The sequence below is a fragment of the Streptococcus periodonticum genome, assembly GCF_003963555.1.
GTDB lineage: Bacteria > Bacillota > Bacilli > Lactobacillales > Streptococcaceae > Streptococcus > Streptococcus anginosus.
In genome coordinates this window covers 1,435,001-1,550,343 of sequence record NZ_CP034543.1, presented here as the reverse complement: position 1 = coordinate 1,550,343, position 115,343 = coordinate 1,435,001, and the positions used below count along the sequence as shown (strand labels likewise).

Genomic DNA, 115,343 nt, shown 5'->3' with positions numbered 1-115,343 from the left:
ATTATTAGTGAGCGATTCCAAGGGAGAGAGCGTGTGCAGATGTTGGGCTACCGTGGGTCAGCAGAAGTTGTTGGGATGGCTTTGTTGACTTTAGCGGTCGGGCAACTCTTGCGTTTTGGTTGGACAACTACTTTTCTGGTTTATACAGTTGGCTTTATTGTTTTAGCATTGTATCTTTTGTTTGTTCCTTATGAAAAAAGCAAAGTCGATAAACATAAGTATCTCAAGTCTGCTCAAAAAATGACCACAAAACAAGTGCGTTTAAGCATATTGTTGGCTTTTATAGCTGGAATGATTGTATGTACCAATGTCGCTATCAATTTACGTATTCCAAGTCTTGTCTTACAGAATAAAATGGGAAGTGCTGAAACAGCGAGCTTGATTCTCAGCTGTATGCAGCTTATCGGGATTTTAGCTGGTGTTAGCTTTGCTAGTCTAGTGAGTTTACTGAAAAATCGCTTATTGACAGTAACGGGAATTGTTTTTGGTTTCAGTCAAGTGATGATTGGCTTTTCGAGCCACATTTGGTTCTTAAGTTTAAGTGCTCTGTTGGCTGGTTTTGCTTATAGCGTATCTCTAACAGCTGTATTTCATATTGTATCAGAGAAAATTCCTGCCCATTTGGTCAATCGCGCAACAGCGATTGTTGTCTTGGGTTGCAGTAGTGGTGCTTCGGTGTCAACATTCGTCCTATCCTTGATTGGAATCATTTCTTCTGTTCCAACCTTTATTTTTAGTGTATTAGGAGTTCTCATGATAGCAGTATCCATTTTAGCTGTTTTTGTCACTCATCAACAAAATGAGGAAAAAGATGCGATTAGATAAGTTTTTAGTAGAAATGGGCTTTGGCTCACAAACAGAAGTCAAGCAACTATTGAAAAAGAAGCAAGTTTTGGTGAATGGAAAAATAGAAACATCTGCGAAAGTGCAAATAGATGAAAATCAGGACGAAATTTCGGTCAATAACCGAGTTCTAGTCTATGAAAGATTTGTCTATTATCTTTTAAATAAACCCAAAGGTGTCATTTCTGCTACTGAAGATGATAAGCATCGAACGGTTTTGGATTTGCTGGATGAAAATGCACGTCAGAAAGAAGTCTTTCCAGTTGGACGGCTCGATATTGATACTCATGGTCTTTTGTTATTAACCAATAATGGAGCTTTGGCTCACGCTATGCTGTCTCCTAAAAAGCATGTAGCAAAAGTTTACCGTGCAAAGGTAGATGGGATTATGACTGAAAAAGATGCAGAGCGTTTTGAAGCAGGGATAGAGCTCAAAGACTTTACCTGTCAGCCTGCAAAACTGACCATATTAGAAGTGAATGAAGAGCAGCAAACTTCTCTGGTGGAGATTATAATTTCTGAAGGAAAATTTCACCAAGTGAAGTGAATGGTTCAGGCTTGCGGAAAAACGGTAACAGATTTGGAACGCCTTTCTATGGGACCGCTTATGCTGGATGAGCGTTTGGAATTAGGGGCTTTCCGTCGTTTGACAAAAGAAGAATTAGAAAAACTCACTATTTTTGGTGTAGAACTCTAAGTCGGAATGTCCCATTTGACAAAACCTTTCCTTCTTGGTAGAATAAGGATGTCGTTAAAGACAAATAACTTTTTCTTGGTATTAGGTGGGCCAAGCCTAACACTCGGATGAAGCGTAAAGAAAAGGAGTCTATCATGGCAATCTCAAAAGAGAAAAAAAATGAAATCATTGCACAATATGCACGTCACGAAGGTGATACAGGTTCAGTTGAAGTACAAGTAGCTGTTCTTACTTGGGAAATCAATCACCTCAACGAACACATCAAGGTACACAAAAAAGACCACGCTACTTACCGTGGTTTGATGAAAAAAATCGGTCGCCGTCGTAACCTTCTTGCCTACTTGCGTAAGAACGATGTTAACCGTTACCGTGAATTGATCAACTCACTCGGACTTCGTCGTTAATTTAAGATACAAAGACCGTTAAGAAAGCAAGAAGAAAATAGGAGATTGCCGCAGTGTGCAATGCACACCAGAAAATCTATCTTTTTTTCGCCGCTTTTAGGTCGTGTTCAGTTGAGCATATCTTGTCATACATAAGGCTTCTCTGTTATAGGGAGGTCTTTTGTATTTAAAACGGTCTGCTACGTTGTTAGCTCGTCTTGATATACCCAAGTATAATCTGCGACTTGCTGTCTAGTAACAGAGCCGTTTTAAATTACAAGATAAATCCTGATGCTAAAGGCATAAAAATCCGTATGAAAATAGAGAAATAACGCAGTGTTCGATGAACACAATAAGTTTCATCTTTTTCACTAGGATTTAGCCCGAGCTCCAATTAGCACTCTCGCTTTGAGGGTGCTTTTTCAAACTCTCAATACTTTTAGGTCATGTTTAGTTAAATATATGCAAACAAAAGACCATTCCTTGCTGTTAATGGAACGGATCCAACTGATATCAGTCAGGACCGCTTTATCATTACACAAAGTATTTCCAATCATCCAGATGTTTTTTATCGAGTACAATAGAGAGTCTTGATTGACTCCTTTTATTTTCTCTATATCTAGCTTATAATATAATGTTTATGAATAAAAATCGATAAAATTATTTTATTTGAATAAATATTAGAATTTCTCTTGACATAAGCATTTTCATACAGTAGAATGTATAAAAATAAAAAAATATGAAGAAGGAAGAGGTAATCGTATGGTCAAGGAAAAAGTAATTTTAGCATATTCGGGTGGTTTGGATACATCTGTCGCCATTACCTGGCTGAGCAAGGACTATGATGTCATCGCGGTCTGTATGGATGTAGGAGAAGGCAATGATCTGGATTTTATTCATGACAAGGCCCTCAAGGTCGGCGCTATCGAATCCCACGTCATTGATGTCAAGGATGAATTTGCGGAAGACTATGTCTTGGTTGCCCTGCAAGGACACACTTTCTACGAACAAAAATACCCTCTGGTGTCCGCCCTTAGCCGACCGCTCATCTCCAAGAAACTAGTCGAAATTGCCCATCAGACTGGAGCAACCACCATTGCCCACGGCTGTACCGGCAAGGGCAATGACCAGGTCCGCTTTGAAGTGGCTATCGCTTCGCTAGACCCCCAGATCAAGGTCATCGCACCCGTCCGAGAGTGGAAGTGGTCTCGGGAAGAAGAAATCACCTATGCTAAGGAAAATGGAGTGCCTATTCCAGCTGATCTGGACAGTCCCTACTCAGTGGACCAAAATCTCTGGGGCCGGGCTAATGAATGTGGTGTGCTGGAAAATCCTTGGAACATCGCCCCGGAAGATGCCTACGACCTGACAGTGGCTCCAGAAGATGCTCCTGACAGTCCAGAATTTGTTGAGATTGACTTTAAGGCAGGAGTGCCAGTCGCCCTCAACGGTCAGGCCTTTAAGCTGGCAGACTTGATCTTGGAGCTCAATGACCTGGCAGGCAAGCACGGGGTCGGCCGAATCGACCATGTGGAGAACCGTCTGGTCGGTATCAAGTCCCGAGAAGTCTACGAGTGTCCGGGAGCTGTGACTCTGCTGGCTGCCCATAAGGAAATCGAAGATCTGACCATGGTCCGAGAGCTGGCTCACTTTAAGCCCTTGATCGAGCAGGAGCTCTCCCAGTTCATCTACAATGGACTCTGGTTCAATCCAGCGACAGAAGCCCTGATCGCCTATCTCAAATCAACCCAGCAGCTGGTCAATGGGACGGCAAAGGTCAAGCTCTATAAGGGCTCTGCCACCGTCGTGGCCCGCAAGTCGGACAATTCCCTCTATGATGAAAGCCTGGCCACCTATACCAGTGCGGATACCTTTGACCAGGACGCGGCTATCGGCTTTATCAAGCTCTGGGGCCTGCCATCCAAGGTGCATGCCGAAGTCCAGGCCCACAAGCAAGACTAGAATGGGAGGCAGCTATGGCAAATCACAAATTATGGGGCGGCCGTTTTGAGGCTTCTTTGGAAGGCTGGGTAGAGGAATTTGGAGCCAGTATCGGCTTTGACTACCGCCTGGCCCCCTATGATCTCAAGGGCAGTCTGGCCCATGTCCAGATGCTGGGAGAGACCGGGATTATTGACGCAGACGAAGCCCAGACCATCCAGGCCGGCCTGACCCAGCTCTTGGAGGAATACGAGGCGGGACAGATCAGCTTTGATGTGATTAATGAAGACATCCATATGAACATGGAGGCCCTGCTGACCGAAAAAATCGGTCCAGTGGCCGGCAAACTCCATACAGCCCGCTCTCGTAATGACCAGGTGGCGACTGACATGCACCTCTACCTCAAGGACCAGCTCCAGCAGATCGGAGGCAAGCTCCTCCATCTGCGCCAGGTCCTGCTGGACTTGGCCGAGGAGCATGTGGAGACGGTCATGCCAGGCTATACCCACCTGCAGCATGCCCAGCCTATTAGCTTCGCCCATCATCTCCTGGCTTACTATCATATGTTCAGCCGGGACAGCCAGCGCCTGGCCTTTAATCTCCAGCATACGGACCTGTCTCCCCTGGGAGCAGCGGCCTTGGCCGGCACGACCTTTCCTATCAATCGGGAGCGGACAGCTGAGCTCATGGGCTTTGAGGGCATCTATCATAATTCCCTGGATGCGGTCAGCGACCGAGACTTTATCCTGGAATTTCTGTCCAACAGCAGTATTCTCATCATGCACCTGTCCCGGTTCTGTGAGGAGCTGATCAACTGGTGCAGCTATGAATACGGCTTTGTCAGCCTGTCGGATACCTTCAGCACCGGCTCCTCCATCATGCCGCAAAAGAAAAATCCCGATATGGCTGAGCTGATTCGGGGGAAGAGCGGCCGAGTCTACGGTCATCTTATCAGCCTTTTGACAGTCATGAAATCCCTGCCCTTGGCCTATAATAAAGATCTGCAGGAGGACAAGGAGGGCATGTTTGACACGGTAGATACCATCCAGAAGTCTCTGGATATCATGGCGGGTATGCTGGCCAGTATGACAGTCAACAGCCAGCGCATGCTGGCATCCACCCAGCAGGACTTCTCCAATGCGACCGAGCTGGCAGACTATCTGGCCAAGAAAGGCTTACCTTTCCGAGAAGCCCATGAGGTCGTTGGCAAATTGGTCCTGGAATGCAGCAAGTCCGACATCTATCTGCAGGACATCCCACTAGAACGCTATCAAGAAGTATCTGTCTTAATCGAGCCAGATATCTATCAGGCTCTGGAATCCCATATAGCTGTCCAAAGACGAAACTCCCTAGGTGGTACAGGATTTGAGCAAATCCGTCTGGAGCTGGACAGAGCCAGACAAGAACTCCAGTCATAAATCAAACAGGAAGGGATATTATCAAATTATCATTAGAGTCATAAGCAAGATGATTATCGCAAAAAGGCTTGGAATCAAGTTGATTTGCTCCCTGTCAAGTGGACAATGAAATCATAAAAGATTAGGCAACGGCCTTGTTCCTCATTTCAAGAGGGCAAGGCTGTTGTTGCACTCTTGAAAACGTTCATGATTGTAAAAATGGATGTAGTCATCAATATCAGTGACTAACTCCTTAAAGGTCTTGTACTTCTTCAAATCGTAGCACCCGTTCTTCAAATCTTGTCTTATGTCTCTCTTTCATACGTGATATTTCTTTATTAGTAGCTTTTAAATTTTTACCACCAGTATATTGGTTTATCTAACGTTTAAGAATACTTTTATCAGAAATATGATACTTTTCGATAATGTTATCCAGACTTCCTAAACCGTTGAGATAGTCTAAGACAGTCTGTTCTTTCAGCTTTTGATTGTGTTTCTTCCAAGTTCGACTTACTAGACCATCAATTCCATCTTGTTTGTATTTACGCATCCAATGATAGAACCTCATACTTCCTATCTAGACAAGCTATTGACTCCCCTTGTTCTAGATACAGCAGGACAACCTCCAATTTCTCTTCGACTGATTTTGGACTTCTTTTGGACATAGGAAAACGCCCCTCTAGTTTTTAGTGAATTTGTTTTTTTCACTGTCTACTATATGGGGAGTATATCACTTTGGAATAGTCTTTTCTTACTAGTTTTGAATGACATGATTCTTTAACAAGTTTGTTAGAATATACCGTTAATACAATTGGTAGCATGTTTCCAGTTCTTAACTTTTTAGTTGGCTAGATAGAGAGATAACTAATATTGTCCTTAAGCATATCCCTTGACTATTGTAACAGCTATTGATACAATACATTTGCAAAAATAAATTACAAACGTAATCGAATGATAAAAAGGAGAATGATCATGATTGAAATCACTTATTTAGATGCTAGTAAGCAAGAGAGGGTTATAACGTTTGAAAGCTATCAAGAATTTGAGCAATCGCAGCAAGCCTGCTTGATCAATGTGGCAGATTATTATCCAGTTCAAAAGCTGCTTGTTAATGGACACGAATTGGATTACCAAGGGACTTACGGTGATGTTTTCTTTTATCTAATGAAGCAAGATTTAAATCAATACAAATAAAAGTGAGGTAAAATGATGACAAAAGCTATTACTGATGCAACGTTTGAAGCAGAAACAAAGGACGGTCTTGTTCTTATTGACTTTTGGGCTACTTGGTGTGGACCTTGTCGTATGCAAGCTCCTATTCTAGAAAAACTTTCCGTAGAAATTCCAGAAGATGAATTGAAAATCGTGAAGATAGACGTTGATGAAAATCCAAATACCGCACGACAATTTGGTATTATGAGTATCCCGACTCTCTTATTTAAAAAGGACGGCCAGGTTGTGAAACAAGTCGCCGGGGTACATACAGCAGCACAAATCAAGCAAATCATGACAGAATTAGGATAAAGCATAAAATCCGCTTAGTTTTTAAGCGGATTTTTAGGTGCCTGAAAACTTTTAGTCACTAGGATACTTAAAAGAGATTCTTGAGGATTCTAATAAAACTCAAAATAAAGTATTGACTTATTTAAAATTAAGTGTATAATTATGTTTAACAAAAATTAAGCAATCATTTAACAAAAAGAAAGTGGATATGAAATGAAACGAATATTGCAAAATAAACTGTTTATGGGAACTTTCGTCTCGGATATGTTGTCTAATTTTGGAGATGTACTCTATTATTTGGCTTTAATGAATTATGTTCTGCTATTGCCAGAAGCAAAATTTGCAATCTCTTTAGTGACTTTATCTGAAAGTTTGCCTTTTCTAACGATGATTTTCATGGGCATGTGGGGCGATCGTACTAAGAAGAAAGTAGATACGATTTTGGTGACGCTTCTGTTTCGGACAGGGCTGTATCTGCTCATTGGTCTGGCTATGGGCTTTCAGCCGGCTTTATGGGTAGTGATTTTAGCTGTATTGGTCAATCTTTTATCTGACCTAGCTGGTCAATATGAAGATGCTTTGCACATACCACTCAGCCTTCGTATTATTCCAATGGAAAATCGTGAAGCCATGTATGCCTTTCGTCAAGGAGCAAGCTCTATCCTAAAGATTCTCTTTCAATCCAGTGGAGCAATTTTAGCTGGGTTGATGAGTTATCAACACCTCGCATTTTTTAATGCTGGAACTTTTGTAGTTAGTGCTTTGATAATGATGATACTTCGTCCTAGTTTAAACAAGTTGCTCAAAGACAAACCAATTCATTCTTCTGTTGAGAATCGTGAGGGAGAGAGGCATTTTATTAAAAATACATGGAATAGTTTGCAGCAATCTTATCAAACTGTTCAGAATATCTCCGTCTTAAAGACTTCTATTTTTACCATTGCTGGTTTAAATGCTGTGTTTGCAGCAGAGAATGCACTGCTCCTCCTAAATATGAAAGAAAATCCCAGTTTTGCATTTATCAATCCAGCCACAACTATAGCAACCGTTACAGTTGTAACTTTGATAGGAAATATTTTGGGGAGTGTTTTGGTAACGACCTTATTAAAAAAAGTAAGTATGGAATTTTTGCTGAAGATTTCCGTATTCATGCCCCCTGCTCTCTTTATTGGTTTTTTACTCCACAGTATTTATATTATTTTCTTGGTTAATTTTTTGACAATGGTTATCGTAGGCATTTTTCAGCCGAAGATGAATGCTTTTATCATTTCATCGCTTCCTGAGGAGCGTTTGGCGACAATCAGTGCGGGGATTAGTAGTTTTTGCACATTAGGCTTAGTTCTTTGTCAAATGCTAGTAGCAGTTTTGGTAACGTTCTTGTCATCAGCCCAAATTGCTTTCTTATTTTTAATATTATCATCAATTTTATTCTTTTATACACTGAAAGTGCCCAGAAAAAATGCTAAACAAGTGATGCAATAGCTTTCCAAACAGTTTACTTGTTAGGGTGAATTTGATAAGATAACACTAAAGAAGGAGTAAAGATAATGGTAGAAGTACAGTATTCAGAACAAGCAAGTGATTTAATGGAGCAGTTTTCTCTATCTACTCTGATACAGGATAGAAGAGAGACTATCGAAAGTTTTAGTGGCAAAGAGCGTGAGCTTTTTAAAGATGTTTTTCCTGTGATGGAGGAGCTTCGCCTTTTGTTTCAACCTTATAAGGAAAAAATGGAAACCTATTATTTGACTGGTTATGGAATCACCTTGCTGCAAAGTTGCTATTTGGAGATGGTAGATAAGGGGCTGACGCCCAAATCGGTTGAAGCGGTACATGCCTACTGTTTGCAGCTAGATGCCGAAGCGATAAGAGAACAGCTAAAAGATCTCTTAAACACAGGTCCTGAGCACATGGCTAAAAGTGGAGATTTTTGGGATTATTTAGAAGCATCATCTATTAAATCAGAAACTAAGTGGTATTTCAGTCAATTTTATCGGAAACCACTTGAAGCTATGAAAGAGTTAATAGAATTGTCTCGGGAACTTATTCCGCTTTACCAGCCTTACTTGGAAAAAAGTGCTGCTGAACGTAGAGCTTATGCGGCATCCTTTTCATTGGAGAATACCATTGCAGAGTCTGCTAGTCTATCTCATTTTGATTGGAATTTTAAAGAAAATCAATTTATTAAGCTTTATGTTGTCAGTCCATGGGTGGTGCAGTTTGCATCTTACTTCAGTGAAACAGAACCGAGTGAGAGCCATTATTTTATCGTTTCTTGCCGCATTGATCAATTACTTAAAAGTGGAAAAGAACTGGATATGGATACGTTTGCCGCAGTTCTCAAGGTACTTAGTGATAGCACACGCTATAATGTTATGGTAGAATTAGCTAAACCGTATGCTAAGAGCAAACGGATTGCTGAAGAGTTAGATATTACTGGAGCAGCGGTTTCTTTTCATACTCAAAAGCTCATCAATGCAAAACTCCTGCTTTTTAACCGTGACCATAAAGATGTGAAATATGATGTAAATAAAAGTTTACTTAGAGAAATCATTGCCAAGCTGACGAGTGACTTTGGCTTGGAAGAAAAGTGAACAGAAAGATCTTTAGATTAGTTACAGACGAAAAAAGAGGCTGGGGCAAAAGTCCTTAACCTCGTCAGATTTTTATGAGTTTCTTGCAAGTCGCAGTGGTTGAGTGGGTTCTATTCGGTTGATAAATAAACCTTTACATCCCTACTCAACTGTGCGGGGGTGGGACGACAAAATCAAATTTCTTCGAAATTACCGATTTTTGTCCCACTCCCTTTTGAATAGTTTCTGTTATTCTTCCAATTCTTCGCTGTATGCAATAATCTGATCAACTGTGTCCGACAGGAATTGAATGGTATCACGGAGTGGTTTATCAGTAGAGATATCCGCACCAATGATGCGAGCAGATTCAAGAGGCGTTTTGCTTCCGCCGGATTTGAGGAAGTTGAGCCAATCGCGGGCTCCATTTTCAGAATTTTTCAAATGGAGATAACCAGCAGTTGAGATAACGAGACCTGCAGAATAGGTGTAACTATACAGTCCCATGTAATAGTGACTTTGCCGCATCCAAGTGAGCGCAGCATCGTCATCAATTTCCACCGCATCACCCCAGAATTCGGTCAGAATTTCTTTCATAATACTGTTCAGTTTAGCCGCACCAAAAGTTTCGCCTGCTTCAATCAGATTGTAAACACGGCGTTGGAAAGCCGCTTCTAGGAGGTGAGTGATGAAGTTATGGAAGTAGGTATCAGTTAAGCGATGCGCAAGAGCAAAGCGTTTTTGGCGTGGATTGTCAAATTGATGTTCCAAATAGTCGCTAAGTAAGAGTTCGTTGAAGGTAGAAGGAGCTTCTACGTAATAGGTCGACATGTGGGTATTGAAATAGCTTTGACTATTGTCAGAGAAGATGAACTGACCAGAGTGGCCAATTTCATGAATCAGAGTATACACATCACTCATACGGCCTGTCCAGCTCATGAGAACGTACGGGTGCACACGATAAGGGTTAGTCGCATAACCACCGGAGTCCTTACCGGCATTAGCTGCAAAATCCACCCAGCGCTCTTTTTGATAATTGGCAATTTCGCGCGTGTATTCTTCTCCAAGTGGAGCAACGGACTTCATTACTAGTTCGTAAGCGTCATCAATAGTGACATCAGGATTAAGTGCGCTGTCCAAGTCCAATTTCCAATCTGCAAAGGTCATTTTTTCAAGACCGTTGATTTTAGCCACGTGTTTGAGGAACTTTTGTGCAACAGGGGCGAATTCAGTCATGATGAGGTCAATCTGCCGGTCAAACATAGAACGGTCTACCTCTTGCTCAGCCAAAAGATAGTCAAAGACAGAGTCATATCCCCGCATATCAGCAATCAGTTTTTCAGATTTTACTTGAGCCAGATAAGCTGCAGCAGCAGTATGCTGATGTTTACGAAGTCCAGCTGAGAAAGAACGGAAAGACTTTTCACGGACTTGAGCATTTTCGTGATTTTGGTAGAAATTTTCGTAGCTGATAAAGCTATTCTTATAAACTTTTCCGTCTACTTCAAAATCCTCCATGGCAAAATCACCTGCCCTCATTTTGGTGTAAATGTCTTGTGGGCTGTAAAAAACTTCACTAAGATTTGTCAGAGCCTTTTCGACATCAGCACCTACATAGTGAGCTTTTTGAATTTTTGCTTGACGAATTGCAGCAGTCAAATGCGGTAGTTGTCCGAGACGGTCGAGTACTTTTTCATCGGCATTTACCAATGCTGCGTCAAAGAAGCTAAGCGCAACGCTGGCTTCTGTTTCAAAATCTGTACCAGCTTGCGCAATCTGTGCAAAGCTTTCATCACCGTAATCCGTTGTTTGTGGCATAAAGCTGTAGTTGCCGATATGGCTTCTTTGAATGTAGATTTGCTCCAATTCAGCAAAGGCTTTTTCAAAATCCTCGAAAGTCTGGAGGTTATCCTTATAATCACGTGTGAATTGGTTAATATCCTCACGCGTTTTTTCAATCGCACGCAAGAAATCCTCTCGGTCTTGATAGAGGGCTGTTAAGTCCCACAGTTCATTTTCTGGAAATTCAGAACGTTGTTTTTGTTCAACCATAAATCTATTTCTCCTTGTCATTAACTTTCTTCTAGTATAGCAGAAAAACACAATAAATAGACAGCATTTCAAAAATTATCGCTAAATTCTCAAAAATTCTTGGTAAAAAGCTGTTTTAAGGCTTTTTCTTTTAGTTGAAAATATGATAAAATAAGGTTTATACGTGCTTGATACAAAGATGAGGATTTAAAGGCTTATTAGGGACAATCCTTGTTTATTTCAAAAGTATAGCAGATGAATATTGTGAGCGTTTAACGAGATTTGCGACAGGAACTTGTTAAATCGGTATTATTTGGCAAGAGGCTTTGACTTAGCAAGGCATTTAGCGATTAGCGTAAACTGATTAGGTACTAAGTACCAATCAATTTTAATGCTTTGTATCTTGATCTTTGTAGGCAAGACGTATAAAAAAATTAGAAATTGAGCATAAGCTCAACGAGGAATATATATGACAAAGCAAGTATTTAAAATTACTTTTGCTGGTAAAGACTTGGTAGTTGAAACAGGTCAAGTGGCGAAACAGGCAAACGGTAGCGTAGTAGTTCGTTATGGTGAAAGTACTGTTCTGACAGCAGCCGTTATGTCAAAGAAAATGGTGACTGGCGATTTCTTCCCGCTTCAAGTCAATTATGAAGAAAAGATGTATGCAGCTGGGAAATACCCTGGTGGATTTAACAAACGTGAAGGTCGTCCTTCGACAGACGCGACTTTGACAGCTCGCTTGATTGACCGTCCGATTCGTCCGATGTTTGCGGACGGTTTCCGCAATGAAGTGCAGGTTATCAATACGGTTCTTTCTTATGATGCAGATGCTTCAGCGCCTATGGCAGCCATGTTTGGTTCATCTCTTGCTTTGTCAATCTCAGACATTCCTTTTAACGGTCCAATTGCTGGTGTGCAGGTTGGCTATGTCAATGGAGAATTGATTATCAATCCAAGTCAAGAGCAAAAAGAAGCTTCTTTACTGGAATTAACTGTTGCAGGAACCAAAGAAGCAATTAACATGGTTGAGTCTGGTGCCAAAGAATTGTCAGAAGAGCTGATGCTGGAGGCCCTTCTGAAAGGTCACGAAGCAGTTAAGGAATTGATTGCTTTCCAAGAAGAAATCGTGGCAGCAGTTGGAAAAGAAAAAGCAGAAGTTGAGCTTCTTCGTGTGGATGAAGAATTGCAAACAGAAATTGTAGCAGGCTATAATGCCGATCTTCAAAAAGCCGTTCAGGTAGAAGAAAAATTAGCTCGTGAAGCCGCAACGCAAGCAGTCAAAGACGAAGTAATAGCCCTTTACGAAGAAAAATATGCTGACCACGAAGAATTTGACCGCATCATGCGTGATGTGGTTGAAATTTTAGAGCAAATGGAGCATGCAGAAGTACGGCGTTTAATTACTGAGGACAAGATTCGTCCAGATGGTCGTAAGGTAGATGAAATTCGTCCATTGGATGCTGAAATTGACTATCTGCCACGAGTGCATGGCTCTGGTCTCTTTACTCGTGGGCAAACGCAGGCTTTATCTGTCTTGACCTTGGCGCCAATGGGTGAGACGCAAATTGTGGACGGACTTGATCCAGAATACAAGAAACGCTTTATGCATCATTATAATTTCCCACAATATTCTGTAGGAGAAACGGGACGCTATGGAGCACCTGGTCGTCGGGAAATCGGTCATGGAGCTCTTGGTGAACGTGCACTTGCGCAAGTTCTCCCTAGTCTAGAGGATTTCCCTTATGCTATCCGTTTGGTAGCAGAAGTTCTTGAGTCAAATGGTTCATCTTCACAAGCCTCGATTTGTGCTGGGACACTTGCTCTCATGGCCGGTGGGGTACCAATTAAAGCGCCTGTAGCCGGAATCGCTATGGGGCTCATTTCAGATGGTAGCAACTACACGATTTTAACAGATATTCAAGGCTTAGAAGACCATTTCGGAGATATGGATTTCAAGGTGGCCGGTACACGTGAAGGAATTACTGCTCTTCAAATGGATATCAAGATTGAAGGAATTACTGCTGAAATCTTGCAAGAAGCATTGGCTCAAGCTAAAAAAGCACGTTTTGAAATTTTAGATTTGATTGAACGTACAATTCCAGCTCCTCGTCCAGAACTCGCTCCAACCGCTCCAAAAATTGATACAATCAAGATTGATGTTGATAAAATTAAGATTGTCATCGGTAAAGGCGGTGAAACGATTGACAAGATTATCGCAGAAACAGGTGTCAAGATTGACATTGACGAAGAAGGAAATGTTTCTATTTACTCTAGCGATCAAGATGCGATTAACCGTGCCAAAGAAATCATTGCAGCTCTTGTGCGTGAAGCAAAAGTAGATGAAGTTTATCATGCCAAAGTTGTTCGGATTGAGAAATTCGGTGCTTTTGTCAATCTCTTTGACAAGACAGATGCCTTGGTGCACATCTCAGAAATGGCTTGGACGCGTACCAATAAGGTTGAAGATTTGGTGCAACTTGGTGATGAAGTAGATGTCAAAGTCATTAAGATTGATGAAAAAGGTCGTGTGGATGCTTCTATGAAAGCTCTTCTACCACGTCCTCCTAAAGAAGAGAAAGCAAAAAGACATCATCATAAAACACATAAAGAGCATAAAGCTGTTCAAGAAGAAAAGGCGCAAGACTAGACAGGTTGCTAAGTGTTTGCCTTCAGTCTAAAGCTAGAAAGGAGTCATCATGGGTTGGTGGAAAGAGACGATAGATATTGTGAAAGAAAATGATCCGGCAGCTCGCTCCTCACTTGAGGTGTTGTTGACTTATCCTGGGATTAAGGCTTTGGCTGCTCACCGACTTTCTCACTTTCTGTGGAATCATGGGTGCAAACTTTTAGCTCGGATGCACAGTCAATTTTGGCGCTTTTGGACTCAGATTGAGATTCATCCGGGGGCACAGATTGCTTCAGGTGTCTTTATTGACCACGGGAGTGGTTTAGTGATTGGCGAGACGGCCATTGTAGAAAAAGGAGTGATGCTCTATCATGGTGTCACTCTTGGAGGCACAGGGAAAGATTGTGGGAAACGTCATCCGACGGTTCGTCAAGGTGCGCTTATTTCAGCTCATGCGCAACTAATCGGTCCGATTGAAATCGGTGAAAATGCAAAGGTCGGCGCTGCTGCGGTTGTTGTGGCAGATGTTCCTAGTGATGTGACTGTTGTCGGTATACCAGCTAAAATTGTCCGTGTACACGGTCAAAAAGATGCTCCAACGATTAAGAATTTAGAAGAAATCCGCGAAGAAAGTTATTATTCATCTAAGTTGTAGATACTATTCTCAAAAATAGCACTTGAACCAAAAGTTAGTTTCCACTTAATAGAAAGAATGAAGTTAGAATATGATCAAAATTTATGATACTATGACCCGCAGTCTGCGTAAATTTGTCCCTCTGGAAGAGGGCAAGGTCAAGATGTATGTCTGCGGGCCGACCGTTTATAACTATATCCATGTCGGCAATGCTCGCTCCACCGTTGCTTTTGACACGATTCGGCGCTATTTTGAGTATCGTGGGTATGAGGTGGCTTATATTTCTAATTTCACCGATGTGGATGATAAAATTATCAATCGAGCTAAGGAAGAGGGGATCACACCTCAGGAAGTGGCAGACAAGTACATTGCGGCTTTTCGGGAAGATGTGACGACGCTGGGGGTTCAACCAGCTACCCAGCACCCGCGCGTAGTGGACTACATGATGGACATCATTGATTTTGTGCAGACTTTGGTGGATAAGGGCTACGCCTATGAGTCAGAAGGCGATGTCTATTTCCGAGTGGAAAAGTCTCACAATTATGCCAAACTAGCCAACAAAACCTTGGCTGATTTAGAGTTAGGCGCTTCTGGTCGGACAGATGAGGAGATCACCCGCAAGGAAAATCCAGTGGACTTTGCCCTCTGGAAGGCGGCTAAACCGGGCGAGATTTTCTGGGACAGCCCATGGGGACCTGGTCGTCCAGGCTGGCATATCGAATGTTCCGTCCTGGCGACAGAAATTCTGGGAGATACGATTGATATTCATGGCGGTGGAGCTGATTTAGAATTTCCGCACCATACTAATGAAATCGCTCAATCAGAAGCTAAAACTGGAAAGACCTTTGCCAACTACTGGATGCATAATGGCTTTGTCAATATTGATGATGTCAAAATGTCTAAGTCTCTGGGGAACTTCATTACCGTCCACGATGCCCTTAAAACCATTGACGGACAAGTCTTGCGTTTCTTTTTTGCGACTCAGCACTACCGCAAGCCTATCAATTTTACAGAAAAAGCCGTTCACGATGCGGAAGTGAATTTGAAATATCTGAAAAATACTTACGAGCAACCCTTTACGGGAACGGTTGACCTGATACAATTGCAGGTTTTTCTGGATAAATTCACCACTGCTATGGATGAAGATTTCAATGCAGCAAATGGCATTACAGTCGTTTTCGAACTAGCTAAGTGGATTAATTCCGGTCATTACAATCAAGAGGTGAAAAGCGCTTTTGCTGAGCTTCTGCAAGTTTTTGGTATTGTCTTTACAGAAGAGGTACTGGATGCGGATATTGAAGCCTTGATTGAGCAGCGCCAAGCTGCGCGTGTTGCTAAGGACTTTGCAACAGCTGATAAAATCCGTGATGAATTGGCAGCTAAAGGGATCAAGCTTTTAGATACCAAGGACGGAGTGAGGTGGATCCGTGATTGATGTCAATCTTATAAATGGTATTGCCTTGGCTTTTGAAGGCGATGCTATCTACTCAACTTATATCCGTCGTCACTTGATTTTCCAAGGCTTGACAAAACCGAACCAGCTTCACAGAGAAGCAACCAAGTATGTGTCAGCTCGTGCGCAAGCTAACCTCATTTCTCAAATGTTGGAAGAAAAAATTCTGACAGAAAAGGAAGAAGACATTTATAAGCGTGGACGCAATGCTAATAGCCATACTAAAGCTAAAAACGCAGATATTGTAACCTATCGCATGTCGACAGGTTTTGAAGCCGTTCTGGGATATTTACACATGACCGATCAAATCAAGCGTTTAGAAGAGCTGATTGATTGGTGTATTGTGAGAGTGGAGGGCGCACATCATGACAAAAACTGATCTTTTAGAATGGTTCCCTCAAGGGAGGCTTCAATCCAATCCAAATGCAAAAGAGGATGAAGTGGCAATTCCCATTTCAAGTAAGCAATGGTTGTTATTAAAAAAAAGCAGTCTGACAGAGCGAGAGCAAGAACTTATTTCTTTACTGACTGGGAAAGACTCTGCATTTGATGGTGGACCTTGGTATGATTATTTGGTTCATAACCGTGGCAAAATGCCTCAAAACGTTCAAAAGCTACAGTTCGTCCATTGTCATTTATTCCATTATGAAAAGGAAACGATTGGGTCTTGGTTGGAAATGATGCGAACCATACTGCCCAATAGAATAGCAGATTTTCAGCTGTCCTCTCAGGATTACATCTTTGTGCTGGATCAAACGCAATTAGTCCCTGTAAAAGATGTTCTCCGTGATACTTTATCGGCTATCGAATATGACTTTAGCTTAACTCTGACGATTCAAATCGGGCAAATTTGGCCTCTAATTTTTGAAGAAAGTTATCCAGAACTTTTTCAAGCGGAAAATGCTCTTTTTGTCAAATGGTGGGAGCAGGTTCAACATTCCAATGTGCATTCTTTTTCCCACCTCTTTTTGTGGGGGATTGGTCAAAAGGATTTCATATTGCCAATTTTAACGAAGAAACTTCATCAATTGATTGAAAGTCAGGATCAGCTCGTTGATATTATTGCAGCTTTGTGGGAAAACACGGCAGTTGTGACAAAAGCTGCCCAGCAGTTGTATATTCATCGGAACACCTTACAGTATCACATTGATAAATGGGAAGAACTGACGGGCTTACAGCTAAAAGACCTGACAGATTTGACCCTGTGTTACCATATTGTCATCAATGATTTAGTGTAATGTTTTGTGCATCCTGCACAAAACATTTTTTTTATTTTGTTCACTTTGCCATAGGATAATGAAGCGTTTTCATATATAATAAAATCATAATAACAAAGGAGTTCCATCTTATGGTAGAATTAAATTTAAAAAACATTTACAAAAAATATCCAAACAGCGAACACTACTCTGTAGAAGATTTCAACTTGAATATTAAAGATAAAGAATTTATCGTTTTCGTAGGACCTTCAGGCTGTGGGAAATCTACTACACTTCGTATGATTGCTGGTCTTGAAGATATTACAGAAGGTGAATGTTCAATTGACGGGCGCGTGGTGAACGACGTAGCGCCAAAAGACCGTGATATTGCTATGGTTTTCCAAAACTATGCTTTGTATCCACATATGACCGTGCACGACAATATGGCTTTTGGTTTGAAGCTTCGTAAATACAGCAAGGATGATATTGAAAAACGTGTAAATGAAGCAGCGGACATTCTTGGTTTGAAAGAATTCTTGGATCGTAAACCAGCTGACCTTTCAGGTGGTCAACGTCAACGTGTAGCCATGGGACGTGCTATTGTTCGTGATGCAAAAGTATTCCTTATGGACGAACCACTTTCTAACTTGGATGCGAAATTGCGGGTATCTATGCGTGCAGAAATCGCTAAAATCCACCGTCGTATTGGGGCAACCACTATCTATGTTACCCATGACCAAACAGAAGCAATGACTTTGGCTGATCGTATCGTTATCATGTCTGCAACAAAGAATCCTTCAGGAACGGGGACAATTGGACGTATAGAACAAATCGGTACCCCACAAGAAGTTTACAAAAACCCAGTCAATAAATTTGTTGCAGGCTTTATCGGAAGCCCAGCGATGAACTTCATCAATGTAACTTTGAAAGGTGATGAAATTGTAGCACAAGACCTTTCTCTGAAAGTACCAGAAGGTGCCTTGAAGGTACTTCGTGAAAAAGGCTATGAAGGCAAGAAACTCATTTTTGGTATTCGTCCAGAAGACATCAATACAGAAGCTGCTTTCCTTGAAACCTTCCCAGATTCAGTTGTACATGCTAAAATTTCTGTATCTGAATTACTTGGTTCTGAATCTCATTTGTATTGCCAAATTGCAGATAATGAATTTATTGCCAAAGTAGACGCTCGTGATTACCTCAAAGCTGGAGCAGGTATTGACCTTGGCTTTGACTTGAACAAAGCACACTTCTTTGATCCAGAAACAGAAAAGACAGTTTACTAATTTACAACGCCTCTAGAATAAATTAATAAGAAAATGCAGGATGCCTTGTTTTATGCAAGACTCCTGCGTTTTTTTACAGAAGAAAATTTGGGATTTAACCATAAAGTGATTTATAAATAAGAAGAAGCATTTTAAATTTTATGTTATACTAAAGTTATGGAAAATAACGATATTGTATACGGTGTACATGCTGTGACGGAAGCTCTCATGGCCAATACTGGAAATAAACTCTATATTCAAGATGATCTACGTGGGAAAAATGTTGCTAAGATGAAAGATTTGGCAGCAGAAAAAAAGGTTTCTATTTCTTGGACTAGCAAAAAAACACTGCAAGAAATGACAGGCGGTGCCGTTCATCAAGGCTTTGTCTTGCGTGTTTCAGAATTTGCCTATACAGAATTTGAAGCGATGTTGAAAATGGCGGAGCGAGAAGAGAATCCTCTGCTGCTCATTTTAGACGGTCTAACAGACCCACATAATTTAGGCTCGATTCTGCGGACAGCTGACGCGACAAATGTTACAGGCGTCATTATTCCTAAGCATCGAGCGGTTGGTGTCACGCCGGTCGTCGCAAAGACCTCTACTGGTGCAGTGGAGCATATTCCCATTGCTCGTGTGACCAATCTCAGCCAAGCTCTGGATAAACTAAAACATGCAGGTTTTTGGATTTTTGGCACAGATATGAATGGCACCCCTTCGACTAAGTGGAATACAGCAGGGAAATTAGCTCTGATTATCGGCAATGAAGGCAAGGGCATTTCTGCTAATATTAAAAAGCAAGTTGATGAAATGCTTACCATTCCTATGAATGGACATGTGCAGAGCTTGAATGCTAGTGTGGCGGCGGCTATTCTCATGTATGAAGTGTTTAGAAATCGCCTATGAAACGGAAAATTTTATTAGTAGATGGCTACAATATGGTAGCATTTTGGCAGGAGACTCGTTCTTTATTTAATAAAGGGGAATTAGATACAGCACGAACCATTCTGCTTAACAAACTCAGTAATTACGCCAGTTTTGAACAGTTGGAAATTATCTGTGTGTTTGATGCGCAGTATATGCCGGGAGTTCGCCAGACTTATGATGAATTCAATGTTACGGTTGTGTTCACTGAGGAAGAAGAAACAGCAGACGATTACATTGAGCGTTTGGCAACTGATCTCAACAATCCTAGAAATCAGGTATCTGTGGCAACGAGCGACTTAAATGAGCAGTGGACTGTCTTTGCTCAAGGGGCTTTGCGTGTTTCGGCTCGTGAACTAGAAAAACGAGTAGCTGTTACAAAGTCGGATCTGAATCAAATGAGTCAACAGCTTCAAATGGGAAAACCACCTTTGCGTCCTATGGACAATCCAACCTTGCGCGATTTACAGAAAATGATGGAGAAAAAGAAAGATGACTTTTAAAATTTTAACTGATTCAACCGCAGACCTTCCAGAAAGCTGGGCTTTGAAAAATGATGTTCAAATCCTTGGTTTGACTATTCAGTTGGACGGAATAACTTATGAAACGGTCGGGGATAAGAAACTGACGAGTGAGCAGCTCCTCTCTAAAATGGAAGCAGGGAGCCAGCCAACAACCAGCCAAATCAATGTCGGTCAGTTTGAAGCTATCTTTCGTCACTATGCTGAGATCGGCATGCCAGTCCTTTATATTGCTTTTGCTTCAGTCTTGTCAGGAACTTATCAGAGTGCGGTCATGGCACGGGATATAGTTTTAGAAGATTTTCCAGAAGCGGTTATTCAGATTATTGATACCAAGGCGGCGTCTATGGGAGAAGGTATTCTGGTGATGAAAGCGGTGGAAGCGAAAGCTGTCGGTCAAAGTTTGGAACAAGTAGTAGCCTTAATAAAATCTTTAGTGCCAAAAGTGAAAACGTATTTTCTAGTAGATGACTTAAATCACCTCATGCGGGGAGGACGAATTTCAAAGACTGCAGCTCTTATGGGAAGTTTAGTCAATATTAAGCCAGTAATTGCAGTTAAGGGAGATGGAAGGCTGGATTCTGTGGCTAAAGTCCGTGGGAAGAAAAAGGCTCAAACTGAGGTGGTGCGCATGACCTTGGAAGATATTGCCGATCCGCGCGTGGTAATTGCCTATGCAGGAGCAGACAGCCAAGAGGTGGCTCAAGTCTTAAAAAATCAGCTTCTTGCCTCTGAGCAAGTCAATGAAGTTTTAATTTTACCATTAGGACCAGTCATTTCCACTCACACGGGTCCTGGAACTTTGGGACTATTCAGTATTGCCCATGAAAATCAAGATTAAGCGAAATGAAACCGTTCTTTCATAAATAATTTATCAAATATATTGACTTTTACCCCTAAAATTTGGTATGATAGTAAACGGTATTGTTTACCCCATTTGTAAGGCCCCGGAACCTTCCAAATAACTTGCGGACCGGAACATCCGCCTTGTAAACAAAAACGATATTCATATAGGAGAAATCATGAACAAAACAACATACATGGCTAAGCCAGGTGAAGTTGAACGTAAATGGTATGTAGTAGACGCTACTGATGTACCTCTTGGACGCCTTTCTGCTGTTGTAGCAAGCGTACTTCGTGGAAAAAATAAACCAACTTTCACACCTCATACTGATACAGGTGACTTTGTGATTGTTATCAATGCTGAAAAAGTAAAATTAACTGGTAAAAAGGCAACTGATAAAGTTTACTACACTCACTCAATGTACCCAGGTGGATTGAAATCAATCACTGCTGGTGAACTTCGTTCTAAAAATGCTGTTCGTTTGATTGAGAAATCAGTTAAAGGTATGCTTCCACATAATACTCTTGGCCGTGCTCAAGGTATGAAATTGAAAGTATTCGTAGGCGCTGAACACACGCACGCTGCACAACAACCAGAAGTTCTTGATATTTCAGGACTTATCTAAGGAAAGGAACAAATAAGCTATGTCACAAGCACAATATGCAGGTACTGGACGTCGTAAAAACGCTGTTGCACGCGTTCGCCTTGTTCCAGGAACTGGTAAAATTACTGTAAACAAAAAAGATGTTGAAGAATACATCCCACATGCTGATCTTCGCCTTGTCATCAACCAACCATTCGCAGTTACTTCAACTGTTGGTCAATACGATGTTCTCGTAAACGTTCTCGGTGGTGGCTACGCTGGTCAAGCAGGAGCTATCCGTCACGGTATCGCCCGTGCCCTTCTTCAAGTAGACCCAGACTTCCGCGACTCACTCAAACGCGCTGGTCTTCTTACACGTGATGCCCGTATGGTAGAACGTAAGAAACCAGGTCTTAAGAAAGCTCGTAAAGCATCACAATTCTCAAAACGTTAAGAAACGGCTACAATACAGACTTTACAACACTTCATGGTTCACACCATGGGGTGTTTTTTTAGTGATTTTTAGCAAAATTCACACCACTTTTCACACCAAATTCACACCATTATTTTTTAAGGTTGCGATAGGCAATCTCTCCAACAGCCATTGGAACGATGTTAGAGGTATTGATGTAGTTTTTAGTTATGCAGTTGTATTTATGAAGTTTTACCAGAGTGCTTCCTATTTTACACACTATTTTTACGCTAATGTTTGTCATCATCAGTCATATAAGTAGTAAATTGTAGTCTGATGATTACTTCAAAAGTAGATAAATCATTTCTTTCTTTGTTGAATTCTAAATTATATGAAAGTCAGAGCACTGTTTAAATGTTGCTGTTACAAACCAAGGAAAAAGAGATACAAAAACAGCCTCTACAAACATATTGATTGTATGGGCTATTCTGTCAAAAATTACCAGCTAGGAAAAATAGCTATATTCTAAAAGCTCGATTTTTCGGGTTCTTTTTTCTAGTCTATATGATCATCTTCGTCTAGTGAGATGTATTGGTCAAGAGAAGAATGAACAAGGGTTAAAAATTTTTCTTTGAAGACTTGTGGTGGGAGTGGCTTTTCTTGGGCTATCCATACTTCAATGTTGGCAATCACATAATGCACCAGTAAAGAGATGATAAAGTCATCTGGCAAATCAACAAGTGATTGATTCGGTTTGATATTTTCAAGTGCCCATTTTGTGTAAATCTTTTTTAAATAATTGGTCCAATAAGGATCTGTTGAGCTAGAATACAGCATTTTTAGCCATTTTCGATTTTCATAAAGAATAGGGAAAATATTATCTGCAATGAAAAGAAATGGGTCTTTATTTGTTAGTGTATTGTATTCTAAAAAAGCCTCATAAACAGGTTTATCAATGCTCTCATGAATGGATTCAATGATGTCGTCAACACTATTGAAATGATGTTTGTAAATTGCTTGACGTGAAATGCCAGCTTTTTTGGCAAGGTCACTCATTGAGAGATTGGCTTCATTGGGATTTTGCATTGCTAAGTCATAGAAAGCATCCAAAATCTTTTGTTGATTACCTTTTACCATATAAAACAACTCTTCTCTCTTTTTAGTATAATGAAAAGAGAAAAAGATTGCAAGAAAAAGTGAGTAATAAAAATGTTAATGCAATCCTTTTGAAATTGCTATTTATTAAGTTTAACAAAAATAATATTTGTCATGAATCTGTGTTTTGTTTAAGATAGAATTAACATCTGTGAATGGTATTGTAAAAATAGGATAAGCAAAAATATTGATAGAATAGTCTAATTATGATGTAATAGTAAAAGTGCACTATTTTTAATACATAATAATTTTACTATTATAAAAAGAGTGCTGAGTAAGAAACTAAATTTTACATAAATAATAGGACAAAATCATATAGAATGTATGCTAAGATATTGACGGTATAAATTTAAAGCGGTACAATATTAGTGTATAGTAGGGGGTGGCTGTCTTATTTTAGCTAGGCGTTTTTATTTGTGTCATTCTGTTATAAGAAGGAAGTCGTGAGGAAAATCAAAGTAATGGTCGTTTTTGGTACAAGACCTGAAGCTATCAAGATGGCTCCACTTATTCTTCAATTGAAAAAACAATCAGAAAAATTTGAGACCATGACAGTTGTGACTGCCCAACATCGACAAATGTTAGATCAGGTATTGCAAACCTTTAACATTGAACCAGATATTGATTTGGACATCATGGGAAAAAGTCAAACATTAACGGATATTACAGTAAAAATTTTAAACCAACTGGACAAACTTTTAAAAGAAGTGAAACCTGACATCATTTTGGTACATGGAGATACAACGACAACATTTGCAACAAGTTTGGCAGCTTTTTATAATCAAGTTCGAATTGGACATGTGGAAGCTGGTTTGAGGACATGGGAAAAGTATTCTCCATTTCCAGAAGAAATGAATCGTCAAATGACAGATGCTGTAACAGATTTTTATTTTGCTCCAACGATGCAAAGTAAAGAAAATCTCATTAAGGAAAATCATGATGAAAAAAACATATTTGTTACAGGGAATACAGCGATTGACGCTTTAAAATTGACTGTTCAAGAGAATTATCATCATGATGTTTTGGAGCAAATACCATCAAATCATCAGCTTATTCTCGTTACCATGCACCGTCGTGAAAATCAAGGAGAACCAATGCGTCGTGTGTTTAGAACCTTGCGGCAAGTGGTCGAAGCGCACGGTGATGTTGAGGTCATTTATCCTGTTCATTTAAGTCCAGCCGTTCAAGAGGCAGCAAAGGAAATTCTTAGCAATCATCCGCAGATTCATCTAATTGAGCCTTTAGATGTTGTGGATTTTCATAATATTGCAGCGAGAAGTTATTTCATTATGTCTGATTCTGGAGGTGTCCAAGAGGAAGCCCCTTCTTTAGGAAAACCGGTGCTTGTATTGCGTGATACGACAGAGAGACCAGAAGGCGTGACTGCTGGGACATTGAAGTTAGTTGGAACAGAAAGTGAGAATATTCGCGAGGCTATGGAGACATTGTTGACAGATGAGACTGTTTATCATCAAATGTCTCAAGCTAGCAATCCGTATGGTGATGGCAGAGCATCTGAGCGAATTGTAGAGGCGATTGCGCATTACTTTGGTTATGCAGCCAGACCAAAAAATTTTGTGATAGGAGAATAAGATGTATCGAAAAAAAGAACTGGAATGGACAATTGCTTTACTAATTATCGTAATTTTAGCAATTGTTGGTTATAGTTTCTATTTTGCGAGTAGTATTTTTCATGTTGAAATTATTTTGATTGCTCTTGCTATCTTGAGTGTATTTGTCTTACCAGATATGTTGCTGACTTGGCTGTTAATTTTTAGCGTTGTATTAGCAACTTTGTTTTTAGTGGCAGGTGTTGTGTATATACCAGCAAATCAGCGTTTCTTATTATTGATTACTTTTCCAGTAGTTCTGAGAATAGCCAAGCAAGTTAATATTCATCGACGAACCTATCTTTCTATTGTCAAAGACTATAGTGAGCAAGCAAAAGAATTGTATGAAAGCCATTTACAGGCGGTTCGAGATGGACGGGAAGAAAGCTTTCAAGCCTTATTAGTTCATTGGGCGCATAATGATTATTTTCAACAAATTTATCCAAAAGAATTTCGTTGGATGTTGGTGCGCCTCTATGCAACTTTAAAGAAATGCATGCAAGAAACAGGAACAGTTTATTATCTTTCAAATGGAAATTTTCTCATTTTATCTTCAGGAGAAGGACAGTCTCTAGTAGAATTATTTCAGCACAGCATGCTTGCTAAATTGTTACTGTTGCGTTTTAAAACCAGTAAGAGTGTGCAAGAAGTTCAATACAAATCAGGCTATTTGCTGATTGATTCAGAGAGTTATGAAAAGTTTTCTGATGTTGATGACTTTATGAAAAATCTAGAAAGACAACTTGAAACAGACATTATTGTAGAATATTAGGAGGAAATTTGTGACGATCACCAATATTTTTTTCGGGGTAGCATTAGCAATTAGTATCTTTTTTACTTTATGCTTCGTTGTATTATTTATTTGCTATTTAGTCATTTATAACAGAGTGAATAAAAACTTTAAGGCGGTGAGACATGATTAGTCAGTTGATTATGATTATCACTCTGGTATCCATTTGGTTATCCTTGGTTTGGAGTTTAATTACTTTGAGTTCAGGTGTTCATTTTTGGCTAAAACATAGCGACTTTAAAGTAGATACTAGTCCTTTAGAGAGCTATCCGATGGTTACAATTGTGGTACCAGCCCATAATGAAGATGTGGTCATTGCGCAAACAACAAGAGCTATTTTGGATATGAATTACCCACATGACAAAGTGGAATTGCTTTTATTTGCGGACAATTGTGAAGATACTACTTATCAAGAAATGTTAAAAGTAAAAGCGATGCCAGAATATGCTACACGAGATATTACCATTACAGACCGGAAGGGGACTGGCGGAAAAGCAGGCGTTTTAAATGATGCTCTGAAAATGGCGAAGGGTGAATATATCTGCGTTTATGATGCAGATGCTATGCCAGAGGAAAATGCTCTTTATTTTCTGGTTAAGAAAGTTCTGGAAGATCCAGAACGCCACGTGGCATCTTTTGGGCGAAATAAGACGCGAAATGCGAATCAAAATTTCTTAACACGTTGTATCAATCAAGAGATTGTCGTGACGCAACGAATTCAGCATGTTGGTATGTGGCATATGTTTAAAATTGGTCGCATTCCTGGCACAAACTTTATTATCAACACTGAATTTGTAAAAAGCATTGGTGGGTGGCGAAATGGCGCCTTGACAGAAGATACGGATATTTCTTTTAAAATTATGCAAAGTGGGAAATTGATTGCTCTAGCTTATAATTCTGAAGCTTTCCAACAAGAACCAGAGACAGTCAAAACTTACTATATGCAGCGAAAACGTTGGGCTAAAGGAAATTATGAAGTTGTGATTTCAAATTTTAAGCATTTATTTGATAAGAGTAATTGGCGTGTGAAATTAGAAGTTGCATATTATTCCTGCGTTTTCTTCTGGTTTAATGCAGCAATAATTTTATCAGATATTGTCCTTTTGTCAAATGTGATTGCTATTATTGTTCATCTATTTGTTCCAAGTGTTCATATTCCTTTTACATTTGATTCAAGTAATATTTACATTGCGCAATTGATGTTGTTTAATTGGCTTTTGATGATTATGCTGTATCTCTTACAAATCAATATCGCTCTAGCCTCCCAATTTGGTCAAGCAACTTCTAAGCAGATTTGGTTAGCTTTGATTTCTTACTTTACTTATTCGCAGCTATTCATCATTGTTTCAATTGATGCTGTAACTTCTGTGACCTTGGACAAACTCTTCCACCGTGATGGAACCAAATGGGTTAAAACGAAGCGATTTGCAGGATAGGAGGAAACGTGAAAAGAACAAATTTAAGATATGTTTGGTTAGTTGCTATTTTATTGGCAATCATTACTATTTTTACTTATGTTAGATTCAATAGTACAGGTCATTTGAAGAATCAGATTTACCAACAATGGTCAAAAAATTATGTAGTTCAGCAAAAAGACAAGGCCTACGTCAAAACAACGAACGATAAGAAAAAAAATGTTGTGCTGTCTGAATCGCAGGGCTATGGAATGGTGACTGCGGTTGAAGCGGCAAAGCAAGGGTATGCCAGCCAGAAAGATTTTGAACGTTTATACAATTATTATTTAGCACATCGCATGAAAAACACGCAGCTGATGTCATGGCGACAAACAGTCAAGAATGGTGTCGTTACAGCCGAAACCAATAATGCAACAGATGGCGATCTTTATATTGCGTATGCTCTGATTCAAGCAGCTAAATTATGGCCACAGAAGGCTGATGCATATCATACACAGGCTAGGGCAATCTTAAAGGATATTTTGACTTATAATTACAATAGTACAACAGGAGTGTTGACAGTTGGGAACTGGGCAACATCAGACTCAAAATACTATCGTTTAATGCGAACATCAGATGTTCTTCCAGCTCAGTTCCAAGCTTTTTACAAGTTGACAGGTAATAGGCAATGGTTAAATATCAGATCAAACATGCTATCTAAATTGGAAATGATAAGTGCTAAATCAAAAACAGGTCTACTTCCTGATTTCCTTTGGGTGGAAGCAGATACAGTGCGGGCAGCTGAGAAAAAAGCTGTTGCTTCTAAGTATGACGGTGATTATTATTACAATGCTTGTCGCTTGCCATATAATTTAGCGCAAAGTCGGGATAAACAAAGCCAGAATATATTGAATAAAATGATGAATTTCTTTATGAAACAAGAAGTGCTTTATGCTGGTTATACGTTAAAAGGTAAGGCTCTAAATCATTATCAGTCTGCTAGTTTTGGCGCTCCGATTTTCTATGCAGCCAGCCGAAATTCAGCATATCGAAAACTGGTTCAGCAAAATAAATATATTTTTATGCAAGATTTGTCAAAGGAAAATTATTACGAAGCAGCCATGATTACCCTTGTTGCACTAGATGCTTTATAAACTAAATAGAAGTGGACACAAATTGGTATTTCGTAAGAAATTGATTTTGTCGCCCCACCCTGTAGGGTTGAGTTGGTGGTATTAGTTAGGGATTACTTAACTACTGCATATTGAGTTTTATTTTAGAAGAAAGTAAACGAGTCTGGGACATTTTTGTCTCAGACTCGTTTTTACTAGTAGAGTATTCTATTCTTCTTTTTTCTTTAAATGGAGCAAGTAGCCACTGACAAGAATGAACATGCTAGCAATAACCAAGCTGCTTTGATTTTCTTTGCTTCCTGTTTGTGGAAGTTGAGCTTTTCGAGTAGCGTTCATGATTTGAGGTTGAGGAGTATAGCGTAGGGTTGTAGCTTGACCAGCCTGAGGTTTTTGATTGATGATTTCAACAACTTCAGTAGAAGGTTTTTGTTCTTTCTCAAGATCTTTCAGTTGAGCTAATTGACTGCCAAAGATAGCATTGGATACCCAACGGTAGAAATGAATCGTGTGAAGACGGTTTGTTGGGTTGCCAGCATAAATAAAGAGTGGTTGTTCTTTGTAGCTACCAGAAATAGCTACAATTTTATTGGCTAACTGTTCATTACCTGGCCACCAACCAGCGATATAATAATCACTGCCAGCAATCGAAGCTAATGTCTTGAAATTTGCAGGTACTTTAGCAATCCAATTTCCAGAGTTAGAATAGAAAAGATCATTCTTATTGTAACCACTAGTCAACGGATCTTTGTCATCAATGATCGCTTTCATCAAGCCTTCATAATCACCACCATTTTTGAGTTGTTCTGCGTCAAAGCCGTCAACCACACCGAGTTCTTCAAGGCGTTGCATAGCAGTTCCGCCTACTACAATGGTTGGCTTCAGACCAAGGAGAGACTTGTCAAAGTTGTCACTTTCTAAAACAATCACATCAGCTTCTTCAGGGGTATTGACAATGTCAAATCCTAAATTCTTCAAAGCAAGAGCAGTATGAGCAGGAGTATCTACACCAGCCCAATAATATTGATGAGGCGGTGCATAAACTTTTAAAGCTTTTAAGGCTTGACCTTGAGGAACTTTATACAGTGCATCTCCATAAATTGCAAAGTTGTTCAGCAGGTTGGCAAAAGTAGGAGTATCTACGATATAGCCGTCATCTGTCAAATAAACTTTCTTACCGTCTCGGATTGCACGATTGACAGCGCGAACGGCACTTTCTGAAGTATTGGCAATGACATAATACGGTGCTTTGTGGTCAATTTCACTGGTTCGAGTAGCACGAAGAGCAGTTACTTCACCGAGTTTACCGTCAAAGAGTTTATCTTTGAAGACAGCTACAGCCTTAAAGCCTCTCATATCTGGGAAATTAACCAGCAGTTCTGCATACATAGCAGCCCAAGCAGATTCGTTGGAACCCTTGTAGAGGATATGATTGGCATAGCCACGTTTGGCTTGCGCCATGTCAACAACCAAATCGCCTTTCTTATAACCGCCAGTATCTTCCTTCAATTCTTGAATGACAACCCCATTTCTCTTGAAGTATTCAATCATATTAAAGGCTTGTTGAGAGTCATTGGATTTGTCAAGTTCCATTGGAATGACATAGTAATCAGGGAAGAATTTCTTTTGTCCATGTTTGATACGACCGACTACTTTACCGTCTGGTCCAACTAATTCATTTTCAGCTTTTGGATCTTCAACCTTGTTGATGCCACGGAGATAGAAGTTGAGGCGCATTTCCATGAGTTTATTAGGATCTTGGGACAGGTAAGAGATACCTCCAAGGACAGCGTGATAACCAGCTTTATAGGATTCTTGATTGCCCTCAGGGATTTCAACGGTATGTCCTAATATTCCGTGGTACATAGCATAGACACCAGTGTAGCCAGAGAAGGAGTCATCCCAGCCATCGCCCCAGTCTAGTTTAGGAATGATGTAGTGGTCATACTTGGAATTGGCAACACCAGCACGGCCCATGTGGTGGGCATTTTCTAGCATGAGGTCTGCCAAAAGGTCATACTCAAAGTTTGGATCGTGCGGAGGTGTAGCTGGTTCGATGAGGAAATCTTTGACAAAGCCATGAATGTCATAAAGTGCAATTGGATTCCATTTATTGATAAGTCCAGCAACCGTGCGAGTTTCAGGGTTTGTCTGATAGCTCGTATCGCGGTTAGGATCCAGACCATTTGCAAGTGCACGTGTATTGGCAACATCTCCGTCAGGATTTTCTGTGAAATCAAAGAGGAAGATGAATTTCTTGAGAAGGTCTTTAACGGAGAGGGTTACAATTTTTTGAGTTCCATCTGCTTGAGTTGTTTTAAAGCTGATTTGGTCTTGGGTTGCGAAAGAATTGAATAAGCCGGTAATAATATCGATAGCAGGTTGCTCATCCGCATGTGTATTGTTAATGAGGATAGGAAGTTTGTAGTCTAATTTGCCGTCTTTGAGGGCAGCTAACATTTCAGCAGGTTTGGTTAGCGCCATTTTATTGGTTGAATTGAGGTAATCATCAATGCTTTTTTGATCAGAACTGATAATGCCTAACTTAATTTTCCGTCCTTGAGCGCTGGTACCAATGTTTTCGATTTTAACAAGCCGATCATTTTTAGCTTCTTGTCGGCTCTTTTCGATAGCTGCCAGCATTTCATCATGGGTATGGAAGTTTTCATACGGTCGGAAAACAAGTGTTTTTCGAATCGTCAGACCGGATTTTTCGTTTGTTCCAACGAGCTCATGATTTCCTATGAATTGTCGATAGGTTCTGCGGATATTGTTTGGTGTCCGAAGACTTAAGTCATTTCCAAATAATTCATTGAATTTGAGAGAAAGTTTGAGGTCAGAACCATTAGTTGTTTCCTCAATGGTGACAAAGGAATCTCCTGAAAAGTCTCCTTTTTCCATATTCCAAGTTTTCCATTCAGCGATTGGTTTATTATCTAATTTCCAAGTCACCTTGCCAGCAGCGGCTCCTTGTTCCTGTACAGTCTCAGTAATGGTAGCTTTTTCAGACATATGGACTGTACTATCAGCTAATTGAACCTTCTTTTCTTCTGTTCCAGCTGCTCGTGTTTCTGGTTTTGCAGGTGTTGCAGGAGTCACTGTTTCGGATTCGTTTGTAGTAGAAGTCGAACTGTCTATTGAAGGAGCACTTTCTGATTTCTGTGCTTCTTCTTGATTGATTGTTGTGGGAAGCTGAGCTTCAGCTGATGAAGAATCTGGCGTTGCCGTTGCTTCTGTTGCATTTGTTTCCGTACTTGCCTTTTCGGCAGGAACTACTGTTTCTGTCTTGTTAGTAATAGGCTTCTCCGTGCTATCTTGCGTATCTGCAGCAGCATTTCCTTGCGTTAAAACTGCAACAAGAACGGCAGCTGACAAGCTGAGAACATTTGTGTACAATCGTTTCTTATATGAATTTTTCATAAGAAACCTCCTTTATGAAATTGAGGGCAGCAAAAATAACGAAAATAGCTCTTAGTTATTCTCTGTTATTTTTCTCCCCTTATTATTTGAAGTATACAAAGATAGTATACCAGAAAGTGTAAACGGTTTCAATCAAAAGCGTAGATAAAAAATAGAAATATATCAAAATAAATAGATATGTAATGAATTTAGGCAGGAATTGAATGATAGAAAATCCCAAAGCACACACTAAAGACTATCGAAGAATAAGCTTCGCCTCGAAAGCCTGACAATGTTCTAACGAAGAAGGTTAGAGGTAAGACTTTTGCAACTGAAATATTCTTTAATCCCTAGAGAAAGGAAACCTTTTAAGACAAGTTGTTAAAGGTAAGATATTTTGAAAAGAATGAAGAAAAAGTAGGTTGTTTTTGTATCGATTTCTGGGAATGAGTAGGAAATTTGACGATGAGGAAATTGTCTTAAAAGTGGTATAATATCATATATATTAAAGATTTTAGGAAGGTTGAATATCATGAGAAATTCACTATGTGAAAAAAATAGTATGGTATGACTCTCGGTTTTAGAGTTGACAGCAATCAATAAAGAAGTAATAGTGAAGCGGCGTAAATAAATTAGAATTTGTGGGAGGAATCATAGTGAATGAATTTAACGAATATGTACGTGAATGTTTTTCTACAGTTGGTGATATTGCCATAAAATCCATGATGGGTGGATACCTTGTATATTTTAATGGTAAGCTGATAGGTGACATTTGTAATAATGAACTGTTTTTAAAGAGAACGCCGACATCGGACAGACTTCTTGCAGATTCAGAACTGCGTTATCCGTATGAAGGATCAAAGACCCTGATGCACGTATTCGACAAATTTGAGGATGCGAATTTGATTGTAGGATTACTGGGAGGAATGTATACGGAACTGCCCGAGAAGAAACCTAAGAAAGCCAAATGAGATTGACAAACTTCAGTTTGTTGAAATTAAATAATTAAATAAAAACAATAATATAGCAAATTACAAAACAGTAAATCAAAATAGGTTTGCTGTTTTTTTGTTGCTCAATTTTCAAAAAATCATCCATAAACATAAAAAGGTACTTGACAAAATGCTTTAGGGCAGAGCACATCAGTTTTCAGTCAAGTTGTCCGACCCTCAGACGAAGCAAACCAGTTTTCAGTCAGCCCGTCTGAGTCTCGGATGAAGTAAACGAGTTTTTAGGTAGCCCGTCTGAGCCTCGGACGAAGCGAACCAGTTTTCAGTCAGACTGTCCGACCCTCAGACGAAGTAAACGAGTTTTCGTTCAGTCCGTTGACCGAGATGACGAGCTTATCTTCGCCGAGTATCACGACAAGGCTAACCAGCTTTTGAAGAAGGCCAGCAGGCAACCAAGATTTTGATTGACCAGATTGAGGGGCATCATCAAGAAGAAAAACAACAAGTGCTGGATTGTAGTGTTCATTGGAAAGAATCAACAATCAATTGATAACGATTAGGCAGAGCTTAAGGGATAAAAGTCGTATTTTTCTCTTTCGGTTTATGCAAATTTCCTTTACTTATGCTACAATAGGGAAAAGCATGTTGATTGGAGTAAAAAATGAAAGCAATTATTACGGTTGTTGGCAAGGATAGAACGGGGATTGTGGCAGGAGTGTCTAGCAAAATTGCAGAACTTGGTTTGAATATTGATGATATATCACAGACTGTTTTAGATGAATTTTTCACTATGATGGCGGTTGTTTCTAGTGAAGAAAAGAAAGATTTTACAGAATTGCGCAATGAATTTGAATCCTTTGGCAATACACTCAATGTTAAAATTAACATTCAAAGTGCAGCGATTTTTGACGCTATGTACAATATCTAATAGAGGTGAAAAATGGATATAAAGCAAGTTACTGAAACCATTTCCATGATTGAGGAGCAAAATTTTGATATTCGGACGATTACCATGGGGATTTCACTTCTCGACTGTATTGATACGGATATTGAGCGAGCAGCAGAAAAAATTTATCAAAAGATCACAAGGAAAGCTAAAAATTTGGTGGCAGTTGGTGATGAAATAGCTGCGGAGCTGGGTATTCCCATCGTGAACAAACGTGTATCGGTGACCCCGATTTCCTTGATTGGTGCTGCGACAGATAGTGATAACTATGTGCTTCTAGCAAAAGCGCTGGATCGAGCAGCAAAAGAAATCGGTGTTGATTTTATCGGTGGTTTTTCTGCACTGGTGCAAAAGGGCTATCAAAAAGGGGACGAAATCCTCATCCGTTCCATTCCGCGAGCTTTAGCGGAGACTGATAAGGTTTGCTCATCTGTTAATATTGGATCCACCAAGTCAGGAATCAATATGACAGCAGTTGCAGATATGGGACGTGTCATCAAGGAAACTGCAGAACTTTCTGACATGGGGGCAGCGAAATTAGTTGTTTTTGCCAATGCGGTCGAGGATAATCCTTTTATGGCAGGTGCTTTTCATGGCGTTGGCGAAGCTGATGTCGTCATCAATGTAGGCGTTTCTGGTCCTGGTGTCGTCAAACGTGCCCTTGAAAAAGTTCGTGGCGAAAGTTTTGATGTAGTGGCGGAAACAGTCAAGAAAACAGCCTTTAAAATCACTCGGATCGGTCAGCTTGTCGGACAGATGGCTAGTGAGCGGCTGGGTGTTAAATTCGGGATTGTTGATTTAAGCTTGGCGCCAACACCTGCTGTCGGCGACTCTGTTGCCCGTGTTCTGGAAGAAATGGGCTTGGAAACAGTCGGTACGCATGGCACAACGGCAGCCTTGGCTCTACTCAATGACCAAGTGAAAAAAGGCGGTGTTATGGCTTGTAATCAAGTTGGCGGTTTATCTGGTGCTTTCATTCCAGTTTCAGAAGACGAAGGTATGATTGCAGCGGTTCAAAACGGATCTCTCAATTTAGAAAAATTAGAGGCCATGACCGCGATCTGCTCGGTTGGATTGGATATGATTGCCATTCCGGCTGACACGCCTTCTGAAACGATTGCAGCTATGATTGCAGACGAAGCCGCTATTGGGGTTATCAATCAGAAAACAACAGCGGTACGGATAATTCCTAAAGGAAAAGAAGGCGACGTGATTGAGTTTGGCGGTCTTTTAGGGACTGCGCCAGTGATGAGAGTCAATAAAGCTTCATCAGCTGATTTTATTGCGCGTGGTGGACAAATTCCAGCACCGATTCATAGTTTTAAAAATTAAAATGAGAGTGGGACAGAAATCAGTAGTTTCGTAGAAACTTGATTTCTGTCCCACCTCCGCACGGTTAAGTAGGGCTGTAAAAGTTGATTTATCAACGTATTAGGGTCCACTCAGCCACTGCGTCTTATAATTATGACTATATAAGCAAAGGAAGCTGAGCACTTTTGTCCCAGCTTCTTCTTTTGAAAAGGAGATTGAAATGGCAAAAACGAAGTTATATATTATTCGTCATGGAAAAACGATGTTTAATACAATTGGTCGGGCGCAAGGTTGGAGTGATACGCCGCTTACGGCTGAAGGGGAACGTGGCATTCATGAATTAGGAATTGGTCTGCGAGAATCAGGACTTACATTTACAAGGGCTTTTTCTAGCGATTCTGGGCGGACGATTCAGACCATGGGGATTGTCCTTGAAGAGCTCGGCTTAACCGGCAAAATTCCTTATACCTTTGATAAACGGATTCGTGAATGGTGTTTTGGCAGTTTTGACGGTGCTTATGGTGGCGATCTGTTTCATGGTGTGATCCCACGAGTGCTGGATGTAGAAGACTATAAGAAACTAACCTTGCAGGAATTGGCAGACGGTCTAGTCGAAGTGGATACAGCTGGCTGGGCAGAGCCTTGGGAAAAGCTGAGTGGACGTATTTTAGAAGGTTTTACAGCCATTGCAAAAGATGTAGAGGCTTCTGGCGGGGGCAATGCTCTTGTCGTCAGCCACAGTATGACAATCGGTGCCTTTGCTTGTTTGATTGATCCGTCTATTATTTTAAATCCTGGCGTACAAAATGGCAGTGTAACGGTCGTGGAGTATGAAAATGGGAAATTCACCATTCAAGCGTTAGGAGACATGTCTTATCGCCAAGTAGGTGCTAAGATATTGGAAGAATAGAAATAATCGCAAAAACAGAAATGTGAGAAAAGTTATTTTTTACGAATGGTGACTTGTGTCTTACTCCCGATTTTTCTTTCATTCTCAAATGCTTCTCTGCAAAAAAATGATATAATATAGTAAGAAAAACGGAGGTAAAATATGGCAAAAACAAGATTATACATTGTTCGCCATGGGAAAACCATGTTTAATACCATCGGTCGGGCGCAAGGCTGGTCTGATACGCCTTTGACTGCTGTGGGGGAACGTGGAATTCGTGAGCTAGGAATTGGACTTCGCGAGTCGGGGCTGCAATTTGCAAAAGCTTTTTCTAGCGATAGCGGGCGGACGATTCAAACCATGGGAATTATGCTAGAGGAACTCGGATTAACCGGACGCATTCCTTATCGCACAGACAAACGACTTCGCGAATGGTGTTTTGGTAGTTTCGATGGAGCTTACGACGGTGAGCTGTTTATGGGAGTGATGCCCCGTGTTTTCAATGTAGAGCATGTTCATCAATTGAGTTATCCTGAGTTGGCTGAGGGTCTGGTAGAGGTTGATACAGCTGGTTGGGCTGAGAGCTGGGAAAAATTGAGCAGCCGCATTTGGGCAGGATTTTCAGATATTGCCAAAGAAATCGAAGCTGCTGGTGGTGGCAATGCACTGATTGTTAGCCACGGTATGACCATTGGAACATTTGTGTACCTCATTGACCAAACAAGACCACATGGTTTAGACAATGGTAGTGTGACCGTCATTGAATACGAGAATGGTCGCTTCACAGTTGATTGCATCGGAGATATGTCTTACCGCACTGTTGGCAAAAAATATTTGGATGACGGTGAGCAAGAGTAGTTTTTAGTAGTGCAATTCGTGTGAATTTGCTGCGGTTTTATTTAACATTGAGGAAAGCTTAAGATTTATAACATCTTCTATAAGATATTTTGTAGGTCCTCGGACCGATTTTTAGCACTCTTGTAAAAAGAGTGCTAATTTTTTGAGTTTTTGTCTTGACTTTGGTGTGGAAGAGTGTATAATAGAATCATGAGTTAGCACTCGGGTGTGTAGAGTGCTAAACAAAAAATCTCATATCCCAGCTCAAAGCTGAAAGGGGTGATGTCATGGTAACGGAACGTCAGAATGAGATTTTAAACTTGATCATTGACATCTTTACAAAGACCCATGAGCCAGTCGGCTCCAAATCCCTACAAGAATCAATCCAGTCTAGCAGCGCGACGATTCGTAATGACATGGCTGTTCTTGAAAAACAAGGTCTTTTAGAAAAAGCACATACATCAAGCGGGCGCAAACCCAGTGTGGCAGGTTTTCAATACTTTGTCAAACATTCCCTTTCCTTTGATCGTCTTGCTGAAAATGAACTCTACGAAGTAATTAAGGCATTTGACCATGAATTCTTCAAATTAGAGGATGTTCTTCAACAGGCAGCAGACGTTCTTTCAACGCTAAGTGGATGTACGGTGGTAGCACTTGATGTAGAACCAAGTCAACAACGCTTGACGGCTTTTGACATTGTGATTCTCAGCCAGCATACAGCTTTAGCAGTCTTTACTTTGGATGAGTCCAATACGATTACCAGTCAATTCATGATTCCCCGTAATTTCTTGCGAGGTGATTTGATTCAGCTGAAGGAATTGATACAAGAGCGTTTCTTAGGACAGACAGTTCTTGATATTCACTATAAGATTCGGACAGAGATTCCACAAATTATCCAGCGTTATTTTACAACGACCGATAATGTTATGGATCTTTTCGAGCATATCTTTAGTGATATTTTCAAAGAAAATGTCATTGTATCTGGTAAGGTGAAGTTGCTGAATTTTTCAGATCTAAAGAGTTATCAATTCTTTGATCAACCGCAAAAAGTGGCTTTTGAAATTCGAGATAGTTTAGCTGAAGATCAAATGCAGACGGTGCGCGTGGCAGACAGCAGAGAAAGTAGTCTGGCGAATTTGACGCTCATCTCTAGCAAATTTCTCATTCCTTACCGAGGATTTGGCATGCTAGCGGTCATTGGACCAGTCAATTTAGATTATCAGCGAGTTGTCAGTCAACTCAATGTTGTCAATCGCGTTTTAACGATGAAGCTCACAGATTTTTATAGATATCTGAGTAGCAATCATTATGAAGTGCATTAAGGCGACAGAGCTGATAGTTATAGATAGAAAAATACTTAAAATACCATAAGGAGGTGCCTAGTGGCAGAAGAAAAACAGCAAGAAGAAGCAAAAAAAGAGGACGTTTCGGTAGAAGAAATGTCTGAAGAAACAACAGAGGTAGCTCCTGAGAAGTCCGAATTGGACTTGGCGAATGAGCGCGCAGACGAATTTGAAAACAAATATCTTCGTGCAGCTGCTGAAATGCAAAATATTCAGCGCCGAGCAAATGAAGAACGTCAACAATTGCAGAAATATCGTAGCCAAGACTTAGGGAAAGCAATCCTTCCTTCGTTGGACAACTTAGAACGCGCCTTGGCTGTTGAGGGATTGACTGAGGATGTCAAAAAAGGCTTGGAAATGGTTCAAGAAAGCTTGATTGCCGCTCTTAAAGATGAAGGAATTGAAGAAGTTCCGACAGACGGTGAGTTTGATCACAACTTCCATATGGCTATTCAGACGGTGCCGGCAGATGATGATCACCCAGCTGGAAGCATCGCACAAGTCTTCCAAAAGGGCTACAAACTCCATGAACGTCTCCTAAGACCAGCTATGGTAGTAGTAGCAGAATAAAAAATCTCGTCCGAAACGACGGTAAACTATGAAGAAAGAAAATATATTTTCGCTCTACTAAACCGTGAGCGAAGTGAACAATTGGCGACACTCTTCACCGTGGTGCTCTCTGCGCAAATTTTAATAAAGAGATTGGCTTAGCTAGGCTCTGATGGCGTCGCCACTTAAGAAGAGTATCAAAAAAGAAATTCTAAATAAAGAGGAAAAAATAATGAGCAAAATTATTGGTATTGACTTAGGTACAACAAATTCAGCAGTTGCAGTTCTTGAAGGAACTGAAAGCAAAATTATCGCAAATCCAGAAGGTAACCGTACAACACCGTCTGTTGTGTCTTTCAAAAACGGTGAAATCATCGTTGGTGACGCAGCAAAACGTCAAGCAGTGACAAACCCTGATACGATTATCTCCATTAAATCAAAAATGGGAACTTCTGAAAAAGTTTCAGCAAATGGAAAAGAATATACTCCACAAGAAATCTCAGCTATGATTCTTCAATACTTGAAAGGCTATGCTGAAGATTACCTTGGTGAGAAAGTAACCAAAGCAGTTATCACAGTTCCTGCTTACTTCAACGATGCGCAACGTCAAGCAACCAAAGACGCTGGTAAAATCGCTGGTCTTGAAGTAGAACGGATTGTCAACGAACCAACAGCAGCGGCTCTTGCTTATGGTTTGGATAAGACAGATAAAGAAGAAAAAATCCTTGTATTTGACCTTGGTGGTGGTACATTTGACGTGTCAATCCTTGAATTAGGCGACGGTGTCTTTGATGTGTTAGCTACTGCAGGGGACAACAAACTCGGTGGTGACGACTTTGACCAAAAGATTATCGACCACTTGGTAGCAGAATTCAAGAAAGAAAATGGTATTGACTTGTCAACTGACAAGATGGCTCTTCAACGTTTGAAGGATGCGGCTGAAAAAGCTAAGAAAGACCTTTCTGGTGTAACGTCTACTCAAATCAGCTTGCCATTCATCACTGCGGGAGAAGCTGGACCTCTCCACTTAGAAATGACCTTGACACGTGCGAAATTTGATGACTTGACTCGTGAGCTTGTGGATCGCACAAAAGAACCTGTTCGTCGTGCATTGTCTGACGCTGGTCTTAGCTTGTCAGAAATTGATGAAGTTATTCTTGTTGGTGGTTCAACACGTATCCCAGCCGTTGTGGAAGCAGTAAAAGCTGAAACTGGTAAAGAACCAAACAAATCTGTAAACCCTGACGAAGTGGTTGCTATGGGTGCTGCTATCCAAGGTGGTGTGATTACTGGTGATGTTAAAGACGTTGTCCTTTTGGACGTAACACCGTTGTCACTTGGTATCGAAACTATGGGTGGTGTATTTACAAAACTTATTGACCGCAACACAACTATCCCAACTTCTAAATCACAAGTCTTCTCAACTGCTGCTGATAACCAACCAGCTGTGGATATCCATGTTCTTCAAGGTGAACGCCCAATGGCAGCAGATAACAAGACACTTGGACGTTTCCAATTGACAGACATTCCTGCTGCACCTCGTGGTATTCCTCAAATTGAAGTAACATTTGATATTGACAAAAACGGTATCGTGTCTGTTAAGGCTAAAGACCTTGGTACGCAAAAAGAACAACATATCGTTATCCAATCGAACTCAGGTTTGACAGATGAAGAAATTGACCGCATGATGAAAGATGCAGAAGCAAACGCCGAAGCAGATAAAAAACGTAAAGAAGAAGTAGATCTTCGCAACGAAGTGGATCAAGCTATCTTTGCGACTGAAAAGACTATCAAAGAAACAGAAGGCAAAGGCTTTGATGCAGAACGTGACGCTGCTCAAGCTGCTCTTGATGAATTGAAAAAAGCCCAAGAAGACAACAACTTGGATGACATGAAATCAAAACTTGAAGCCCTCAATGAAAAAGCTCAAGCCCTTGCTGTGAAACTTTACGAACAAGCGGCTGCAGCCCAACAAGCTCAAGCAGGAGCGGAAGGAGCCAGTCAAACAAATACAGACGACAACAAAGGTGATGATGTCGTAGACGGTGAGTTTACTGAGAAATAAGACGCCAAAGCAAAATGGCTACTCGAAGCAGTTCATCTGCTAACGCTTGCCACTATAAGGCGGTCGAGCTAGGCGGCTTACTAGCTCGAAAACAAAGAAAAAATCGTCTTTGTCTTCTCCCGTCGTAACGATGAGATGGGAGTGCCTCAGGAAAATCCTAAAACCTCCTTTGTCACATCTTGGAAAGAACGATTGCGGATTATAATTTAGTGCTTGCTCAATCTTACTTGTAGCCGATTTGTAACAGATAAATTCAGGGGTTGATAAACCAACCTCTGTTTTTGGATAAAGAGGAACTGAACCCGACATAAATATTGGTTCGTTTCGTAACAATAACAGAAAGGAACAAAGAGTGTTCGTAACTGAACACGGGCTACGGACTGTGCCAAAAAGATAGTTTTTCCTAGAATCTCTGGATTCTTCGTCAAAACTCCTATTTTGGCTGTGCCCGCTTAACGCCCTTTGTATCTTATATTATGAACAATACAGAATTTTACGACCGTTTAGGCGTTTCTAAAAATGCATCTCAGGATGAGATTAAGAAAGCCTATCGGAAATTATCAAAAAAATATCATCCAGACATCAATAAAGAACCGGGTGCTGAAGAGAAATACAAAGAAGTCCAAGAGGCTTATGAAACCTTGAGTGATGAGCAAAAACGGGCAGCCTATGATCAATATGGTGCTGCGGGTGCTAATGGAGGCTTCGGCGGTGGAGCTGGCGGTTTTGGTGGCTTTGACGGTTCTAGCTTTGGTGGCTTTGAAGATATTTTCTCTAGCTTCTTTGGTGGAGGTGGTGCAAGTCGCAATCCCAACGCACCTCGTCAAGGAGATGACCTTCAATATCGGGTCAACCTTAAGTTTGAAGAAGCGATTTTTGGTACAGATAAAGAAATTAAATACAATCGTGAGGCGACTTGCCATACTTGTCACGGTTCGGGTGCGAAACCAGGAACTAACCCAATAACTTGTAGTCGTTGTCACGGATCTGGTGTCATCAATGTGGACACGCAAACTCCACTTGGCATGATGCGTCGTCAAGTCACTTGTGATGTCTGCCATGGGCGCGGACAAGAAATCAAAGACCCTTGTCAAACCTGCCATGGGACAGGGCATGAAAAACAAGCCCATAGTGTTCATGTGAAAATCCCTGCAGGTGTTGAAACTGGTCAACAAGTTCGTTTGTCTGGTCAAGGTGAGGCTGGTTTCAATGGTGGACCGTACGGAGATCTATATGTTGTCGTTCAGGTGGAGTCAAGTGATAAATTTGAGCGGGATGGCTCTACCATTTATTACAAACTGAACCTCAACTTTGTTCAAGCAGCCTTAGGTGATAGCGTTGAAATTCCGACTGTTCACGGAGATGTGGAATTAACCATTCCAGAAGGAACGCAAACAGGCAAACGATTCCGTCTTCGTGGAAAAGGAGCGCCAAGCCTTCGTGGTGGTAGCATGGGAGACCAATATGTCACGGTCAACGTTGTGACACCGACAGGACTTAATGACAAACAAAAAGCAGCATTGAAAGATTTCGCTGCTGCTGGAAATATAACCGTTACTCCTAAAAAGAAAGGCTTCTTTGATAAAATGAAAGATGCCTTTGAAGGAGAATAAAGAAGCGGGAGTGAGACTACGAATTAAAAATCTCAATTTTTAGTTCAGTCCTACTCCTGTTTTATTGTTCTTCATTTTTGGTGATGATATGCTGTATTCCCATATCTAATCCTTTTAAAATCTGTGGAATGAAGGTTGGAAATACCCTGTGGTTTTCTAATTCTTGAATAGGAATCCAGTGAACTGTTTCGTCCTCTATTTGACTTTGGAATTGTTTTCCTTTTGGTTTCATAAGATAGTATAGGCAAATTTCATGGCAATCTAACCCTCTTAAGACACCGTTTGAATTTGAAAAGAAATTTTCGTGAAAGCAGACCAAGCGGTCAATTTCATATTGCTGTCCAGTTTCTTCTATAACCTCTCGAAGAACAGCTTCTTCGGTTGTTTCGCCAAATTGAGCAGCTCCACCAACGGAGTAATGATAGTCTTCGGAAGGACTGCTCATGAAGCAAATAGCCCCCTCTTCAATAATGATAGCGGCTGCTCGATAGCGAAAGCGTTGATGCCCGTTTGTGTAACTAATATCTTCTGCCATTTAGCTCCTCCTTAGCTAATTAAGTGTATAGTCTTTTGTCAGTCTTGTCAAGTCCAATCTGTACCCAGACAGTTTTGTTTTTACAGTCTTGCGAGGGGCTTTTTTTCTTGTTACAATAAACACATGACACGATATAAAGCGATTATTTCTTATGACGGTCATGATTTTGCTGGTTTTCAGCGGCAACCTCATGCTCGCAGCGTCCAAGAAGAGATTGAAAAGACTTTAACTAAAATCAATAGAGGAAAACCTGTCATCGTTCATGGAGCTGGACGCACAGACAGCGGTGTTCATGCTTTGGAGCAGGTTATTCATTTTGATTTGCCGCAAAAAAGAGACGAAGAAAAGCTGCGTTTTGCACTCGATACGCAAACACCAGAGGACATTGATTTTATCAGTGTAGAAGAGGTGGATGAGGATTTTCATTCTAGATATTGGAAACATAGTAAGACCTATGAATTTATAGTAGATGTTGGACGCCCTAAAAATCCTATGATGCGCCATTATGCAACGCATTTTCCTTATCCTTTGGACATTTCTTTAATGAAAAATGCTATTGCAAAGCTCGAAGGAACTCACGATTTTACGGGTTTCACAGCTTCAGGGACTAGTGTGGAAAATAAAGTTCGGACGATTACAGAAGCACGCTTAGACTTTGATGAGAAACGTAATTTTCTGATTTTTACTTTTTCTGGCAATGGATTTTTATATAAGCAAATCCGCAATATGGTCGGAACATTGCTGAAGATCGGCAACGGTCGAATGTCAGTTGAGCAGATTGATAGAATTTTAACAGAGAAAAATCGCCATTTGGCTGGACCAACAGCAGCGCCAAACGGACTTTATCTAAAGGAGATACGATATGAAGAATAACTTTATTTTAGCTATATCAGGGAATGATATTTTTAGTGGAGGCGGACTGCATGCTGATTTAGCAACCTACATGGTCAACCAACTGCATGGTTTTGTGGCGGTGACTTGCTTGACCGCTATGACAGAGCAAGGTTTTGAGGTTATTCCTGTAGACACGACCGTCTTTGCTCAGCAGCTCAATTCTCTTAAGGATGTACCTTTCTCAGCCATTAAATTGGGGCTTCTGCCCAATGTAGAAGTGGCAGATTTGGTTTTAGATTTTGTGAAAGCTCATGCAGAAACTCCTGTTGTGTTAGACCCTGTCTTAGTTTGCAAGGAAACCCATGATGTGGAGGTTTCGGCACTTCGAGATGAGCTCATCAAGTTTTTTCCTTATACAAACATTATCACGCCTAATTTACCAGAAGCTGAACTCTTGGCTCAAAAAGAGTTGCGAACATTGGAGGATGTCAAAGAAGCGGCTAGACATCTCTATTCTTTGGGGGCTAAATCCGTTGTTATCAAAGGAGGAAATCGCTTAGATATTCAAAAAGCAATTGATGTTTACTATGACGGAAAACAATTTAAAATTTTGGAATCGCCTGTTTTAGACAAAAATAATACCGGAGCGGGTTGCACCTTTGCTTCCAGTATTGCCAGTCAGTTATTACTGGGAAAATCAACTTTTGAAGCAGTTCAAATTTCAAAAGAATTTGTTTACCGAGCTATCCAACATTCAGACCAATATGGAGTTGTTCAATATGAAAAAGAATCAGACGCATAAACTTGTCCTTTTATCTATGATTGCTGCTTTGACAGTTGTTTTGGGATATTATTTAAAAATTCCAACCCCAACAGGAATTTTAACTTTTCTTGACGCAGGAATTTTCTTTACCGCCTTTTATTTTGGCAGAAAAGAAGGAGCAATTGTTGGCGGTTTAGCCGGATTTCTTATTGATTTGATTTCGGGTTATCCACAGTGGATGTTTTTTAGCTTGTTCTTCCATGGTTTGCAAGGCTATTTTGCTGGTTTTAAAGGGAAAAGCCGCTATCTTGGTTTAGTATTGGCGACGCTTGTTATGGTAGGAGGTTATGCTTTTGCTTCCGCAATCATGCACGGTTGGGGAGCAGCTTTTCCAGAAATATTTCCTAACTTCTGCCAAAATACCTTGGGAATGGTCGTCGGGGCAATCTTAAATAAACTGTTAGTAGATGTTTTGAAAAAATAAAGTGAATAAAGGGCGCTGTGCCCTTTTTACTTTTAAGAATTTCAGTTTGTAAAAGCAATAAAAATCATTTATAATACAATTAAAACGAGGTGAGATCATGAATTTACAAAAACTTGGAGAACAAACACAAATCATTTTAACAGATGTTTTAGAAAAATCAGCTCTTTCTTCCGGTGATATTTTTGTACTGGGCTTGTCTTCCAGTGAGGTGATTGGAGGACATATTGGAAAAAATTCCAGCCAAGAAGTGGGAGAAGTTATTGTAAAAACTATGCTGGAGTTGTTATCCGAGCGTGGTCTTTACTTAGCTGTTCAAGGATGCGAACATGTGAATCGCGCTTTGGTTGTGGAGAAAGAATTGGCGCAAAAACGAAACCTAGAAATTGTCAACGTCCTACCGACTCTGCATGCCGGTGGAAGCGGTCAATTGGCTGCATTTAAATATATGAATAATCCAGTTGAAGTGGAATTTATTACGGCTCAAGCAGGGATGGATATCGGAGATACAGCAATTGGTATGCATATTAAGCACGTCCAAATTCCAGTACGACCAATTTTACGAGAACTAGGAGAAGCGCATGTGACTGCGCTTGCCAGTCGTCCGAAGCTAATTGGTGGAGCGCGAGCTGCTTACCAAAAAGATAAAATTCGGAAAGCATAAAGAGCAAAATCAGCAAATGGACGGAAAAATCGTTAAATTTTTCATTAGAAAATTTGTGAAATAACGTGTATTTATGGTATAATTGATTGTATTCAATAAATTTTAAGGAGAAATGACAGAATGTCTGTATCATTTGAAAACAAAGAAACAAATCGCGGAGTTTTGACATTTACAATCAGTCAAGAACAAATCAAGCCAGAATTGGATCGCGTGTTTAACTCAGTTAAGAAAACTCTGAATGTACCAGGTTTCCGTAAAGGTCATCTTCCTCGTCCGGTGTTTAACCAAAAATTTGGGGAAGAAGCTCTTTACCAAGACACACTGAACGCCCTTCTCCCAGCTGCTTATGAAGCTGCAGTTAAAGAAGCAGAAATTGAAGTTGTTGCCCAACCACAATTTGACGTAGCTTCTATGGAAAAAGGTCAAGATTGGACTATTACCGCTGAAGTGGTTACAAAACCTGAAGTAAAATTAGGTGAATATAAAAATCTAGAAGTGTCTGTTGATGTCTCTAAAGAAGTATCTGACGCAGATGTAGACGCAAAAATTGAACGCGAACGCAACAATTTAGCAGAGCTTGTATTAAAAGAAGACAAGGCTGCTAATGGCGATACAGTTGTGATTGATTTTGTTGGAACAGTTGACGGCGTTGAATTTGACGGCGGTAAAGGAGATAACTTCTCACTTGAACTCGGAAGCGGTCAATTCATTCCAGGTTTTGAGGATCAATTGGTTGGGCATGCTGCTGGTGAAACAGTAGAAGTAAATGTGACATTCCCAGAAGACTATCAAGCAACAGACCTTGCAGGTAAAGATGCTAAGTTTGTTACAACCATTCATGAAGTCAAAGAAAAAGAAGTTCCAGAACTAGATGATGAACTAGCGAAAGACATTGATGAAGATGTTGAAACACTTGACGAATTAAAAGAAAAATACCGCAAAGAATTAGCTAAATCAAAAGAAATTGCTTTTGATGACGCAGTCGAATCTGCAGCGCTTGATCTTGCAGTAGAAAATGCAGAAATCGTTGAGTTGCCAGAAGAAATGGTTCACGAAGAAGTTCACCGCTCTGTAAATGAATTCCTTGGAAACATGCAACGTCAAGGTATTTCACCAGATATGTATTTCCAAATCACTGGTACAACGCAAGAAGATCTTCACAAACAACATGAAGCTGACGCTGAAAAACGTACTAAGACAAACCTTGTGATTGAAGCTGTTGCGAAAGCAGAAGGATTTGAAGCAAGTGATGAAGATATTGAAGCAGAAATTGCTTCTCTTGCCGCTGATTACAATATGGAAGTAGAACGCGTTCGTCAACTTCTTTCAGCAGATATGTTGAAACATGATATTGTGATTAAAAAAGCCGTTGAATTGATTACAAGTACTGCAAAAGTAAAATAATCGAGCGATAACATAAGGCAAGTTCAGTCAGAGAATTGGCTGAATTGCCTTTTTGCTTCTTTTTTTATAAAAGCGGAAGTCATTTTGGTAAAAATGGTGATTTTCTTGAATAGAGGATAAAATTCTTTTGACGAAAGAAGATTTTTATCGTACAATAAAAAGTAGCGAAAAATTCAATAAATTAAATATTTGAGAGCCAACAGGGCAGAAGCCCTCAGACTTAAAAGGAGATTGACTTTGGAATTAGAAGTATTTGCTGGACAAGAAAAAAGTGAACTTTCTATGATTGAAGTAGCGCGTGCTATCTTAGAAACACGTGGTCGCAATCATGAAATGTATTTTAATGATCTTGTCAATGAAATTCAAAATTACCTTGAAAAATCAAATAGTGATATTCGTGAAGCCTTGCCACTTTTTTATACAGAGCTAAATGTAGACGGCAGTTTCATTCCTCTTGGAGATAACAAATGGGGCTTGCGTTCATGGTATGCGATTGACGAGGTGGATGAAGAAATTATCACACTTGAAGAAGACGATGAAGAAACTCCGAAGAAACGGAAGAAGAAACGTGTGAACGCCTTTATGGACGGTGATGAAAATGCTATTGATTACAGTGATGATGATCCAGAGGATGAAGACTCATACGAAGCTGATCCTGCTCTAAGTTACGACGAGGACAATCCGGACGACGAGAAGAGTGAAGTTGAAGCGTATGATGCTGAAATCAATGAAATCGCACCTGATGATTTAGGTGAAGAAGTCGAACTCAATGAAGAGGACGAAGATTATTCTGACGATGAAGTAGATGGAGAAGATGAAGAATAGTCAAATTTAATGATGTATTCTTATTTTCTTATTTGACAAAAGTTTTATTCTGCGATATTATAATATCGGGCACTTCTTTTAAGAAGTCGAAGCTCCCTAGCTCTAGGGAGCTATTTTTGTTTTGCTATTCATGAAACACGTCTTAAAAAGCAATGGACGTTGTATTTTAGATAAGGAGTATTTATGGCAACAAAATATATTTTTGTTACAGGTGGTGTAGTTAGTTCGATCGGTAAAGGGATTGTGGCAGCAAGTCTTGGTCGTCTTTTGAAAAATCGTGGTCTTAAGGTAACCATTCAAAAGTTTGACCCCTATATCAATATTGACCCAGGAACGATGAGTCCTTACCAACACGGGGAAGTGTTCGTGACAGACGATGGCGCAGAAACAGACTTAGATCTAGGACACTATGAACGCTTTATTGATATTAACCTAAATAAATATTCAAATGTGACAACAGGTAAGATTTATAGCGAAGTTCTTCGTAAAGAACGTAAAGGTGAGTACCTTGGAGCAACTGTTCAAGTCATTCCACACATTACAGATGCTCTAAAAGAAAAAATTAAACGTGCGGCAACAACAACCGATTCAGATGTTATCATTACTGAGGTTGGTGGTACTGTAGGAGATATTGAAAGTTTGCCATTCTTAGAAGCACTTCGTCAAATGAAGGCAGATGTCGGTGCAGATAATGTGATGTATATCCACACGACATTGCTTCCTTATCTGAAAGCTGCTGGGGAAATGAAAACGAAGCCCACTCAGCATTCTGTAAAAGAATTGCGTGGTCTGGGTATTCAACCGAATATGCTGGTCATTCGCACTGAAAAGCCAGCAGGTCAAAATATTAAAAATAAATTAGCGCAATTTTGTGACGTAGCACCAGAAGCAGTGATTGAGTCGCTAGATGTGGAACATTTGTATCAAATTCCGCTGAATTTGCAAGCACAAAACATGGACCAAATCGTTTGTGATCACTTGAAGTTGGACGTGCCAGAAGCAGATATGACAGATTGGTCTGCTATGGTTGATAAAGTCATGAACTTGAAGAAACAAGTGAAAATTGCGCTTGTTGGGAAATATGTGGAGTTGCCAGATGCGTATATCTCTGTTGTAGAAGCTCTCAAGCACTCCGGTTATGCCAATGATGCAGAAATCAAGCTGAATTGGGTCAATGCGAATGATGTCACAACGGAAAATGTCGCCGAATTGTTGAAAGATGCAGACGGGATTATTGTGCCAGGTGGATTTGGTCATCGCGGAACCGAAGGAAAGATTGCGACCATTCAATATGCGCGTGAAAATGATGTGCCAATGCTTGGAATTTGCCTTGGTATGCAGTTGACTTGTGTTGAGTTTGCTCGCCATGTGTTAGGATTTGAAGATGCTAATTCTTCAGAATTAAATCCTGATACGAAGCACCCTGTTATTGATTTGATGCGTGATCAGATTGATGTAGAAGACATGGGAGGTACGCTTCGCTTAGGACTGTATCCGTCTAAGTTGAAACGTGGTTCCAAAGCCGCTGCAGCTTATGACAATCAAGAAGTTGTGCAGCGTCGCCACCGCCACCGTTACGAATTTAACAATGAATTCCGTCAACAATTTGAAGACGCAGGATTTGTCTTCTCAGGAGTTTCACCTGATAATCGTCTGGTAGAAATTGTAGAAATTCCAGAAAATAAATTCTTTGTGGCGTGTCAATACCACCCAGAATTATCCAGCCGCCCTAATCGTCCAGAAGGACTTTATACGGCTTTTGTCACAGCTGCGGTTGAAAATAGTGAAAAATAATAGAATGGGACAGGCTTCCATGATTGGTATCACAATCTGGAGCCTATTCCAGTCTTTTTAATATCTTTTATAAATAGAAAGTCTTATCAGTATAACAAATTGGTGCAAGATTTTAAATGAAATCTACAACTAGATTGTCATAAAAAGCAGTGGTTTAGCAATAAAATAAGACTTTTTGCAAAGGATTTAATAGTTAATCAATTCCCTAAATTATTATCCGGAGGTAGATCATGATGAAGTTTATACTTGATGAAAGTATCGTAGCGCTTGGAATTAAAAATGTGGTAATTGGCATTGCCAAAAATGTAGATCCACATGCGCCTTTATCCGCTTTATTTTTGGAAAAGCAAAAAGAAATGGAAAAGTGGGCCTTGAAATGCGACGTGGAAGAGGTGTCTGATGATGCAGTCATTCAGGGCTACAAAGATTTGTTGCAAAGTGTTGGTCGCAGTGTCAAGAAGAATCCTCCGACTGTTTTAGCGCTTATTCGGAATATTCGACATCGTGGTTCTATTCCGCATATTAACAGTATTATTGATATTTACAATGTTGAATCTTTACATTCTTTATTAGCCATCGGTGGGCATGATTTGGACAAAATAGCAGGGCAAATTGAATTTACGGTTAGTCAAAAAGAAGATGTGTTTCTACCGATTTTATCTACGGAAAAACACGTTTCACAGACTGATTATGTTTATCGTGATCAAAAAGGAATTTTAGCATGGCTAGATGTTCGTGACGGAGAAAACTATAAATTTGATGACGAGACAAAGAATGCTATTTTTATCATTCAAGGAAATGCTCATACATCTGTTGAAATGCGTTTAGAAGCACTGAAGCGCATTGAGAACGATTTAGCAGAATGTATGCCGAATCTGGATTTTGAAACGTATGTCATTCACCCAGAGGGGAAATAACCTAAAAAGCAATGTATCCATCAATAGGATACGAGAAGTGAGTCCGTTGTTTGAAAGCATTTGGAATACAATCACATTTTTTAGTAAAAGATTTGTTTGAAAATTCTTTACTTTTTAGTAAGATATAGTATAATTAGAATATATCATACTTTTCGGAGGTAACTATGAAAAAAAGTAAAATCATCGCAGTTGCGGGGCTAGCTCTTTTAACGTCTGGTCTTTTAGCTGCTTGCTCGGGTTCGAAATCGAACTCAGCTGAAACAAAATTTGGTTATGTGTATTCTAGTGATCCAGAAACTTTGGATTATGTAACATCAGGAAAAGCAACCACTAGCGATCTTGTGACAAATGGAGTTGACGGATTGTTAGAAAATGACAAATATGGAAATCTTGTACCATCAATGGCTAAGTCATGGACTGTATCAAAAGATGGTTTAACCTATACTTATAAACTTCGTAAGGGTGCCAAATGGTATACATCAGAAGGGGAAGAATACGCAGAAGTTAAAGCGCAAGACTTTGTAACTGGTTTGAAACATGCTGCCGATAAAAAATCTGAGGCGCTTTATTTGGTTCAAAACTCAATTAAAGGTTTAGATGCTTACGTGAATGGTCAAACAAAAGACTTTTCAACGGTAGGTGTGAAAGCAGTTGATGATTATACTGTTCAGTATACATTGAACAAGCCAGAACCATATTGGAATTCTAAGACAACCTCTGCCATTATGTGGCCAATCAATGCCGAATTTTTGAAATCTAAAGGAAATAAATTTGGCCAATCAACAGACCCTAACTCAATCCTTTATAATGGACCATTCTTGATGAAAGCTATCACAGCAAAATCTGCGGTAGAATATGTTAAAAACAAACATTATTGGGATAAAGATAAAGTAAATGTTGATAGCATCAAGTTGGCTTATTATGATGGTCAAGACCAAGATTCATTAGCACGTAACTTTAAAGATGGTGCTTATACGTATGCACGTCTCTTCCCAGCAAGTTCAAACTTTTCAACTTTTGAAAAGGACTTCAAAGACAATATCTATACATCAGAAGCTGGTGCAGGAACAGCAGTTTTAGGACTTAATATTGACCGTCAAACGTACAACCACACTGCTAAAAAAACAGATGAAGAAAAAAATTCAACGAAAAAAGCATTGTTGAATAAAGACTTCCGTCAAGCGCTGAACTTTGCGCTTGACCGCGACTCTTACGCTGCACAAGTCAATGGTAAAGAGGGCGCTGCTAAAGCAATCCGCAATATGTTTGTACCGTCTGACTTTGTCCAAGTTGGAGAAAAATCATTTAGCGATGTTGTAGAAGAAAAATTAGCTAGCTATGGTGATGACTGGAAGGGTGTCAAATTAGCAGATTCACAAAACGGTTTGTACAATCCAGACAAAGCAAAAGCGAAATTTGCAAAAGCAAAAGAAGCATTGCAAGCTCAAGGTGTGCAATTCCCAATCCACATAGATGTTCCTGTAATTGAAACTTCTAAAAACTTTGTTGCTCGTATGCAATCTATGAAACAATCTATTGAAAAAGTGCTTGGCAAAGAAAATGTTGTCATGGACTTGAATATGATGTCAGAAGATGATGTAATGAACATCACTTATTATGCTCCGAATGCAGCTAGCGAAGATTGGGATCTCTCAGGTATCGTTGGTTGGACTCCTGACTATCAAGACCCATCTACTTATCTTGACATTTTGAAATCAACATCTTCTGATAATACGAAAACTTGGTTTGGATTTGACTCTGGTAGTGAAAATGCTGGTGCTAAAGCAGTTGGCTTGGACGAATATAATAAATTAGTCGATGAAGCAGGTGCAGAAACAACAGACATTGCAAAACGTTATGAAAAATATGCAGCAGCACAAGCTTGGTTAACAGACAGTTCACTTGTCTTACCAACAATGGCTTCAACAGGTGCCGGAACTTTTGTGTCACGCATTCAACCGTTCTCAGGTGCATTTGCGCAAACAGGTAGTAAAGGTAGCTCAACCTACTTCAAATACATTAAAGTCGGTAACGATACTGTCACTAAGAAAGACTATGAAGCAGCTAAGAAGAAATGGCAAAAAGAAAAAGCCGAGTCTAATAAAAAAGCTCAAGATGAATTAGCTGATCATGTAAAATAATACATTTATAAAAGCAGGTGAAACTCACTTAAAAGTGGGTTTCATCTGCTTTTTTCTATCTATAAAATTGTAAGATTAATATAATCCCTTTGATACTAGGTTTTAAAAATATGTCATAAAATTTAGAAAATTCTATTTACTTTTTATATTTTGTGTGCTAGAATGTATAAAAATAATGATTTTGGGAGGAATATTCATGAAGAAAAGTAAAATCATTACCCTAGCAGCGCTAGCCTTGCTTGCAACAGGAACCCTAGCAGCTTGTTCTAGCTCTAAAACAGGCTCAGGGAACAAAACATTCTCATATATTTATGAGCAAGATCCAGATAACCTGAACTATTTGACAACTGGGAAAGCAGCTACTGCAAATCTTACCAGTAATGTCATTGACGGACTCTTGGAAAATGACCGTTACGGAAATCTAGTTTCTTCTGTGGCGAAGGATTGGACAGTCTCCAAGGACGGCTTGACTTATACTTATACACTTCGTAAGGGTGTGAAGTGGTACACATCAGAGGGCGAAGAGTATGCAGAAGTTAAGGCACAAGACTTTGTGACAGGCTTAAAATATGCTGCGGATAATAAATCTGATGCTATTTACTTGGTGCAAGATTCTGTTAAAGGCTTGGATGCTTACATGAAGGGTGAAAATAAAGATTTCTCTTCTGTCGGTATCAAAGCAGTTGATGATTACACGGTTCAATACACGCTTAATCGACCAGAAAGCTTTTGGAATTCTAAAACAACAATGGGCGTTCTAGCACCAGTTAATGCAGAATTTTTGAAATCAAAAGGCAATAAATTTGCACAAGCAACAGACCCATCTAGTCTTCTTTATAATGGTCCATACTTGCTGAAATCTATCACAGCGAAATCGTCTGTTGAATTTGCTAAAAATCCAAACTACTGGGATAAGAAAAATGTGCACATTGACAACATCAAGCTGTCTTACTATGATGGTCAAGACCAAGACAAACTTGCTAAAGGATTTAGTGATGGCTCATTTACCAATGCTAAAGTATTTCCAACTAGCCCAAGTTATGCTTCTGTCAGCAAGAAATACAAAAACAACATCGTTTATACTCCACAAGATGCAACGACTTACTTAGTAGCTACAAATATTGATCGTCAATCTTACAATCACACTTCAAAGACAACAGATGCTCAAAAAACTTCTACTAAGAAAGCTTTGCTAAACAAGGATTTCCGTCAAGCGATTACCTTTGCATTTGACCGCACTGCTTATGCATCACAGGTGAATGGTAAAGACGGTGCGACGAAGATACTCCGTAATCTCTTTGTACCGCCAACGTTTGTTCAAACAGATGACAAGAGCTTTGGAGAATTAGTCAAAGAAAAATTAGTTGGTTATGATGAAAGTTGGAAAGATGTCAACTTAAATGATGCGCAAGATGGTCTTTACAATCCAACTAAAGCTAAAGAAAAATTAGCGAAAGCGAAAGCAGCGCTTCAAGCAGACGGCGTTCAATTCCCAATCCACATTGATATGCCAGTTGACCAAACAGCAACTAATAAAGTTCAACGTGTGCAATCATTGAAACAATCTATTGAAAAAAATCTTGGGAAAGAAAATGTTGTGATTGATATTCAACAAATGTCTAAAGACGACGTGAATAATATCACTTACTTTGCCGAATCCGCAGCGGCAGAAGATTGGGATCTTTCTGATAATGTTGGTTGGAGTCCAGACTTCCAAGACCCATCTACCTATCTTGATGTTATCAAACCTTCAAGCGGTGAAAGCACTAAGACTTATCTAGGATTTGATGCAGGCACGAACAACGCTGCTGCAGCACAAGTTGGTATGAACGAATATGAAAAGTTGTTGAATGAAGCTGAAAAAGAAACCACTAATACGAATGCACGCTATGAAAAATATGCTGCAGCCCAAGCTTGGTTGACTGATAATGCTTTGGTTATTCCGACAACAACCTTGACTGGTCGTCCAATTCTTTCTCGCACAGTGCCATTTACTAATCCATTTGCTTGGTCAGGAAACAAAGGGAATAGTGAAATCATTCTATATAAATATCTTGAACTCCAAGATGAGCCCGTTACACAAGATCAGTACAAGAAAGCTATGACTAAATGGAATAAAGAGCGATCAAAATCTAATAAAAAGGCTCAAGAAGAACTTGCAGATCATGTTAAATAATTGAAAAAATTAGATAAAATTTAACAGAAAAACAAAAAAAGTTCAATTATGATAAAAATATTCTGACAATTGATTTTACAATTAACCAGAATTGTGATATAATTTTAAACAATCAGTTTAAAAGTTGAAGGTATTCTAAAATTGAAAATAGGTATTTGTCGTGACGCGTGGCATTTCTCTATCAGTTCCTTCGGTCTTGGCTGACAGGTTATGTTTAATAACTTAACCATAGTTATTAAAGTGGAATATCTGATGTGACTCATGCTGAATCATTAAAATACAAAATGAATTAGCAGATCATGTAAAATAAACTTCTCATCAGAACTTTCTCTAACAGGAGGGAAAGTTCTTTTGGGATTTTAAAGGAAACGGTAAATGAAGAAATATATTTTTATGCGTATCTTACGCTCTTTAGTATCTATTTTCATGGTAACAACGCTGACTTACACCATTATCTATACCATGGTGCCTAGGAAGTTGATTTTCAAACAGGACCCAAACTATAACAAAATAGCGACAACTCCTGATAAAAAAGCCAATTACGAAAATACGATTTTTGAGCGTATGGGTTACATTGACTACTATGATACGAAGGAATTACAAGAAAAAGCTAGTAAAGAGAATTCCTCTGTAACAGTAGAACCTACTAATGCAAATAAAAAAATCTATGAAGCTTACATCAAAAAGCTGGGACGCGGTTGGAAATTGCAGCAATTTAAAGAAAGCAAGCAATTTTATGCAACTCGTGAAGTTCCAGTCTATGAACGCGTTCTTGGTTTCTATGGTAATTTGATTCAAATTGACCATACCGGTGCTGTGAAAGATGCTTCTAATCCGAACTTGAAGCGATATATTCGCATTGAAAACGATCCTGCTATTGGTTGGTCTGTTGTTGGTTCTGGAACGAAACATAAATATTTATTGTACTTCAATAGTCAGTTTCCATATATCCACCAAAATTTTGTGAGATTAAATCTGGGAATCTCCTATCCAACCTATGCCAATCTTCCTGTTTTACAGGTTATTTCACAAGGGCAAGGTCAAACAAAAACATCAGAAGTTCAATTCCCAACAGGAAAGAAAACTTCATCTGTTAATATTTATACGCGTACATATAAGTCTCCAAAACAAGCTGATGCACGCGATGTTGCTAATTACGGAAAAGATGACCCTTATACGGCAACAGAGAGCAATTATCAATATCCATCGATGATTGTGAGCTCTTCTATTGTTGGTTTGATTGGATTGGCTTTGTCTTACTTAATTGCCGTTCCACTTGGATCTTATATGGCTCGCTTTAAAAATACGTTATTTGATAGTATTTCAACCGGTGCATTGACTTTCTTGATGTCACTGCCAACTATTGCTTTAGTTTATATCATTCGGCTGATCGGTTCGGCAATTGGCTTGCCTGATTCATTCCCTATTTTGGGAGCAGGTGATTGGCGCTCTTATGTGCTGCCGGCAGTCATTCTTGGACTCTTGAGTGCGCCTTGGACAGCAGTGTGGATTCGCCGTTATATGATTGACTTGCAATCACAAGATTTTGTTCGTTTTGCACGTGCAAAAGGTCTTTCTGAAAAAGAAATTTCTAATAAACATATTTTCAAAAATGCCATGGTGCCACTTGTATCCAGCATTCCAAACTCAGTTATTGGGGTTATTACAGGTGCAACTTTGACTGAAACAGTCTTTGCTTTCCCTGGTATGGGTAAGATGTTGATTGACTCTGTTAAAGCTTCAAACAATTCTATGGTCGTTGGTCTTGTCTTTATCTTTACTTGTCTTTCTATCTTCGCTCTTCTATTGGGTGATATTCTGATGACAGTACTTGACCCACGTATTAAATTAACATCAAAAGGAGGTAAATAATGGCTACAATTGATAAGACTAAGTTCCAATTTGTCAAACGCGATGATTTTGCCTCTGAAACAATTGATGCTCCAGCCTATTCTTACTGGAAATCAGTTATGCGTCAGTTCCTAAAAAAGAAATCAACAGTTATCATGTTGGGAATTTTGGTCGCTATTATTTTGATGAGTTTCATTTATCCGATTTTCTCAGATTTTGACTTTAACGATGTCAGCAAGGTGAATGATTTCGGTGCGCGTTATATTAAACCAAACGGTCAATATTGGTTTGGTACAGATAGCAACGGGAAATCTCTTTTTGACGGAGTATGGTTTGGAGCTCGTAACTCCATCCTCATTTCTGTCATTGCAACCGTGATTAACTTAGTTATTGGTATTGTGATTGGTGGTATCTGGGGAATTTCAAAAACCGTTGACCGTATCATGATGGAAGTGTACAATATCATTTCTAACATCCCTTCTCTCTTGATTGTCATTGTCTTGACTTATTCAATTGGTGCTGGTTTCTGGAACTTGATTTTTGCTATGACCATCACAGGTTGGGTTGGGATTGCTTATACAATTCGTATTCAAATCATGCGTTATCGCGACTTGGAATATAACCTTGCCAGCCGAACTTTGGGTACGCCAACACTGAAAATCATTGTGAAAAATATCATGCCACAATTGGTTTCTGTTATTGTGACCACGGCTTCGCAACTGCTTCCAAGTTTCATTTCTTATGAAGCATTTCTATCGTTCTTTGGTTTAGGGCTTCCTGTCACAGTACCAAGTTTGGGACGGTTAATTTCAGATTATTCACAAAACGTGACAACAAATGCGTATCTTTTCTGGATTCCATTGACAACCTTGATTTTGGTTTCTCTTTCATTGTTCGTTGTCGGTCAAAACTTAGCGGACGCTAGTGATCCACGTACACATAGATAGGAGTAAATATGACACAAGAAAAAAATGTAATATTGACTGCTCGCGATATTGTCGTGGAATTTGACGTTCGTGATAAAGTCTTAACAGCCATTCGTGGTGTTTCGCTTGACCTTATCGAAGGTGAGGTTCTTGCACTTGTAGGAGAATCTGGTTCTGGTAAGTCTGTTTTGACAAAGACATTTACAGGAATGTTAGAGGAAAATGGTCGAGTTGCTCAAGGAACGATTGATTACCGCGGACAAGATTTGACAAAATTGAAGTCTAATAAAGATTGGGAACCTATACGCGGTGTTAAAATTGCGACAATCTTCCAAGATCCGATGACGAGTTTGGACCCTATTAACACAATTGGTAGCCAAATTACAGAAGTGATTATCAAGCATCAAAAGAAAACGCCAAAAGAAGCAAAAGAAATGGCTGTTGACTATATGAATAAGGTCGGCATTCCTGATGCTGAAAAGCGTTTTAATGAATACCCATTCCAATATTCAGGAGGAATGCGTCAACGGATTGTTATCGCTATTGCGCTTGCTTGTCGACCTGATATCCTTATCTGTGATGAACCAACGACAGCGCTTGACGTTACGATTCAGGCACAAATCATTGATTTGTTGAAATCTTTGCAACACGAGTATGAATTCACAACTATTTTTATCACCCACGACCTGGGAGTGGTAGCAAGTATTGCAGATAAGGTTGCGGTTATGTATGCTGGTGAAATCGTTGAATACGGAACAGTAGAAGAAGTCTTTTACGATCCACGTCATCCTTACACTTGGAGTTTGTTATCTAGTCTGCCTCAGTTGGCAGATGATAAGGGTGAGTTGTATTCAATTCCTGGAACGCCGCCATCTCTTTATTCACATTTACAAGGAGATGCATTTGCCTTGCGTTCAGATTATGCGATGGAAATTGATTTTGAGGAAAAACCGCCTCAAATCTATGTGTCAGATACGCATTGGGCAAAAACATGGTTGCTTCATGAAAATGCTCCAAAAGTGAATAAACCTGCTGTTATTGATGATTTGCACGAAAAAATTAGCTTAAAAATGGGCTTTGCCCATTTAGACGCCTAGGAGGAAGGAAATGCCTGAAAAATTAGTAGAAGTTAAAGATTTGGAAATTTCCTTCGGTGAGGGAAGCAAGAAATTTGTTGCTGTTAAAAATGCTAATTTCTTTATCAATAAAGGAGAAACGTTTTCACTTGTAGGAGAATCTGGTTCTGGTAAAACGACAATTGGTCGTGCGATTATTGGTTTAAATGATACGAGTCATGGAGAGATTTTCTTTGAAGGGAAAAAAATCAATGGCAAAAAATCAAAAGAAGAAGAGTCAGAAATCATTCGTAAAATTCAAATGATTTTCCAAGACCCTGCTGCTAGTTTGAATGAACGTGCGACAGTTGATTATATCATTTCGGAAGGCTTGTATAATTTCCATTTATTTAAAGATGAAGAAGAACGCAAGAAAAAAGTGAAAGATATTATTCATGAAGTTGGATTGTTATCAGAGCATTTAACACGTTACCCGCATGAATTTTCTGGTGGTCAACGTCAGCGGATTGGGATTGCTCGTGCGCTTGTTATGGAACCAGATTTTGTCATTGCAGATGAGCCGATTTCAGCTTTGGACGTGTCTGTGCGGGCACAAGTTTTAAACCTACTGAAAAAATTCCAAAAAGAATTAGGTTTGACTTATCTCTTTATTGCTCACGATTTATCGGTTGTACGCTTCATTTCAGATCGTATTGCGGTTATTTATAAGGGTGTGATTGTCGAAGTAGCTGAAACAGAAGAACTCTTTAACAATCCAATTCATCCTTATACTCAGTCTTTATTGTCAGCTGTGCCAATTCCAGATCCAATCTTGGAACAGAAGAAAGTGTTGAAAGTCTATGATGCTAATCAGCATGATTATTCAACGGATAAGCCAGAAATGGTCGAAATTCGTCCTGGACATTTTGTGTGGGCTAATAAAGCAGAAGTTGAAAAATATAAAAAAGAATTATAACATCATTCTTTGACTTTGAGAGAATTTTAAAAATCACTTTAGAGGTTATCTAGAGTGATTTTTGAATTCATGTTATCTTTTTCTGGACGATTCTATTTTAAACTGTACTATACTAGATATGATAGAAAAGAGGAGTAATGGAATGTATCAATTGATTGCGTTTGATATGGATGGAACACTTTTGACTAGTAAAAAAACGATTGCCAAAAGCAGCGTTGAAGCGATTGGGAGAGCTCAAGATGCTGGTAAACAAGTTGTACTTTCAACAGGACGCTCTTTGTCAGAACTGCTTCCTTATGGAGATGATTTGCGCGGGATTCGCTATGCTATTCTTGCAAGTGGTGCATTGATTTATGATTTGGAGGCTAAATGCGTTTTAGCTAAGCAAACCTTGCCTGCTATAGCAGTGGATAAGGTGAAGGCGATAGCAGAAGCTCAAGATTTGATGCTGGTTTGTATGATTGACGGACAAGGCTATCTTCAAAAATCACATTTTGAGAATATTGCTAACTATTATATGGAAATTTATACTGAACTTTATGATAAAACAGCTATCTTGGTGGATAACATTTACGATTTGTTAGCTAAGGAGAGAGAGCATTTTGACAAAATCAATATTTATCACTTTACGGCAAGGGATCGAGATCAATCGTATGAAACTTTATTGTCTGAAAAGATAACGATGATAAAAGCTGAAGTAAGTGGTCTTGAACTAACAGCGCAAGGAGTTGAAAAGGGGCAGGGTTTAGCTCACCTTGCTCAAAAATTAAATCTTCCTATGGAGCAAATCATTGCTGTTGGGGATGCTGACAATGATGAAAGCATGATTCGCGAAGCAGGTTTTGGTGTCGCTATGGGAAATGCCAATGAGAATATCAAAGGTTTGGCAGATATTATTGTGGCAGATAACGACCACGGTGGCTGTGCGCAGGCTATTGATGATGTGCTTCTGGCAGATAAAATATAGGAACAACGAATAAACACTAACCCCCACTTAAGATTTCTCAATACTTAAGTGGAGGTTTAACTATCTCACAGTATTAAATACTCTTTCCTGAAGAGAGGTGGACGGGAAGAAAGTAGCCGGTTGTCACAACTTCTTCACCAGCAATTTTTCGAAGCAACAAATCTACCAGTAAACAAGCTATATCTTTCAATGGTTGCTGTATAGTGGCTAGTTGGGGATAGTAGCTTTCTACAAAATAAGTTCCGTCGTAACCGATGACTTTTAGATCCTCTGGAATTTTGATTTCCAATTCTTGAGCGACTTTCATGATTAAAATGGCTGTCAGATCATCTGAAGCAAAAATGGCATCAGGTTTTCTATGTTTTAAAATATTTTTGATTTCCATTTCTTTGCGAATAGGAGAGAAGTCACTTGATACATTGATAATTGGTGCATCAGGTAGAATGGAAGCAAAACCTGCATGGCGGAGACCTGTCGGGGAGTTTGAATTATCATTTCCGGTAATCATAATGATATTTTGGGCACCGGATTTGACCAAGGTTTCTGCAGCCAAGACACCACCAGCATAGTTGTCCGAAGATACAACAGGAATGGAAGGGGATAAGTTGCGGTCAAAAGAGATAATGGGAGCTGTTACACGGTCATAATCAGAGATGCCTAAGTTGTGGCTACCTGAGATAATGCCATCCACTTGATTGGCTTCTAGCATCTCCAGATACTCTTTTTCCTTACTTGAATTGTGCTCGCTATTGCAGATGATTGTCTTGTAGCCTCTTTTGAATAACTCATGCTCTAATTTGTCAATGAGTTCGGCATAAAAAATGTGACTGATATTTGGGAAAATCAATCCAATCAGTTTAGCGGATTTTCCTTGTAAGCTACGAGCGAGATTATTGGGCTTGTATCCCAATTCGCGCATGGCCTCATTGACTTTTGTAATCGTTTTTTCTGAGAGGTAGCCTTTTTTGTTAATTACACGAGATACAGTGGTTGGGCTGACTCCAGCAATTTTTGCAACATCAGTTAACTTCGCGACCATAATCTAATTCATAGTAAGTTCCAGTTGGATTTCCCTCGCTGATAAAAATACCGTTTTGGTTTTCATGAGGGAAAACGCGACCTGAAAATACTTTTTCTCCTTTGTTAATAAAAATTTCAAAAACTGACTTATCAATGAAGATAGTAGCAGTTGTAGCTTGGTTTTCAATCGTACAACTACGAACGGTACCAAATTCAAGAGCGTATTGCTCACCGGCTTGACTACGGTCAACTGTTACTTGACCATTTTTGATGTCAAAGCAAATGCGTAATCCCTTATGCTCTTGATCTGCAAAGAGGACGATTTCAGCTTGTGAATCAGCTGTAAATTCTAGTTCTAATTCATAGCAGTTCGTTGTCTGCGCTTGATTAGCAAATGTTTGGCTATTATCTGTGCGCAAGGATGTGATAGCTGGGACAGGGTATTGATAGAGTTTACCGTCTTTTAGGGTTAATTCTTTGACCAAAGAGAATGTTCCTTGGTGGTCGAAACGGTCGGATGGATAGGCAATATCTGGTAATCCTAGCCAGCTGACAGCTAAGGCGCGTCCGTCAGGAGCATTGAAAGCTTGAGTGGCGTAGCATTCAAATCCATAATCTAAATTTTGCAGAGGACTAGGTTCAACAATTGTTGCTTTCTTTGTGTCAAACGATTGACCTATTTTATACATATTTGGATAAATATTGTCATAAGGAGTGACTTTTTTTGATAAACCTTGAGGACAGTAGAGCAATATTGGCTTATCATCAATAAAGACAAGATTTGGACATTCCATCATGTAGGCGGTGTTGTCATTTTCAAAGTCTAAATTACCGACTTCTTCCCAGTTTGTATAATCGTTGTCAACCACTTTATAAAGCTTGATATAGCCTTTTTTGTCAAGGTTTTGTTCCCCAACAATGGCGTAAAATTGTCCGTGGTAGTTAAAAATCTGAGGATCACGAAAATGATCTGTAGCGTCCTGAGGTTGTTCAATCAAGACTTTGTTTAGTTTTTGAATATGTCCGTCTTTGTCCAGCAAAGCACCGATTTGGTAAGGGTGACGAACCCAATTCTTATCACGGACATTTCCAGTATAGAATAGGAAAAGTTTGTCATCAAACTGCATGGCCGATCCAGAGTAAGCACCGTGACTGTCTAATGGGGTGTCTGGCAGAACACGAACACCGGTTTCTGTGAAGTGTACGAGGTCATCACTTTCCAGTTGTACCCAAGACTTGAGCCCATGAGTTGCACCAAATGGAAAATTTTGATAGAAGACAATCCATTTTCCGTCAAAATAGGAAAAACCATTTGGGTCATTCAGCAGTCCCGTATCAGGTTCTACGTGGTAGGTAGCACGCCAAGGCGATGTAGCGATTTTATCTTTTATCTGTTGGATTTCATTTTCAGTCCATTGTTCATAGCGTTTGTAACGTTGTTCAGTAGTCCAAGCCAATCTTTTGTCCTCCGAGATAGTTTTCTTACTTATATAGTAAACGTTTTCTCTGAAAAAATCAACTTTTTAATAGAAAAAAATAAAATTTCTGCAAAACGCTTGACATATTTTGAAATCATGTTAAAATAATAGTCGTAGGAGCGATTAAATCGCTTTCATAAAAGTTAATTATTTTCAATAAGGAGATGCAAATGGAAAATAAGGACATTGCAAAAGCAGTCATTGAGGCCATTGGCGGACGTGACAATGTAAGTAGTGTTGCTCACTGTGCGACCCGTCTGCGTGTCATGGTCAAAGATGAAGCTAAGATTGATAAAGACAGAGTTGAGAATCTTGAAAAGGTTCAGGGAGCTTTCTTTAACTCAGGCCAATACCAAATTATCTTTGGTACTGGTACAGTGAATAAAATCTATGATGAAGTGGTAGCGCTTGGTTTGCCTACATCTTCAACTGGTGAGCAAAAAGCAGAAGCAGCTAAAAAGGGAAATTGGTTCCAACGTGCCGTTCGTACATTTGGTGACGTATTTGTGCCAATCCTGCCAGCAATCGTAGCAACAGGTCTCTTCATGGGGATTCGTGGTGCGATTAATAATGATACGATTCTTGGGTTATTTGGAACAACTTCAAAAGCCTTTGCTGCGTCAGACTTCTATACTTACACAGTTGTGTTGACAGATACAGCATTTGCCTTCTTCCCAGCTTTGATTTCTTGGTCAGCTTTCCGTGTATTCGGTGGGAATCCAGTGATCGGTATTGTACTTGGTTTGATGTTGGTAAATACCGCTCTTCCAAATGCTTGGGATGTAGCTTCTGGTGCTGCAAAGCCAATCATGTTCTTTGGTTTCATTCCAGTAGTTGGTTATCAAAACTCAGTATTGCCAGCCTTCTTCATTGGACTACTTGGTGCGAAACTTGAAAAATGGTTGCATAAGAAAATTCCAGATGTGCTTGATTTGCTTGTTGTGCCATTCTTGACCTTCCTTGTGATGTCAGTTCTTGGACTCTTTGTCATTGGTCCAATCTTCCACTCACTTGAAAATGTTATTCTTGCTGCGACAAAAGCTATTCTTGCCTTACCGTTTGGCTTAGCTGGTCTCATCCTTGGTGGTGTGCATCAGCTTATCGTGGTAACTGGTGTTCACCATATCTTCAACTTACTAGAAGCACAATTGATTGCAAATGAAGGAAAAGATGCCTTTAATGCGATCATCACAGCTGCTATGACTGCCCAAGCGGGTGCAACTCTTGCAGTTGGTGTAAAAACAAAATCTAAAAAACTAAAAGCTCTTGCCTTCCCGGCTGCTCTCTCTGCAGGTCTTGGAATTACTGAACCAGCTATTTTCGGGGTAAACTTACGTTATGGTAAACCATTTGTACTTGGTCTTGTTGCCGGTGCTGCTGGTGGTTGGTTAGCTTCTATTCTTGGACTTGCTGGTACTGGATTTGGTATTACTATTATCCCAGGTACGCTTCTCTATCTGAATGGTCAAGTTCTTCAATATATCTTTATGGTACTTGTAACTACTGGTCTTGGATTTGGTTTGACTTACGCATTTGGTTACAAAGATGCTGAAGAAGAAGTGACTGAAGCAAAAGAAGTAGTAGAAGCTAATGAAGCAGCTGCGCCAGTCCTTTCTGATGAAACAATCGTTTCTCCAATCGTTGGTCAAATGGTTGACTTGAAAGATGTTAATGATCCAGTATTCTCTAGCGGTGCTATGGGACAAGGAGTTGCGGTGAAACCTAGTGAAGGTGTTGTGTATGCTCCTGCGGATGCAGAAGTGACAATCGCATTTGCAACTGGTCACGCTTATGGCTTGAAAACGACAAAAGGTGCTGAAATCTTGATTCACGTAGGTATTGACACAGTTTCTATGAACGGTGACGGATTTGATCAAAAAGTTGCTCAAGGTGATAAGGTGAAAGCTGGCGATGTTCTTGGTACATTTGATGCTGCGAAAATTGCAGCCGCTGGTCTTGATGACACAACTATGGTGATTATTACCAACACAGCTGATTATGCTTCTGTTACTCCTGTTGCAGAGGGTACAGTAGCGAAAGGCGATGCTGTGATTGAGCTAAAAGCCTAACCGTATAATGTGATAAGAGGCTGAGCAAAAAGGTTCAGCTTCTTCACTTTTGGTTAACAAAACACATTAACACAGCGGTTGATTGTTTTCTTTGCTCGCTTCACGTCTCAAAGTTGTCAATCAACTGTGCAGGGGTGGGAAACGAACTCTTTCCAGTTCTTTCCCACTCCCTTTTCTTTGAAAAAGAGAAGAAAAAGTAAGATTTTTACTCAGAAGTCATACGATGATATGCTATAATGAATAGAGAAGAGAAGAAAACAAAATAAAAAGAGGTTTTGAAATGACAAAATTGTATGGAAGCTTAGAAGCTGGTGGTACAAAATTTGTGTGTGCAGTTGGGAATGAAAAATTTGAAGTGGTTGAGAAAACACAATTTCCAACGACCACACCGATTGAAACGTTGGATAAGACGATTGCATTTTTCTCTCGTTTTGAGAATTTAGTTGGTCTTGCGGTGGGTTCATTTGGTCCGATTGATATTGACCCTAATTCAAAAACGTATGGTTTTATCACGACGACACCAAAACCACACTGGGCAAATGTTGATATTGTAGGAGCTTTGCGGCGTGTTTTAAATGTGCCGATTTACTTTACGACAGATGTCAATAGCTCTGCTTATGGTGAAGTGGTGGCGCGAAATAATGCAGGCGGACGAATTGAAAATTTGGTCTATTATACTATTGGAACGGGAATTGGTGCTGGCGCCATTCAACGTGGTGAATTCATCGGTGGAACGGGTCATCCAGAAATGGGGCATTACTACGTTGCAAAACACCCAATGGATGTAGAAAAAGAATTTAATGGGGTGTGTCCTTTCCATAATGGCTGTTTAGAAGGGCTGGCTGCTGGACCTAGTTTAGAGGCTCGGACAGGTATTCGAGGTGAAAATATTGAACTAAACAGTTCTGTTTGGGATATTCAAGCCTACTACATTGCGCAAGCAGCAATTCAAGCAACGGTGACATTCCGCCCTGATGTGATTGTCTTTGGTGGAGGTGTTATGGCGCAACAGCACATGTTGGATCGTGTTCGTGAAAAGTTCACAGTTTTGTTGAATGGTTATTTGCCTGTTCCAGATGTGCGTGATTACATTGTGACGCCAGCAGTTGCAGGAAATGGGTCAGCAACACTTGGAAACTTTGTCTTAGCTAAAAAAGTCAGCGAAAAAGCCAAAGGATAATTGAGTAATTGAGAGCAAGTGAGTGAATATTGAATAAGCTTGCTCTTTTTTGATGAGAAAGAAAATGATTAAACCAATTGTAAAAGATATGTTGTTCTTGCAGCAGAAAGCACAACCAGCAAGTAAAGAGGATGTCGGAATTGGGCAGGATTTGTTCGATACCTTAAGAGCGAACCAAGATAAGTGTGTCGGAATGGCAGCCAATATGATTGGAGTTCAGAAGCAGGTCGTTATTTTTATGTATGGTATGGTGCCTGTTATCATGTTCAATCCTATTTTGAGAAGGAAGTCATCTCCTTACCAAGCGGAAGAGTCCTGTTTATCACTTGCGGGGAGTCGCTTGACAACTCGTTATAAGGAAATTACAGTTGAATATTTGGATCAACATTGGCGAAAGCAAACGCTGACTTTGAAAGATTTTCCTGCACAAATCTGCCAGCATGAACTGGATCATTTGGAAGGGATTTTGATTTAATGACCTGAAAACTCAGCTTTTATAGTACTGGGTTTTTAATTGGTCAAAAAATAGTTCTCATAGGAACTTTTTTCTTGACATTCGTTTGAATTATAGTAAAATAGTTCTCATGAAAACTAATTGGTTCTCTAGCGAACTATTTGAAAGGAAATCAAATGGAAAAACCATTATTAGAATTCAAGCGATTTGGACGGAAGACACATCTGATGATTCAAAAAATTGCCAAAGAGCGAGGGATTGAATTTATGGCGGGTCCGCAGGGGCAAGTATTGCATTTTGTGAATCACCGCGAAGACTGTGATAAGATGACCTTTATTAAAGATATTGAGCAGGAGTTGGGCATTACTAAGTCCGTTGCCAGTAATTTAATGAAGCGAATGGTGAAGAATGGCTTGATTTATCTGGAAGTAAGTGAGACCGATAAACGCGCTAAGATTATTCGTTTAACGCCGGAATCAAAGGAGCGCATGAATAAAATTCGTGATTTTTTTGATGAAATGGATCGTTGCCTATTGACAGATATTTCAGAAGAAGATTTGGTTACTTTTTTTCAAGTGATGGGGAAATTTTACCAGAATATTGAAAAATTAGAAAAAGGAGAAACGAATGGTTAAATTGTTTAAACGTTTAACTGTCAAAGAAGTAGGGATGATTGTCATCAGTATCTTGTTTACTTGTTTAACAGTTTATTTGGAATTAGAGGTTCCAACTTATATTTCAAAAATTACGGAACTCCTACAGATGAGGGGGACAGTAGTTTCTGATTTGTGGGATCCAGGTTTGAAAATGATTGGGCTGTCTTTTGCGAGCTTTCTTAGTGCTGTGACAGTTGGCTTTATTGCGGCTAGATTGGCGGCTAGCTTTACAACGAGTTTGCGGTCAGATATTTTCAATCGTGTACTGGATTATTCAGACGCTGAGATTAAGCGATTCTCTATTCCGAGTCTTTTGACGCGGACAACCAACGATCTTACGCAAATTCAGCTCATGATTACCATGGGCTTGCAAGTTGTGACGCGTGGGCCAATCATGGCGATTTGGGCGATTACGAAAATCATTGGGAAATCAGAATACTGGCTCTGGGCGGTTATTGTGGCGGTTATTGTGAATATTATCATGACAACAGTTCTGATGACGTTGGCCTTTCCAAAGCAATCTGTTATTCAACGGTTGACTGATAAGTTAAATAGTATTACGCGTGAAAGTCTAACAGGGATTCGTGTTGTTCGGGCTTATAACGCTGAAGACTATCAAGATGACAAGTTTGCAGGAGCTAATGATGAAGTGACTCGTTTGAATCTCTTTGTCAGTCGTCTCATGGCGATTTTAAATCCAATTATGATGGGGATTTCGAGCGGCTTGACTTTGGCGATTTATTGGATTGGGGCTTACTTGATTCAAGACGCAGCCTTACCAGAACGTTTGCCAATTTTTAGTGATATGGTCGTCTTTATGTCTTATGCCATGCAAGTGGTGATAGGCTTCATGCTTATGGGGGCTCTTTTTATCATTCTACCTCGTACCTTGGTGTCTGCCGGACGGATCAATGAAGTGCTTGATTTATATTCAACGATTGAGTCTCCAACAGAGCCAAAAATAGCGAAAGATGTCAAAGGTGAAGTGGTATTTGACAATGTATCTTTCCGCTATGCTAAAAATTCTGAGGCTGTTATCGAACATGTTAGCTTTACAGCTAAAGCAGGTGAAACCGTAGCTTTCATTGGATCAACTGGTTCTGGGAAATCCACTTTAATCAGCTTAATTCCTCGTTTCTATGATGTGACAGAAGGAAAAATTTTAGTGGATGGCGTAAACGTCAAAGATTATCAGCTGGAAGATTTGCATAATAAAGTTGGCTACATTCCACAAAAAGCTGTCCTCTTCTCTGGTGATATCAAGAGTAATTTAGACTTTGGGCAAAGCAATGAAAGCCCATTGGATGACGAAAAAATGTGGGCTGCACTTGATTTGGCACAGGCTAAATCATTTGTTGAAGAAAAAGAAGACGGTTTGCAATCTGAAGTTGCACAAAGCGGTACGAATTTCTCTGGTGGGCAAAAGCAACGTTTGGCAATTGCGCGTGCGCTTGCTCGCAAGCCTGAAATTTTGATTTTTGATGATTCATTTTCAGCGCTGGACTATAAGACAGACCGCATTTTGCGGGAAGAATTAGCGAAAAAAGTGAAGGACACAACGAGATTGATTGTGGCGCAGCGGATTTCAACCATTATGGACGCCGATCAGATTTTGGTATTGGATAAAGGGAAAGTAGTCGGTCAGGGTACTCATAAAGAATTGCTGGCAACGAACGCAGTTTATCAAGAAATTGCTTACTCACAATTATCGAAGGAGGAATTGGAAAATGGAAAATAAAAAATCGTCTTTATTTAGCCAAGTGAAACCTTATCTCAAAGGTTTTCAGCTTCCATTGCTCATTGCATTTGTGGGAGCGGCAGTGTCTAGTATTATTACAGTTTATGGACCAGACAAATTAAAAGAAATTACCAACCTTATCACAGAGGGGATGCGAAGTCAGATTGATTTGAAATCAATCTCCAACATTGCTCTTTTCTTAGCGATTTTGTACGCAGCAGGTGCTTTGTTAAATTACGTTCAATCTTTTATCATTTCATCTGTTATTCAGCATTTCTCCAAGCGCTTGCGGACTGCTATTGCTGAAAAAATCAATAAATTGCCTCTACGCTATTTTGACAGCCATTCCCAAGGGGATACTCTTTCACGGGTCACAAATGACGTGGATACTGTTGGACAATCTTTGAACCAAAGTTTAGGAACGGTGATTTCATCAAGTTTGCTGCTTATTGCGGTTCTCTTTATGATGTTTTACAATAATGTGGTCTTGTCCTTTGTAACGATTAGCTCAGTCTTGATTGGCTTTGTCTTTGTTGCTTTGATTATGGGAAAATCTCAACGATTCTTCCGAGCACAACAAGAAAATCTTGCCAGCGTCAATGGCTATGTGGAAGAAATGTACTCTGGGCATAATGTCATTGTCAGCTACAATGCCACAGACGAATCCAAAGTAGCCTTTCAAACACTTAATACTAACCTTTACAACAGTATGTGGAAATCACAATTCATTTCAGGGATTATGATGCCGCTTATGATGTTTGTAGGGAACTTCGGTTACGTTATGGTTGTTTTGGTTGGGGCGAGCATGGCCTTGAATGGCGATGTCACTATGGGAACGATTGTTGCCTTTATGGTATATGTACGGATTTTCTCTCAACCGTTGTCACAAATTGCACAAGGGATTACTACTCTTCAACAAGCTAGCGCTGCTATGGGACGCGTATTTGAATTTTTAGCAGAGCCTGAAATGGAAAATGATGAGCATAAAGCGCAACAACTCACGACCCTAAAAGGAGATGTTACCTTTGATAAGGTATTCTTTAGTTATAATCCAGATCGAACGATTATTCATGATTTCTCTGCCAATGCAAAAGCAGGGCAAAAAATTGCCATTGTCGGTCCGACCGGTGCTGGGAAGACGACCATTGTCAACTTGCTCATGAAATTTTATGAGATTGATAAGGGTCGCATTACAATTGACGGTGTTGATACAAAGCAAATGAAACGTTCTGAGGTACACGATGCCTTCTCCATGGTTCTTCAAGACACTTGGTTATTTGAGGGAACGATTAAAGAAAATTTGATTTACAATCAGAAAAATATTTCTGACGAAGCAGTTGTGGCAGCTGCCAAAGCTGTTGGGGTTCATCACTTCATCAAGACTTTGCCAAAAGGATACGATACGGTGCTGGACGATACAGTAAGCCTTTCTGTTGGGCAAAAGCAATTGCTGACCATTGCGCGTGCCCTTCTTAAAGATGCTCCATTACTTATCTTGGACGAAGCGACTTCATCTGTTGATACACGGACGGAAGAGCTGATTCAAAAAGCGATGGATAAACTAATGGAAGGACGGACTTCCTTTGTCATTGCTCACCGTTTGTCAACGATTCGTAATGCTGACTTAATTTTGGTTATGCGAGATGGCAATATCATTGAACAAGGCAATCATGAACAATTGATGGAACAAAACGGCTTCTATGCTGATCTTTACAATAGTCAATTCGATGAAGACGCAGAGTATGCGTAAGTTGAATTGAAGATAGTAAGTAAGACAGAAATTCTTCTTGGTCAAAATGATCTGAGAAGAGTTTCTGTTTTTTTGACTGTTGATTTACTTTTTTTGTTAGAAAAGGAATAGTTGAACTCAAACTCCCCAAGGTATCAGAATCCTTGGGGAGTTTTGCTAAATTCAATCTTCAAAACCATTTTTGTCAGACAGTTCTTTAAAGAAATGACCTGTATTTTCTCCTTTATAAAAAATTCTATATTATAATATTATAACTCTATATTTTTGGTAAAAAGCCAACCTTTTATTCGAAAAGCATAGACATTTATTTTAAAATATAGTATAGTTAGAGTATCAAGGAAAAAAGTGGTATGTTGGCAACCAATTCCATTTTAGGAGGTATTCTTCAGTTGGTAGATATAGCGATTGTTGGATTTATCTAGTATCCATTCTTTCGTATGCTGGACAAACAACCTGATTCTGTATTATAATGAGATGAATGACAGATTTGCAGGAGCTATCATATGCCTAAATACGAAGAAATAGCGAATATACTTCGAGATAGAATCGCAAATGGAGTCTACCCAGTAGACTCCATGTTGCCTATTCAGTCTGAATTATCAAAAGAGTTCGGTGTTAGCCGAATGACTATAAAAAAAGCTGTTGAGATTCTAACCATTGAGGGATTGATTTTTTCCAAACAAGGAAATGGGACGAGAGTGTTAAATTCATCCTTTTGGGATAAAGAAGATTCAAAATTTCGCTTGAATAACTACAATGGCTTGAGTCAAGGTTTAAAAAATGATGACCGAAAATTAACGAGCCAGATTATTCAATTTGCAGTTGAATTTCCAGAAGCTGAAATTGCGGAACGTCTGCAGTTGGAAACGACGGCACCGGTTTATAAAATTATACGATTGCGTCTGCTGGATGACCAACCTTATGTGTTGGAGCACACGTATATGCCGTGTGACTTGGTGCCAGGGTTGGATGAGAGCATTTTGCTTCAGTCTATCTATGCTTATTTATGGGATGAATTAAACTTAAAATTTGCCGGAAGTTATCGCCATATCACAGCTGAAAAGCCAGATGAATATGACCAAAACTATTTGGCTTGCCAAGAGACAGATCCGATTTTGCAGGTGGAGCAAGTTGTTTATCTGGAAACTGGACGTCCGATTGAGTATTCGAAAAGCCGCAATCGCTTTGACACGAGAGGGTATTCTCTTTTAGATGTTAAAAATATTTAAGTCATTTGTGCAATATTAAAGGAGGAAATGATGTCAGAACCATTATTTTTACAATCTGTTATGCAGGAAAAAATCTGGGGCGGAACGAAGCTGCGAGATGAATTTGGCTATGAAATTCCCAGTGATAAAGTAGGCGAATACTGGGCGATTTCGGCTCACCCGCATGGCGTATCTACGATTAAAAACGGTCGCTTTGCTGGTATGGGCTTGGATCAGCTCTATGCAGAACACCGAGAGTTATTTGGTAACAGCAGCGAGCCTGTTTTTCCGCTTTTAACCAAAATCTTGGATGCCAATGATTGGCTCAGTGTTCAGGTTCACCCAGATGATCATTATGCTATGGAGCACGAAGGGGAATTGGGAAAAACAGAGTGCTGGTATGTGATTGCTGCAGATGAAGGAGCAGAAATCATCTACGGGCACAATGCCACGTCACGAGAAGAGTTGCGCCAGCAGATTGAAAAGAAAGAATGGGACAAGCTCTTAACCAAGGTGCCAGTCAAGGCTGGAGACTTCTTCTATGTCCCAAGCGGTACTATGCACGCCATTGGATCAGGTATTTTGATTTTAGAAACGCAACAGTCTAGCGACACTACCTATCGTGTCTACGACTTTGACCGAAAAGATGATGAAGGCAATCTGCGTGAGCTGCATTTGGAAAAATCCATTGATGTGCTCAATATCGGTGCGCCGGCCAATAGCCGTCCAGTCACGGTGAAAGCAGATGATTTGATGTCAACGTTTTTAGTAGCTAGTGATTTCTTTGCTGTTTACAAATGGGAAGTATCAGGAAAAGTGGATATCGAGAAAACAGCTGCTTATTTGCTAGTAAGTGTGCTAGCAGGGCGAGGTGTGCTGACCGTAGATGGAGAAACGTATCCAATCGCAAAAGGCGACCATTTTATCCTACCAAGCGATGTGGAAGAGTGGACTTTCGAGGGGAAAGACCTTGAAATGATTGTTAGTCATCCGTAATAGCTTTTATAGAACATCAGAGGTTGAGGAAATTCCTTGACCTCTTTTATCATGAGACAAAGCATTATGGCATAGTTCTCTACTGCTCTACAGATTTTTAAAGCTATCTATGAAACAATTCTAACTGTATAATCCTTATATTTTTGCAGGAATTGTCAGTTATATTAAAAAATGATGTCATTTTCAGAAAACGTTGATAGTATTTCAGAAAAGCGTTATAATGGCTAATATTGAAAAATTTAGGAGAAAAAATATGTTTTCCAAGTTGAAGAACATTTTTATCGGGCGACCTTTGAAATCAAGTGATGAGGGAGATGAAGGGAATTTACTCACTAAGCTACAAGCCTTGGCTATGCTGTCAAGTGATGCTCTGTCTTCGATTGCTTATGGTCCTGAACAAGTTGTTTTGGTTTTGGTATCCGTATCTGCTGGTGCAATTTGGTGGTCTTTGCCAATCGGTATTGTGGTGCTGATTTTGCTGGCCAGTTTAACCATTTCATATCGTCAGGTGATTCATGCTTACCCACAAGGCGGTGGGGCTTATATGGTTACAACGGAAAATCTTTCACCAAAAGCTGGTCTAGTTTCAGGTGGTAGTTTGCTAGTTGATTATATGTTGACAGTAGCGGTATCTGTTTCTTCTGGAGCGGATGCGATTACGTCAGCAATTCCTGCTTTGCATCCGTACAATTTGCACATTTCGATTGTTTTAGTGCTGATTTTAATGTTAATGAATTTACGTGGCTTGCGGGAATCGGCGGTTTCGCTGATGATTCCAGTTTATTTGTTCATCGCAAGTACCGTTTTCTTAATTGGCTTTGGTTTATTGCAATTATTACTGGGGAATTTATCCTACCATGCAACAGCTCCGATTGGAAAATCTATCTCAGGTGTTAGTTTGGTTCTTCTGCTTCGCGCATTTACGAGTGGTTCAGCTTCTCTGACAGGTGTGGAAGCTATTTCAAATTCTGTACCATTTTTCAAAACACCCAAAGCTGAAAATGCAGCGAAAACCTTGGCAATTATGGCAGCCATTTTAGGTTTCATGTTTGCTGGTATTACTTTTTTAAACTACTGGATTGGCATCGTTCCGGTAAAAGGCGTTACAACGCTCGCTCAAATGGCGCAAGCTATTTTGGGAAATTCACCTGTTGGGCAGCTTCTCTTTTATATTTTCCAACTGTCAACAGCTCTCATCCTTGCTGTAGCGGCTAATACAGGCTTTTCGGCCTTTCCCATGTTATCCTACAATATGGCAAAAAATAAATATATGCCACACATGTATATGGAAAAAGGAGCACGCCTTGGTTATTCAAATGGGATTTTGACTTTAGCTATCGGTGCTATTCTTCTTTTGCTAATTTTTAATGGGAATACCGAACGGCTCATTCCACTTTACACTATTGGTGTATTTGTGCCTTTTGCTCTTTCTCAAACGGGAATGGTCGTGCATTGGCGCAAGCAGTATGGAAAACATTTCTTGAAATATTCAGTAGCAAATATTTTAGGCGCTGCTATTTGTTACACCATTGTAGCGATTTTGCTACTTTTTCGTTTGCGAGATATTTGGCCATTCTTTCCGATTATCATCGTTTTATTATGGATTTTCTTGAGTATTAAAAATCATTACAATAAAGTGGCGAAACAGCTACGTTTGAATGAAGAAATTGAACGCGTAGACTATGCAGGAAATCTGGTTTTGGTGCTTGTTGGAAATGTCACGCGTGTTAGTGTCGGTGCGATGAATTATGCGCGTAGCATTGGTGATGAGGTGATTGCCATGCATGTATCTACCAAAGAAACACAAGAAAAAGATGAAGAAGTAGCCAGTGAATTTAAACAATATTTTCCGGATATTCAATTTGTAAATGTGGAAACAAGCTACCGTAATATCATCAGACCAACCGTACAGTATGTGACAAAAATCGCTCGTGGTGCGCAGAAGAAAGGTTATACCGTAACAGTGCTAGTACCACAATTCATTCCAAATCATAGTTGGCAAAACATGCTACACAATCAAATGAGCTTGAAATTGAAATATTTTCTCAGATGGCATGAAAATGTTGTTGTAGCTAGTTATTCTTATCACTTAAAAGAGTAAGGACATAGAACGGTAGTTTTGAATGGAACTGCCGTTTTTATCCTTTTATTTTCTTGAAAGATATAGTGAAAAATGCTATAATGAAAAGAACATTTTAAAATAAGAATTGTAACAAGTAAGGAAAGAAATGGCGAATATTTTAAGAAAAATTATCGAAAATGATAAAGGTGAATTAAGAAGATTAGAAAAAATGGCAAAGAAAGTCATGGCGTATGAAGATGAAATGGCTGCTTTGTCAGATGAAGCTTTGAAAGCAAAGACGGATGAATTTAAGCAACGGTATCAAAATGGCGAGTCATTAGATGACTTGCTTTATGAAGCTTTTGCGGTTGTTCGTGAAGGTGCAAAGCGTGTGTTAGGACTTTTCCCTTACCCAGTACAGATTATGGGTGGGATTGTCTTACACCATGGAGATGTGCCAGAAATGCGTACAGGGGAAGGAAAAACCCTGACAGCAACCATGCCAGTTTATCTGAACGCCTTGTCTGGAGAAGGGGTTCACGTTGTCACAGTAAATGAATATCTGACAGAGCGTGACGCAACAGAAATGGGGGAACTGTACTCTTGGTTGGGGCTTTCTGTTGGTATCAACCTTGCTGCAAAGTCATCCGCAGAGAAAAAAGAAGCCTATGAATGTGATATCACGTATTCAACCAATGCAGAGATTGGTTTTGACTATTTGCGTGATAATATGGTGGTGCGTGCTGAAAACATGGTGCAGCGTCCGCTAAACTACGCTTTGGTCGATGAGGTGGACTCCATTTTGATTGACGAAGCTCGTACGCCTTTGATTGTGTCAGGACCAACTTCGTCTGATACGAACCAACTTTATCACATGGCAGATAGCTTTGTGAAGTCTCTTAATAAAGATGACTACATCATTGATGTGCAGTCTAAAACCATTGGACTTTCTGACTCTGGGATTGATAAAGCAGAAAGCTACTTCAAGTTAGAAAATTTGTATGATATTGAAAATGTAGCACTAACTCACTTTATTGACAATGCTCTTCGGGCAAACTATATCATGCTGTTAGATATTGACTATGTGGTGAGTGAAGAGCAAGAAATTTTGATTGTGGACCAATTTACAGGTCGTACAATGGAAGGTCGCCGGTATTCAGACGGACTTCACCAAGCAATTGAAGCAAAAGAAGGTGTGCCAATTCAGGATGAAACGAAGACCTCAGCTTCTATCACTTACCAAAATCTATTCCGTATGTATAAGAAATTGTCAGGGATGACAGGGACAGCTAAGACAGAAGAGGAAGAATTTCGCGAAACCTATAATATTCGGGTCATTCCGATTCCGACAAATCGTCCAGTAGCTCGTATTGACCATCCAGATCTTCTTTATCCAAGTATTGAGTCTAAATTTAAAGCGGTTGTTGAGGACGTGAAAGCTCGTCATGAAAAAGGACAACCTGTTCTTGTAGGAACAGTCGCAGTTGAAACAAGTGATTATATTTCTAAGAAACTAGTAGAAGCTGGCATTCCGCATGAAGTATTGAATGCGAAGAATCACTATAAAGAAGCGCAAATCATCATGAATGCCGGGCAACGTGGTGCGGTAACGATTGCAACCAATATGGCTGGTCGTGGTACAGATATTAAGCTTGGTGAAGGGGTTCGTGAACTTGGTGGACTTTGCGTTATTGGTACAGAACGACATGAAAGCCGTCGTATTGATAATCAGCTTCGTGGTCGTTCAGGTCGTCAAGGAGATCCTGGTGAATCACAATTCTACCTATCACTTGAAGATGAACTTATGCGTCGCTTTGGATCGGAACGGATTAAAGCTGTTTTGGATCGCATGAACCTCAGCGAAGAAGAGTCTGTCATCAAATCTCGTATGCTGACGCGCCAAGTAGAAGGAGCTCAAAAGCGTGTTGAAGGGAACAACTATGATACACGTAAACAAGTCCTTCAATATGATGATGTTATGCGTGAGCAACGTGAAATTATCTATGCGCAGCGCTATGATGTCATTACGGCTGATCGTGATTTGGCACCGGAAATTCATGCCATGATGAAGCGAACAATCAACCGTTTTGTGGATGGCAACAGTCGTGCAGAGCAAGATGAAAAATTAGAAGCAATTGTTAATTTTGCAAAATACAATCTTGTTCCAGAAGAATCTATTGAAATCGCAGATTTAGAAGGCTTGTCTGATGAAGATATCAAGGCTGATTTATACAAACGTGCCTTGGAGGTTTACGATAGTCAAGTGGCGAAACTTCGCGATGAGGATTCCGTCAGAGAATTCCAAAAAGTTCTGATTTTGCGCGTCGTGGATAGCAAATGGACTGATCACATTGATGCTTTGGATCAACTTCGGAACTCAGTTGGACTTCGTGGTTATGCTCAAAATAACCCAGTCGTTGAATACCAAGCTGAAAGTTTCCGTATGTTTAATGATATGATTGGTTCGATCGAATTTGATGTGACGCGTTTGATGATGAAGGCTCAAATTCACGAGCAAGAACGTCCACGTACGGAGCATCATATCAGCACAACAGCGACACGCAATATTTCAGCACAACAATCTGGCTTACCTAGCGATATTGATTTGACAAAAGTGAAGCGCAATGACTTGTGTCCATGTGGTTCTGGTAAGAAATTTAAAAATTGTCATGGACGCCACAGATAAGTAGTGTAAAGAGGGGGAGATTATGACATTTAAGGCAACTAGCGAGCCAATTGATGTAGCAAAGGTTCGTAATTTATCAAAGTTAGAAGGAGAGGCTTTAGCTAAAAAAAAGGCACGAGATCGTGAGTTAAATGCCATTATCCGTGGAGAAGATGACCGCATTCTGTTGGTCATTGGTCCGTGTTCTTCTGATAATGAAGCGGCTGTCCTAGAATATGCAAAGCGCCTATCTGCCCTCCAAGAAGAGGTGAAAGACCGTATTTTCATGGTCATGCGTGTTTATACGGCAAAACCTCGTACCAATGGTGATGGCTATAAAGGCTTGATTCATCAGCCAAATACCAAAGCTGCACCCAGCTTAATCAATGGTATTAAAGCAGTTCGAAATTTGCATTATCGTGTTATTACAGAAACAGGAATGACGACAGCTGATGAAATGTTGTATCCAGAAAATCTTCCGTTGGTAGATGATTTGATTTCTTATATGGCTGTTGGGGCGCGTTCTGTGGAAGATCAGCAACACCGTTTTGTAGCGAGTGGAGCTGATGTTGCGACTGGCTTGAAAAATCCTACGTCTGGAAATCTCAATGTCATGTTTAACGGGATTTATGCAGCGCAAAACAAGCAAAGTTTCTTGTTTGCTGGTAAGGAAGTAGAAACTTCAGGAAATCCTTTGGCACACGCTATTCTGCGTGGTGGGCTTGATGAGTATGGAAAAAACATTCCAAATTATTACTACGATAATTTACTAGATACGATTGACCAATATGAAAAAATGGGCTTGGAAAATCCTTTTATCATCATTGATACCAATCATGATAATTCTGGTAAACAGTATTTAGAGCAGGTACGGATTGTCCGTCAAACCTTAATCAATCGTGACTGGAATGACAAAATCAAAAAAATTGTACGTGGCTTTATGATTGAGTCTTACTTAGAAGACGGTCGTCAAAATGAGCCTGAAGTATTTGGAAAATCCATTACAGACCCTTGTCTGGGTTGGGATAATGCAGCACAGCTTGTACATGAGATTTATGATACATTAGGAAAATAATATGACATTTATTGAAAAGGGTCAGAAAATTGATATTGATCGTATTAAAGAGACGACACGATTATCTGAAGCAGCTTTGATCATTAAGGAAAAGCGAGATAAAGAACTAGCCGCTATTCTCCGCGGAGAAGATGAACGACTTTTGTTGGTCATCGGTCCGTGTTCTTCGGATAACGAAGATGCAGTTTTAGAATATGCTCATCGTTTGTCTGATTTGCAACAGAAAGTAGCAGACAAAATCTTTATGGTCATGCGTGTTTACACAGCAAAACCTCGAACTAATGGTGACGGTTATAAAGGATTGGTTCATCAGCCAAATGTAAAGGCGGCTCCAAGTTTAATCAATGGGCTTAAGGCGGTTCGTAATCTACATTATCGTGTTATCACAGAGACTGGATTAACAACTGCTGATGAAATGCTGTATCCGTCTAATTTGATTTTAGTAGATGATTTGGTAAGTTATCATGCTGTCGGAGCACGATCTGTGGAAGATCAAGAACATCGCTTTGTAGCGAGTGGTCTTGACGCACCTGTTGGAATGAAAAATCCAACGTCAGGTAATATGAATATTCTGTTCAATGCAATTTATGCAGCGCAAAATAAGCAAACTTTCCTATATCACGGTCAGGAAGTAGAGACATCTGGCAATTCTTTAGCGCATGCTATTTTGCGTGGGTCTATAAATGAATATGGTAAAAATATTCCCAATTTCTATTATGAAAATCTCTTAAATGATATTCAACAGTATGAAGAAATGGGACTAGAGTACCCTTTTATCATGATTGATACTAATCATGATAACTCAGGCAAGTGTTATTTAGAACAAATTCGGATTGTCCGTCAAACCCTAATCAATCGTGACTGGAATGAAAAAATCAAAAAAATTGTACGCGGCTTTATGATTGAGTCTTACTTAGAAGATGGTCGTCAAAATGAGCCTGAAGTGTTTGGAAAATCCATTACAGACCCTTGTCTGGGTTGGGATAATACAGTCAGACTAGTCAAGGAAATATATACTACCCTATCTAAAAATGAAAAATAAGAAAGATGGGGAGTGGATTTGTAAAATCTGATAGTATTAGTGCATTAAGTTTTATTTTAGAAAGTAACCGAGTCTGGCACACTTTTGTCCCAGCCTCTTTTTAAAAAGATGATTAAAGGACATGGTATTGATATAGAGGAAATTTCTTCTATTCAAAAAGTTTATGAAAAAAATGCTCGCTTCGCCAAGAAAGTTTTGACTGTTGCTGAATTTGCACGGTTTGAAGAACTTTCTGGTAGGCGAAAAATGGAATATTTGGCAGGACGTTGGTCTGCTAAAGAGGCTTTTTCTAAAGCATGGGGGACTGGAATTGGTTGTGTCACTTTTCAGGATTTAGAAATTTTAAACAATGAAAAGGGAGCGCCTATTTTTACTAAGTCGCCTTTTTCTGGCAAGGTCTGGGTGTCGCTCAGCCATGCAGGTAATATTGTTACAGCTAGTGTTATTTTGGAGGAACATCATGAAAACGAGTCATCATCGACCTACTAGGGCTGTTGTGGATTTAGCTGCTATCCGCTTTAATATTAAACAAATTGCAGCGCATATTCCAAACAATGTGGAAAAATGGGCTGTTGTCAAGGCAGATGCCTATGGTCACGGTGCAGTTGCTGTTACGCAATCTATTGAGCCAATTGTGGATGGCTTTTGTGTTTCCAATATTGATGAAGCTGTAGAGTTGCGTGATGCCGGCATTACGAAAAAAATTTTGGTATTAGGAGTGTCAGATGTTCATGCCATTTCATTGGCAATTGAACGCAAAGTGACCTGTACCGTTGCTAGTTTAGAATGGATTGATTTGCTGCTACAGTCAAATATAGATGTAGCTGGTTTGGCTGTTCACATAAAAATTGATTCTGGGATGGGACGGATTGGTTTTCGAGATAGTCAAGATGCTCAAGAAGCCATTCATCGTTTGGAAAAAGCAGGTGCTCAGGTAGAAGGCATCTTCACCCATTTTGCAACAGCTGATGAAGCAGATACGCATAAGTTTGAAGCACAGTTGGCACGTTTTAAAGAAATTTTAGGGCAACTAGAAACCGTTCCACCGATTGTTCACGCTAGTAATTCTGCAACGACTCTTTGGCATGCAGATACTGTGATGAATGCAGTGCGTCTGGGTGATATTATCTATGGTCTCAATCCTAGCGGTCGTACCTTGCAGCTTCCTTATGAAATGAAGCCGGCTCTTTCTCTAGTTTCAGAATTGGTTCATGTCAAGCAATTAGAAGCAGGAGCAGATGTGGGGTACGGAGCTACTTATACGAGTGAAAATTCGCAGTATATTGGAACGGTTCCGTTGGGATATGCAGACGGTTGGACGCGAGATATGCAAGGTTTTGATGTTCTAATTGACGGACAATCTTGTCCCATTGTTGGTCGTGTGTCTATGGATCAGATTACCGTTCGTCTACCTAAAGCTTGTCCTATTGGTACACCTGTCGTTTTTATCGGAGAAAGTGGCAAAGAATCCATTTCTGCAACAGATGTAGCAGAAAAACGAGGAACGATTAACTACGAGGTGCTTTGTTTGATTAGCGACCGTGTGCCTAGAGTTTATAAAAATTGATTGAAACTAAAAAGCAGTTGGAAAAATCTAGAAAGCTATTTTCAGCATGGTTGTTCCAATCTGCTTTTACAAACTCTTGAAAAACAGAACTGAAAGAGGAATTATGAATTTACACCAACCTTTAACGGTTCTGCCGGGTGTGGGGCCGAAATCTGCTGAAAAATTTACTAAGCTAGGAATTGACAGCCTGCAGGATTTGTTGCTCTATTTTCCATTTCGCTATGAAGATTTTAAAAGTAAAAATGTATTAGAATTGGAAGACGGCGAAAAGGCAGTTATTTCAGGGGTGGTGGCTACACCAGCAAATGTCCAGTACTATGGCTACAAGCGCAATCGCCTGCGTTTTACCATAAAGCAGGGAGAGGTGGTACTTGCAGTCAACTTCTTTAACCAACCTTATCTAGCAGACAAGGTAGAGGTTGGCTCAACCATTGCTATTTTCGGCAAATGGGATAAGGTAAAAGCTAGTTTGACCGGGATGAAAATTCTAGCACAAGTAGAAGATGATTTGCAGCCAGTTTATCGAGTAGCTCAAGGGATTAGTCAAGCCAGTTTGGTCAAGGTCATTAAGACAGCCTTTGACCAAGGGTTGGAATTGCTCTTGGAGGAAAATTTGCCCCAAGTGTTGTTAGAACGCTATCAGTTGCTAGGACGGAGTCAGGCAGTACGGGCAATGCATTTCCCAAAGGATTTGGCAGAGTACAAGCAGGCTTTGCGTCGGATCAAGTTTGAAGAGCTTTTTTACTTTCAAATGCAGTTACAGGTCCTAAAGAGCGAAAGCAAGAATGCGAGTCAAGGGTTAGCTATTCCTTGGCGAGGTGATTTATTAGAAAAAAAGCTGACACTGCTACCTTTTGAATTGACAGCTGCCCAGAAGCGGAGTCTTGATGAAATTCTACAAGATATGAAAGCACCAACCCACATGAACCGGCTTTTGCAGGGAGATGTGGGTAGTGGAAAGACGGTGGTTGCAGGTTTAGCCATGTATGCTACCTATACGGCTGGTTTGCAGTCTGCTCTTATGGTACCGACTGAAATTTTGGCAGAGCAGCATTTTGATAGCTTGAGCCAACTTTTTCCTGAACTACGGATAATTCTGTTGACAGGAGGAATGAAGCCGACAGAACGCAGACAAGCACTAGAAGCGATTGAGGCTGGTCAGGTAGATATGATTGTCGGTACTCATGCTTTGATTCAAGAAAGTGTGACATATCATCAGCTTGGTCTGGTGATTATTGATGAACAGCACCGCTTTGGAGTGGGACAGAGACGAATTTTGCGAGAAAAAGGAAATAATCCTGATGTGCTCATGATGACTGCAACGCCCATTCCTAGGACGCTTGCTATTACTGCTTTTGGTGATATGGATGTGTCAATTATTGACCAAATGCCAGCTGGGCGTAAGCCGATTATCACTCGTTGGGTCAAGCATGAGCAGCTGGAAGTAGTTCTGGATTGGTTGAGGAAAGAGCTGCAACGAGGTGCTCAGGTCTATGTCATCTCTCCTTTGATTGAGGAGTCGGAAGCTCTGGATCTGAAAAATGCTATTGCTTTGGAAGAGGAATTAAAGGCTTATTTCGGTGACAAAGCACAAGTAGCTCTGCTACATGGTAAAATGAAGAGCGAAGAAAAAGATACCATTATGCAGGATTTTAAGAAAGGAAAAATTGACATTCTGGTTTCCACGACTGTTATTGAAGTCGGTGTCAATGTGCCCAATGCTACGGTCATGCTAATCATGGATGCGGACCGATTTGGGCTCAGCCAGCTTCATCAGTTACGTGGTCGAGTAGGACGTGGAGATAAACAGTCTTATGCGGTTCTTGTAGCCAATCCTAAGACAGAATCTGGCAAGAAACGCATGAAAATCATGACGGAAACGACTGACGGTTTTGTCTTGGCTGAGGAAGATTTGAAAATGCGTGGTTCTGGTGAAATCTTCGGCACTCGTCAGTCCGGTTTGCCGGAATTTCAGGTGGCAGATATTGTAGAGGATTATCCAATTTTAGAGGAGGCCAGAAAAGTCGCCAGTCAAATTGTGTCCACTCCTGATTGGCGAACGAATGCAGATTGGCATATTGTAGCGCTTCATTTGGACAAGCAGGACTACTTGGATTGATTTTAGTTTATCATCATATATAAACCAAAAAACTTCACCATTTGGATGAAGTTTTTTAAATTAAGTTTTCTGAAAGAAATCTATAAGCCTGCTTTAAGTTTTTCGGGCTATACTAAATTCATCAAAAAGAAAGAGGTAAGTCCAATGACAGTAAACATTAAAGTACATTATAACAAAACATTCAAAAAATCAGGAAAGGAATCAGAAATATATGGCAAATAACTAAAAACAAAAGAGCTAAAAACTTTTTTTCATAAATCTCCTAAACATAAAATATCCTAAGAAGCTTCGAAATATCGGAGCTTCTTATCTATGTAAAATTAACCTTCAATATAGTTTCTTAAGGCTTGTCCTCGCAGCCCAGCATTCAGAGCAATCAAGAGTTTGATACGAGCTTTAGGAGCATTGAGCTCTTTGACAAACATAATGCCTGATTCGTGTAACTTCACGCCGCCCCCTTCATAAGCGTAAACTGGCTCTGCAATGCCGTTAAAGCAACGAGATACAAGTGCAATTGGCAGCCCAGAATTCGCAAGTTGACTGAGCTTTTGGGCAACTTCTTGTGGGAGATTCCCAGCACCAAAGGCTTCAACGATGAGACCGTTTATCTTTTCCAAGTCTAACATATCAAGCAGTTCAGTTTTCATTCCAGCATAGGCTGGGATAATCGGTACTAACCCAGAAATTTTATCTAAATGAAAACGAACGCGTGGTTCAGCTGTTTTGAAATAGAGGATTTCTTGCTTCATAATCAGTCCGAGTGGTCCATGAGTTGGCGTTTGAAAAGTGCTGACATTGGTTGTATGCGTTTTGGTCACGTATTTGGCAGCATGGATTTCATCATTCATAACCACCAGAACGCCTTTTCCGCGTGCCTTGTCATCGCTTGCTACCCGAAGTGCAGATAAGTAATTGTAAACTCCGTCACTTCCTAGTTCATTGGAGCTTCGCATGGCACCGGTCAAGACGACAGGGATATCTGGAAGTTCCATGGTATCCAAAAAATAAGCTGTTTCTTCCAGAGTGTCCGTTCCATGAGTAATGACAACCCCGTCAAAATGCTTCCCGTCTGTCTTGATTTTTTGATACAATTGTAGCATGTGCTGTGGTGTTATGTGAGGGCTAGGAATATTGAAAACATCAAGAGCCGTCACTTGAATGCCTTCTAGAGGAACTGCAATATGGTTCATGGGATTGTGTTCGTTTGTGATGACTTTTCCAGTAGTATCCGCCTGCATGGAAATAGTACCGCCAGTATGTAAAACTAAAATTCTTTTGGTCATAAGTGAGCTTCTCCTGAATCTATGCTATAATTATTGTATCATAAAAGAAAGAGATGAGAAATGAATGGAAATCAAAGCAGTCTTCTTTGATATTGATGGAACATTAGTAAACGATAGTCGGACGGTCTTGAAATCCACAGAACAAGCAATTCATAGTTTAAAACAGCAAGGTATTTTAGTTGGTTTAGCGACAGGTCGGGGTCCCTTTTTTGTTCAATCCTTTATGGAACAGTTGGATTTAGATTTTGCAGTGACCTATAATGGACAATATATTTTTTCAAAAGATAAAGTCATTTCTGCGAAGCCAATTGATAAAACCAGTTTGCGTCACCTGATTCAGTATGCTCGCCAGCATAAAATAGAAATCTCGTTTGGAACAAAATCAGGAGTGATTGGCTCTAAAATCATGAGCTTTGGCATGAGCAAGTTTTCTCAATGGACCAGTCGTTTTGTTCCGAAGAAGATGGCATACTTGGTAAATAAAAGTTTCAACAATGTGGTTAGCAAGGCACTTCCTCAACAGCAGGATGATTTATTGAAATCCATTCAAGAGCCGATTTATCAAGTACTGATGCTGGCAACACCAAAAGAAACACAAACTATCGAAGCGGATTTTCCAGATTTAAAGTTTACTCGTAGCAGTCCTTTCGCAGCTGATATTGTCAATCAAGGAATGTCAAAGTTAGAAGGAATTAAGCTCGTTGGAAAAGAATACGGTTTTGACATCAATCAAGTCATGGCTTTCGGTGATTCTGATAATGATGTTGAGATGTTAGCGGGCGTTGGCATGTCTATTGCCATGGGAAATGGAACCAGTCGAGTGAAAGAAGTTGCAAAACACACAACCAGTAGCAATAGTCAGGATGGGATTCATAAAGCTTTGGAACACTTTGGCATTTTAGCGAGTGAAAAAGTCTTTATCAGTAGTGACCACCATTTTAATAAGGTCAAAGAATTTCATGGGATAATGGATGAATGCACGCAGGAAGAGCCCATCCTGTGGACAACAGAGGGTGCTCGTCATCGTGCAGGTTTCAAGGTAGAAGAGCTAGTGGAATTTTTACGTGCAGCCAGTCCGTCAGAAGAGGTCTTTGAGCAGTCTGTTCAATCTTTGCACGAAGCTGTGAACAAAGCTGCTGAAAAAGTCAAAAAGAAGAGCAAAGCAGAGATGTCCTTAGTTGGGCAAGTAGATGCACTGATTGATATGTTGTATTTTACCTATGGTAGTTTTGTTTTAATGGGAGTAGATCCGGAATACTTGTTTGAGATTGTCCACCGAGCCAATATGGGTAAACTCTTCCCGGATGGCAAAGCGCATTTTGATCCTGTCACCCATAAAATCTTAAAACCAGATGATTGGGAAGAAAATTATGCCCCAGAGCCAGCTATAAAAAAAGAGCTTGAACGTCAAATTCAAGCCTATCAACGAAATTGCACGAAAAATGTAGAATGAAAAAGAAGAGAGCTTGGTTTATGCCAATCTCTCTTTATCTTTGTATTATAATGTTTTTTCTTTATCACGGACAACAAGCAAGTCAACTTTTGCGTGACGCAAGATGTATTCAGATGAAGAGCCAACCAGTAACCGTTCAAAGGCGTTAAGCCCAGTAGCACCAACCATGATGAGGTCAACTTTTTGTTCTTCTGGAATATCTGTTGCAAGAAGGGTTTTCGGATTTCCCATTTCAACAACTGTGACAACATTTGCCACGCCGGCTTCTTTGGCTTTTTCAGCATATTGATCCATGAGTTTCTTTGCATCTTCTTGCAATTCTTCATAGACTTCTGCATCAAATGTAGAAACGCTTTGCAAGGCACGTGTATCAATTACATGGGCAATCGTTAGGCGTGAATTATTTCTAAGCGCAACATTTACACCCTTTTCAAAGGCAAGCTCAGCTTCGTGAGAACCGTCAACAGCGACCATAATGTTTTGATATCTTTGTAGCATAGGAATACCTCCATTCTTTCTTTAGTTATATTGTAACCCTTTACATGAAAAAAGTAAAGCATTTTCATGCAGACTTTACAAGAAGTTTTTTAGATTTTTTAGAAAAATTGCGTTATAATAAATTGACTCTTTTGAAATGAGGAAAAATTCGATGAAAGAATTTAATAAATCAACAAAATTAGAACATGTGGCTTATGATATTCGGGGTCCCGTCTTAGAAGAAGCAATGCGGATGCGTGCAAATGGTGAGAAAATCCTTCGGTTGAACACAGGAAACCCTGCCGAGTTTGGTTTTACGGCACCAGATGAAGTGATTCATGATTTAATTATGAATGCACGGGATAGTGAGGGCTATTCAGACTCGAAAGGGATTTTTTCTGCTCGGAAAGCTATTATGCAATATTGCCAGTTAAAGAATATTCCAAATGTTGATATTGACGATGTCTACCTTGGAAATGGGGTTAGCGAGTTGATTGTCATGTCTATGCAAGGTTTGCTAGACAATGGTGATGAGGTGCTGGTACCTATGCCGGATTATCCTCTCTGGACGGCAGCGGTCAGTTTAGCGGGAGGAAATGCAGTTCATTATCTTTGTGATGAAGCGGCAGATTGGTATCCAGATATTGATGACATTAAATCAAAAATTACCTCTAATACAAAGGCTATTGTCGTTATCAATCCAAACAATCCGACAGGAGCCTTATATCCTAAGGCAGTGTTAGAAGAACTTGTTGAAGTTGCGCGGCAAAATAATTTGATTATTTTTGCGGATGAGATTTATGATCGTTTAGTAATGGACGGTGAAAAGCATATAGCTATCGCAAGTTTAGCTCCTGATCTTTTCTGTGTTAGTATGAACGGTTTGTCTAAATCGCACCGTATTGCAGGTTTTCGTGTCGGATGGATGGTGCTATCTGGACCAAAATATCATGTAAAAGATTACATCGAAGGGCTAAATATGCTGTCAAATATGCGTCTGTGTTCAAATGTCCTATCTCAGCACGTGGTACAAACATCGCTTGGCGGTTATCAATCAGTAGATGAATTGCTGCTTCCTGGCGGACGGATTTATGAGCAACGGAATTTTATTTATAAAGCTATCAATGAAATTCCAGGTCTATCTGCAGTAAAACCTAAAGCAGGGCTTTACATTTTCCCTAAAATTGATAGAGAAATGTATCAAGTAGATGATGACGAACAATTCGTGCTGGATTTCTTAAAGCAAGAAAAGATTTTACTGGTGCATGGACGGGGCTTTAATTGGAAAGATCCTGATCATTTCCGGATTGTTTATCTGCCTCGTGTAGATGAGTTAGCACAAATCCAAGAGAAGATGACTCGTTTCTTAAGGCAATATCGGAGATAATAGAAAGCGAGACAGACTCGCACGATTGCTGACGCATTCACCTACTGCATCGTCAATTTATTACACAGTGTGCTATGAAGCTGGAGACTTTCGTCCCAGCTTTTTGTGATAATATGGAGGAGTGAGAAGGCTAGCCAAGCTAATTGCACACAATTGTATCTCAATAAACAATTTTCAGATAATTGTTGAAGATTAAAGCGCTTTATGATATAATCAATAAGATTATATGCGAGGTAAATTATGGCAAACTTATTAGCAAAAACACGAAAAATTACATCTATTTTGCGTCGTTCAGATGAGCGATTACAGGATGAATTACCTTACAATGCAATTACCCAGCAGCTAGCTGAAATCATGGATTGTAATGCTTGTATTGTAAACAGCAAGGGGCGTCTTTTGGGGTATTTTATGCGCTACAAGACGAACAATGACCGTGTGGAAGCATTTTATCAAACGAAAATCTTCCCGGAAGAATATGTTCGCACAGCGAATTTAATGTATGACACAGAAGCCAATCTTCCTGTCAATCATGATTTGTCAATTTTTCCTGTCGAAACCAAAGATGAAATTCCAGACGGCTTGACGACAATTTCACCTATCCATGTTTCAGGGATTCGCTTAGGAACTTTGATTGTTTGGCGCAATGATAAAGAATTTGATGATGATGATTTGATTTTGGTTGAAATTGCAAGTACAGTGGTTGGTATTCAGTTGCTCAACTTCCAACGAGAAGAAGATGAAAAAAATATTCGTCGCAGAACAGCGGTAACCATGGCTGTGAATACTCTATCTTATTCAGAATTACGAGCTGTTTCAGCAATTTTGGGTGAATTAAATGGCAATGAAGGTCAATTGACAGCATCGGTCATTGCGGATCGTATTGGCATTACTCGCTCAGTGATTGTCAATGCTCTGCGTAAACTAGAGAGTGCAGGCATTATTGAAAGTCGTTCTTTGGGAATGAAAGGAACCTATCTTAAAGTCCTTATTCCCGATGTCTTTGAAGAGATTAAAAAGAGAGATTACTGATGACAAAAGCATTGATTTCGATTGATTATACGGTGGATTTTGTGGCAGATGATGGCAAGTTGACAGCTGGAGCTCCAGCTCAGGCAATTTCTGAAGCTATTGCCCAAGTGACCGAGGCAGCTTTTGAGCGAGGAGATTATATCTTTTTTGCCATTGATGCCCATGACGAAGGAGATACTTTCCACCCGGAAAGTAAACTCTTTCCACCACATAACATCAAAGGCACTAGTGGACGTAACCTTTATGGACCGTTGGCGGATTTTTATCAGGAGCATAAAGCAGATTCTCGCGTCTTTTGGATGGATAAACGGCATTATTCAGCTTTTTCGGGAACAGATTTGGATATTCGTCTGCGAGAAAGAAAAGTTGACACGGTGATTTTGACTGGTGTTCTGACGGATATTTGCGTTCTCCACACAGCTATTGATGCCTATAATTTAGGGTATCAAATTGAGGTGGTAGAGTCTGCTGTAGCTTCTCTTTCGGAGGAAAATCATAAATTTGCACTAAACCACTTGCAAAATGTTTTAGGTTCGACTATAATAGATAACAATTTAAAAGTAAAAAAGCAGTAGAGTAGGTTTGTTGACTTGAACAGAGAGTGCTGAAAGCTGAGAGCAGCACCAAGGAAGCAAAATCCGAAGAACATACTGTCAATGATATAATGGTTTTTTCTATGCTATTTATGGTAAAGGATGATATTGTCTAAAACTATTATATCATTGCAAGAAATTTGTGTGAATCAAAGCGCAAACGTCTGCTCACGTTACGAGCTAGAGGTTGCAATGCAACGAATAACAGTGGTACCACGGCTTTCGTCTGTTTTACAGGCGGAAGCCGTTTTTCTATAGCTCTTAATGTTTTAGCGTTTAGAGCTATGGTTATAGATTTACGTAGTAAAGTCAATGTTCCTTATAATTCTTAGTACTTAGAGGAGCGGTTGCAATTTTGTTAGTTGGACAAAAGCTGTAAACAAAAAATGATTCCTACTTTTAGTATCTAGAGCTACGGGCGTAGATTTCTATAAGTAATTTGTGGCAAGTTGACGATTTAACTGAAATGAATTTAGAAAGAGGTAGAGAATATGAAAGAAGTTTTTATTGGAAACTACGGTTTGGAACAAGTTGGTCAGAAAATGATAGCGACTGGGTGGGTTGCAAATATCCGAAATCATGGGAAATTGGCTTTTATAGAGCTACGAGACCGAGAAGGACTGCTTCAAGTTTTTGTCGCAGGTGATAGCTCGGCTTTTACTGAAATTGATCATCTACATAAAGAAGATGTGATTTCTGTTACAGGAGAAGTTGTCGAGCGAGAAGCCCGCTTTGTCAACAAAGCTATCAAGTCTGGACAGGTGGAGCTGCGAGCAGAGGCAATTCAAATCCTTGCAAGCAGTAAGCCTCTTCCTTTTGAACTTGATCAGCACGCTCATACAGGAGAAGAGTTGCGGCAAAAGTACCGCTATCTGGATTTGCGTCGAAGTAAGATGACAGAAAACCTCAAACTTCGTCACCAAGTAACCAGCACAATTCGTGACTACTTAAACGGTAAGGATTTTCTGGAAGTGGAGACACCTTATTTGACGAAATCTACACCGGAAGGAGCCAGAGATTTTTTGGTTCCTAGTCGAGTTTTTAAAAATCAATTTTATGCCTTGCCTCAAAGTCCGCAAATGTTGAAGCAACTTTTAATGGGAGCTGGTCTGGAGCGTTATTATCAAATTGTTCGTTGTTTCCGAGACGAGGATCTACGGGGAGACCGTCAGCCTGAATTTACTCAGGTCGATATGGAAATGAGTTTTGCTAGTGAAAAAGACATTCGCATGCTTGTAGAAGAGATGCTCAAAGCGGTTGTCAAGAAAACTCATGGTTTGGAACTAACAGAAGCATTTCCAACTATCAGTTATGAAGAAGCTATGAGCCGCTTTGGTACAGATAAGCCGGATACGCGATTTGATTTGGAATTGAAAAATCTGACCAATCTCTGTCAGGATAATTCTTCTCTTTTGCTGAAGCAGGCTTTTACTAATGATGAAGAATTATGGGGCATCTGTGTTCCTGATGCTGCGGATTCTTTCACGAAGAAGCAGCTCAGTCATTTCTATCAGGAAATGAAAGAATTTGGAGCTAGTAGGTTTGCTAGTCTTAAGGTGGAAGCAGGTGAATTTCAAGGGGATTTGGCTTCGACTTTTGAAGCAGAAGCAGTTGCCTTCATAGACCAATTTAAAGCGCAAGACGGTGATTTGCTTTTACTGGTCATCACCAAGAGAAGACAAGCTCAAGAAGCCTTGGGGCACTTGCGATTGGAGATTGCCAAACAATTAGATTTAATCGATCAGAGCCGACTGGACTTCCTTTGGGTATTAGATTGGCCTTTGTTAGAGTGGAATGAGGAGCAAGAACGCTATCAAGCTATGCACCACCCGTTCACCCAAGGAGTTTTTGAAAATGAGCAAGAAGATTTAGCTTCAATCAAAAGCCATGCCTATGATATTGTCCTTAATGGCTATGAAATTGGAGGCGGTAGTTTACGGATTCATGATCGAAAGAGTCAAGAAGCCATGTTTGAACTCTTGGGCATGGAAAAAGAAGATTACGAGCGTGACTTTGGCTTTTTCTTAGAAGCGCTTGATTATGGTTTTCCGCCGCATGGTGGTCTAGCACTGGGCTTGGATCGACTGGTTATGATTTTAGCTGGTGAAGAAAATATCCGTCAGGTCATTGCCTTTCCTAAAAATGGAACTGGTTTTGATCCTATGCTAGAAAGTCCCAGCCAAGTAGATGCGAGTCAAGTGAAAGAACTTCATTTGGAATTGAAGAACTAAGCCTATTTGTGATAAAATAAGAAGATGGTTGTTTTTCGGTTATGCTGAAAAATAAAAGAAGAGAAAGGAAACAGAGATGAAAATTACTCAAGAGGAAGTAACGCATGTTGCCAACCTGTCAAAACTAGCTTTTTCACCTGAAGAAACAGCAGAATTTGCGACAACTTTGTCAAAAATTGTGGACATGGTGGAGTTGTTAAACGAAGTTGATACAACTGGCGTGCCTTTTACATCAAATGTTGCAGAAAATGTCAACTATATGCGTGAAGATGTAGCAGTTGCAGGTTGGAATCGAGAAGAACTTTTCCAAAATGTGCCTGAAAAGGAGCGAGGCTATATCAAAGTGCCTGCTATTCTAGATGACGGAGGAGATGCCTAATGACTTTGAATCAAAAAACAATTGAAGAATTGCATAATCTCCTTGTCAAAAAGGAACTTTCCGCAGTTGAGCTGACGAAAGCTACTCTGGAAGATATTAAGAGTCGAGAAAGTGAAGTTGATAGCTTTATTACGATTAGTGAAGAAGAAGCATTGGCGCAAGCAGCAGCAGTAGATGCGAAGGGAATTGATGCAGATAATCTTATGAGTGGGATTCCACTAGCTGTTAAGGACAATATTTCTACTAAGGGGATTCTGACGACAGCTGCCTCCAAGATACTCTACAATTACAAGCCGATTTTCGATGCAACCAGTGTGGAAAAACTCCATGAAAAAGACATGATTGTCATTGGTAAGACCAATATGGACGAATTTGCCATGGGCGGCTCCAGTGAAAATTCTTATTTTAAGACTACGAAAAATGCTTGGGACGCTACAAAAGTTCCCGGAGGCTCATCTGGTGGTTCAGCGACAGCAGTTGCTTCTGGTCAGGTTCGCTTGTCTTTAGGTTCTGATACCGGTGGCTCTATCCGTCAGCCAGCTTCCTTTAACGGAGTGGTCGGACTGAAGCCAACTTATGGTCGTGTTTCTCGTTTTGGACTCATTGCTTTTGGGAGCTCGTTGGATCAAATTGGACCTTTTTCTCGGACGGTTAAAGAAAATGCTCAGCTTTTGGGCGTAATTGCAGGAAATGATAAAAAAGACTCAACCTCTTCTCAACGAACTGTTCCTGATTTCACTAGTAAGATTGGTCAAGATATTAAAGGATTGAAAATTGCTCTTCCGAAAGAATATATGGGCGACGGGATTGATGAAAAAGTCAAGGAACGCATTTTAGCGGCTGCCAAGCATCTGGAAAGTTTGGGAGCGATTGTTGAAGAAGTTAGCCTGCCCCACAGCAAATACGGGGTAGCAGTCTATTATATCATCGCTTCTTCTGAAGCCAGCTCTAACTTGCAACGTTTTGACGGGATTCGTTATGGCTATCGGGCAGATGAGATTGAAAGCTTAGAAGATGTTTATGTCAAGTCTCGTAGCCAAGGTTTCGGTGAGGAAGTGAAGCGCCGAATTATGCTAGGAACGTTTAGTCTATCGTCTGGTTATTATGATGCTTATTTCAAGAAGGCGGGTCAAGTTCGGACGCTCATTATGCAAGATTTTGCCAAAGTATTTGAAAAGTATGACTTGATTTTGGGACCAACTGCACCGACGGTTGCTTACGACTTAGGAACTCAAAGTCACGATCCAGTGGCTATGTATTTGGCTGACCTTTTGACGATTCCGGTCAATTTAGCAGGGCTTCCTGGCATTTCCATTCCAGCAGGCTTTGCGGATGGTCTGCCGGTTGGGCTGCAATTGATTGGAAATCATTTTGATGAAGAGACGATTTACCAAGTAGCAGCTGCTTTTGAAGCAACGACAGACTACCACAAGCAAAAACCAGTCATTTTTGGAGGTGAAAAATAATGAACTTTGAAACGATTATTGGACTAGAAGTCCACGTTGAATTAAAAACAAATTCAAAAATTTTCTCACCAGCACCAGCTCATTTCGGAGAAGATCCAAATACCAACACCAATATCATTGACTGGTCTTTCCCAGGTGTCCTGCCAGTGATGAACAAGGGCGTGATTGATTACGGTATCAAAGCTGCTCTGGCGCTCAATATGGATATTCATCAAAAAATGCACTTTGACCGCAAGAATTATTTTTATCCAGATAATCCTAAAGCCTATCAAATTTCTCAATTTGATGAGCCCATTGGCTATAATGGCTGGATTGAAATCGAACTGGAAGACGGGACGACTAAGAAAATTCGCATTGAGCGGGCTCATTTGGAAGAGGACGCTGGCAAGAACACTCATGGCAGCGATGGTTATTCTTATGTTGACCTTAATCGTCAAGGGGTGCCTTTGATTGAGATTGTTTCAGAAGCTGATATGCGCAGTCCAGAAGAGGCTTATGCTTACTTAACGGCGCTCAAAGAAATTATCCAGTATACGGGTATTTCTGACGTCAAAATGGAAGAAGGCTCCATGCGCGTGGATGCCAATATTTCTATCCGTCCTTATGGTCAAGAAAAGTTTGGAACCAAGACAGAATTGAAAAATCTTAATTCCTTCAATTTTGTTCGCAAGGGATTGGCTTTTGAGGAAAAACGTCAGGCTGAGATTTTGCGTAGCGGTGGTCAGATTCGTCAAGAAACTCGCCGTTACGATGAAGCAACAGGTGAAACTCTTTTGATGCGGGTCAAGGAAGGCTCAGCTGATTATCGTTATTTCCCAGAGCCAGATTTACCAAACTTTGAGATTGATGACAGTTGGATTGAGGCGGTGCGTTCAGATTTACCAGCCTTTCCAAAAGAACGTCGGGCTAAGTACAAGGCAGACTTTGGATTGTCAGACTATGATGCTAAGCAATTAACAGCAACGAAGAACATCTCAGATTTCTTTGAAGCTGCGGTGACAGCGGGAGGAGACGCAAAATCTGTGTCAAACTGGCTCCAAGGTGAGGTCGCTCAATATCTCAATGCGGAAGGTGAAACCATTGAAGAAATCGGTTTGACACCAGTCAATTTGACTGAAATGTTGAGTTTGGTGGCAGACGGTACGATTTCCTCTAAAATTGCCAAAAAAGTCTTTGTTCATTTGGCGAAAAATGGTGGGTCAGCCAAGGAATACGTTGAAAAAGCTGGCTTGGTGCAAATTTCTGATCCAGCACAACTTCTGCCAATCATTCAAGAGGTTTTTGCTAACAATGAAAAAGCTCTTAACGATTACAAGAGTGGCAACAAAAATGCAGCCAAGTCCCTGATTGGTCAGCTCATGAAAGCTACCAAAGGTCAAGCCAATCCACAAGTAGCTCAAAAGCTACTTAATGAGGAATTGGCGAAGTTGTAAAATCTAAAAAATCAGTCGTTTCGGCTGATTTTTTGTGCTATAATCATAGAATGGAAAAGTTTAGGAGTAAGCTATGTCAAAAATAGCAAAGGGCACTATTTTAACCTTAGTCGCAGGAATTGCATGGGGCTTGTCTGGGACGAGCGGACAATACTTGATGGCGCATGGATTTCCGGTTTTAGTTTTAACAAATGTCCGACTTCTAATCGCAGGGGCTTTGTTGGTATTGTATATGGTGCTAGCTAATCGTAGAAAATTGATTGAAATGATAAAAGACCGAAAAGCAATAATGTCTTTGGCACTGTTTGCTTTGTTAGGATTGTTGCTCAATCAATTTGCTTATTTAAAGTCTATTTATGAAAGCAATGCAGGAACGGCAACCGTTTTACAATATGTCTGTCCGGTGGGAATCCTTGCTTACACTTGTCTCAAAGACCGTGTTGCATCTACTGTGACAGAAGTATTGTCTATGATATTAGCGGTTGGTGGAACCTTTTTGATTGCCACCCATGGACAACTCAATCAGTTATCTGTCACACCTGCAGGACTGTTCTGGGGGCTGTTTGCCGCATTCACTTACGCTTTGTATATTCTTATTCCGATTCAGCTGATAAAGACATGGGGTAGTGTTCCAGTGATTGGAGTGGGCATGATGCTAGCAGGCATTGTCTTAACGCCATTTAGCGGTATTTTGCGTTTTCATTGGCAGTTGTCAATGAAAGTATATCTGGCTTTAGCGGGGATTATTTTAGTGGGGACAATCCTCGCCTATACACTGTTTCTCAAAGGAACCAGTTTAGTCGGGCCTGTGAAATCTAGCCTTCTAGCGGCTGTTGAGCCTATATCGGCTGTATTTTTCGCCTTTCTCATTATGCACGAGCAATTTTATCTCGTAGATTTTGCTGGTATGTTTATGATTTTATCAGCAGTCGCTTTGATTTCTATAAAAGATTTGATATTGGAAAAAAGAAAAGGGATCTTATAAAAAGACAGAGCTGTTTATTTCACTCTGCCTTTTATTTTGAAAATAATTGCCAAAAGAAATCAATAATATACGTCAAACCGTAAGTATAAATGACCAGTGTGATTGGTTTGCATAATACAATAATCATCATGTATTTTTTAAAAGACATCTTCGTCAGGGCTGCTAGCATGCAGAGGAAGTCTGCTGGGCTGATAGGCCAAATCATCATAAAGATGAAAAAACGTTCAAAACGATTGTCCTCATCCAGCCAACCAATGTATTTGTCATAGGTGCGTTTGCTGACGACAGATTGGACAAAAGCCGGACCGTAGGTACGCGCCAGATAAAAAATAATAGCACAGCCGATGATGATACCGACATAATTATAAATGGTACCAATGATATGACCATAAATGAAGACACCAGCAACCGAAGTCAAAGCTCCAGGAATAATAGGAACAACTGTTTGTAGGATTTGCAGGAAAATAAAGAGTGGCGGTCCCCAAAATCCAGCCTGTTTAATAAAGGCGGACAGGGTTTCTTTGGATTGTAAAATGCCAGCATAATAGGCCCAGATACAGAAAATCACCGTTCCAACTGCTCCGATAATAGAAGACCAGTTGATAAATTTTTGTAAAAAAGGGGAAACGGCAGTCATTTTCTTACTCGTATTTGCCATAAGTTCCTCCGTGTTAAATTCTCTATTCTTACTATAACATTTTTAAACATTTTTTGGCAAATTGTACATAAAATCGATGAAAAAATCTAGGGTGCGAAAACTCTTTTTTTATGTTAAAATAGGTAGAAGTATAATGTTTGGAGAGAAATGTGGCGATTGAAAATTACATGCCTGATTTTGCGATTGAGGCAGTTTACGATTTGACAGTTGAAAGTTTAAAAAAACACGGTATCAAGGCTGTTTTGGTGGATTTAGATAATACTCTTATCGCATGGAACAATCCCGATGGAACACCAGAAATGAAGCAGTGGCTCCATGATGTGCGCGATGCAGGAATTCGGATTATTGTAGTGTCCAATAACACTAAAAAACGAGTGAAGCGAGCAGTTGAAAAGTTTGAGATTGATTATGTCTGTTGGTCTATGAAACCATTCACTTGGGGGATTGATCGGGCACTGAAAGAATTTCATTTTGAGAAAAATGAAGTGGTTATGGTGGGAGATCAGCTCATGACTGATATTCGAGCTGCTCATAGAGCAGGAATTCGTTCGATTTTGGTCAAGCCACTGGTCGAGCATGATTCGTTAAAGACCCAGATTAATCGAGCTCGTGAGCGTCGTGTGTTAAAAATAATCACCGAAAAATATGGACCGATTGAGTATAAAAAAGGAATTTAAGTATGGAAGACATTCTCTGTATTGGGTGCGGAGCACCGATTCAGACAAAATATAAGGATAGGCTTGGCTACACCCCTCAGTCGGCTTTGGAAAAGGGAATGGAGACAGGTGAGCTGTATTGTCAGCGCTGTTTCCGTCTGCGTCACTACAACGAAATTACCGATGTGCAATTGACTGACGATGATTTTCTCAGACTTCTCCACGAAGTCGGCGACAGCAATGCTCTCGTAGTCAATGTAGTAGATATTTTTGATTTTAATGGTTCAGTGATTCCGGGTTTGCCACGTTTTGTGGCTGGTAATGATGTGCTGTTGGTCGGAAACAAAAAAGATATTCTTCCCAAGTCGGTCAAGACGAGCAAGGTTACACAGTGGCTGACGGAGCGGGCTCACGAGGAAGGACTGCGCCCTGTTGATGTAGTTTTGACTTCAGCTCAAAACAAGCAAGCGATTAAAGAATTGATTGAAAAGATTGAGCAATATCGAAAAGGTCGAGACGTTTATGTGGTCGGCGTGACCAATGTTGGTAAGTCCACACTTATCAATGCCATTATTCAGGAAATTACCGGGGATAAGGAAGTTATTACGACTTCACGATTTCCAGGGACTACACTGGATAAGATTGAAATTCCGCTGGCTGACGGCAGTCATATCTACGACACACCAGGGATTATCCACCGTCACCAAATGGCTCATTATCTATCTGCTAAAAATCTTAAATATGTCAGTCCGAAAAAGGAAATTAAACCCAAAACTTACCAACTCAATCCTGAACAAACCCTCTTTTTAGGGGGCTTGGGGCGCTTTGATTTTCTGTCGGGTGATAAGCAGGGCTTTACTGCTTATTTTGACAATGAACTCCAATTGCACCGCACCAAACTTGCGGGAGCGGGAGAATTTTATGAAAAGCATGTTGGTTCTTTGCTAACACCGCCCTCTAAAAAAGAAGTGGCAGATTTTCCGCAGCTAGTCAAGCATGAGTTGAAAATTGAAACCAAAACAGATGTAGTCTTTTCAGGTTTGGGCTGGATTCGTGTGATAGGACCAGCACAGATTGCAGTTTGGGCACCAGAGGGAGTGGCAGTAGTGACCCGCAAAGCCATTATCTAAGAGGAAATGGCTGTTAGAAAAATAAAGAGAAGATAAACGAAATAAGAAACAAAAGAGGAATCTATGTCATTAACATCCAAACAACGAGCTTTTTTAAATAGCCAAGCTCATAGTCTCAAACCAATCATTCAGATTGGCAAAAACGGTCTCAACGACCAGATTAAAACGAGTGTCCGTCAAGCTTTAGATGCTAGAGAATTGATTAAAGTAACTCTTCTGCAAAATACAGATGAGAACATCCATGAAGTAGCAGAAATTCTCGAAGAGGAAATCGGTGTAGATACTGTTCAAAAAATTGGTCGTATTTTGATTCTCTACAAACAGTCCAGCAAAAAAGAAAACCGCAAAATTTCAGTAAAAGTAAAAGAAATTTAGAGGAAGTAGCCTATGGCAATTGAATTACTGACTCCTTTCACCAAGGTGAAGTTGGAACCAGAAGTAAAAGCAAAAAAAAGAAAGCAAGTTGGGATTTTAGGTGGAAACTTCAATCCAGTCCATAATGCTCATTTGGTCGTAGCTGATCAAGTTCGTCAGCAGCTATGTTTAGATCAGGTCTTGCTCATGCCTGAGTATGAGCCGCCCCATGTTGATAAGAAAACAACGATTGATGAGAAGCACCGATTGAAAATGCTGGAGTTGGCAATTGAAGGCATCAAAGGTTTAGGAATTGAAACCATTGAACTTGAGAGAAAAGGGATTAGTTACACCTATGATACGATGAAATTTTTGACGGAAAAACATCCAGATACAGATTATTATTTCATCATCGGAGCGGACATGGTAGACTACCTTCCCAAGTGGTATCGGATTGACGAATTAGTCGATTTGGTTCAATTTGTTGGGGTTCAGCGTCCCCGCTATAAAGCAGGGACTTCTTACCCGGTTATCTGGGTAGATGTGCCGTTGATGGATATTTCTTCGAGTATGGTTCGAGCTTTTCTGGCTCAAGGTCGGACGCCGAATTTTCTCCTACCCAAGCCAGTTTTAGACTATATTGAGAAAGAAGGGCTTTACAATAATGGGATATGAAACTTACGTGGGAATTTCTCGTGAGCAGCTTTTAGTCAAAATGCAGCAGTTTTTGCCAGAGAAACGTTTTAAACATTGTCTGGGAGTAGAACAAGCAGCGATTGACTTGGCAGAGCGCTTCGGAGTAGATGTAGAAAAAGCTGGTTTGGCAGGTCTGCTCCATGATTATGCAAAAAAGCTCTCTGACGAAGAATTTCTGGCACTGATCGATAAGTATGCTCTGGATCCAGCATTGAAAGATTGGGGAAATAATGTCTGGCATGGCATGGTCGGCATTTATAAAATTCAGGAAGATTTAAGATTGGCAGATCCAGAAATTTTGAGAGCTATTGAGGTTCATACCGTAGGTTCTGCTCAGATGTCCGATTTAGATAAGGTGGTTTATGTAGCAGACTATATTGAGCCTAATCGGGACTTTCCAGGAGTGGAGCAAGCGCGTGAAATTGCTCATGTTTCGCTCAACCAAGCTGTGGCTTATGAAACGGCACATACAGTGGAACACTTGGCACACAAGGGCTTGCCTATCTATCCTCAAACTTTGGAAACTTACAATGCTTATGTACACTATTTAGAGAAACATTAAAACGAAGAGGACTACATGAAAGAACAAGAACTATTAGAAATTGTTGTAAAAGCAGCGGATGAAAAACGAGCAGAAGACATTACTGTGCTAGATTTGCAAGGATTGACGACGATGACAGACTATTTTGTCATTGCCAGCTCTATGAATAGCCGTCAACTAGAAGCGATTGCTGATAATATTCGTGAAAAAGTCACAGAAGCAGGGCAATCAGCTAGCCATGTAGAAGGAGACTCTGCTGGAGGCTGGGTACTTTTGGATCTAGGCGGAGTGGTCGTGCATATCTTTTCTGAGGAAATGCGGAATCACTACAACCTTGAAAAACTCTGGCATGAAGCCGTTGGTGTGGATGTGACACCATTGCTTGCGAAACAAGCCTTGTAGATAAAAAACGATGAGGGTTGAGGACATTGTCCCAACCTCTTTCAATGAGAAGAAAGGAAGAGTACCTTTTTGGTACTTCTAGATAAGATGACAACTTATGAAACCTTCGCATCAGTCTATGATGCTATTATGGATGATAGTCTTTATGATAAATGGACCGATTTTTCGCTCCGCCATTTTCCAAAAAATAAGAAAAAGCTCTTAGAATTAGCTTGTGGAACAGGAATTCAATCCGTACGCTTTGCCAAAGCGGGCTTTGATGTGACGGGATTGGATTTGAGTGATGAGATGCTTGAAATCGCTCGTAAACGTGCCAAAGAAGCAGGTGAAGCTATTGAATTCAGACAGGGCAATATGCTTGATTTGTCGCAGGCTGGGAAATACGACTTGGTGACTTGTTACTCTGATTCAATTTGCTACATGGCCGATGAAGTTGAAGTCGGTGATGTCTTTCAGCAAGTTTACAACTGTTTGAACGAAGGCGGCGTTTTCATTTTTGATGTGCACTCAACTTACCAGACAGATACCGTCTTTCCTGGTTATTCTTACCATGAAAACGCTGATGAATTTGCCATGGTCTGGGATACATACGCAGATGAAGCACCCCATTCAGTCGTGCATGAATTGACCTTCTTCTTGCAAGACGAAGACGGGCGCTTCACACGTTATGACGAAGTCCATGAAGAACGCACGTACGAAATTCTGACCTATGATATTTTACTAGAACAAGCTGGATTTAAAACTGTTAAGGTCTATGCAGATTTTGAAGACCAAGCACCAATAGAAACAAGCAAGCGTTGGTTCTTTGTGTGTGAGAAGTAGGGGGGAAAGAAAGCTTCTCGAAAATGGTGGGCTTTTTCTTTTGTGGTTAGTTTGCTGTGGTATAATAGAAGTATTAAGTTGAAGTAGGTATTCTCTGAATTAATTTCTATAATTATTAGCGAATTGTTGGTTGTGCACGAGTGAAAGGAATCTAGCGATGCAAGAATTAAGAATAGATAGACACGAAGCTCAATATAGATACTATATTAATAGTCTCTTAGAGTTAGACCCAACTGATAAGGAGGTTAAACTGATTTATGATATCAAATTTTTAACTCCTTTTGTAGGAGCACTAGTTGCATCCTTTTTGAATAGCCAAGGGTATCATGTGATAAGTGAAATTAATGATGAGGGAAAGCAATCAGCTAGTTATGCGAAGAATAATAATTTCTTCCATTTTGCTGAAAGTGACAAAAACATTGATAATAGAAACAAGGATTTTTCAGGTTCTTTCACTCCTATTATGAAGACACCATTGGATACTTATTATCGAGCTGAGGATAATATAGTTGAAAATGTCTCTAAAAAAATTTCTAATGTATTATCTGCTGGTAATGATAAGGTATATAGAATTTTAGAGTATATTATTTCTGAATTATTCAGAAATATTCCGGAACATTCCCAATGTCTTGAGGGGTGGCACTGCTCACAGCATTGGGTACATGATGATTATATTGAAGCCGAGATTGCTTTAATTGATTATGGAAGAGGTTTTCGAGAAAGTTTAAACTCTACAAGTAAATTTCAAGTATTAGACGATGTTGAAGCGATACGACTAGCTTTAGAACCTGGTATAACTGCTGGTATCGTAGATAAGTCACATCTACGCGAAGGTGAAAAAACGGAATACCTTAATTCAGGTTATGGGCTATATGCTATTACAGAACTCTGTAAAGTTTTAAAAGGTCAATATGTTATTGTGTCCAGGGGGGCTATAGCAACTAAAAATGGTATTGAATATTTACGGGGAAATCTAGTCTTTCCAGGTACAGCTATTAAAATTAAATTAAGAATTCCCAATAAACTTAGCTATGATACTTTCAATTCAATATTACAAGGAATTATAAAAAAAGGTCAACATAGCTCTAAGTCAATAAAGGGAGCAATAAATATTGCTTCACCTAAGTCGAGAAGCATGGGAAATTATTAATTGATAATATTGCTTCTTTTATGCGGATACATTTATATATATACTAAGGTATATGGATACTTTTTCAGTTTTTGGTACCCTGAGCGCTTTACTTAAGCAACAAAATTATTTTAGAATTGATGATATTGATATCTTTGACGGAAAAGTAGTAATTTTAGCCATTTTTTGAATTAATAAAAGAATCTTGTATGAATTTGTAAAGGAATGTTTTATGGTTAGTACCAAAGAGTTAAAATGTTATTTTTATCAATTAAATTCAAATTTTGAAATTAGACAAAAGATAAATAGCTATTTTTCAAAGTTAGCAAATCAAAAAAAATTAAAACAGAAACAATTTCTGATTTTAGCTACTATATCAAACATGATATTGTCAAAAAGGAGGAATACGTCTTATTTACAATCGCTAAAGTTGATACTCTTGAGGAAGTTAAATTAGATGATGTTGAAACTCAGGAAAGAAGTATTATTGATAAAGAAGAGACACAAGGATTAGCTAAAGATGCTCAATTTCTTTATAATTTTAAATCTGGAATATTAGTGCAGAAACGAGGTCAAGGACAAATAAATATAAAAGATTTTCAAATATTTATTTCTCAAAAACTTAATATTGACGATAGTGCATTCAAATTTTCACTTATTAAAGATGAAAATGGTTTAAAAAAACTTGATAGTCTTAATCAAATTCACGACTTTGTTTTAAATGTTTCGATTCCAAAACAATTATCTCTTTTTGCAGATGATGTTGACGGCATCAATTCTGGTATAGAGTTAGCTAAAAAAATGCAAGGAGACAGTGTAGATATTGCTATACATGGTGAAAGTTTATGTAAGCGAACTATAATTGATTCTGTTAAATTAGTAGGAGAATATCGTAAAAATCAAAATATGAAAGTAACCTCTCTTTCAATATATGGTGATAATGAAGTTATTGATTTGGTAAAATATAAGTTACAATATTACAAGAAATATTGTATAGATGAATTTTCGACAGAAGATATATATTCTTTTTTAGAAGAAGCATATGCCAATAAAAAAGATTATTTGAATTATTATGAAAATGAAGATAGTTAAAAGAAATATTCTAAAAATTGGTTACATAATAGTAGTTTTCTTTTTATGGAATGCCAAAGTGTATATAACTGATGTAAATAATATAAAAGAAATTTCAGCAGCTTTTCAAGAAATTTTTATTTTCTTGTCAGGATCATTTTTAGCAATAGTTGGTGTAAACTCTTTTTTTCCTGAAAATAGGTTTATTAGGTCTTTGAGACAATTGAATGTAGATTTACATTTACTTAAGAAATTTATTAATTTAACATTTTTTTCCATTGTTTTAGTTTTTTTGCCTTCTTTTTTGTTATTTTTTGATAAAAAAGATAATTCAATTTTAGGAAGAATACTGATAATTTTTGAAATAGTGGTATTTCTAATATTTTGTGTTGAATTAATTAAATTAGCAGTTCAAGTCAGAAAAATATTTAAACAAACGATTGAAGCTGAAATTACTGAAAGAAAAAAATAGTTGTAAAAGGAGCACCACATGACCATCACAGGCATTATCGCAGAGTTCAACCCTTTTCATAAGGGACATAAGTACCTGCTGGATCAGGCTGAGGGGGTCAAGATTGTTGTCATGTCAGGCAATTTTGTCCAACGTGGTGAACCTGCGATTGTGGATAAGTGGACTCGGACCCGAATGGCTCTGGAAAACGGGGCGGATTTGGTGGTTGAATTGCCATTTTTGGTGGCTGTTCAGTCAGCTGACTACTTCGCACAGGGTGCAGTGGATATTTTAGAGCGCCTTGGTGTGAATAAGTTGGCCTTTGGCACGGAAGAGGTCTTAGATTATCAACACTTTTCACAGATTTATATAGATAATCAACAGAAAATGGAGGACTACGTACAAAGTTTGCCAGATGATTTGTCTTATCCACAGAAAACGCAGAAAATGTGGGAAAAGTTTGCTGGTGTGAAATTCACAGGCAATACACCCAATCATATTTTAGGGCTTTCTTATGCCAAAGCTTGCGCGAATAAGGCTATCGAGCTTCTCCCAATCAAACGTCAGGGAGCTGGTTATCATTCACAAGAAGAAAATTTAAAATACGCCTCTGCTACGGCTCTTAGAGAGCGTCTTAATTGTCCAGATTTTTTGGAGAAATTTACCCCGGCTCATGAACTGCTGATTCAGTCTCCCAAAGTGACCTGGTCAGCACTCTATCCTTTGCTGCGTTACCAGATTATCAGTCATCCCGATTTGACGAGTTTTTATCAGGTTAATCAAGAACTTGCGGTGCGCTTGCAGGAAGCAGTGAAAACCAGTTATAGCGTAGAGGAGTTGGTCGAACAAGTCGCAACCAAGCGATATACGAAAGCACGAATCAGACGAATTCTGACTTATATTTTGGTCGGTGCAAGAAATGATCAGTTGCCTAGCGGTATTCATATCTTGGGCTTTACTCAAGCAGGTCGAGAACATCTTAAAAAGATGAAAGGGAAAACAGACTTCATCAGTCGCATCGGTCAAGAACCATGGGATTCCTTAACCCAGCGAGCTGATTGTATTTATCAGCTAGGGAACGCCCAACTAGAGGAGCAGAATTTTGGGAAAATCCCGATAATAGTAGATTGATACAAAATTATTTTATAGAGCTAGACATTGTCAATAATTTGCTAGTGAAATTCAACCTGACTTGTGATATAATAAGAAAGATTGAAAAAGTGAAAATCTAAAGGAGAATATCCAATGGGACGTAAATGGGCCAATATTGTGGCAAAAAAGACTGCCAAAGATGGTGCAAACTCAAAGGTTTATGCTAAATTTGGTGTTGAAATCTATGTAGCAGCTAAAAAAGGAGAGCCAGATCCAGAATCGAACTCAGCTTTGAAATTTGTTATTGAACGTGCGAAACAAGCGCAAGTGCCAAAGCATGTCATTGACAAAGCACTGGATAAGGCAAAAGGAAACACAGACGAAACCTTTACAGAGGGGCGTTATGAAGGGTTTGGACCAAATGGTTCTATGCTCATCGTTGATACACTAACTTCAAATGTCAACCGTACGGCAGCCAATGTTCGCTCTGCCTTTGGTAAAAACGGTGGAAATATGGGAGCAAGTGGCTCAGTTTCTTATATGTTTGATAATAAAGGTGTGATTGTGTTTGCAGGAGACGATGCAGACAGTGTTTTTGAACAACTGTTAGAAGCAGATGTAGACGTAGATGATGTAGAAGCAGAAGATGGAAGCATTACAGTTTATACAGCACCAACAGATTTGCACAAGGCCTTGACTGCTCTCCGTGAATCTGGTGTAGAAGAATTCCAAGTCACCGAATTGGAAATGATTCCGCAATCTGATGTGACCTTATCAGGTGAAGACTTAGAAACATTTGAAAAGTTGTATGCTGTTTTGGAAGATGACGAAGATGTCCAAAAAATTTATACAAATGTAGAAGGATTTTAATAGTGAAGAAAGAGGTGGTGGGACAGAAGTAAATATTTTTAATTTTTACTTCTGTCCCACCACCGCAGGGTTGCTTAGATACTCTTCTGAGCTTAAAAAGCAAATGAAGAGTCCGACAGCTACTGCGTCAAGAGTTTTTTACTAATACAGATTGAGACTGAGATAATTTTGTCCCAGTCTCTTTTTTTTTGTTACTTACTAATCTCTCAGTGTTTTTTAAGAAATTTTGTTATAAGACCGTATGTATGTTGAGCTAGTATCTTCTTTACTTTGATAGAGTAGACATGGAGTTTGGTAGAAAAGGTGGCTAGCTAATAATATGTAGTTGAAGAGTGAGGTTGGTTTCCAAGACTGCTTGTTGTAGCTTAGTTTATTCTAAAAATTCAAATAAGGAGCGTAAAAAGCAGACAAACCAGTGATAAACTATAAGTTGAGAGAAGTAAACTATTGGTCGATTGAGTTTGTAAGAAAAGGTACTACAATATAATTAGCAAATGGAGGGAGGAAAAATCTGATGAAAAAACAAACACTAGGTATGATGATTTCATCATTAAGGAAAGCAAAAGGGATGACACAATTAGAACTGGCTGAAAAGATGGGGGTCACTGATAAGGCTGTTTCAAAATGGGAAAGAGATTTATCCTATCCAGATATTAATACCATTCCTAAATTAGCAGACCTGTTTGATACATCGGTAGATGAGCTGATGCAAGGACAGACAGTGATGAAAGAAAACAAGAAAAATAGAAAATCTGATATTGTTGACACCGTGTTGAGAGGACTTGGAGTAGCCATGGGGATTGTTGTAGTGGTTTTATCTGCTTTAGGAAAAGTGGACACTAAGGCTGCACTGACAATGCTTGGACTTGGTTTAGCCAGCCTTTCTATCTCTTCACTAAAGGATAGAAACGAATGAGAATAATTGTTAAAGGCGTTGGTGAAATAACTATCGCCTTTTCTGGTAAGTTTTCATATTCAGGTCATCTAGAGATTTTACATGGGGTTATATTACAATGGTAATAAGATTCTCGCAAGCGTCTGGGAACAGGGAAAAAGAGGAGGGGGAAATGGACGCTTTTAAGCATATCAATCCTAAGTTTTTAGTATGGTAAAGAATTATTCGGGTGCACAATTTGTCAAAGACCTTGTAGCTAGATTATCGTGGCAATTATTGCCTTACCATTGTCAATTGCTTTAGCGATTGCTTCGAGGGTCAATCCAGAGCAAGATCTTTATACAGCTGTTGTAGTTGGTTTTTTCATTTCCTTTTTTAGGTGGGAGTCGTGTTCAGATTGGTGAGCCAACAGCCGCTTTGGTTGTTATCATTTATGGAATTATTGCGCAATACGGTCTGGCTGGTCTGACAGTGGCTACTTTCTTAGCTGGCCTTATGCTCATTGGCATAGGTTTGTTGCATTTTGATGATCTGATTAAATTTATTTCAAAGACCATCACTGTTGGATTTACCCTTGGAATTGCCGTTGGAATCATCGTTGGACAAATCAAGGACTTATTTTGTCTGAACAAGGTAAAAATGTCTTAATTCTTCGTATGCGCAGTGTGTCTGCAATGGATATTTCGGGGTTGGATGCTCTTGAAGAGATCCTTGGCAAATGTCAACGAACAACCTTACCATATCATGGAAAAAGCAAGCTTTATTGATAGAGTTGGTGCAGACAACTTTTGTGCTAATATTGATGTCGCTTTAACGCGCGCAGCTAGTTTAGAAAAGTAATTGAGTTTTCCACTATTCGTCAAATGTATCAATGTTTGGTAAAAATCGGATTTCGTTTAGCTCTACTTGATAAAGAAAATCTATCACTTTGATAAAAATCAAATAATAGTCAAGAAGGAAAATATTTGATATGATAAGACTTATCTTAATGAAAGAGGTTATTATAGGAATATGAAAAAAGTGTTGAAATATTCTTCTTTAGCAGCCCTTGGTTTTTTGACAATAGGAGCTTTAGCAGCGTGCTCCAATTCAAAATCAACGACTTCATCTGGAAAAACAGAAATTAAAGTCGCAACGAATGCTTCACCCAAACCATTTAACTATGAAGAAAATGGGAAACTAACCGGCTATGAGATTGAAGTTATTCGTGCCATTTTTAAAGGTTCTAATAAATACAAGGTCAAATTTGAAACAACAGAGTGGTCAGGTATTTTCGCAGGTCTGGATAGTGATCGCTACCAAATGGCGGTCAACAATATTAGCTATACAAAAGAACGTGCAAGAAAGTATTTGTATGCAGCTCCAACTGCTAAAAATCCAAACGTTTTAGTGGTGAAAAAAGACGATAAAAGTATCCAATCGCTGGATGATATTGGTGGCAAGACAACAGAAGTCGTACAAGGAACGACGACTGCTGCACAGTTAGAAAAATACAATCAAGAACATTCTAGCAACCCAACGAAACTTAGCTATACAAAAGCGGATTTTCAACAAATTATGAACCACTTAAACGATGGAAAGTTTGATTATAAGATTTTTGATAAAATCGGTGTTGAAACAGTCATTAAAAATCAAAAACTGGACAACTTGAAAGTGATTGATTTACCAAGTGACCAACAACCTTATGTTTATCCGCTTTTAGCAAAAGGACAAGATGAGTTGAAAACATTTGTCAATAAGCGTATTCAAGAGTTATATAAAGACGGGACTCTGGAAAAATTATCCCAAAAATTCTTTGGTGGTAGTTACTTGCCAGCTGAAGCAGATGTGAAATAATAAAATGTAAAGCTAGCTGGTTTTCTTACAAAAATAGTTATAGTTTATAACTATACCCTTTGTTATGAAATAACAATTTGTCAATCAGCTAAATATGTGCGATACTATTTTCATAAGATTTTTAAAGGAGACAGAAAATGAAATTGAAAAAATGGTTTGGAATAACGGCTCTAGCAGCTGCAGCAGTGATTGGTTTAGCAGCTTGTGGTTCAGGAAATAAAAGTGATGACGCCAAAACGGTTAAGATTGGTGTGATGACAAAAAGCGACTCAGAAGAAAAACGCTGGGACAAGATCCAAGAATTGTTGAAAAAAGACAATATTAAATTGGAATTTACAGAATTTACGGATTACTCTCAACCAAATAAAGCGGTCGCTGATGGTGCAGTGGATATCAATGCTTTCCAACATTACTATTTCTTGAATAACTGGAACAAGGAAAACAAGCAAGACTTAGTAGCAGCTGCTGAAACTTATATTGCACCGATTCGCCTCTACTCTGGCACAAAAGATGGGAAAAATAAATATACGAAAGTGGACCAAATTCCAAATGGTGCAGAAATTGCAGTTCCAAATGATGCGACAAATGAAAGTCGGGCGCTTAATTTATTACAATCTGCAGGATTGATTAAATTAGACAAGTCTGGAAATGAATTGGCAACTGTGGCAAATATCAAAGAAAATCCGAAAAAATTGAAAATTACAGAATTGGATGCTAGTCAAACAGCTCGCTCATTGACTTCAGTAGATGCAGCCGTTGTAAACAATACATTTGTAACAGAAGCAAAATTGGACTATAAAAACGCTTTGTTCATTGAACCAAAAGATAAAAATTCAAAACAATGGTTTAATATCATTGCAGCCAAAAAAGATTGGGAAAAATCTTCAAAAGCCGATGCCATTAAAAAAATCATCAAAGCTTACCATACAGATGAAGTGAAAAAAGTGGTTGAAGAAACATCAGATGGCTTAGACCAACCAGTTTGGTAATCTTAATTCTATTAGCTGTAGTTCAGTCTAAAAACTCAGTTGGTAATTCCAACTGAGTTTTGTCGCCATTCTATAAGGAGAAAAGATGACATTTTCAAGTGAAGAAGAACAAATTAAAAGATTTGAAGAGGATATGGTGGCACAAGACTATATTGTCGTTTTACGGGCGTTGATTGCTAAAAAATCAATCTTCGCTCAACAAGTCGGTTTACAAGAAGTTGCTGCTTATCTGAAAGAAATTTTTACAAAAGCTGGTGCAGAGGTGGAATTAGATGACAGCTATACAGCGCCATTTGTGATAGCAACATTTAAAAGTCAGAATCCAACAGCTAAGACAATTATTTTTTACAACCATTATGATACAGTTCCGGCAGATAGTGATCAAATTTGGACAGATGATCCGTTCACTCTATCTATTCGGGATGGTAGTATGTATGGTCGTGGAGTCGATGATGATAAAGGGCATATTATCGCACGTTTGACGGCTGTTCAAAAACACCTACAAACGCATGATGACTTGCCTGTTACTGTCATTTTTATCATGGAAGGTGCGGAGGAATCAGCTTCGGTTGATTTAGAGAAATATCTAGAGAAACACAAATCTCTTCTACATGGGGCAGATCTGTTGGTTTGGGAGCAAGGCATTAAAAATTCTTTAGGTCAACTTGAAATTTCTGGCGGAAACAAAGGAATTGTGACCTTTGATATGAAGGTACAAAGTGCGGAAGTGGATATTCATTCTAGCTTTGGTGGTGTAATTGATTCAGCTTCTTGGTACTTGTTGAACGCCCTTGCTAGCTTGAGAGGTAAGGATGGACGTATTCAGGTAGAAGAACTTTATGATCAAGTAATCGCACCTAATCAACGAGAGTTAGCTTTAGTGGAACAATATGCTCAGCGCAGTCCAGAAGAAGTACAAACTATTTATGGTTTGGAATTACCTTTATTACAAGAGGAGAAAAAAGCTTTTTTAAATCGAATTTTCTTTGAACCATCTTTGAATATTGAAGGAATTACTTCTGGTTACCAAGGTCAAGGAGTGAAGACGATTCTTCCGTCAGAGGCTTCAGCAAAAGCAGAAGTTCGCTTAGTGCCAGGACTGGAACCACATAGAGTGTTAGAACTGATTCGCAAACAACTCGACAAAAATGGTTTTGATAAGGTAGAATTAGTTTATACTTTGGGAGAAATGAGCTATCGTAGTGATATGAGTGCACCGCCGATTTTAAATGTCATTGAACTAGCTAAAAAATTCTATCAAAAAGGAGTTTCTGTCTTACCAACTACAGCAGGTACAGGACCGATGCACACGGTATTTGAAGCACTTGAGGTACCAATGGTCGCCTTTGGACTTGGAAATGCGAATAGTCGAGATCATGGCGGTGACGAAAATGTACGCATTGCAGATTATTACACCCATATTGAATTAGTAGAGGAGCTGATTGCAAGTTATGAGTAAAGAAATGATTCAGTTAGATCACATTGATGTAACCTTTCAACAAAAGAAACGTCAGATTCAAGCAGTTAAAGATGTGACGATTCATATTCAAGAAAGAGATATTTATGGAATTGTCGGTTATTCTGGGGCTGGGAAATCAACCTTGGTTCGTGTCATTAACCTACTGCAAGTTCCAACGAGTGGGAAAATTATTGTAGATGATGATGTTCTTTTTGACAATAAAGTAACTTTGACAGCAGAACAGTTGCGTCGCAAACGTCAAGACATCGGCATGATTTTTCAACATTTTAATCTGATGAGTCAACTGACGGCAGAAGAAAATGTCGCTTTTGCGCTCAAACATTCTGGCTTATCAAAAGAAGAAAAGAAAGAAAAAGTGCGTACACTGTTGGAGTTGGTCGGTTTAGCAGATCGTGCTGAAAATTATCCTTCTCAGCTTTCTGGAGGGCAAAAACAGCGGGTTGCAATCGCGCGTGCCTTAGCAAATGACCCTAAAATCTTGATTTCTGATGAATCAACCTCTGCCTTAGATCCAAAAACAACTAAACAAATTTTAGCTCTTTTACAAGATTTAAATCAAAAGCTAGGATTAACAATTGTTTTAATCACCCATGAAATGCAAATTGTTAAAGACATTGCCAACCGTGTCGCAGTTATGCAGGACGGTCAATTGATTGAAGAAGGTTCTGTCTTGGATATTTTCTCTAATCCTCAGCAAGACTTAACAAAAGACTTCATTTCGACTGCAACAGGAATTGATGAAGCTATGGGCAAGATTGAGCAACAAGAAATTGTCAAACATTTGGCGAAAAATAGTCTCTTGGCGCAAATGAAGTACGCAGGAACCTCTACAGATGAACCCTTGCTGAATGAAATTTACAAACATCATCAAGTTACCGCCAATATACTTTATGGGAACATTGAAATTTTAGGCGGAACGCCTGTTGGAGAACTGGTCGTTGTTTTATCTGGTGAAAAGGAAAATCTAGCAGCTGCTAAAACAGCCATTCGTGAAGCTGGTGTTCAATTGACAGTATTGAAGGGAGAAGCATAGATGGAAAATTTTATTCAAACATACTTGCCGAATGTTTATCGAATGGGTTGGAGCGGTCAAGCTGGCTGGGGAACAGCTATTTACTTGACATTGTATATGACAGTCATTTCTTTTATTATCGGCGGATTGTTAGGCTTAATTGCAGGGCTTTTTCTTGTTTTGACTGCTCCAGGAGGTGTCTTGGAAAATAAAGTAGCTTTTTGGATTTTAGACAAAATCACGTCTATCTTCCGTGCTATCCCATTTATTATTTTGTTAGCTGTTCTTTCACCTTTTTCACACTTGATTGTGGGGACTAGTATTGGACCAAATGCAGCTATCGTACCTCTTTCTTTTGCAGTATTTGCTTTCTTTGCTCGCCAAGTTCAAGTTGTACTCGCTGAGTTAGACGGCGGTGTTATCGAGGCCGCCCAAGCTAGTGGAGCAACTTTTGGTGATCTTGTCGGTGTTTATCTGCGAGAAGGTTTGCCAGATTTGATTCGTGTGACAACAGTCACTCTCATTTCTCTCGTTGGCGAGACTGCAATGGCTGGTGCAGTCGGTGCTGGAGGAATCGGGAATGTTGCGATTGCTTATGGCTTCAATCGTTATAATAACGATGTAACGATTTTAGCAACAGTTATTATCATTGTACTTATCTTTGCCATTCAGTTTGCTGGTGATTTTTTGACTAGAAAATTAAGCCATAAATAGGATAGCTGAGATGATTGTTAGAGATAAACAATAAATATATAGAAAAGTGATATAAAAGTTCTATGATAATAGGTCATAGAATTTTTAGTTTATACATATTTTCTCTTTCGTATGACCAGTACAAGTATTTAGCAGTTTACAGGAGATAAGAAAGAGGAGGAAGAAAAAATTGGAAGAAAAAGTTTAAGAAAAGTAAAAAAAGCTGAAAAAAGGTATTGACAAGAAGAGAAGGAGATGATATACTAAGATAGTTGTCGCTTGAGGGGCGACAAAGACCTTTGAAAACTGAACAAGACGAACCAATGTGCAGGCGACTGTTTAAGAAGACAGTCCGTCAAACATTAAGAAGAAACAATAAATCTGTCAGTGACAGAAATGAGTGAGAGCTCAAACTTTATATGAGAGTTTGATCCTGGCTCAGGACGAACGCTGGCGGCGTGCCTAATACATGCAAGTAGGACGCACAGTTTATACCGTAGCTTGCTACACCATAGACTGTGAGTTGCGAACGGGTGAGTAACGCGTAGGTAACCTGCCTATTAGAGGGGGATAACTATTGGAAACGATAGCTAATACCGCATAACAGTATGTAACACATGTTAGATGCTTGAAAGATGCAATTGCATCGCTAGTAGATGGACCTGCGTTGTATTAGCTAGTAGGTGAGGTAACGGCTCACCTAGGCAACGATACATAGCCGACCTGAGAGGGTGATCGGCCACACTGGGACTGAGACACGGCCCAGACTCCTACGGGAGGCAGCAGTAGGGAATCTTCGGCAATGGGGGGAACCCTGACCGAGCAACGCCGCGTGAGTGAAGAAGGTTTTCGGATCGTAAAGCTCTGTTGTTAAGGAAGAACGAGTGTGAGAATGGAAAGTTCATGCTGTGACGGTACTTAACCAGAAAGGGACGGCTAACTACGTGCCAGCAGCCGCGGTAATACGTAGGTCCCGAGCGTTGTCCGGATTTATTGGGCGTAAAGCGAGCGCAGGCGGTTGGAAAAGTCTGAAGTGAAAGGCAGTGGCTCAACCATTGTAGGCTTTGGAAACTGTTTAACTTGAGTGCAGAAGGGGAGAGTGGAATTCCATGTGTAGCGGTGAAATGCGTAGATATATGGAGGAACACCGGTGGCGAAAGCGGCTCTCTGGTCTGTAACTGACGCTGAGGCTCGAAAGCGTGGGGAGCGAACAGGATTAGATACCCTGGTAGTCCACGCCGTAAACGATGAGTGCTAGGTGTTGGGTCCTTTCCGGGACTCAGTGCCGCAGCTAACGCATTAAGCACTCCGCCTGGGGAGTACGACCGCAAGGTTGAAACTCAAAGGAATTGACGGGGGCCCGCACAAGCGGTGGAGCATGTGGTTTAATTCGAAGCAACGCGAAGAACCTTACCAGGTCTTGACATCCCGGTGCCCGTCCTAGAGATAGGATTTTGCTTCGGCACACCGGTGACAGGTGGTGCATGGTTGTCGTCAGCTCGTGTCGTGAGATGTTGGGTTAAGTCCCGCAACGAGCGCAACCCTTATTGTTAGTTGCCATCATTCAGTTGGGCACTCTAGCGAGACTGCCGGTAATAAACCGGAGGAAGGTGGGGATGACGTCAAATCATCATGCCCCTTATGACCTGGGCTACACACGTGCTACAATGGCTGGTACAACGAGTCGCAAGCCGGTGACGGCAAGCTAATCTCTGAAAGCCAGTCTCAGTTCGGATTGTAGGCTGCAACTCGCCTACATGAAGTCGGAATCGCTAGTAATCGCGGATCAGCACGCCGCGGTGAATACGTTCCCGGGCCTTGTACACACCGCCCGTCACACCACGAGAGTTTGTAACACCCGAAGTCGGTGAGGTAACCGTAAGGAGCCAGCCGCCTAAGGTGGGATAGATGATTGGGGTGAAGTCGTAACAAGGTAGCCGTATCGGAAGGTGCGGCTGGATCACCTCCTTTCTAAGGAAAAAACGGAAGCCATTGAGTTTGTCTTGTTTAGTTTTGAGAGGTCTTGTGGGGCCTTAGCTCAGCTGGGAGAGCGCCTGCTTTGCACGCAGGAGGTCAGCGGTTCGATCCCGCTAGGCTCCATTAGGATAGAATCCTACTGAACTTAATAAAGAAGTGAAGTTGAATACGAGACTAACTTCTTAGGAAAAAAGATAAACTTCCTTGTGTTCATGGAACACAGCGTTAGTTTCTTATTTTTCTACAGAAGTTTTCGCAAGCGAACCGTCTCTTAATATCCTAAATTTAGCACATTGAAAATTGAATAACGATATCAAATAGTAACAAGAAAATAAACCGAAAACGCTGTGAATATTAATGAGTATATGACTGAGAGGTCAAAAATAAGGTTAAGTTAGTAAGGGCGCACGGTGGATGCCTTGGCACTAGGAGCCGAAGAAGGACGTGACAAACGACGAAATGCCTTGGGGAGCTGTAAGTAAGCGTAGATCCAGGGATGTCCGAATGGGGGAACCCAACAGGTAGATACCTGTTACCCGTATCTGTTAAGGATATGAGGAGGAAGACGCAGTGAACTGAAACATCTAAGTAGCTGCAGGAAGAGAAAGCAAAAGCGATTGCCTGAGTAGCGGCGAGCGAAAGGGTAAGAGGGCAAACCGAGAAGTTTACTTCTCGGGGTTG

At 39.8% G+C, this 115,343-nt stretch carries 100 protein-coding genes, 1 tRNA gene, 2 rRNA genes and 6 pseudogenes (2 of these 109 running past the window's edge); 97 read left to right on the top strand and 12 right to left on the bottom strand.

Going from position 1 to position 115,343, the window contains the following annotated elements:
• The 6 genes and pseudogenes from EHW89_RS07560 to argH form a co-directional block, all read left to right on the top strand.
• On the top strand, window positions 1-825 hold the 3' portion of the coding sequence (locus EHW89_RS07560) for an MFS transporter (RefSeq protein ID WP_003030895.1). 348 nt of this gene lie to the left of the window's left edge; only the last 825 of its 1,173 coding nucleotides appear in the window; its start codon lies beyond the left edge, outside the window; the stop codon is at window positions 823-825.
• Window positions 812-1,540, top strand: a pseudogene (locus EHW89_RS07555) (pseudouridine synthase). The gene EHW89_RS07560 and the pseudogene EHW89_RS07555 overlap by 14 nt, the downstream one beginning before the upstream one ends.
• 134 nt (window positions 1,541-1,674) lie before the next feature.
• Window positions 1,675-1,944: a 30S ribosomal protein S15 gene (gene rpsO / locus EHW89_RS07550; protein ID WP_003026255.1), complete on the top strand. Its 270-nt coding sequence runs from the start codon at window positions 1,675-1,677 to the stop codon at window positions 1,942-1,944.
• Between the two features lie 467 nt (window positions 1,945-2,411).
• Window positions 2,412-2,507, top strand: a pseudogene (locus EHW89_RS09695) (DUF6287 domain-containing protein); the annotation flags it as partial.
• A gap of 178 nt (window positions 2,508-2,685) precedes the next feature.
• Window positions 2,686-3,885, top strand: coding sequence for an argininosuccinate synthase (locus EHW89_RS07545; RefSeq protein ID WP_126467647.1), 1,200 nt, complete (start codon window positions 2,686-2,688; stop codon window positions 3,883-3,885).
• Between the two features lie 14 nt (window positions 3,886-3,899).
• Window positions 3,900-5,282: an argininosuccinate lyase gene (gene argH, locus EHW89_RS07540; protein ID WP_126467645.1), complete on the top strand. Its 1,383-nt coding sequence runs from the start codon at window positions 3,900-3,902 to the stop codon at window positions 5,280-5,282.
• A gap of 121 nt (window positions 5,283-5,403) precedes the next feature.
• On the opposite strand, the pseudogene EHW89_RS09675 reads toward argH, so the two are convergent.
• Together EHW89_RS09675 and EHW89_RS09375 are read right to left on the bottom strand one after the other, a co-directional pair.
• Window positions 5,404-5,555, bottom strand: a pseudogene (locus tag EHW89_RS09675) (IS3 family transposase); the annotation flags it as partial.
• Between the two features lie 85 nt (window positions 5,556-5,640).
• Window positions 5,641-5,811, bottom strand: coding sequence for a hypothetical protein (locus tag EHW89_RS09375; RefSeq protein ID WP_162614543.1), 171 nt, complete (start codon window positions 5,809-5,811; stop codon window positions 5,641-5,643).
• A gap of 422 nt (window positions 5,812-6,233) precedes the next feature.
• Between EHW89_RS09375 and EHW89_RS07530 the strand changes: the two genes are divergently transcribed.
• The 4 genes from EHW89_RS07530 to EHW89_RS07515 all read left to right on the top strand — a co-directional run bounded on the left by EHW89_RS07530 (window position 6,234) and on the right by EHW89_RS07515 (window position 9,358).
• The gene (locus tag EHW89_RS07530; RefSeq protein ID WP_003026254.1) at window positions 6,234-6,455 is read left to right on the top strand and encodes a DUF4649 family protein; all 222 of its coding nucleotides are present in this window, start codon (window positions 6,234-6,236) and stop codon (window positions 6,453-6,455) included.
• Window positions 6,456-6,470: 15 nt separating this feature from the next.
• The gene (gene trxA / locus EHW89_RS07525) at window positions 6,471-6,785 is read left to right on the top strand and encodes a thioredoxin (RefSeq protein WP_020999813.1); all 315 of its coding nucleotides are present in this window, start codon (window positions 6,471-6,473) and stop codon (window positions 6,783-6,785) included.
• 192 nt (window positions 6,786-6,977) lie between these two features.
• Entirely contained in the window at window positions 6,978-8,246 is a 1,269-nt protein-coding gene (locus EHW89_RS07520) for an MFS transporter (RefSeq protein WP_126467643.1), read from the top strand.
• A gap of 65 nt (window positions 8,247-8,311) precedes the next feature.
• The gene (locus tag EHW89_RS07515; protein WP_126467641.1) at window positions 8,312-9,358 is read left to right on the top strand and encodes an ArsR/SmtB family transcription factor; all 1,047 of its coding nucleotides are present in this window, start codon (window positions 8,312-8,314) and stop codon (window positions 9,356-9,358) included.
• 228 nt (window positions 9,359-9,586) lie between these two features.
• Here the strand turns inward: EHW89_RS07515 and pepF are convergent, their stop codons facing one another.
• Complete coding sequence (pepF, locus tag EHW89_RS07510) at window positions 9,587-11,386, bottom strand: oligoendopeptidase F (protein WP_126467639.1); 1,800 nt, start codon at window positions 11,384-11,386, stop codon at window positions 9,587-9,589.
• A 448-nt stretch (window positions 11,387-11,834) separates the two neighbouring features.
• Here pepF and pnp point away from each other — a divergent pair, with 448 nt between their 5' ends.
• From pnp to rpsI, 11 genes are all read left to right on the top strand, one after another.
• Window positions 11,835-14,015 carry a polyribonucleotide nucleotidyltransferase gene (gene pnp / locus EHW89_RS07505; RefSeq protein ID WP_126467636.1) on the top strand — a complete coding sequence of 727 codons (2,181 nt, stop codon included), beginning with the start codon at window positions 11,835-11,837 and terminating at the stop codon, window positions 14,013-14,015.
• A gap of 49 nt (window positions 14,016-14,064) precedes the next feature.
• Window positions 14,065-14,649 (top strand): serine O-acetyltransferase, encoded by a 585-nt coding sequence (gene cysE / locus EHW89_RS07500; RefSeq protein WP_003026242.1) that lies wholly within the window; start codon window positions 14,065-14,067, stop codon window positions 14,647-14,649.
• A gap of 70 nt (window positions 14,650-14,719) precedes the next feature.
• Window positions 14,720-16,063, top strand: coding sequence for a cysteine--tRNA ligase (cysS, locus tag EHW89_RS07495; RefSeq protein ID WP_126467633.1), 1,344 nt, complete (start codon window positions 14,720-14,722; stop codon window positions 16,061-16,063).
• Window positions 16,056-16,460, top strand: a complete 405-nt coding sequence (locus tag EHW89_RS07490; RefSeq protein ID WP_003026238.1) for a Mini-ribonuclease 3 — start codon at window positions 16,056-16,058, stop codon at window positions 16,458-16,460. Before cysS ends, EHW89_RS07490 begins: the two co-directional genes overlap by 8 nt.
• The gene (locus EHW89_RS07485) at window positions 16,447-17,319 is read left to right on the top strand and encodes a helix-turn-helix domain-containing protein (protein WP_126467631.1); all 873 of its coding nucleotides are present in this window, start codon (window positions 16,447-16,449) and stop codon (window positions 17,317-17,319) included. Before EHW89_RS07490 ends, EHW89_RS07485 begins: the two co-directional genes overlap by 14 nt.
• 110 nt (window positions 17,320-17,429) lie before the next feature.
• Entirely contained in the window at window positions 17,430-18,560 is a 1,131-nt protein-coding gene (locus EHW89_RS07480) for an ABC transporter ATP-binding protein (protein WP_003026236.1), read from the top strand.
• A 156-nt stretch (window positions 18,561-18,716) separates the two neighbouring features.
• Window positions 18,717-19,445, top strand: a complete 729-nt coding sequence (gene rlmB, locus EHW89_RS07475) for a 23S rRNA (guanosine(2251)-2'-O)-methyltransferase RlmB (RefSeq protein WP_126467629.1) — start codon at window positions 18,717-18,719, stop codon at window positions 19,443-19,445.
• Window positions 19,442-19,966 (top strand): NYN domain-containing protein, encoded by a 525-nt coding sequence (locus EHW89_RS07470; RefSeq protein WP_126467627.1) that lies wholly within the window; start codon window positions 19,442-19,444, stop codon window positions 19,964-19,966. The genes rlmB and EHW89_RS07470 overlap by 4 nt, the downstream gene beginning before the upstream one ends.
• Complete coding sequence (locus EHW89_RS07465) at window positions 19,956-20,825, top strand: DegV family protein (protein WP_126467625.1); 870 nt, start codon at window positions 19,956-19,958, stop codon at window positions 20,823-20,825. The genes EHW89_RS07470 and EHW89_RS07465 overlap by 11 nt, the downstream gene beginning before the upstream one ends.
• A 181-nt stretch (window positions 20,826-21,006) precedes the next feature.
• Window positions 21,007-21,453 (top strand): 50S ribosomal protein L13, encoded by a 447-nt coding sequence (gene rplM / locus EHW89_RS07460; protein WP_003026230.1) that lies wholly within the window; start codon window positions 21,007-21,009, stop codon window positions 21,451-21,453.
• A gap of 19 nt (window positions 21,454-21,472) precedes the next feature.
• Window positions 21,473-21,865, top strand: a complete 393-nt coding sequence (rpsI, locus tag EHW89_RS07455) for a 30S ribosomal protein S9 (RefSeq protein ID WP_003035124.1) — start codon at window positions 21,473-21,475, stop codon at window positions 21,863-21,865.
• A gap of 109 nt (window positions 21,866-21,974) precedes the next feature.
• Here rpsI and EHW89_RS07450 read toward each other — a convergent pair.
• Together EHW89_RS07450 and EHW89_RS07445 are read right to left on the bottom strand one after the other, a co-directional pair.
• Window positions 21,975-22,052 (bottom strand): annotated as a pseudogene (locus EHW89_RS07450) (site-specific integrase); the annotation flags it as partial.
• Window positions 22,053-22,378: 326 nt separating this feature from the next.
• Window positions 22,379-22,960 (bottom strand): TetR/AcrR family transcriptional regulator, encoded by a 582-nt coding sequence (locus EHW89_RS07445; RefSeq protein ID WP_126467623.1) that lies wholly within the window; start codon window positions 22,958-22,960, stop codon window positions 22,379-22,381.
• A 461-nt stretch (window positions 22,961-23,421) separates the two neighbouring features.
• Here EHW89_RS07445 and wecB point away from each other — a divergent pair, with 461 nt between their 5' ends.
• The 4 genes from wecB to EHW89_RS07425 all read left to right on the top strand — a co-directional run bounded on the left by wecB (window position 23,422) and on the right by EHW89_RS07425 (window position 27,926).
• Window positions 23,422-24,570, top strand: coding sequence for a non-hydrolyzing UDP-N-acetylglucosamine 2-epimerase (gene wecB, locus EHW89_RS07440; protein WP_126467621.1), 1,149 nt, complete (start codon window positions 23,422-23,424; stop codon window positions 24,568-24,570).
• Window position 24,571: 1 nt separating this feature from the next.
• On the top strand, window positions 24,572-25,360 hold the full coding sequence (locus EHW89_RS07435) for a hypothetical protein (protein WP_126467619.1): 789 nt from the start codon (window positions 24,572-24,574) through the stop codon (window positions 25,358-25,360).
• 143 nt (window positions 25,361-25,503) lie between these two features.
• Window positions 25,504-26,814 (top strand): glycosyltransferase family 2 protein, encoded by a 1,311-nt coding sequence (locus tag EHW89_RS07430; protein ID WP_126467617.1) that lies wholly within the window; start codon window positions 25,504-25,506, stop codon window positions 26,812-26,814.
• 8 nt (window positions 26,815-26,822) lie between these two features.
• Window positions 26,823-27,926, top strand: coding sequence for a glycosyl hydrolase family 8 (locus tag EHW89_RS07425; protein WP_126467615.1), 1,104 nt, complete (start codon window positions 26,823-26,825; stop codon window positions 27,924-27,926).
• Window positions 27,927-28,112: 186 nt separating this feature from the next.
• On the opposite strand, the gene EHW89_RS07420 is transcribed toward EHW89_RS07425, so the two are convergent.
• Window positions 28,113-31,322 (bottom strand): LPXTG-anchored zinc carboxypeptidase, encoded by a 3,210-nt coding sequence (locus tag EHW89_RS07420; protein ID WP_126467613.1) that lies wholly within the window; start codon window positions 31,320-31,322, stop codon window positions 28,113-28,115.
• Window positions 31,323-31,957: 635 nt separating this feature from the next.
• On the opposite strand from EHW89_RS07420, the gene EHW89_RS07415 reads away from it, so the two are divergent.
• From EHW89_RS07415 to dnaJ, 10 genes and pseudogenes are all read left to right on the top strand, one after another.
• A complete protein-coding gene (locus EHW89_RS07415) occupies window positions 31,958-32,272 on the top strand; it encodes a TfoX/Sxy family protein (protein ID WP_018543583.1) in 315 nt (104 codons plus the stop codon).
• A 357-nt stretch (window positions 32,273-32,629) separates the two neighbouring features.
• A pseudogene (locus EHW89_RS07410) lies at window positions 32,630-32,801 on the top strand (LacI family DNA-binding transcriptional regulator); the annotation flags it as partial.
• 111 nt (window positions 32,802-32,912) lie between these two features.
• Window positions 32,913-33,179, top strand: a complete 267-nt coding sequence (locus EHW89_RS07405) for an ACT domain-containing protein (RefSeq protein ID WP_126467611.1) — start codon at window positions 32,913-32,915, stop codon at window positions 33,177-33,179.
• 12 nt (window positions 33,180-33,191) lie between these two features.
• Window positions 33,192-34,529, top strand: coding sequence for a PFL family protein (locus EHW89_RS07400; RefSeq protein WP_126467609.1), 1,338 nt, complete (start codon window positions 33,192-33,194; stop codon window positions 34,527-34,529).
• Between the two features lie 199 nt (window positions 34,530-34,728).
• Window positions 34,729-35,418 carry a histidine phosphatase family protein gene (locus EHW89_RS07395; protein ID WP_106384550.1) on the top strand — a complete coding sequence of 230 codons (690 nt, stop codon included), beginning with the start codon at window positions 34,729-34,731 and terminating at the stop codon, window positions 35,416-35,418.
• 141 nt (window positions 35,419-35,559) lie between these two features.
• Window positions 35,560-36,255 carry a histidine phosphatase family protein gene (locus tag EHW89_RS07390; RefSeq protein WP_126467607.1) on the top strand — a complete coding sequence of 232 codons (696 nt, stop codon included), beginning with the start codon at window positions 35,560-35,562 and terminating at the stop codon, window positions 36,253-36,255.
• Window positions 36,256-36,521: 266 nt separating this feature from the next.
• Window positions 36,522-37,556 carry a heat-inducible transcriptional repressor HrcA gene (hrcA, locus tag EHW89_RS07385; protein WP_126467605.1) on the top strand — a complete coding sequence of 345 codons (1,035 nt, stop codon included), beginning with the start codon at window positions 36,522-36,524 and terminating at the stop codon, window positions 37,554-37,556.
• A 60-nt stretch (window positions 37,557-37,616) separates the two neighbouring features.
• The gene (gene grpE / locus EHW89_RS07380) at window positions 37,617-38,147 is read left to right on the top strand and encodes a nucleotide exchange factor GrpE (RefSeq protein WP_126467603.1); all 531 of its coding nucleotides are present in this window, start codon (window positions 37,617-37,619) and stop codon (window positions 38,145-38,147) included.
• 211 nt (window positions 38,148-38,358) lie between these two features.
• Window positions 38,359-40,191, top strand: a complete 1,833-nt coding sequence (gene dnaK, locus EHW89_RS07375; protein ID WP_126467601.1) for a molecular chaperone DnaK — start codon at window positions 38,359-38,361, stop codon at window positions 40,189-40,191.
• A gap of 476 nt (window positions 40,192-40,667) precedes the next feature.
• On the top strand, window positions 40,668-41,804 hold the full coding sequence (dnaJ, locus tag EHW89_RS07370) for a molecular chaperone DnaJ (protein WP_126467599.1): 1,137 nt from the start codon (window positions 40,668-40,670) through the stop codon (window positions 41,802-41,804).
• Window positions 41,805-41,865: 61 nt separating this feature from the next.
• On the opposite strand, the gene EHW89_RS07365 is transcribed toward dnaJ, so the two are convergent.
• Window positions 41,866-42,339 (bottom strand): NUDIX hydrolase, encoded by a 474-nt coding sequence (locus EHW89_RS07365; protein ID WP_126467597.1) that lies wholly within the window; start codon window positions 42,337-42,339, stop codon window positions 41,866-41,868.
• Window positions 42,340-42,462: 123 nt separating this feature from the next.
• On the opposite strand from EHW89_RS07365, the gene truA reads away from it, so the two are divergent.
• The 15 genes from truA (at window position 42,463) to EHW89_RS07290 (ending at window position 60,113) form a co-directional block, all read left to right on the top strand.
• Window positions 42,463-43,212, top strand: a complete 750-nt coding sequence (truA, locus tag EHW89_RS07360; RefSeq protein ID WP_126467595.1) for a tRNA pseudouridine(38-40) synthase TruA — start codon at window positions 42,463-42,465, stop codon at window positions 43,210-43,212.
• Window positions 43,202-43,975 carry a bifunctional hydroxymethylpyrimidine kinase/phosphomethylpyrimidine kinase gene (locus EHW89_RS07355; protein ID WP_126467593.1) on the top strand — a complete coding sequence of 258 codons (774 nt, stop codon included), beginning with the start codon at window positions 43,202-43,204 and terminating at the stop codon, window positions 43,973-43,975. The genes truA and EHW89_RS07355 overlap by 11 nt, the downstream gene beginning before the upstream one ends.
• Window positions 43,953-44,420: an ECF transporter S component gene (locus EHW89_RS07350; RefSeq protein WP_003026194.1), complete on the top strand. Its 468-nt coding sequence runs from the start codon at window positions 43,953-43,955 to the stop codon at window positions 44,418-44,420. The genes EHW89_RS07355 and EHW89_RS07350 overlap by 23 nt, the downstream gene beginning before the upstream one ends.
• Window positions 44,421-44,517: 97 nt before the next feature.
• On the top strand, window positions 44,518-45,081 hold the full coding sequence (locus tag EHW89_RS07345; protein ID WP_106100290.1) for a TIGR01440 family protein: 564 nt from the start codon (window positions 44,518-44,520) through the stop codon (window positions 45,079-45,081).
• Between the two features lie 120 nt (window positions 45,082-45,201).
• The gene (gene tig, locus EHW89_RS07340) at window positions 45,202-46,485 is read left to right on the top strand and encodes a trigger factor (protein ID WP_003031722.1); all 1,284 of its coding nucleotides are present in this window, start codon (window positions 45,202-45,204) and stop codon (window positions 46,483-46,485) included.
• Between the two features lie 237 nt (window positions 46,486-46,722).
• Window positions 46,723-47,310 carry a DNA-directed RNA polymerase subunit delta gene (rpoE, locus tag EHW89_RS07335; RefSeq protein WP_003031757.1) on the top strand — a complete coding sequence of 196 codons (588 nt, stop codon included), beginning with the start codon at window positions 46,723-46,725 and terminating at the stop codon, window positions 47,308-47,310.
• Window positions 47,311-47,493: 183 nt separating this feature from the next.
• A complete protein-coding gene (locus EHW89_RS07330) occupies window positions 47,494-49,104 on the top strand; it encodes a CTP synthase (RefSeq protein ID WP_126467591.1) in 1,611 nt (536 codons plus the stop codon).
• A gap of 233 nt (window positions 49,105-49,337) precedes the next feature.
• A complete protein-coding gene (locus EHW89_RS07325; RefSeq protein ID WP_126468093.1) occupies window positions 49,338-50,021 on the top strand; it encodes a B3/B4 domain-containing protein in 684 nt (227 codons plus the stop codon).
• A 164-nt stretch (window positions 50,022-50,185) separates the two neighbouring features.
• On the top strand, window positions 50,186-52,162 hold the full coding sequence (locus EHW89_RS07320) for a peptide ABC transporter substrate-binding protein (RefSeq protein WP_106382433.1): 1,977 nt from the start codon (window positions 50,186-50,188) through the stop codon (window positions 52,160-52,162).
• A gap of 196 nt (window positions 52,163-52,358) precedes the next feature.
• Window positions 52,359-54,338, top strand: a complete 1,980-nt coding sequence (locus EHW89_RS07315; protein WP_126467588.1) for a peptide ABC transporter substrate-binding protein — start codon at window positions 52,359-52,361, stop codon at window positions 54,336-54,338.
• Window positions 54,339-54,713: 375 nt separating this feature from the next.
• Window positions 54,714-56,210 (top strand): ABC transporter permease, encoded by a 1,497-nt coding sequence (locus EHW89_RS07310; RefSeq protein ID WP_022525149.1) that lies wholly within the window; start codon window positions 54,714-54,716, stop codon window positions 56,208-56,210.
• Window positions 56,210-57,136: an oligopeptide ABC transporter permease OppC gene (oppC, locus tag EHW89_RS07305; RefSeq protein WP_003026180.1), complete on the top strand. Its 927-nt coding sequence runs from the start codon at window positions 56,210-56,212 to the stop codon at window positions 57,134-57,136. Before EHW89_RS07310 ends, oppC begins: the two co-directional genes overlap by 1 nt.
• Window positions 57,137-57,144: 8 nt before the next feature.
• Entirely contained in the window at window positions 57,145-58,212 is a 1,068-nt protein-coding gene (locus EHW89_RS07300) for an ABC transporter ATP-binding protein (protein ID WP_004224088.1), read from the top strand.
• 10 nt (window positions 58,213-58,222) lie between these two features.
• Complete coding sequence (locus EHW89_RS07295) at window positions 58,223-59,146, top strand: ATP-binding cassette domain-containing protein (RefSeq protein WP_126467586.1); 924 nt, start codon at window positions 58,223-58,225, stop codon at window positions 59,144-59,146.
• 142 nt (window positions 59,147-59,288) lie between these two features.
• Window positions 59,289-60,113, top strand: a complete 825-nt coding sequence (locus EHW89_RS07290) for a Cof-type HAD-IIB family hydrolase (protein WP_117644841.1) — start codon at window positions 59,289-59,291, stop codon at window positions 60,111-60,113.
• Window positions 60,114-60,186: 73 nt separating this feature from the next.
• Here EHW89_RS07290 and EHW89_RS07285 read toward each other — a convergent pair whose 3' ends face one another.
• Both EHW89_RS07285 and EHW89_RS07280 read right to left on the bottom strand, forming a co-directional pair.
• Window positions 60,187-61,152: a LacI family DNA-binding transcriptional regulator gene (locus EHW89_RS07285; protein ID WP_003026172.1), complete on the bottom strand. Its 966-nt coding sequence runs from the start codon at window positions 61,150-61,152 to the stop codon at window positions 60,187-60,189.
• Window positions 61,133-62,590: a sucrose-6-phosphate hydrolase gene (locus tag EHW89_RS07280; RefSeq protein ID WP_126467584.1), complete on the bottom strand. Its 1,458-nt coding sequence runs from the start codon at window positions 62,588-62,590 to the stop codon at window positions 61,133-61,135. The genes EHW89_RS07285 and EHW89_RS07280 overlap by 20 nt, the downstream gene beginning before the upstream one ends.
• 191 nt (window positions 62,591-62,781) lie before the next feature.
• Between EHW89_RS07280 and EHW89_RS07275 the strand changes: the two genes are divergently transcribed.
• The 15 genes from EHW89_RS07275 to recG all read left to right on the top strand — a co-directional run bounded on the left by EHW89_RS07275 (window position 62,782) and on the right by recG (window position 83,192).
• Window positions 62,782-64,680, top strand: a complete 1,899-nt coding sequence (locus EHW89_RS07275; protein ID WP_022525147.1) for a sucrose-specific PTS transporter subunit IIBC — start codon at window positions 62,782-62,784, stop codon at window positions 64,678-64,680.
• 280 nt (window positions 64,681-64,960) lie between these two features.
• On the top strand, window positions 64,961-65,860 hold the full coding sequence (scrK, locus tag EHW89_RS07270; RefSeq protein WP_126467582.1) for a fructokinase ScrK: 900 nt from the start codon (window positions 64,961-64,963) through the stop codon (window positions 65,858-65,860).
• A 64-nt stretch (window positions 65,861-65,924) separates the two neighbouring features.
• Complete coding sequence (locus tag EHW89_RS07265; RefSeq protein WP_126467580.1) at window positions 65,925-66,335, top strand: peptide deformylase; 411 nt, start codon at window positions 65,925-65,927, stop codon at window positions 66,333-66,335.
• 155 nt (window positions 66,336-66,490) lie between these two features.
• Entirely contained in the window at window positions 66,491-66,949 is a 459-nt protein-coding gene (locus EHW89_RS07260; protein ID WP_003039423.1) for a MarR family winged helix-turn-helix transcriptional regulator, read from the top strand.
• A complete protein-coding gene (locus EHW89_RS07255) occupies window positions 66,942-68,708 on the top strand; it encodes an ABC transporter ATP-binding protein (protein ID WP_126467578.1) in 1,767 nt (588 codons plus the stop codon). Before EHW89_RS07260 ends, EHW89_RS07255 begins: the two co-directional genes overlap by 8 nt.
• On the top strand, window positions 68,698-70,458 hold the full coding sequence (locus tag EHW89_RS07250) for an ABC transporter ATP-binding protein (RefSeq protein ID WP_126467576.1): 1,761 nt from the start codon (window positions 68,698-68,700) through the stop codon (window positions 70,456-70,458). The genes EHW89_RS07255 and EHW89_RS07250 overlap by 11 nt, the downstream gene beginning before the upstream one ends.
• Before the next feature lie 503 nt (window positions 70,459-70,961).
• Complete coding sequence (locus EHW89_RS07245; protein ID WP_126467574.1) at window positions 70,962-71,687, top strand: GntR family transcriptional regulator; 726 nt, start codon at window positions 70,962-70,964, stop codon at window positions 71,685-71,687.
• Between the two features lie 30 nt (window positions 71,688-71,717).
• The gene (manA, locus tag EHW89_RS07240) at window positions 71,718-72,662 is read left to right on the top strand and encodes a mannose-6-phosphate isomerase, class I (protein WP_126468091.1); all 945 of its coding nucleotides are present in this window, start codon (window positions 71,718-71,720) and stop codon (window positions 72,660-72,662) included.
• 253 nt (window positions 72,663-72,915) lie between these two features.
• Entirely contained in the window at window positions 72,916-74,763 is a 1,848-nt protein-coding gene (locus EHW89_RS07235; RefSeq protein ID WP_126467572.1) for an APC family permease, read from the top strand.
• Between the two features lie 127 nt (window positions 74,764-74,890).
• A complete protein-coding gene (gene secA, locus EHW89_RS07230) occupies window positions 74,891-77,410 on the top strand; it encodes a preprotein translocase subunit SecA (protein WP_126467570.1) in 2,520 nt (839 codons plus the stop codon).
• Between the two features lie 22 nt (window positions 77,411-77,432).
• The gene (locus EHW89_RS07225; protein ID WP_126467568.1) at window positions 77,433-78,464 is read left to right on the top strand and encodes a 3-deoxy-7-phosphoheptulonate synthase; all 1,032 of its coding nucleotides are present in this window, start codon (window positions 77,433-77,435) and stop codon (window positions 78,462-78,464) included.
• A gap of 1 nt (window position 78,465) precedes the next feature.
• Window positions 78,466-79,506, top strand: a complete 1,041-nt coding sequence (locus EHW89_RS07220; protein WP_126467566.1) for a 3-deoxy-7-phosphoheptulonate synthase — start codon at window positions 78,466-78,468, stop codon at window positions 79,504-79,506.
• Between the two features lie 108 nt (window positions 79,507-79,614).
• On the top strand, window positions 79,615-79,995 hold the full coding sequence (gene acpS / locus EHW89_RS07215) for a holo-ACP synthase (protein WP_022526544.1): 381 nt from the start codon (window positions 79,615-79,617) through the stop codon (window positions 79,993-79,995).
• Window positions 79,967-81,073 (top strand): alanine racemase, encoded by a 1,107-nt coding sequence (alr, locus tag EHW89_RS07210; RefSeq protein ID WP_022526543.1) that lies wholly within the window; start codon window positions 79,967-79,969, stop codon window positions 81,071-81,073. The genes acpS and alr overlap by 29 nt, the downstream gene beginning before the upstream one ends.
• Before the next feature lie 103 nt (window positions 81,074-81,176).
• The gene (recG, locus tag EHW89_RS07205) at window positions 81,177-83,192 is read left to right on the top strand and encodes an ATP-dependent DNA helicase RecG (protein WP_126467564.1); all 2,016 of its coding nucleotides are present in this window, start codon (window positions 81,177-81,179) and stop codon (window positions 83,190-83,192) included.
• A 320-nt stretch (window positions 83,193-83,512) separates the two neighbouring features.
• Here recG and EHW89_RS07200 read toward each other — a convergent pair whose 3' ends face one another.
• Window positions 83,513-84,475, bottom strand: coding sequence for an asparaginase (locus EHW89_RS07200; RefSeq protein WP_022526540.1), 963 nt, complete (start codon window positions 84,473-84,475; stop codon window positions 83,513-83,515).
• A 64-nt stretch (window positions 84,476-84,539) separates the two neighbouring features.
• Between EHW89_RS07200 and EHW89_RS07195 the strand changes: the two genes are divergently transcribed.
• Entirely contained in the window at window positions 84,540-85,928 is a 1,389-nt protein-coding gene (locus tag EHW89_RS07195) for a Cof-type HAD-IIB family hydrolase (RefSeq protein ID WP_126467562.1), read from the top strand.
• A gap of 45 nt (window positions 85,929-85,973) precedes the next feature.
• Here the strand turns inward: EHW89_RS07195 and EHW89_RS07190 are convergent, their stop codons facing one another.
• Entirely contained in the window at window positions 85,974-86,426 is a 453-nt protein-coding gene (locus tag EHW89_RS07190; RefSeq protein WP_126467560.1) for a universal stress protein, read from the bottom strand.
• Between the two features lie 151 nt (window positions 86,427-86,577).
• On the opposite strand from EHW89_RS07190, the gene EHW89_RS07185 reads away from it, so the two are divergent.
• The 8 genes from EHW89_RS07185 to EHW89_RS07150 all read left to right on the top strand — a co-directional run bounded on the left by EHW89_RS07185 (window position 86,578) and on the right by EHW89_RS07150 (window position 95,908).
• Entirely contained in the window at window positions 86,578-87,792 is a 1,215-nt protein-coding gene (locus EHW89_RS07185; RefSeq protein WP_126467558.1) for a pyridoxal phosphate-dependent aminotransferase, read from the top strand.
• Window positions 87,793-88,032: 240 nt separating this feature from the next.
• On the top strand, window positions 88,033-88,821 hold the full coding sequence (codY, locus tag EHW89_RS07180) for a GTP-sensing pleiotropic transcriptional regulator CodY (protein ID WP_126467556.1): 789 nt from the start codon (window positions 88,033-88,035) through the stop codon (window positions 88,819-88,821).
• The gene (locus EHW89_RS07175; protein WP_022527097.1) at window positions 88,821-89,396 is read left to right on the top strand and encodes a cysteine hydrolase family protein; all 576 of its coding nucleotides are present in this window, start codon (window positions 88,821-88,823) and stop codon (window positions 89,394-89,396) included. Before codY ends, EHW89_RS07175 begins: the two co-directional genes overlap by 1 nt.
• A gap of 509 nt (window positions 89,397-89,905) precedes the next feature.
• Entirely contained in the window at window positions 89,906-91,645 is a 1,740-nt protein-coding gene (gene aspS, locus EHW89_RS07170) for an aspartate--tRNA ligase (protein WP_126467554.1), read from the top strand.
• 76 nt (window positions 91,646-91,721) lie between these two features.
• The gene (gatC, locus tag EHW89_RS07165) at window positions 91,722-92,024 is read left to right on the top strand and encodes an Asp-tRNA(Asn)/Glu-tRNA(Gln) amidotransferase subunit GatC (protein WP_003028817.1); all 303 of its coding nucleotides are present in this window, start codon (window positions 91,722-91,724) and stop codon (window positions 92,022-92,024) included.
• On the top strand, window positions 92,024-93,490 hold the full coding sequence (gene gatA / locus EHW89_RS07160) for an Asp-tRNA(Asn)/Glu-tRNA(Gln) amidotransferase subunit GatA (RefSeq protein WP_126467552.1): 1,467 nt from the start codon (window positions 92,024-92,026) through the stop codon (window positions 93,488-93,490). Before gatC ends, gatA begins: the two co-directional genes overlap by 1 nt.
• Window positions 93,490-94,923 (top strand): Asp-tRNA(Asn)/Glu-tRNA(Gln) amidotransferase subunit GatB, encoded by a 1,434-nt coding sequence (gene gatB, locus EHW89_RS07155; protein ID WP_126467550.1) that lies wholly within the window; start codon window positions 93,490-93,492, stop codon window positions 94,921-94,923. The genes gatA and gatB overlap by 1 nt, the downstream gene beginning before the upstream one ends.
• Window positions 94,924-94,996: 73 nt before the next feature.
• Window positions 94,997-95,908, top strand: coding sequence for a DMT family transporter (locus tag EHW89_RS07150; protein WP_126467548.1), 912 nt, complete (start codon window positions 94,997-94,999; stop codon window positions 95,906-95,908).
• 31 nt (window positions 95,909-95,939) lie between these two features.
• Here the strand turns inward: EHW89_RS07150 and EHW89_RS07145 are convergent, their stop codons facing one another.
• Window positions 95,940-96,566, bottom strand: a complete 627-nt coding sequence (locus EHW89_RS07145; protein WP_126467546.1) for a TVP38/TMEM64 family protein — start codon at window positions 96,564-96,566, stop codon at window positions 95,940-95,942.
• A 149-nt stretch (window positions 96,567-96,715) separates the two neighbouring features.
• Between EHW89_RS07145 and EHW89_RS07140 the strand changes: the two genes are divergently transcribed.
• The 23 genes and pseudogenes from EHW89_RS07140 to EHW89_RS07035 form a co-directional block, all read left to right on the top strand.
• On the top strand, window positions 96,716-97,243 hold the full coding sequence (locus tag EHW89_RS07140) for a YqeG family HAD IIIA-type phosphatase (protein ID WP_162614542.1): 528 nt from the start codon (window positions 96,716-96,718) through the stop codon (window positions 97,241-97,243).
• A 2-nt stretch (window positions 97,244-97,245) separates the two neighbouring features.
• Window positions 97,246-98,352 (top strand): ribosome biogenesis GTPase YqeH, encoded by a 1,107-nt coding sequence (gene yqeH / locus EHW89_RS07135; RefSeq protein ID WP_126467543.1) that lies wholly within the window; start codon window positions 97,246-97,248, stop codon window positions 98,350-98,352.
• Window positions 98,353-98,415: 63 nt separating this feature from the next.
• Window positions 98,416-98,727: a ribosome assembly RNA-binding protein YhbY gene (gene yhbY, locus EHW89_RS07130; protein WP_003039538.1), complete on the top strand. Its 312-nt coding sequence runs from the start codon at window positions 98,416-98,418 to the stop codon at window positions 98,725-98,727.
• A 12-nt stretch (window positions 98,728-98,739) separates the two neighbouring features.
• Window positions 98,740-99,381, top strand: coding sequence for a nicotinate-nucleotide adenylyltransferase (locus EHW89_RS07125; protein WP_126467541.1), 642 nt, complete (start codon window positions 98,740-98,742; stop codon window positions 99,379-99,381).
• Entirely contained in the window at window positions 99,371-99,964 is a 594-nt protein-coding gene (yqeK, locus tag EHW89_RS07120; protein ID WP_126467539.1) for a bis(5'-nucleosyl)-tetraphosphatase (symmetrical) YqeK, read from the top strand. Before EHW89_RS07125 ends, yqeK begins: the two co-directional genes overlap by 11 nt.
• 15 nt (window positions 99,965-99,979) lie before the next feature.
• Window positions 99,980-100,345 carry a ribosome silencing factor gene (rsfS, locus tag EHW89_RS07115; RefSeq protein ID WP_126467537.1) on the top strand — a complete coding sequence of 122 codons (366 nt, stop codon included), beginning with the start codon at window positions 99,980-99,982 and terminating at the stop codon, window positions 100,343-100,345.
• Between the two features lie 87 nt (window positions 100,346-100,432).
• Window positions 100,433-101,167 carry a class I SAM-dependent DNA methyltransferase gene (locus tag EHW89_RS07110; protein ID WP_126468085.1) on the top strand — a complete coding sequence of 245 codons (735 nt, stop codon included), beginning with the start codon at window positions 100,433-100,435 and terminating at the stop codon, window positions 101,165-101,167.
• A 157-nt stretch (window positions 101,168-101,324) separates the two neighbouring features.
• The gene (locus EHW89_RS07105; protein ID WP_126467535.1) at window positions 101,325-102,317 is read left to right on the top strand and encodes a hypothetical protein; all 993 of its coding nucleotides are present in this window, start codon (window positions 101,325-101,327) and stop codon (window positions 102,315-102,317) included.
• 537 nt (window positions 102,318-102,854) lie between these two features.
• Complete coding sequence (locus EHW89_RS07100) at window positions 102,855-103,388, top strand: hypothetical protein (protein WP_126467533.1); 534 nt, start codon at window positions 102,855-102,857, stop codon at window positions 103,386-103,388.
• Entirely contained in the window at window positions 103,375-103,839 is a 465-nt protein-coding gene (locus tag EHW89_RS07095) for a hypothetical protein (RefSeq protein WP_126467531.1), read from the top strand. Before EHW89_RS07100 ends, EHW89_RS07095 begins: the two co-directional genes overlap by 14 nt.
• An 18-nt stretch (window positions 103,840-103,857) precedes the next feature.
• The gene (locus EHW89_RS07090; RefSeq protein ID WP_126467529.1) at window positions 103,858-104,949 is read left to right on the top strand and encodes a nucleotidyltransferase; all 1,092 of its coding nucleotides are present in this window, start codon (window positions 103,858-103,860) and stop codon (window positions 104,947-104,949) included.
• A gap of 114 nt (window positions 104,950-105,063) precedes the next feature.
• Window positions 105,064-105,780: a YebC/PmpR family DNA-binding transcriptional regulator gene (locus EHW89_RS07085; RefSeq protein ID WP_003026093.1), complete on the top strand. Its 717-nt coding sequence runs from the start codon at window positions 105,064-105,066 to the stop codon at window positions 105,778-105,780.
• Between the two features lie 514 nt (window positions 105,781-106,294).
• On the top strand, window positions 106,295-106,696 hold the full coding sequence (locus EHW89_RS07080; RefSeq protein WP_003026092.1) for a helix-turn-helix domain-containing protein: 402 nt from the start codon (window positions 106,295-106,297) through the stop codon (window positions 106,694-106,696).
• Window positions 106,697-106,847: 151 nt separating this feature from the next.
• A pseudogene (locus EHW89_RS09645) lies at window positions 106,848-107,305 on the top strand (SulP family inorganic anion transporter); the annotation flags it as partial.
• Window positions 107,306-107,331: 26 nt separating this feature from the next.
• The gene (locus EHW89_RS09670; RefSeq protein WP_368404839.1) at window positions 107,332-107,442 is read left to right on the top strand and encodes an STAS domain-containing protein; all 111 of its coding nucleotides are present in this window, start codon (window positions 107,332-107,334) and stop codon (window positions 107,440-107,442) included.
• A gap of 244 nt (window positions 107,443-107,686) precedes the next feature.
• Window positions 107,687-108,511 (top strand): amino acid ABC transporter substrate-binding protein, encoded by an 825-nt coding sequence (locus EHW89_RS07070; RefSeq protein ID WP_126467527.1) that lies wholly within the window; start codon window positions 107,687-107,689, stop codon window positions 108,509-108,511.
• A 137-nt stretch (window positions 108,512-108,648) separates the two neighbouring features.
• Window positions 108,649-109,500 (top strand): MetQ/NlpA family ABC transporter substrate-binding protein, encoded by an 852-nt coding sequence (locus tag EHW89_RS07065; protein WP_117644869.1) that lies wholly within the window; start codon window positions 108,649-108,651, stop codon window positions 109,498-109,500.
• A gap of 85 nt (window positions 109,501-109,585) precedes the next feature.
• Window positions 109,586-110,959: a M20/M25/M40 family metallo-hydrolase gene (locus EHW89_RS07060; protein WP_126467525.1), complete on the top strand. Its 1,374-nt coding sequence runs from the start codon at window positions 109,586-109,588 to the stop codon at window positions 110,957-110,959.
• Window positions 110,952-112,013 (top strand): methionine ABC transporter ATP-binding protein, encoded by a 1,062-nt coding sequence (locus EHW89_RS07055; protein ID WP_049507387.1) that lies wholly within the window; start codon window positions 110,952-110,954, stop codon window positions 112,011-112,013. The genes EHW89_RS07060 and EHW89_RS07055 overlap by 8 nt, the downstream gene beginning before the upstream one ends.
• Window positions 112,014-112,706, top strand: a complete 693-nt coding sequence (locus tag EHW89_RS07050; RefSeq protein ID WP_003031017.1) for a methionine ABC transporter permease — start codon at window positions 112,014-112,016, stop codon at window positions 112,704-112,706.
• A 394-nt stretch (window positions 112,707-113,100) separates the two neighbouring features.
• A 16S ribosomal RNA gene (locus EHW89_RS07045) occupies window positions 113,101-114,656 on the top strand.
• Window positions 114,657-114,712: 56 nt separating this feature from the next.
• Window positions 114,713-114,785 (top strand) — tRNA-Ala (locus EHW89_RS07040).
• A gap of 264 nt (window positions 114,786-115,049) precedes the next feature.
• A 23S ribosomal RNA gene (locus EHW89_RS07035) occupies window positions 115,050-115,343 on the top strand (it continues 2,607 nt past the right edge of the window).
• The 16S and 23S rRNA genes sit together here with 1 tRNA gene alongside, the layout of an rRNA operon.

Bases quoted from the DNA above. Each gene is read 5' to 3' on its own strand.
- rpsO (WP_003026255.1), top strand. From the start codon at position 1,675: ATGGCAATCTCAAAAGAGAAAAAAAATGAAATCATTGCACAATATGCA.
- EHW89_RS07545 (WP_126467647.1), top strand. From the start codon at position 2,686: ATGGTCAAGGAAAAAGTAATTTTAGCATATTCGGGTGGTTTGGATACA.
- argH (WP_126467645.1), top strand. From the start codon at position 3,900: ATGGCAAATCACAAATTATGGGGCGGCCGTTTTGAGGCTTCTTTGGAA.
- EHW89_RS09375 (WP_162614543.1), bottom strand. From the start codon at position 5,811: ATGCGTAAATACAAACAAGATGGAATTGATGGTCTAGTAAGTCGAACT.
- EHW89_RS07530 (WP_003026254.1), top strand. From the start codon at position 6,234: ATGATTGAAATCACTTATTTAGATGCTAGTAAGCAAGAGAGGGTTATA.
- trxA (WP_020999813.1), top strand. From the start codon at position 6,471: ATGACAAAAGCTATTACTGATGCAACGTTTGAAGCAGAAACAAAGGAC.
- EHW89_RS07520 (WP_126467643.1), top strand. From the start codon at position 6,978: ATGAAACGAATATTGCAAAATAAACTGTTTATGGGAACTTTCGTCTCG.
- EHW89_RS07515 (WP_126467641.1), top strand. From the start codon at position 8,312: ATGGTAGAAGTACAGTATTCAGAACAAGCAAGTGATTTAATGGAGCAG.
- pepF (WP_126467639.1), bottom strand. From the start codon at position 11,386: ATGGTTGAACAAAAACAACGTTCTGAATTTCCAGAAAATGAACTGTGG.
- pnp (WP_126467636.1), top strand. From the start codon at position 11,835: ATGACAAAGCAAGTATTTAAAATTACTTTTGCTGGTAAAGACTTGGTA.
- cysE (WP_003026242.1), top strand. From the start codon at position 14,065: ATGGGTTGGTGGAAAGAGACGATAGATATTGTGAAAGAAAATGATCCG.
- cysS (WP_126467633.1), top strand. From the start codon at position 14,720: ATGATCAAAATTTATGATACTATGACCCGCAGTCTGCGTAAATTTGTC.
- EHW89_RS07485 (WP_126467631.1), top strand. From the start codon at position 16,447: ATGACAAAAACTGATCTTTTAGAATGGTTCCCTCAAGGGAGGCTTCAA.
- EHW89_RS07480 (WP_003026236.1), top strand. From the start codon at position 17,430: ATGGTAGAATTAAATTTAAAAAACATTTACAAAAAATATCCAAACAGC.
- rlmB (WP_126467629.1), top strand. From the start codon at position 18,717: ATGGAAAATAACGATATTGTATACGGTGTACATGCTGTGACGGAAGCT.
- EHW89_RS07470 (WP_126467627.1), top strand. From the start codon at position 19,442: ATGAAACGGAAAATTTTATTAGTAGATGGCTACAATATGGTAGCATTT.
- EHW89_RS07465 (WP_126467625.1), top strand. From the start codon at position 19,956: ATGACTTTTAAAATTTTAACTGATTCAACCGCAGACCTTCCAGAAAGC.
- rplM (WP_003026230.1), top strand. From the start codon at position 21,007: ATGAACAAAACAACATACATGGCTAAGCCAGGTGAAGTTGAACGTAAA.
- rpsI (WP_003035124.1), top strand. From the start codon at position 21,473: ATGTCACAAGCACAATATGCAGGTACTGGACGTCGTAAAAACGCTGTT.
- EHW89_RS07445 (WP_126467623.1), bottom strand. From the start codon at position 22,960: ATGGTAAAAGGTAATCAACAAAAGATTTTGGATGCTTTCTATGACTTA.
- EHW89_RS07435 (WP_126467619.1), top strand. From the start codon at position 24,572: ATGTATCGAAAAAAAGAACTGGAATGGACAATTGCTTTACTAATTATC.
- EHW89_RS07430 (WP_126467617.1), top strand. From the start codon at position 25,504: ATGATTAGTCAGTTGATTATGATTATCACTCTGGTATCCATTTGGTTA.
- EHW89_RS07420 (WP_126467613.1), bottom strand. From the start codon at position 31,322: ATGAAAAATTCATATAAGAAACGATTGTACACAAATGTTCTCAGCTTG.
- EHW89_RS07405 (WP_126467611.1), top strand. From the start codon at position 32,913: ATGAAAGCAATTATTACGGTTGTTGGCAAGGATAGAACGGGGATTGTG.
- EHW89_RS07400 (WP_126467609.1), top strand. From the start codon at position 33,192: ATGGATATAAAGCAAGTTACTGAAACCATTTCCATGATTGAGGAGCAA.
- EHW89_RS07395 (WP_106384550.1), top strand. From the start codon at position 34,729: ATGGCAAAAACGAAGTTATATATTATTCGTCATGGAAAAACGATGTTT.
- EHW89_RS07390 (WP_126467607.1), top strand. From the start codon at position 35,560: ATGGCAAAAACAAGATTATACATTGTTCGCCATGGGAAAACCATGTTT.
- hrcA (WP_126467605.1), top strand. From the start codon at position 36,522: ATGGTAACGGAACGTCAGAATGAGATTTTAAACTTGATCATTGACATC.
- dnaK (WP_126467601.1), top strand. From the start codon at position 38,359: ATGAGCAAAATTATTGGTATTGACTTAGGTACAACAAATTCAGCAGTT.
- dnaJ (WP_126467599.1), top strand. From the start codon at position 40,668: ATGAACAATACAGAATTTTACGACCGTTTAGGCGTTTCTAAAAATGCA.
- EHW89_RS07365 (WP_126467597.1), bottom strand. From the start codon at position 42,339: ATGGCAGAAGATATTAGTTACACAAACGGGCATCAACGCTTTCGCTAT.
- truA (WP_126467595.1), top strand. From the start codon at position 42,463: ATGACACGATATAAAGCGATTATTTCTTATGACGGTCATGATTTTGCT.
- EHW89_RS07355 (WP_126467593.1), top strand. From the start codon at position 43,202: ATGAAGAATAACTTTATTTTAGCTATATCAGGGAATGATATTTTTAGT.
- EHW89_RS07350 (WP_003026194.1), top strand. From the start codon at position 43,953: ATGAAAAAGAATCAGACGCATAAACTTGTCCTTTTATCTATGATTGCT.
- EHW89_RS07345 (WP_106100290.1), top strand. From the start codon at position 44,518: ATGAATTTACAAAAACTTGGAGAACAAACACAAATCATTTTAACAGAT.
- tig (WP_003031722.1), top strand. From the start codon at position 45,202: ATGTCTGTATCATTTGAAAACAAAGAAACAAATCGCGGAGTTTTGACA.
- EHW89_RS07330 (WP_126467591.1), top strand. From the start codon at position 47,494: ATGGCAACAAAATATATTTTTGTTACAGGTGGTGTAGTTAGTTCGATC.
- EHW89_RS07325 (WP_126468093.1), top strand. From the start codon at position 49,338: ATGAAGTTTATACTTGATGAAAGTATCGTAGCGCTTGGAATTAAAAAT.
- EHW89_RS07320 (WP_106382433.1), top strand. From the start codon at position 50,186: ATGAAAAAAAGTAAAATCATCGCAGTTGCGGGGCTAGCTCTTTTAACG.
- EHW89_RS07315 (WP_126467588.1), top strand. From the start codon at position 52,359: ATGAAGAAAAGTAAAATCATTACCCTAGCAGCGCTAGCCTTGCTTGCA.
- EHW89_RS07310 (WP_022525149.1), top strand. From the start codon at position 54,714: ATGAAGAAATATATTTTTATGCGTATCTTACGCTCTTTAGTATCTATT.
- oppC (WP_003026180.1), top strand. From the start codon at position 56,210: ATGGCTACAATTGATAAGACTAAGTTCCAATTTGTCAAACGCGATGAT.
- EHW89_RS07300 (WP_004224088.1), top strand. From the start codon at position 57,145: ATGACACAAGAAAAAAATGTAATATTGACTGCTCGCGATATTGTCGTG.
- EHW89_RS07295 (WP_126467586.1), top strand. From the start codon at position 58,223: ATGCCTGAAAAATTAGTAGAAGTTAAAGATTTGGAAATTTCCTTCGGT.
- EHW89_RS07290 (WP_117644841.1), top strand. From the start codon at position 59,289: ATGTATCAATTGATTGCGTTTGATATGGATGGAACACTTTTGACTAGT.
- EHW89_RS07285 (WP_003026172.1), bottom strand. From the start codon at position 61,152: ATGGTCGCGAAGTTAACTGATGTTGCAAAAATTGCTGGAGTCAGCCCA.
- EHW89_RS07275 (WP_022525147.1), top strand. From the start codon at position 62,782: ATGGAAAATAAGGACATTGCAAAAGCAGTCATTGAGGCCATTGGCGGA.
- scrK (WP_126467582.1), top strand. From the start codon at position 64,961: ATGACAAAATTGTATGGAAGCTTAGAAGCTGGTGGTACAAAATTTGTG.
- EHW89_RS07265 (WP_126467580.1), top strand. From the start codon at position 65,925: ATGATTAAACCAATTGTAAAAGATATGTTGTTCTTGCAGCAGAAAGCA.
- EHW89_RS07260 (WP_003039423.1), top strand. From the start codon at position 66,491: ATGGAAAAACCATTATTAGAATTCAAGCGATTTGGACGGAAGACACAT.
- EHW89_RS07255 (WP_126467578.1), top strand. From the start codon at position 66,942: ATGGTTAAATTGTTTAAACGTTTAACTGTCAAAGAAGTAGGGATGATT.
- EHW89_RS07250 (WP_126467576.1), top strand. From the start codon at position 68,698: ATGGAAAATAAAAAATCGTCTTTATTTAGCCAAGTGAAACCTTATCTC.
- EHW89_RS07245 (WP_126467574.1), top strand. From the start codon at position 70,962: ATGCCTAAATACGAAGAAATAGCGAATATACTTCGAGATAGAATCGCA.
- manA (WP_126468091.1), top strand. From the start codon at position 71,718: ATGTCAGAACCATTATTTTTACAATCTGTTATGCAGGAAAAAATCTGG.
- EHW89_RS07235 (WP_126467572.1), top strand. From the start codon at position 72,916: ATGTTTTCCAAGTTGAAGAACATTTTTATCGGGCGACCTTTGAAATCA.
- secA (WP_126467570.1), top strand. From the start codon at position 74,891: ATGGCGAATATTTTAAGAAAAATTATCGAAAATGATAAAGGTGAATTA.
- EHW89_RS07225 (WP_126467568.1), top strand. From the start codon at position 77,433: ATGACATTTAAGGCAACTAGCGAGCCAATTGATGTAGCAAAGGTTCGT.
- EHW89_RS07220 (WP_126467566.1), top strand. From the start codon at position 78,466: ATGACATTTATTGAAAAGGGTCAGAAAATTGATATTGATCGTATTAAA.
- acpS (WP_022526544.1), top strand. From the start codon at position 79,615: ATGATTAAAGGACATGGTATTGATATAGAGGAAATTTCTTCTATTCAA.
- alr (WP_022526543.1), top strand. From the start codon at position 79,967: ATGAAAACGAGTCATCATCGACCTACTAGGGCTGTTGTGGATTTAGCT.
- recG (WP_126467564.1), top strand. From the start codon at position 81,177: ATGAATTTACACCAACCTTTAACGGTTCTGCCGGGTGTGGGGCCGAAA.
- EHW89_RS07200 (WP_022526540.1), bottom strand. From the start codon at position 84,475: ATGACCAAAAGAATTTTAGTTTTACATACTGGCGGTACTATTTCCATG.
- EHW89_RS07195 (WP_126467562.1), top strand. From the start codon at position 84,540: ATGGAAATCAAAGCAGTCTTCTTTGATATTGATGGAACATTAGTAAAC.
- EHW89_RS07190 (WP_126467560.1), bottom strand. From the start codon at position 86,426: ATGCTACAAAGATATCAAAACATTATGGTCGCTGTTGACGGTTCTCAC.
- EHW89_RS07185 (WP_126467558.1), top strand. From the start codon at position 86,578: ATGAAAGAATTTAATAAATCAACAAAATTAGAACATGTGGCTTATGAT.
- codY (WP_126467556.1), top strand. From the start codon at position 88,033: ATGGCAAACTTATTAGCAAAAACACGAAAAATTACATCTATTTTGCGT.
- EHW89_RS07175 (WP_022527097.1), top strand. From the start codon at position 88,821: ATGACAAAAGCATTGATTTCGATTGATTATACGGTGGATTTTGTGGCA.
- aspS (WP_126467554.1), top strand. From the start codon at position 89,906: ATGAAAGAAGTTTTTATTGGAAACTACGGTTTGGAACAAGTTGGTCAG.
- gatC (WP_003028817.1), top strand. From the start codon at position 91,722: ATGAAAATTACTCAAGAGGAAGTAACGCATGTTGCCAACCTGTCAAAA.
- gatA (WP_126467552.1), top strand. From the start codon at position 92,024: ATGACTTTGAATCAAAAAACAATTGAAGAATTGCATAATCTCCTTGTC.
- gatB (WP_126467550.1), top strand. From the start codon at position 93,490: ATGAACTTTGAAACGATTATTGGACTAGAAGTCCACGTTGAATTAAAA.
- EHW89_RS07150 (WP_126467548.1), top strand. From the start codon at position 94,997: ATGTCAAAAATAGCAAAGGGCACTATTTTAACCTTAGTCGCAGGAATT.
- EHW89_RS07145 (WP_126467546.1), bottom strand. From the start codon at position 96,566: ATGGCAAATACGAGTAAGAAAATGACTGCCGTTTCCCCTTTTTTACAA.
- yqeH (WP_126467543.1), top strand. From the start codon at position 97,246: ATGGAAGACATTCTCTGTATTGGGTGCGGAGCACCGATTCAGACAAAA.
- yhbY (WP_003039538.1), top strand. From the start codon at position 98,416: ATGTCATTAACATCCAAACAACGAGCTTTTTTAAATAGCCAAGCTCAT.
- EHW89_RS07125 (WP_126467541.1), top strand. From the start codon at position 98,740: ATGGCAATTGAATTACTGACTCCTTTCACCAAGGTGAAGTTGGAACCA.
- yqeK (WP_126467539.1), top strand. From the start codon at position 99,371: ATGGGATATGAAACTTACGTGGGAATTTCTCGTGAGCAGCTTTTAGTC.
- rsfS (WP_126467537.1), top strand. From the start codon at position 99,980: ATGAAAGAACAAGAACTATTAGAAATTGTTGTAAAAGCAGCGGATGAA.
- EHW89_RS07110 (WP_126468085.1), top strand. From the start codon at position 100,433: ATGACAACTTATGAAACCTTCGCATCAGTCTATGATGCTATTATGGAT.
- EHW89_RS07105 (WP_126467535.1), top strand. From the start codon at position 101,325: ATGCAAGAATTAAGAATAGATAGACACGAAGCTCAATATAGATACTAT.
- EHW89_RS07095 (WP_126467531.1), top strand. From the start codon at position 103,375: ATGAAGATAGTTAAAAGAAATATTCTAAAAATTGGTTACATAATAGTA.
- EHW89_RS07090 (WP_126467529.1), top strand. From the start codon at position 103,858: ATGACCATCACAGGCATTATCGCAGAGTTCAACCCTTTTCATAAGGGA.
- EHW89_RS07085 (WP_003026093.1), top strand. From the start codon at position 105,064: ATGGGACGTAAATGGGCCAATATTGTGGCAAAAAAGACTGCCAAAGAT.
- EHW89_RS07080 (WP_003026092.1), top strand. From the start codon at position 106,295: ATGAAAAAACAAACACTAGGTATGATGATTTCATCATTAAGGAAAGCA.
- EHW89_RS09670 (WP_368404839.1), top strand. From the start codon at position 107,332: ATGCGCAGTGTGTCTGCAATGGATATTTCGGGGTTGGATGCTCTTGAA.
- EHW89_RS07070 (WP_126467527.1), top strand. From the start codon at position 107,687: ATGAAAAAAGTGTTGAAATATTCTTCTTTAGCAGCCCTTGGTTTTTTG.
- EHW89_RS07065 (WP_117644869.1), top strand. From the start codon at position 108,649: ATGAAATTGAAAAAATGGTTTGGAATAACGGCTCTAGCAGCTGCAGCA.
- EHW89_RS07060 (WP_126467525.1), top strand. From the start codon at position 109,586: ATGACATTTTCAAGTGAAGAAGAACAAATTAAAAGATTTGAAGAGGAT.
- EHW89_RS07055 (WP_049507387.1), top strand. From the start codon at position 110,952: ATGAGTAAAGAAATGATTCAGTTAGATCACATTGATGTAACCTTTCAA.
- EHW89_RS07050 (WP_003031017.1), top strand. From the start codon at position 112,014: ATGGAAAATTTTATTCAAACATACTTGCCGAATGTTTATCGAATGGGT.